This is a genomic window from Azomonas macrocytogenes (assembly GCF_014191985.1).
Classification (GTDB): domain Bacteria; phylum Pseudomonadota; class Gammaproteobacteria; order Pseudomonadales; family Pseudomonadaceae; genus Azomonas; species Azomonas macrocytogenes.
In genome coordinates this window covers 1-93,602 of the sequence record NZ_JACHXI010000017.1, presented here as the reverse complement: position 1 = coordinate 93,602, position 93,602 = coordinate 1, and the positions used below count along the sequence as shown (strand labels likewise).

Here is a 93,602-nt window from a genome sequence, read left to right as displayed (position 1 = left end):
TCTTGAGCACCGACTACCTCTTCTGAGGCAGCGGCCGGAGCGCCTGCCGCAGCGCTCCGGGCGTGGCGGAACCGGCGTTTCCTGAGAGGAACGCCGGAGCCTGTAGTAATCATTTCTGCGCTATTTGCTGCATAACGCTTCAAGATAAGCAATATTTGCCTTATTTGATCATATTCTTTACCAGCCCTGCGCAAGCGAATCCTGAAACCAAGTGGATAGGCTGTTTCAAGGAAAGGACTGTGGCGATTATTGGTGGTAAGTCATGCCTTGCTAGTCTAGCGGTGGAAACCGCTTGTAATTGGTCAAGTGGTCGATAACAGACTCTAGACCCGCGTACCGTTTTTCTGCTTATGATTGCATTGCAAAGCCGATTTCTTTTCGAGATATAACTGAAACCGGTTTCAGTGCAGCCATACAAAAATAGCGGTACCCAATAATTACAAAAAGGTCGTCTTCCATGTACCAACGCGTTCATTCGCATTCCCTATCTATCACTGGGCGTCTGTCCCGTTCCCTTATGGTTCCGTTGCTGGCCTTTTCCGGAGGCTTATCGAGCTCTTTTGCCCAGGCCGAATTCCTGGGGGATTCGAAAGCCAGCCTGACGTTGCGTAACTTCTACATCAACCGCGACTTCAAGCATAACGATGCTACGCGCAGCAAAGCCCAGGAATGGACCCAGAGCTTCATCTTCAACTACCAGTCCGGCTACACCGAGGGGGTGGTCGGCTTCGGCCTCGACGTCCTGGGGATGCAGGCCTTCAAGCTCGATGGCGGCCGGGGCACCGGCGGCACCCAGCTGTTGCCGCTGGACAAGGACGGCAAACCGGTCGACCGCTTCGGCCGGATCGCCGTGTCCGGCAAGATGAAATTCTCCAACACCGAACTGCGCACGGGCGAATGGTCCGTGGTGCTGCCGATCCTGCGTTCCGACGACGGTCGCTCGTTGCCCCAGACCTTCCGGGGCAGCATGATCACCTCGCGGGAAATCCAGAACCTGAGCCTCTACGCCGGCCACATCACCGGTAACAGCCCGCGTGATGACAGCAGCATGGAAGACATGGCGCTCGTGGGCACCAACCCGGTGACCAGCAGGGCCAAGTCCGACCGCTTCGACTTCGGCGGCCTCGAATATGCCTTCAACGACAAGCGCACCAGCGTCGGCGTGTGGTATGCGCGTCTGAAGGACATCTACAAGCAGCGCTATTTCCAGCTCGTACACAGCCAGCCGATCGGCGAAGGGCTGTCGCTCAACGCCAACATCGGCTACTTCGATGGCGAGGACGATGGCGATGCCCTGCAAGGCCACCTGGACAACCACACCCTGAGCGGCCTGTTCTGGGCCAAGGCGGGTTTCCACACCGTCTACCTCGGCCTGCAACGGATCAGTGGCGATACCAAGTGGCTGCGAGTCAACGGCACCAGTGGCGGAACATTGGCCAACGACAGCTTCAACGGCAGCTACGACAACGCCCGCGAACGTTCCTGGCAGTTGCGCTACGACTATGACTTCGCGGGCCTGGGACTACCGGGTCTGACCTTGATGACGCGCTATATCAAGGCCCACAACGTGCGGATCGGCACGGTCAGAAATGGCGAGGAGTGGGGCCGGGAAACGGAACTGGCCTATGTGGTGCAGAGCGGTTCGGCGAAGAACCTGACCCTGCGCTGGCGTAACACGACCCGACGTGCGGACTGGGGCAACAACAACCAGTTCAACGAGCAACGCATTATCGTCAGTTACCCCATGTCGCTGTTCTAGTGTCGTGACACGTTTGCTATGACGGCATGGGCGCACTGCCATCGGTGCTCAGGGCTAGGCGCAGGCCACTAACCAGACTTGGCTGTCTTGGCAAGGCGAGCCATGCCGTGATGGGCGGCGAGAACAAGTGAGAACCGTCATATCCGCTGTGGCGTGACACTCAGCAGCTGTCTTTTCGGGAAATATTTGCAGGCAGATGTTCATGCCTGTCTTTCAGGCGTAGTCCGAAACGGACTACGTCCTGCCATTTCGTTTCTTCCCTGGTGATGTGCGATCCCACAGATCACTTCTGTTTAAAAATCGACCAATCACTGCTTATCCTATAATATGGGATTTATTCTCACATATTGAAACCAATTGAACTCTGGTTTAAGGTTTCTTCAACAGGAGATTTTCCATGCTCGATAACAACAATATTCCCACTGGCGCCCAAGCCCTGTTTCGGGGGTTGGCTGTAATCGATGCAGTCGCACAAGGTGCCGGTAGTTTGCAGGCCATCGGCGCGCATATCGGTTGTACACGTAGCACCACTCACCGTCTGGTTGCTGCACTGGTACAAGCCGGTTACCTGCGTACTAGTCAGAATGGGTATCTACTCGGCGCGAAATTAATCGAGCTGGGTTTCAAGGCTCGCGAACAGATGCCTTTGGCCAAGATTGCGCTGCCGCATCTGCAGCACCTGTCGCAACAGATTCAGGACACTATCCATCTCGGTGTGCGTGAAGGCAGCGATGTGCTCTATATCGAAAAGCTACCGGGCGCTCGGGGTTTGGAGATGCGTTCGCGGGTTGGTTTGCGTATGCCACTGGCGCTCACCGGCGTTGGCAAGGCACTCATGCTCGATCTCGCCGAAGCGGACTGGCAAGCACTGTATGCCGAGGGATTGGAACGCCGCACCGGCCTGACTGGGCTGCGCGAGCAGTTCACACCCTGGGTGGATTACTGCGCACAGATGCGCGAATACGTAGCGGCCGGCAGCAGCCTTGATCTTGAGGAAAACGAGTTGGGCGTGCGCTGCGTAGCCGCACCGATCCGTGATGCCGGTGGTGCCATCGTGGCCGCGCTTAGTGTGGCCGGTGCCATTCCCTATATGCCGGAAGCGCGCTTGCGCGACCTGCGTCCCGAGGTGATCGAGTGCGCTCGGGCCATCTCTTACGAACTGGGCTGGAACCAACCATGAGTGATTTCGATACTCCGTATCTGATTGGCCTCGATTGGGGCACTTCTTCACTGCGTGCCTATCTGCTGGGGGAGGGCGGTCGTGTATTACAGACCCGTGCCGAGCCCTGGGGCATCCTGCATGTGCCGGATGGCAATTTCCCGCGTGCCTTTGCCACCTTGGTTGGTGACTGGCGCACGCGTTGGCCCGACCTGCCGGCCATTGCCGCGGGCATGATCGGCAGTGCTCAGGGCTGGCAAGAAGTGCCTTATGTGGAATGCCCGGCGGATGCCGCACGGCTGGTTTCGGGGCTACAGCGAATTGCTAGTGGCGATGGCCGTTTCCTCTATCTGGTGCCGGGAGTGCTGGACGGCAGCCCTTTGCCGAATGTCTTGCGTGGCGAAGAAACCCAATTGTTCGGTGCCTTACAGTTGCTGCCGGAACTGGCTGCCGAAGCCTTGCTGGTCTTGCCAGGTACCCATTCGAAATGGGTAACGGTTACGGACAGCGCTATCCGCCATTTTGCCACCTACATGACCGGCGAGCTGTTTGCCGTACTGCGCGACCACTCCATTCTCGGTCGACCAGCACGGGAACAGGATAGCCGTGCTTCGCCCGCGGCCTTTGTACGCGGGTTGGATGTCGCACGCGAAAAGCCGGTTGCCGGCAGCCTGTTCAGTACGCGCAGCCTGGTATTGACCCGGCGCCTGGCGGTCGAGGAAAGCCTCGACTATCTGTCGGGGCTGCTGATTGGCGAAGAGCTGCGCTGTGCACTGGATACGCTGGGTAACGCTTGCCCGCCGCTGGTGCTGATCGGCGACGGCGTACTTTGCCAGCGTTACCGCGAGGCCTTGCTGCATTTTGGCGTGGATAACGTCCGCATTCTCGAACAGGCCGGTAGCGCCGGGCTCTGGCGAATCGCCAGCGACGCCGGCCTGCTTGCCACCACACCCTCCGTTTCTCCCAGGAGTGCCAACTATGCTTGACAGCTGCATGCGCCAATTACCACTGGTAGCCATTTTGCGCGGGATCACACCTGACGAAATTCTGCCGGTCGGTCAGGTTCTGTACGACGCCGGGTTTCGCCTGATCGAAATTCCCTTGAACTCGCCACAGCCGCTGGAAAGCATCCGCCTGCTGGCCTCCGAACTGGGTGAGCGCTGTCTGGTCGGGGCCGGCACTGTGCTCCAGACGACTCAGGTCGAACAGGTCGCAGCGGTCGGTGGCCGGCTGATCGTGATGCCGCACAGTGATGCGCGAGTCATTCGCGCGGCCAAGAGCGCTGGCCTGTTCTGCGCTCCCGGCGTGGCCACTCCGAGCGAGGGGTTCGCCGCCCTGGAAGCCGGTGCCGATGCGCTCAAACTGTTCCCCGCCGAGCAGATTGCACCAACGGTAGTGAAAGCCTGGCGCGCGGTGTTCGCCCGCGATATTGCCTTGCTGCCGGTCGGTGGTGTCGCCCCGGACAACATGCAGCCTTACCTGGATGCTGGTGCCAGTGGTTTTGGCCTGGGTTCGGCGTTGTACAAACCGGGTATGACGGCCGAGCAAGTTGCGGGACAGGCTGCTGCCTTCGTCGCTGCCTGGCGACGTTTGCAAGGCTGAACGAACGTTATCTCAAGAAAACGACAACCGATATTCCGAAAACCCATGGCAGAGAGCCCTGCCATCCAATAACAAGAGGCAAACGATGAAAATCACCCGACTCACTACCCATATCGTGCCGCCGCGCTGGCTGTTTCTGAAAATCGAGACTGACGAAGGCATCGTCGGTTGGGGCGAACCTATCGTTGAAGGGCGTGCGCATAGTGTGGCCGCGGCCGTCGAAGAGCTGTCCGACTACTTGATCGGCAAAGACCCGCGACTGATCGAGGATCACTGGAACGTGCTCTATCGCGGCGGCTTCTACCGTGGCGGCCCCATCCATATGAGTGCGCTGGCCGGCATCGACCAGGCGCTCTGGGATATCAAAGGCAAGGATCTCGGGGTACCGGTACATGCGCTGCTCGGTGGCCAGTGTCGCGAACGCATCAAGGTCTACTCCTGGATCGGTGGTGATCGCCCGGCCGATGTGGCGCGTGCCGCGCGGGAAGTGGTCGGCCGCGGTTTCACCGCCGTGAAGATGAATGGCACCGAGGAGCTACAGTTCGTCGACTCCTTTGCCAAGATCGATGCGGCGATCGCCAACGTGGCGGCAGTGCGTGAAGCGGTGGGGCAGGATATCGGCATCGGCGTGGACTTCCATGGCCGAGTGCATAAGCCGATGGCCAAGATCTTGGCCAGGGAACTGGAACCTTACCGGCTGATGTTCATCGAGGAGCCAGTGCTCAGTGAGAACTACGAGGCACTGCGTGATATTCGCGAGCATACGTCCACGCCTATCGCGCTGGGCGAACGGCTGTTCTCGCGCTGGGACTTCAAGCGGGTGCTGGCCGACGGATTTGTCGACATCATCCAGCCTGATCCTTCGCACTCCGGCGGCATTACCGAAACGCGCAAGATCGCTGCCATGGCCGAAGCCTACGACGTCGCCCTGGCGCTACATTGCCCGCTGGGACCGATTGCCCTGGCGGCCAACCTGCAACTGGATGCGGTTTGCTACAACGCGTTCATCCAGGAGCAGAGCCTGGGTATCCACTACAACGAAAGCAACGACATCCTCGACTACCTGGTCAAGCCGGAAGTGTTTGCCTATCGCGACGGTTTTGTCGATATCCCCCAGGGCCCGGGGTTGGGTATCGAAGTCAACGAGGAGTATGTGCTGGAGCGCGCCGACTTCGGTCACCGCTGGCGCAACCCGATCTGGCGGCATGCTGACGGCAGTGTTGCCGAGTGGTAGACGCCCCGTAGCAGTCGGCAGGTTGGCCTGCTATCGCTGATAGTCGTTTTCTCCATTGATACAGCTAGTGCTCTCGACGCCTGTCGTTCGGGAGCATGGGTCAGACGCCATGCCAAACAATAATATTGCAGCCGTGGTCAGCAGCCAGGCTTCGTCGCGTTCGCGCTTTTTCATTATGCTGTTGTTGTTCGTCACCGTGGTGATCAACTATCTGGATCGCAGCAACCTCGCCATTGCTGCTCCGCATCTGTCGGAGGACCTGGGCATCGATCCGGTGAAGATGGGGGTGGTTCTCTCTGCCTTCGGCTGGACCTATGCCGCCATGCAGATTCCCGGTGGCTGGCTGATTGACCGGGTACCGCCCCGTCTGTTGTACGCCCTGGCCATCGGCCTGTGGTCGCTGGCGACCGTACTGCTCGGCTTTGTCGGTAACTTCATCGGGTTGTTTGTCCTGCGCCTGGTGGTTGGTGCGCTGGAAGCACCCTCCTATCCGCTCAATAACCGTGTGGTTACCACCTGGTTTCCGGAAAGCGAGCGTGCTTCGGCGATTGGCTTCTACACGTCAGGGCAGTTCGTCGGCCTGGCTTTCCTTACCCCGGTGCTGATCTACCTGCAGCAGACCTTCGGCTGGCAGATGGTGTTTTTCATCACAGGTGGCATCGGCATCCTTTGGGCGTTGGTGTGGTATGCCGTGTACCGTGAACCCGCCGACTTCCACTTGACCAATGATGCCGAGCGGAATCTGATCCGCGAAGGCGGTGGGTTGGTTGATCTGGGTCAGCGCAAGCCCCAAAGCAAGCGTTTCGATTGGAAAGATCTGTGGTTCGTGCTGAACAAGCGCAAACTGTGGGGCTTGTATCTCGGTCAATACGCCTTGACCTCGACCCTGTGGTTTTTCCTGACTTGGTTCCCCACCTACTTGGTGACATACCGGGGCATGGATTTCATCAAGGCCGGCTTTCTCGCCTCGTTGCCCTTTCTCGCGGCTTTCTGCGGGGTAATCTGCTCGGGGCTGCTGTCCGATTGGCTGGTGCGTCGCGGGTTGTCCTTGGGGCTGGCCCGCAAGATCCCGATCATCAGCGGCCTGCTGGTTTCCACCAGCATCATCGGCGCCAATTATGTCGACTCGCCAAGCTGGATCATTTTCTTCCTGGCCCTGGCGTTCTTCGGTAACGGTCTGGCCTCGATCACCTGGTCGCTGGTTTCGGCACTGGCTCCGGAACGGCTGCTTGGCCTGACCGGTGGTGTCTTCAACTTCATCGGTAACCTGTCGGCAGTCAGTGTGCCGATCGTCATCGGCCTGCTGGTACAGGGCAACGACTTTACCCCTGCTATCACCTATATCGCCGGCATGGCTCTGCTGGGCGCGCTTTCATACGGTGTCGTGGTTGGCAAGGTGGAGCGACTCAAGGAAGCGTAAAGCGATTTCTACTTTTCAGATGCTCATAACGACAACAAAAGGATCTTTTCATGACGAGTACTCTGTCGAACGACAGCTTGCATGCCAGCACTATGGGCCGGCTCAATCTGAAGTTGATTCCCTTTCTGATGCTGCTGTACCTGATCGCCTATATCGACAAGGCGAATATCTCGGTGGCGGCCCTGCAGATGAACGCCGATCTCGGACTGACTGCCCAGATGTATGGCGTTGGTGTCGGGCTGTTTTTCGTGACTTACATTCTGCTGGAAGTACCCAGTAACCTGATTCTCTCGCGGGTCGGTGCCCGCCGCTGGATCGCCCGTATCATGATCACCTGGGGGATAGTCGCCGCCGGCATGAGTCTGGTGCAGAACGCCAATCAGTTGTATGTCATGCGGCTATTGCTGGGCGCGGCGGAGGCCGGTTTCACGCCGGGCATCATCTATTATCTGTCGCAGTGGTATCCGCGCAGTGATCGGGCTCGGGCGATGTCGTTCTTCTATATCGGTGCAGCACTGGCCTCGGTGATCGGCATGCCCTTGTCGGGCGCATTCCTGCATCTTGACGGGATCTTGGGTGTGGCTGGCTGGCGCTGGCTGTTCCTGCTCGAAGGCCTGCCGGCTGCCATACTCGGTATCGTGGTGCTGCGCTATCTGCCGGATTCGCCCGAAACTACCCATTGGCTCGACGCTGCACAGAAGAATTGGCTGACTCGTACGCTGGCAGCCGAGCAGGAAAAAACCCCGATCTCCCATCACGATGCCTGGCATGTGGCTTTCCGTAGCCGGCAGGTCTGGCTGCTCAGCCTGTTCTGGTTGCTGCAGGCCTTCGGCACCATTGGCATCACTCTATTCCTGCCGTTGATCGTGCATTCGATCTCCGGGCAGGGCAATTTCATCGTCAGCCTGCTGTCGGCCCTGCCATTCCTGTTCGCTTGCCTGTTCATGTACCTCAATGGCCGGCATTCCGATAAATCCGGCGAACGTGGCCTGCATCTTGGCGGTCCGCTGCTGGGCGCTGGCATTCTGCTCGGACTGGCGGTGTTCACCGGTAATCATGCCCTGGCCTATACCCTGTTGGTATTCACTGTCGCGCTGAACTGGGCGGCGACCCCGGTGTTCTGGGCGACCACGACCGAGTATCTGTCCGGTCCGGCGGCAGCCGTATCGATTGCCTTGATCAACGCTATTGCCAACATCGCCGGCCTGGGGCTGCCGCCCATCATGGGGTGGATCAAGGATTCCACGCAGAGCTACGACTACGCCTTGTTGCTGGTGGCCTGTGCCTTGTTGGCTGGCGGGGTACTAGGATTGTATCTCGGCGGCGGTCAAGCCCGACGCCGGCTGCACGATTATTCTGCGAGGAGTAACTGATGAAATCGAATGTGCTGAAGATTGCCCGCTTGCCCGATATGTTGACTGAGCGCCTATATGCGGATTATCAGGTGGTGGAGGGCTCCGAAAGCGGTACGGAACTGGGGCCGGCGGCAGCGGATATCCTTGTCCTGGTCGCCAACGGCGAATCGCGGGTGAGCCGCGAGCTGATCGGGCGACTGCCCGCGTTGGACGTCATCGTAGTGTTCGGTGTCGGTTACGATGGCGTCGATGTGGCGGCAGCGCACGAACGTGGTATTGCGGTCACGCATACGCCGGATGTGCTGACCGACGATGTGGCCGACTTCGCCATGACACTGATGCTGGGTATCGCCCGGCGTGTCACGTTAGCCGACCGCTTCGTTCGCGAAGGCGCCTGGGCACACGGATCCTTTCCGTTCACCCGCAAGGTGAGCGGAGCGCGTCTGGGAATCGTCGGCCTGGGGCGGATCGGAGCGGCTATCGCTCGCCGCGCCGAAGGGTTCGATATGCAGATCGCCTATTGCGGGCGTCGGCCGCACCCGGTGGATTATCCGTACTTCGCCAGCGTGCGCGAGTTGGCCGCGACTGTGGATTTCCTGGTGGTCAGCGCCAGCGGCGGGGCGGATACCCGGCATCTGATCGATACCGCCGTGCTCGATGCACTCGGCCCCGAGGGCATTTTGATCAACGTGGGGCGCGGCAGCGTGGTCGATGAAGCTGCTTTGGCCAAGGCCTTGGCTGAAAAACGCCTGCTGGGGGCCGCACTGGATGTGTTCGAAAACGAGCCTCACGTACATCCCGGGTTGCTCGAACTGGACAATGTACTGCTGACGCCGCATATGGCCAGCGCCACTTGGGCTACTCGGCGAGCCATGTCTGATCTGGTCATGGCTAACCTGCAGGCCTATTTCGCCGGACAGCCCTTACCATCCCTGGTGCCGGAGAGCCGGGATGGTGGACTCGGTAGCAAGGTTCGGTAATTGGACTCCGAAGCTGTTACTTGCTGAAGGATGCGCTCTGTGGAAAGAGCGCCTGGCCTGCATGAAATTCGCAAAGCCGGTTTGTCTGGTGCTCTTTCCTGACTGCAGGATCTGGCAAACCATCCTCGCGAAACAAAGGGTTTTGCGAGGATGGAGCCCTTGGACCAGGCTTTGTACAAGGTTACAGGTGTGGGTAGTCGGTATAGCCGACTGCTCCCTTGGAGTAGAAGGTTTCCGGGCTTGCTTCATTCAGCGGGGCATTTCGTCTGAAGCGTTCGGGTAGATCCGGGTTGGCGATGAAGGGCACTCCGAAGGCCACGGCATCGGCCTTGCCGGCCTTCAGCCAGGTATCGGCCTGATCCATGTCGAAGCGCTCATTGGCGATATAGACGCCACCGAATACCTCTTTCATGTGTGGGCCGAGACTGTCTTCCCCTGCCTTCTCGCGAGTGCAGATGAAGGCGATACCACGCCGGCCCAACTCACGGGCTACATAGGTGAATGTCTCTGCGCGATTGGAGTCGCCCATGTCGTGCAGATCCGCACGAGGAGCCAGGTGCACGCCGACGCGCCCGGCGCCCCAGACCGAGATGGCTGCATCGGTTGCCTCCAGCAGCAAGCGCGCCCGGTTTTCCTGCGAGCCGCCATATTGGTCGGTACGCTGATTGGTTTTGTCCTGCAGGAATTGGTCGAGCAGATAGCCATTGGCGGCGTGCAGTTCCACGCCGTCGAAGCCGGCCTTCTTAGCGTTTTCGGCCGCCTTGCGGTAGTCCTCGACGAGAGCCTTGACTTCCGCTGTCTCCAGGGCGCGCGGAGTGACGTAGGACTTCAGTGGGCGCACCAGACTGACGTGACCGGCAGCGGCAATCGCGCTGGGCGCTACCGGCAATTCTCCATCCAGGTAGAGTGGATCGGAAATGCGTCCGACGTGCCAGAGCTGCAGGACGATACGGCCACCATGGGCGTGCACGGCTTGGGTAATCTTCTGCCAACCTGCCACCTGTTCGTCAGACCAGATGCCGGGTGTATCCGGATAACCCACGCCCATCGGGGTTATCGAGGTGGCTTCGGTAAGAATCAAGCCTGCGGAAGCGCGCTGGGTGTAGTACTCCACCATCAGGTCACCGGGTACCCGGCCGCTCTCGGCGCGGCAGCGGGTCAGCGGAGCCATGACGATGCGGTTGGTCAGTTCCAGATCACCAATCTTTATCGGTTCGAATAATGCGGACATAGCGAGTCTTCCTTCCTGTGAAGTTGAATGTATCAATCGGTTGCAGGAGTGAGGCGAGGGCGGTCGCCGCCGTGGGTAAGCAGGGTGGCGATCAACGCCAGAACCGCGAGTAGGGCTGCTACCAGAGGCACGCTGGTCAGGCCAAGTCCCAGGTCGATGACTTGTCCGCCGGCCCAGGCGCCCAGGGCGTTGCCGACATTGAAAGCACTGATATTCAGGGTCGAGACTAGGTTGGGAGCATCATGGCCGAAGGCCACTACATTGACCTGTAGGGCCGGTACGGCGGCAAAGGTGGCCAGAGCCCAGAAGAACAAGGTGACTTCTGCTGCCAGCAGACCGTGGCTAGTCCAGCTGAACAGTGCGGAAATCACCGCAATCGAGGCGAATACGCCGATCATGGTGGCATCCAGGCGCCAATCTGCCAGACGTCCACCAAGGATGTTGCCCACAGTCAGGCCAAGTCCGATCAACAGCAGCGTCCAGGTCACGCCTTGCGGCGACACGCCGGTCACTTCGCCCAGTAGCGGTGCGATATAGGTGAACAGGGCAAACATGGACGCGGCGAAGAGGACGGTGGTTGACAGGGCCAGCCACAGTTTGCCGTTGCGCAGAGCGGTCAGTTCGCTGCGCAGATCGGCTTTTTCCTCGTCGGCATTGGCCGGTAGTACACGCCAGAGCCCGATGAAGGCGAAGATGCCGAGCAGGGTTACCGCCCAGAAAGTCGAGCGCCAGCCAGCCACCTGTCCCAGTGCTGTACCCAGCGGTACTCCGAGTACGTTGGCCAGGGTCAGGCCAGTGAACATCATGGCGACTGCCGACGCGCGGCGATTGGCTGGCACCAGGCTGGCTGCGACTATTGAACCAATACCAAAGAAGGCACCATGACAAAGGGCAGTGATAACCCGGGCCAGCATCAACAAGTCATAGTTTGCCGCCAGCGCACAGAACAGGTTGCCGAAGATGAAGATAGCCATCAGCAGGACCAGAGCCATCTTGCGCGGCAGCCGGGCTGTGGCCAGGGCCATGAAGGGAGCGCCGATGGCAACACCCAATGCATAGCCGGTCACCAACCAGCCAGCAGTGGGAATCGATACCTGAAGATCGCCGGCAACTTCAGGTAGGAGTCCCATGATGACGAATTCGGTTGTCCCGATAGCGAAGGCTGACAAGGCGAGGATGAGTAGGGGAAGCGGCATGTAACGGCTCCTTGGCAAGGGGTTGAGGGAGAGTCAGAGTTCTTGCTGCAAGCGCTGCAGGAATGTCTGGATGGTGTCTTCGTTGCGTTTGAAGAAATGCCATTGCCCGACTTTGCGACTGGTCACCAGGCCAGCTCGCTGCAAGGTCGCCAGGTGTGCCGAGACGGTCGATTGCGAAAAACCGGCACGCTGATCGATCTGCCCGGCGCATACGCCGATCGAGAGAGGATGCTCCTGGTCCGGGAAATTCCGTTCAGGCTCCTTGAGCCATTGCAGAATTTCTCTACGTAGCGGGTGAGCCAGGGCTTTGATGATTTCGTCGAGTTCGTCGGGCATGTCCAATCTTCAATAACACCGTATCGCGATGAGACGAAATATAGATCGGTTTTTCCTGATATAAAATCGATCTGGTCGATGCTGATCATCGATAGCGGTGATCGCCAGTAGTCGCATGCATCAAGGTTCCACCATCGACTGCATTCGTTAGCACCATCAGGCTTTGCCGCCGTCCTTGTCTGAACACAGGGTTGTGTCCGTTCGACACTCATTCGTAGTGCTGTAGAATCGCGCCTTATCTATCTATACCGGGGTTATTTTTCATGCGTATCGGTCATGGCTACGATGTGCATCGCTTCGGCGAAGGCGACTTCATCACCCTTGGCGGCGTACGTATCCCGCATAAATTCGGTCTGGTCGCACATTCCGATGGCGATGTGTTATTGCATGCCCTTAGTGATGCCTTGTTGGGCGCTGTAGCCTTGGGGGACATCGGCAAGCATTTCCCCGATACCGATCCAGCGTTCAAAGGAGCCGATAGCCGGGGCTTGCTACGTCATGTTGTTGCGTTGCTTCAGGCGAAAGGCTGGAAGGTCGGTAATATCGATTCCACCATCATTGCCCAGGCACCGAAGATGGCTCCGCATATCGAACAAATGCGGACACTGATTGCACAAGACCTGCAAGTCGAACCGGAACAGGTCAATGTCAAGGCCACCACGACGGAAAAGCTGGGTTTTACCGGGCGCGAGGAAGGCATTGCCGTGCATGCGGTAGCGCTACTGTTGCCACTATGACCGAGGCGGAACTACTCGGTCCATTTGCCTATGGTGAGCCTTGCGGCCAGGCTGTACTGAAGGCGACTACTGAAGATTTCCAAGTCGATGAGGTTCTTGATATTCCCCTGTCGGGTGATGGTGAGCACCTCTGGCTTTGGGTGGAAAAGCGCAACCTGAATACCGAAGAAGCTGCCCGGCGCATCGCCCGTGCGGCCAAGCTTCCTTTGCGCTCGGTGAGTTATGCGGGCTTGAAGGATCGGCAGGCGCTGACGCGCCAATGGTTCAGTCTGCATTTGCCGGGGCAGGCCGATCCGGATTTATCCGCAGCCGAGGATGATGCTCTGATCATCCGGAAAGCAGTTCGCCACCGGCGCAAGCTGCAGCGTGGCGCTCACTCGGCAAATGGCTTCATACTGCGCCTTACCGATCTTGTAGCCGAACGTCCGGCCATGGAGCTACGCCTGGAAACCATCAAGCGACAGGGCGTACCGAACTACTTCGGTCCTCAGCGCTTCGGTTATCAGGGCGGTAATCTGCAGGAAGCGCGGGCGTTTGCTGCGACTGGCGACTTGCCGGGCCAGCGTAACCTGCGTTCACGCGTGTTGTCGGCAGCACGCAGTTATCTTTTCAATAGCGTGCTGGCCGGCCGGGTTGCACGAGGGGATTGGAATCGAGCCTTACCGGGTGATTTGTTATCCTTCACTGATAGCCGCAGTTTCTTTCCAGCACAGGGTGGCGATTGCGACGATCCACGTCTGGCTCTGCTTGACCTTCATCCTACCGCTCCCTTGTGGGGAGAGGGCGCTTTGGCCACCACTGGTGAACCTCTGCAACTGGAGCAACAGATCTGCGAGCAACAGAAAAATCTGGCCGTTTGGCTGGAAAAATCAGGCTTGGCGCAGGAGCGCCGCATCCTGCGCCTCCCCATTCGCGATTTGACATGGCATTATCCCGCTCCTGACATTCTGCAACTGGAATTCGTCCTGCCGACCGGATGCTTCGCTACTGCTGTAGTTCGCGAGCTGGTCACCCTGGCGGGACAGACGGATATCTGATGCGTATTCTGATTGCTAACGATGACGGGGTTTATGCTCCCGGGCTCGTCGCGCTGCACGAGGCACTGGCAGATTATGCCGAGTGCCGGGTTGTCGCTCCGATCCAGGATATGAGCGGTGCCAGTAGCGCCCTGACTCTGGATCGGCCTCTGTATCCGATTACTATGCCAAACGGTTTCATCGGCTTGAACGGTTCGCCTACCGACTGCGTTCATCTCGGTCTCAATGGATTGCTCGACCCGCTGCCGGAGATGGTCGTTGCCGGTATCAATCTGGGAGCCAATCTCGGCGATGATGTGCTTTACTCCGGGACTGTCGCAGCCGCTATCGAAGGCCGCTTCACCGGTCACTCGTCTTTTGCGTTTTCGCTGGTTTCCCGGTTGCCGGATAACTTGCCAACAGCCGCGTATGTCGCGCGCAGGCTGATCGAAAGCCAAGCTACTTTGAAACTGCCTGAACGTACGGTCTTGAACATAAATATCCCCAACCTGCCATTGGATCGAATTCGTGGTATCCAGCTTACCCGCCTGGGGCATCGCCAGCGTGCCAAGCCTCCGGTCAGGCAGGCCAACCCACGTGGCAAGGAAGGCTACTGGATTTCCGCAGCCGGTGATGTCGAGGATGGTGGGCCGGGCACCGATTTCCATGCCGTAATCCAGGGTTACGTTTCCATTACGCCACTGCAACTGGATCGAACTTTCCACGAAGCGTTTCACGGACTTGAGAATTGGGTGGAGGGACTGCTGTGAGCAAGCGCACGTGGGATGATTCCTGGCATGGTACCGGGATGACCTCTCAACGCACTCGCGATCGTTTGATCCAGAGACTGTATGACGAAGGATTATCCGATCCGAATGTACTTGAAGTGATCCGGCGCACTCCGCGGCATCTGTTTGTCGATGAAGCTCTGGCTCATCGGGCTTATGAAGACACTGCTCTGCCCATCGGCCACAACCAGACGATTTCTCAACCCTATATGGTCGGCCGGATGACCGAATTGCTGCTTGCTGGCGGTCCGCTCGACAAGGTTATGGAAATCGGGACCGGTTCCGGATACCAGACTGCTGTACTCGCTCAGTTGGTTGAGCGAGTTTTCTCTGTCGAGCGCATCCAGGCATTGCAGGAAAAGGCCAAGGATCGTCTGGTTGAGCTCAATATTCGCAACGTAGTCTTTCGCTGGGGCGATGGTTGGGAGGGGTGGCCTGCACTGGCACCTTATAACGGTATCATCGTGACGGCTGCAGCAACGAATGTGCCTCAAGCTTTGCTTGACCAGTTGGCACCCGGTGGGCGATTGGTTATTCCGGTCGGTGCTGGTGAAGTTCAGCAACTTCTGCTAATCGTTCGCGAGGACTCGGGTTTCACACGTCACATTCTGGATGCCGTACGCTTTGTTCCACTATTGAATGGTCCTGTTGTCTGATCATTCATTGCCGGATGGATACAGGGGAAATATCCTCTCTCGCCAGTGAGATTTCTCGTATTTAATGCAAGCCGTTCAGGTTCTAGGACTTGAACGAATCGCTACCAAACGTCAGCCTGTGCTTCCCTGGAGGAAAAGCAAAAGCTCTGGCGCCATCTTCGACTTCGATTCCAGAGATTTACCGGATGCAGTTCGAGTATTAGGGAGTGGGCATTGAGCCTCGTAGCCATTAAACAGTGGTTTTCCATTACCTCGGCAAGGAAAGTTTTAAGCGCTTGTGGCTTGAGCCTGCTTATTGCCGGATGTTCGACTTCGCCGGATGGAGGGGTCGAGGTAGTTGATCGTAATAACAACCAACACAAGGTCACCAACGGTTATTACGCCGTCAAGCCAGGCGATACGCTTTGGTCGATTGCTTTTCGTTTCGGCTGGGATTGGCGAGATTTAGCACAGCGGAACGGAATTGTGTCGCCCTATATGATTTATCCAGGACAGCGAATTCGTTTCGATGAAAGAATTTTACAAAATGTTACAGGTTCGCGCCCGGTTACTTCGACTCAGCCCCGAATTCAGCCTTCTCTGCCTCAAGCTGGGCAACCGCAAACCGGAACGGTACCGAATCAGGTGCCGATTACCGTGCAAAAGCCAGTCTCCCAGTCGATTGCGCAGCCTGTAGTCAAGGCTCCCAATCCCCAGCAACCGGCAGTAGTCAGTCCTTCTGTTCCGGCAACCACACCGATTTCGCCAGTTACCCATTCGGCCTCGGGCTGGGCTTGGCCTGCTTCAGGAACGGTTATCAGCCGATTTTCTTCGAACGGTAGTTTGAATAAAGGCATTGATATAGCGGGGCAGTTGGGAGAGTCTGTCCTGGCTGCCTCCAGCGGCACTGTCGTATACGCAGGCAGTGGCCTGAGAGGTTATGGCGAACTAGTAATCATCAAACATAACGACACTTTTGTGAGTGCCTACGGTCATAACCGAAGGCTACTGGTTCGTGAAGGTCAACAGGTCAAGACGGGGCAGACGATTGCCGAAATGGGATCAACCGGAGCCGACCGGGTGAAGCTGCACTTTGAGATTCGTCGCCAGGGCAAGCCCATAGATCCGCTGCAATACCTGCCAAGTCGTTGATTTGAAGCCAAAGCGCGCTGGTATTTCAAAAAGAATAAGCTCGGCTATACAGCTAGGGGGCTGTTTCGAGCTTATGTCGAACTCAGCAGGGGATAAGAAGAATGGCACTCGAGAAAGAAGCGCCGGAGTTTGACTTGGATGATGTACTTCTATTCATCGAACCCGAAGAGGAAACGCTAGAGGGCCAGCAGCCCGAAAACATGCAGAAGGCTACAGGTAGATCGAGAAGCTCTTCTTTTCCCGGATTACCCAGGCAGTCTGATTCTAGCCGTGCACTGGATGCTACCCAGCTTTATCTCAATGAGATTGGCTTTTCCCCACTCCTGACTCCAGACGAAGAGGTGTATTTTGCTCGCCTGGCCCAGAATGGAGATCCAGCAGGGCGAAAACGCATGATCGAAAGCAACCTGCGTCTGGTTGTTAAAATAGCGCGCCGTTATCTCAATCGCGGATTGACTCTGCTGGATCTTATCGAAGAAGGAAATCTCGGTTTGATTCGTGCGGTGGAAAAATTCGATCCCGAGCGTGGTTTTCGTTTTTCCACTTATGCTACCTGGTGGATTCGCCAGACTATCGAACGGGCTATCATGAACCAGACCCGCACGATTCGTTTGCCGATTCATGTGGTCAAGGAGCTGAATGTCTATCTCCGTGCTGCGCGCGAATTGACACAGAAACTGGACCACGAACCGCGACCTGAAGAAATCGCCATGCTAATGGAAAAACCTGTTGATGAAGTCAAGCGCATGCTTGGCCTGAACGAGCGGGTGACTTCTGTCGATGTTTCTTTTGGGCCTGATTCGGATAAGACCTTGCTCGATACGTTGACCGACGACAGGCCTTCCGATCCGTGCGATCTGTTGCAGGATGACGATCTTTGCTCAAATATCGATCAGTGGCTGTCGGAGCTCTCCCAGAAGCAGCGTGATGTGGTTATCCGGCGCTTTGGCTTGCGTGGTCACGAGAGTTGCACGTTGGAAGAGGTAGGGCAGGAGATCGGTCTTACACGTGAGCGCGTTCGCCAGATTCAAGTCGAGGCACTCAGGCGTCTGCGTGGCATCATGGAAAGAAACGGGCTTTCCAGTGAAGCATTATTTCAATGATGCCAAGCATGCCTGGCTCCTATAGGTCAGGTATGCTCGAAAGATGATAGAGTCGGTGATGCTGATAAGACACTTTCCGGGTTGGGCTTGTCAGCCAATCTGATCTTTTCCAAAGGAGATTCGCGATGCACAAGATACTGGTTGCATTCGATGGGTCGGAAGGCGCAAAGCGAGCGTTACAGTATGTGATCGATTTTTCGGAAGAGAGCAAAAGGCCTTTGGATGTGCATATCTTGAATGTGCAACAAGAGCCTATTCTTTTCGGTGAGGATTACCTTACACCCAACATGGTCGATGAATTGACCAAAAGCCTTCTATCCAAAAGCACTGAACTGCTCAAGAGTGCTGGCAGCAAACTGGATACAGCTGGGATTGGCTACCAATTACACTCTGCTGTTGGCAATGTGGCGGAAAAAGTCAATGAAATGGTCAAGAAATTGGGTTGCGATACGGTAGTCATGGGGACTCGAGGTTTAGGTAGTTTTTCAGGGCTGCTGCTAGGGTCCGTCGCAACTCGAGTTATCCATGAAGTTCCTGTGCCTGTGGTTCTGGTAAAGTGAAGATCTAGTGATTCGGGTAAGCCTTTATAAGAGCCCGGTTACCGAGTCGAGGTACTGCAGGTAGATCTGGACTTTCATTTTCCGATAGCCTGCTGCCTCGGCGTTCCCTTCCAATAGATTTTTGTTCAGGCAAAAGAATCATGCCATTTCACATTCCGGTATCCATCACTACCCGGTCGGAATTGTAGAGTTTTTTATGGCAGCTGATTCGGACTTATTTGTCGTTTGGCAGGGCTCTTTCGTATAACTCTAAAGGCAAGTCATCCGGATCGGCAAAAAAGACAAACTTCATGCCGGTATATTCATCGGTACGAATATCTTCCAACTGAATTCCTTTCATTTCTAGCTCCGTTTTACAGGAGTGAATGTCGTCGACTTCGAATGCAAGATGCCGTAAACCTTGTGCTTCGGGATAAGATGGCCTTGCTGGCGCATTCGGGAAGGAAAAGAGTTCTATTTGCGATCCATCGGGAAGGGCTAGATCCAGCTTGTACGAGCAACGCTCGGCCCGGTAGTGCTCTGCTATGATGCTCAGACCCAAAAGTTCGACGTAAAATCGTTTTGATTTCGTATAATCGGAGCAGATGATTGCAGCATGATGGATTCGACGTAACATGTTGTATCGGCTCTGGGATGCGCGGCTTTATTAGGGATATTTGTCCACTGGTTCAAATAAGAACGGCGCTCTGAAGCGCCGTTCTTATTTGTGCTGATTGGAGGGGCATTAGCCTTTCCAGCGCTTGAAGACCAGCGTTGCGTTAGTTCCACCAAATCCGAAACTGTTACTCATGACTGTATTTAGCTCAGCATTTTCACGAGTCTGGGTAATGATTGGCAGGTCAGCTACTTCCGGATCCAACTCGTCGATATTAGCTGATGCAGCGATAAAGCCACCTTCCATCATCAATAGAGAATAGATTGTTTCATGGACACCTGCCGCTCCCAACGAGTGCCCGGAAAGGCTTTTGGTCGAGCTGATGGCGGGGGCTTTGTCTGCGAATACTGTACGGATGGCACCTGCTTCGGCAATATCCCCTACAGGCGTTGAGGTGCCATGGGTATTGAGATAGTCGATGGGGCCTTCGACCGTACTGAGTGCCTGCTGCATGCAGCGAATGGCACCTTCGCCACTTGGCGCAACCATGTCATAGCCATCTGAAGTTGCTGCGTAGCCGACGATTTCAGCATAGATTTTGGCTCCACGCTTGAGGGCGTGCTCCAGCTCTTCGACCACTACCATGCCGCCGCCGCCAGCGATAACGAAGCCATCGCGTTTGGCATCATAGGCGCGGGAGGCTTTTTCCGGCGTTTCGTTGTATTGAGTGGATAGGGCACCCATGGCATCGAACAGACAGCTTTGGCTCCAGTGTTCCTCTTCACCACCTCCGGCGAAGACGATGTCCTGTTTGCCCAGCTGAATCTGTTCCAGCGCCTGGCCTATACAGTGCGCACTGGTTGCGCAGGCCGAGGAAATGGAATAGTTCACGCCCTTGATCTTGAAGGGGGTGGCCAGGCAAGCCGACACGGTGCTACCCATCGTCCGGGTGACACGATATGGCCCGATGCGCTTGACGCCCTTGTCTCGCAGGGTATCGATGGCTTCCATCTGGTTCAGGGTAGAAGCTCCGCCCGAGCCAGCAATAAGGCCGACGCGTGGGTTGGAAATCTGCTCCGGGGTCAGGCCTGAATCCTTTATCGCCTGTTCCATGGCCAGATACGCATAGGCAGCCGCATCGCCCATGAAGCGCATAACCTTACGGTCGATCAGTTTTTCCAGATCCAGATCCACCGATCCTGAAACCTGGCTGCGCAGCCCCATGTCCGCATATGCCTGGTTGAAGCGGATTCCAGGGCGGCCTGCCCGCAGATTGGCGGAGACGGTGTCTTTGTCATTACCCAGGCAAGAAACGATGCCAAGGCCAGTGATCACGACGCGACGCATGCGGATGTCCTTCAAAAACTATCGGTAGTGGTAAACAGGCCGACGCGCAAGCTTTCAGCACTGTATATTTCGCGACCATCGACACTGAGCGTGCCATCGGCAATGCCGAGGATCAGTGAACGATTTATGGTACGCCGGATATTGATGTTATAGGTGATCTTCTTGGCTGTTGGCAGGACCTGGCCGAAAAATTTTACTTCACCAGCGCCAAGTGCGCGTCCACGACCAGGGTTGCCCAGCCAGCCGAGATGGAAACCCACCAATTGCCACATGGCATCGAGACCCAGGCAGCCAGGCATGACCGGATCCCCTTCGAAATGGCAGGCGAAGAACCATAGGTCGGGATTGATATCGAGTTCTGCAATCAATTCTCCCTTGCCGTATTTCCCGCCGGTTTGGCTGATATGGACGATGCGATCGACCATGAGCATATTGGGGGCCGGCAGTTGCGCATTACCGGGGCCGAACAATTCTCCACGGCTGCATTGCAGCAGCTCTTCCCGGGTAAAGGCGTTTTGTGTGGTCATGCGATTTCCTCAATAGTCCCAACATGGGGCTTGGTGTTTCATCTGGCTCTATGGACCCGGGAGAGAGTCCTGCCGGCTGGAGTATCTCAGGGTAAATACCAGGCGTTCTGCCAGACTTGCGAAGCTCACTGGCAGATACCAGCAATGCAAGTTGCCTATTTTAACACTGCTGAGGCTTTCAGGGTTTATTGCCTTGCATGGGTGGTTTCGGAGTAGTGATTCGCTAAGATTAATCAGTAAAATCAGATGGTTATTCGTATTGGCGTTAGTTTGCAAGAATTTCTTTCAAATCGGGTGATTGCTGGCATGGTGGGGCTGCTTTGCCATCTCTTTCAAAGAGAAATCAAATGTTGAGGCTTGTTTGAAATTCTTCATATATCAATTTACTACGATTAAATGACTTGCTTGCTCAAGGTGATTTCTGAACGCTGTGACTATGTGCTTTCGTGCTGTTTTAGAGTGTGGCTGGTCGATAATTCTATGCCACGTATCACGTATAATGCCATTAATGCCAGTTGCCTGGCTTGAAACGGGAGCCTCATGAAAAATCAATCACCTGTAGCAGTTCTTGGTGGCGGTAGTTTCGGTACCGCGATCGCCAATCTTCTCGCTGAAAACGGCCATCGTGTCCGCCAATGGATGCGTAACGAGACTCAGGCTGAGACTATGCGTAGCCAGCGCCAGAATCCGAATTACCTCACGGATGTACCTATTCTTCCGGGGGTGGAGCCGGTAAACGATCTGGTTCAGACGCTGGATGAGTGCGAGCTTATTTTCGTCGCACTGCCATCCAGCGCATTGCGCCAGGCGCTACAACCTCATGCATCGCGCCTTGCTGGTAAGCTGCTGATTAGCATGACTAAAGGCATCGAGGCACAAAGCTTCATGCTGATGAGTCAAATCCTTGAGGATATTGCTCCCGATGCTCGTATCGGCGTGCTGTCAGGACCCAACCTGGCGCGAGAAATTGCTGACCATGCCTTGACTGCGACGGTCATCGCTAGCGACGACGAAACACTTTGCCAACACGTGCAAGACGTTCTGCATGGTCGTACTTTCCGTGTCTATGCCAGTCCTGATCGATTTGGTGTCGAACTCGGGGGGGCATTGAAAAATGTCTATGCAATCATGGCTGGTCTGGCGGCCGCACTGAACATGGGGGAAAACACCAAGAGCATGCTGATCACGCGAGCTCTGGCTGAAATGACCCGCTTCGCTGTCAAACTGGGAGCCAATCCCATGACTTTTTTAGGGCTGGCCGGCGTAGGCGATCTGATCGTTACATGCTCTTCCCCGAAAAGCCGTAATTATCAAGTAGGCTGGGCACTGGGTGAAGGGCTCGGTCTGGACGAAGCAGTCGATCGTTTGGGTGAGGTCGCCGAAGGCGTCAATACTCTGAAAGTGCTCAAAGCCAAGGCTGAAGAGCTGCAGGTCTATATGCCGTTGGTATCCGGCCTGTATGCCATTCTTTTTGAAAAATATACATTGGATCAGGTGATCGAGATGCTGATGCTCAGTGAGCCCAAGACCGATGTGGACTTCATTTCTTCAACTGGCTTCTGAATCAACCGGCTTTTCAACCTTGGAGTAGTCGATGAATAATTCCAATCAGGCGATAGATCGTGAATCTCTGGTGTTGCGTGTCGTCTGGATGCTGGTCTTCTTTTTCGTGTGGCAGCTTGCCGAACTCGTACTACTTGGAATCGTTGTTGTCCAATTGATCCTGAAGCTTTCCAAGGGGCACCCCAGTAGTGATCTCATGGCTTTTGGCGATAGTGTCAGCCAATATATTGCCCAGATCGGTCGTTTCGGAACATTCAATACTGAGCAAAAGCCCTGGCCTTTGGCTGATTGGCCGAAGCCACGGCCTGCAGAGGTGGAAATGGTCGATCTCGCCAAGAAATTCCATTAGCCAGTCAAGTAAGAGGATCACCTATGAAACTCTGGCTGTTGCGTCATGGGGAGGCTGAGCCAAAGGTCCGTACCGACGACGAACGAGCCTTGACCGAGCGAGGCCGGCGGGAGGTTAGCTCCAGCGCCGTGCATCTGCGTGGGCGTTCACTGGCTTGTATTCTGGTCAGTCCCTATGTCAGGGCCCAGCAGTCGGCTGAACTGGTCCGGGAATACCTGGGGTATACCGGACCTTGCGAAACGGTTCCCTGGATTATTCCGGATTCTACGCCGAACGAAGCCTTACCCCATCTTGATCGTTACGATGGTCGCGAGTTACTACTGGTCACCCATCAAACCTTTGTCGGAGAGTTCGCCAGCTTGTTGGTGCATGGCCATCGTAGCGAGCCACTATCGATGCCGACCGGTAGTCTTGCCGAATTGGAGGGAGAGGTGATTGCTGCAGGGGCGATGCACCTGGTTGCTTTGTATCGCCCTTATTCGAATTGATGAGGTCTGCCTGGGTTCGTTGACGGCAAGCCTTCGGGGTCGGGTCGTCAGTCTCAAGCGCTTGACCTGATCTTGCGATGCTGGTCCATCGAGGTAAGGCAGTGAAAACGCAATATATGCTGGGGCTGATTCTTGTTGCAGGTTCGTCCTGGGCTGCAGATATGCCAGATAGCCGGGATTTGCCTCAACTGCCGCGCTATCCTCAGTCACAAATCGTCGATTACAAGCAGACGGACGTAGTGGGGCGCGTCTACCCCAAGAGTTCACTACAGCGTATTGGTGGCCGCTTGCGTATGGAGGCGCAAGTGAGCGCTTCGGGTGAACTGACGGCAATCACTTATCTGCTATCCGACACTCATTCAGCTACCGATGCGTTCGCGCAGGCAAAGCATGCTCTGTTACAGCAGGAGGCAGAGCTGCTTTTCTGGTGCGAAGGGCGAGATTGCGGCTCGAGTAGCCTTTGGGCAAATTCGATTTTCGAGCGTTCGCTGCTATATGGGCCTGAAAGCCAGCAGGCTTATTTGTTGGCAAGATTTCCCGGAAGCCCCGATAGTCTGGTCGTGTTGTACGGCATTACTCGAGGAAACGGGCGTTCTTATCTACAAGTGGAGCAACTAGTGCCTGCCGATGCTTTGGGTGAGTTGTTACCTACGCCAGCGACTTTGCTACGGCTGCTGAAAGATACTGGCAAGTTGAATTTATCGCGTTGGCCCGATTCGCCACTGGACCCTTGGACCCAACTGCTCGTGCGCACATTGCAGCAAGATAGCACCCTGCAGGTAAGCATTGGTGGGCGTGACGCGGTTGCCTGGCGTGAAGCCTTGGTGGCGAAGGGAGTACGGGTTACTCGTTTGGAGTTGGAGAATTCCGGTTCCCCTGGTGTGTATGTGACACTCTTGCGCTGATTTTTGCCGTCAAGTTGCAATATAGTCGTTCCGTTTTTATTGGCATATTAGGATTTCAAATGCTCGGAAACGACCGTTTACTGGTGCAAATTCTTCTGTTGAGCCTATTGGGCGCTTGCCTTTGGGTTCTTGCACCCTTTGTTTCGGTTCTCTTCTGGGCAGCTGTATTGGCTTTTGCCAGCTGGCCGTTGATGAGAATGTTGACTCTGCGACTGAAGGGTAACGAGGCGCTTGCCGCAGGCATTCTTACCGGTGGTTGGATGTTGCTGGTAGCTGTACCGCTGATTCTGCTCGGCTTTGATCTGGCGGACCACATTCGCTCGCTCAATGCGCTGATTCGTGATCTGCAGGTAGACGGTCTGCCGCCACCGCCGGATTGGTTGGCTAATCTGCCCATGATCGGTTCCTGGCTGGTGGAGGCCTGGCAAACCGTAAACGAAGAAGGTACAGCCTTTTTTGTCAGGATTCGTCCTTATCTCGGACAGGTCGGCAATTGGTTGCTTGTACACAGTGCGCGTATTGGTACCGGTATTCTGGAACTGGCGCTGAGCCTGGTTTTGGTGTTCTTTTTCTATCGTGATGGCCTGCAGTTGGCTGCCTTCGTACGTGGGGTCCTGCAACGCTTGATTGGCGAGCAAGCAGCTGATCATTATTTAAAATTGATCGCCGGGACAATCCAGCGAGTGGTCAACGGGGTTATCGGAACTGCCGCGGCTCAAGGTTCTCTGGCTTTGATCGGATTGTTGATTGCAGGTGTTCCGGGAGCCCTGATGCTTGGCCTTCTGACTTTTGCACTGAGCCTGATTCCTGTTGGGCCACCCATGGTATGGATACCGGCTACAGGCTGGCTGGCCTGGAAAGGAGAGTATGGTTACGCGGTTTTTCTCGGTATTTGGGGAATGTTCGTCATCAGTGGCGTAGATAACGTACTCAAGCCCTATCTGATCAGCCGTGGTGGAAACCTGCCGGTGGTGGTGGTCCTGCTTGGCGTGTTCGGCGGTATCCTGGCATTCGGCTTCATGGGGCTTTTCCTAGGTCCTACGCTTCTGGCGGTAACCTATAGCCTGTTGGGCGACTGGGTAATCAAGGGAACTCCCAAGGTGGTGCCATCAACCACTTCGCTTTCGTTTCCGGCGCAGAAAGAGTCAGCATCAGAATGATTTCAGCTATGGATATCCGTGTTCTTCTTCATAGCGATCAAGCGTGTCCCGGGCAATAATCCTACCAAGTTCGATCAATTCAAGAGCCTTGTAGAATTCGAAGAAGCGACAGGCTCTTCTTGGAATATTGATCAGCACGTCCGGCGGATAACCAGCAATCTTGTATTGCGTCAGCGAATCCTGCATGACTTCGAGGCTCTGGTTGATCAATTCAAGCATGGACGCTGGCCCGGTTACATCGATCACCTGGGATCCTTCTGCGGATTTGGGAGTACCTCTGGCTTCCCGAGCTGTGGCGGTTTGGGTTCTGGTCGAAACATCGAAAGCTTCGGTCAGTTCTTCTTCATCCTTGCTTTCCTTGCGCCAGAATGTCAGATGCGAACTTAAAGAGCCCATCAACTGGTCGAATCGCCCTTTGGCCAGCATTCCAGGTCGCTCGATTACAGGTAGTGAGTAATGGGGATTATCGCTGGCACAGAGATTGACAGCGACGATCATGTCGCAATGACTGGAGACAACCGGCACGATTGGCAACGGGTTGAGCAATCCGCCATCCACTAGAACGCGTTTACCGAGGATGACCGGCGTAAACAGGCTGGGAATAGCAGCCGAGGCACGCATGGCTTGATGCAGACAGCCTTCCTGAAACCACATTTCCTGGTGATTGGTCAGATCTGTGGCTACGGCAGTGAAAGGTATTGGCAAATTTTGTATGTCGACTTCGCCGACAATCTCGCGAATACGGTTGAATACTTTTTCACCGCGGATAGCTCCGAGACTGAAGCTGACATCCAGTAGCCGCATTACATCGAGATAATCAAGCTTCGTGACCCATTCACGATAGACAGCAAGTTTGCCGGCAGCATGAATGCCGCCAATTACAGCGCCTATCGAGCAACCGGCGATACAGCCAATCTGGTAGCCGCGACTTTCGATTTCTTCAATCACACCAATATGCGCATAGCCTCGTGCACCGCCAGACCCGAGTACTAGTGCAACCTTTTTGCCCATCTCGAATTCTCCTGGTATCGGGGTGAGCCGGCATCCTGCCATGGCAAGCAATTTGCCAATGACGACCGGGCAACTGCATAACCGGATACAGCAGCCACTATTTATACCTATTTTGCCTTATCCGCTCCGCTGGCGATGAAGTGCTCGAAGCCGACAAGGTTCATCATCGAAGCTTCCAATTCTATTTCCAGGGTTTGGTTATCCAGGCCAGTATTCAATGCCGCAATGCCATATGGTTGATCTAGTGGGCAGTGGTGTAATCACCAGTAGATCGAGTATTCGAAAATGGTATCCGGTATAGCAGACTACCTCTTAATGGCTTCGATGTGAAAACATCAGGCGGAAACTAGGCAGGTCTGCGAGGTGATTACTCGCTTTTAACGCATGGCAATATGAATAGTGTTCAATTAAACGAGCAAAACAATCGTCCTGGGTTGGGATTGAGTTGAAATATTCAATATTCGCAGGGCCACCTGTTTGCAAGATGAAAGGGCATGCCCAGGATTGATGAGGCTCTCATGGTTTGAGCTGGCTTGCGAGCGGCTGAGGTTAGTCGTGACGAATACTTTGCCGATACTGCATTTGTATCGATGTAATACTTGAGAATTATTTGGAACTACAGGAGTTATTTCAGCTGAAAGGGCGAATCCGTTCCCGATCATGTGAATCGGGAGACGGATCGTCTGTTGCTCTTATTGAACCCAGCTTTCCACTGCTTGTGGTCCATATTCGCTTTTCCATTGTTTGAGCACTTTATGATTGCCTCCCTTGGTTTCGACGATTTCGCCGGTTTCCGGGTGCTTATAGCGCTTCAATGAACGTTCCTTGCGAGAAGAAACAGGTTTGGCTTGCTTGGATGACTGTTGTGGCTGATGGAGGTTCGGATCCAGAATTGCAATAACACCCTGGAGATTCTGATCGTATTCGGCCATCAGGTCATGCAGTTTGTTCTCGAATTCTATTTCACGCTGCAACGATGCATTGGATTTCATATCTTCGAGTTCTTGCAATTGTGCTCTCAGCTTTTCTTCGAGGGCACGAAACTCAGCAAGGCGGGACATATTTCACTCCGAATGATTTTAGTTGTTTCATTTTTACAAAAAGTGATTATCAAGTCTAGCTGGATAAAACATTATTCTTTGTAAACACTAATATCGGATTTTTCAGAATATTAATTCACGCAGTTTTCATGTCTTTAAGCCAAGGATTTTTGCATGGAATTGCCGGTTGCTTTTATGACCAACTAGTAAGGTAACTGTTTGCTTGAGCCGCATTATCAAAGTTAAGAATGTCAGTCGCTGGATAAATGCATTTCGTTTTAACCGGAGGTATATGGCAAAAATCCGACACGCCATGACGGTATTTTGCTCTATCGTCGCCCTATCTTATTCGTATCGGACAGCAACGCAGGATGCGTGGATCGTCAGGGACGATGGATTGATCACGGATATCGAGTCGGCAGGATGCTGTGTCCGATGAACAAAAGCCCGCTTCGGCGGGTTTTTGTTTTTCCGCGCAATGGCTGCTGGGGAGCGCACCAGTCATGCATCTGCTCAAAAGCACTCAGGCTGCTCCTTGATTTGCCGTAAACTTCGTTTTTTATATGTACCGACTTCCCGAGCTTCATGACCGATCAAATAACTTCTCCCGACCAGCTTCTGCAGCGTCTTGACCATATCCTGATTGCCGATCGCCATCGCCTGCGCCGCCAACTGCATGAATTGCGCAAGCAGCCGGACGAAGCACGACTGGCCAGGTCGTTGGAACGTTTTCAAACTTCCTGTGCATTGGTCGAGGCACGCCGGCAGAGTGTTCCGGCGATTCGCTACGACGAGCAATTGCCCATCGCTGCCAAGCGCGACGAGATCAAGGCCGCGCTGGAAAAGCATCAAGTGGTGGTAATCGCGGGTGAAACCGGCTCAGGCAAGACCACCCAGTTGCCGAAGATCTGCCTGGAGATTGGCCGAGGCGTGTACGGGATGATCGGCCATACCCAGCCGCGCCGCTTGGCAGCGCGCAGCGTTGCGACACGGGTAGCCGAGGAGCTGGGTACGCCGCTGGGCGAACTGGTAGGGTATCAGGTGCGTTTCGAGGATCAGTCCAACGAGCGCAGTCTGATCAAGTTGATGACCGATGGCATCCTGTTGGCCGAGACGCAGCATGACCGTTTTCTCGAACGCTATGACACCCTCATTGTCGACGAAGCCCACGAGCGCAGCCTGAATATCGATTTCCTGCTCGGTTTTCTGAAAATCCTGTTGCCGCGCCGACCCGATCTCAAGTTGATCATCACTTCCGCAACCATCGACCTGGAGCGTTTTTCGAAGCATTTCAATAATGCGCCTATTGTCGAAGTTTCCGGCCGTACCTATCCGGTGGAAACCTGGTATCGACCGCTGACGGCGGAGATGGATGAAGAGGGTGAGCCGCTGATGGACGATCTTACCGTCGATCAGGGCATCCTCGCTGCACTGGAAGACATCGAAGCCCACGAGCGTAGTGTCGGCAAGCGTCCTGGCGATGTGCTGGTGTTTCTGCCTGGCGAGCGCGAGATTCGTGATGCTGCCGAGATGCTGCGCAAAGCCAGTCTGCGTTTTACCGAAGTGCTGCCACTCTATGCGCGTCTGACGCCGGCCGAGCAGCAGAAAATCTTCCAGCCGCGTCCGGCACGCAAGGTCGTGCTGGCCACCAATGTCGCGGAAACTTCGCTCACAGTGCCGGGCATCCGCTATGTGATCGACAGCGGCACCGCACGCATCAGTCGCTACAGCTATCGCGCCAAGGTTCAGCGATTGCCCATCGAGGCTGTGTCCCAGGCCAGTGCCAACCAACGCAAGGGCCGTTGCGGGCGGGTCGAGCCGGGTATCTGCATTCGTTTATATAGTGAAGAGGATTTTCTCGGACGACCGGAATTCACCGACCCGGAAATCCTGCGTACCAATCTTGCGGCGGTGATTCTGCAGATGCTGCATCTGCGCCTGGGCAATATCGAAGATTTCCCGTTTATCGAACCGCCCGAAGGGAAAGCGATCAGCGATGGTTTCAATCTGTTGCAGGAGCTTTCCGCCGTTAATCGCGAAAGCCAGCTCACGCCACTGGGTCGCCAATTGGCTCGGTTGCCCATTGATCCACGGTTGGGACGCATTCTGCTCGAAGGTGCCCAGCAAGGTAGTCTCGACGAAGTGCTGATCGTCGCCAGTGCGCTGTCGGTACAGGACCCACGCGAGCGACCGCTGGAGCGCCAGCAGGCGGCCGATCAGGCGCATGCGCAATGGAAGGATGTGGACTCCGATTTCGCTGCGCTGATCAATCTCTGGCGTGGTTTTGAGGAGCAGCGCCAGGCGCTCGGTTCCAATGCGCTGCGCAACTGGTGCAAGAAAAATTTCCTCAACTATCTGCGCCTGCGTGAATGGCGTGATGCTCATCGCCAGCTTGCTCTGGTCTGCCGTGAGCTCAAACTGTCTACTACTAATAAGAGTAGAGTAGAGGATTCGCAAAGCGATCTTTCATCGAAGCTTGCCGAGAACACTGAATCTCGTTCGCAAAAAAAGCCGCTCGGTGTGAAATCCGGCCAATCTCCTGAAACTGAAGAAACACTCCAGCGTGCCCGCACGTACGCGGCGGTACACAAGGCCATTCTTTCCGGATTGCTCAGCCAGATTGGCCAGAAGACCGAAGAAGGCGACTACAACGGTGCGCGCCAGCGGCGCTTCTGGATTCATCCGGCCAGTGTCATCGGTCGCAAAAAGCCAAACTGGGTGATGGCCGCCGAGTTGGTGGAAACCACCAAGCTGTTTGCCCGTATGGTGGCGAAAATCGATCCGGACTGGATCGAACCTCTGGCTGGCCATCTCGTGAAGAAAAATTACCTTGAACCGCACTGGGAAAAAAAACGTGGCCAGGTCGTTGCCTTCGAACAGGTCACGCTGTACGGACTGATTGTCATCGGCCGTCGTTCAATGCATTACGGCCCGCACGACCCGGTTATAGCCCGTGAGTTATTCATCCGCGAAGGGTTGGTGCGTGGTGATATCAACAGTCGTGCCAAATGCCTGGGGATCAATCGCGAGTTGCTGGAACGTCTGGACGAACTGGAAGCCAAGGCGCGCCGCCGTGACATCCTGGCCGACGAGGAAACCCTGTTCGCCTACTACGATGCCCGGGTGCCGGCAGATATTTACCAGACCGCCAGTTTCGATAACTGGTATCGCCGTGAAAGCGCGAAGGACCCGCAGCTACTGATCATGCGCGAGGAAGACGTGCTGGCTCGCGAGGCCAGCGAGGTTACCGCTGCGCACTATCCGGATACTCTGCGCCTGGGCGAGCTGCAGTTGCCATTGGATTACCACTTCGAACCCAACCATCCGCGTGATGGCGTGACCGTTCGCGTCCCAGCGCCGTTGTTGCCGCAACTGCCGGCCGAACGACTGGACTGGCTGGTGCCCGGTTTGCTCGAAGCCAGGGCTGTGGCGCTGGTGCGCAACTTGCCCAAGGCGATCCGCAAAAACTTTGTGCCAGTGCCGGATTTTGTCAACGCAGCGTTGGCCAAGATTGTTTTCGGTGAAGGTGCGTTGCCCGATGCACTTGGCCGCGAACTACAGCGTATGACCGGTGTTCGTGTTCCGGAAGAGGCTTGGAGCGAAGCCGCCGCGCAGCTGGAAAATCACCTGAAGATGAATCTCAACGTCATCGACGCCAACGGTAAGCACCTGGGTGAAGGCCGCGATCTGGCCGCACTCACTGCTCAATTCGCCAAGGAAAGCCAGGCTGCGCTGGCCATCGCGCAACAAAAGGCCGAAAGCCGGCCGGTGGCAGCCACGGCGTTCGCTCCGGTGGCAGAAAAGGCTCAGCAGAAAATCGCCGGTCTGGCCATGACGATTTATCCTGCGTTGGTGGAGGAAGGCGGCACCGTCAAGGAAGGCCGCTTTTCCACCCAGGCCGAAGCTGAATTTCAGCACCGCCGTGCCCTGCAACGTCTGCTGCTACAGCAACTGGTCGAGCCGACCAAAGCCATGCGCGGCAAACTCTCCGGTCTGACCGAACTTGGCCTGCTCTATCGCGAGCTGGGCAAGGTGGATGCGCTGGTTGAAGATATTCAACTCGCCAGCCTCGATAGCGCTGTTCTCGACGGCGAAGCGCCGTTACCTCGTGACGGTGCCGCACTGGCTACCCTGGCCGAGAAAAAATGCAGCGATTGGAAGCCGCAGGCCGACCAACTGGCCAAACTGGTGCTGGAGATTCTCAAGCGTTGGCACGATTTGCAAAAACGCTTCAAGGGGCGCATCGATCTGGCCCAGGCCATGGCGCTCAATGATATCAAGCAGCAACTCGCTCAGCTGATTTACCCTGGTTTTGTCCGTGACACCCCGCTCGAATGGCTCAGGGAATACCCGCGTTATCTCAAGGCCATCGAGCAACGCCTGGACAAAGTCGGCGCGCAAATCCAGCGCGATCGCGTCTGGACCGGCGAATTGGCCGGTTACCAGGAGCAATACCAGGCGCGTGCCACCAAGCATGCACAGGAAGGCAAGCGCGACGGCAATCTGTTGCTGTATCGCTGGATGCTGGAGGAATATCGGGTATCGCTGTTTGCGCAGCAATTAGGGACGAAGATGGCAGTATCGGATAAACGGCTCGCCAAACAATGGAGCGCTGTTGAAGCCTAATCGGGACGTGTCGGGTTTTGCTTGCATCTTCCAGCACAAGGGGACTGAAGCTTGCCAAGGTACGGACGAGATGAAAAACATCCGTACCTGCTTCCGGTTTTCGCTCACAGTACCGATACGGCCCGGCCGGGATAGTCGGTGATGATGCTGTCCACCCCCATGTCGGCGAGACGACGCATCAGAGCGGTATCGTTGACGGTCCAGATCGAGACATGCAGCCCTTGCTGCTGTGCTTTGGCCAAGCGTCCGGGAGTACAGAGCGTCCAGTTCAGCGCCAGCAATTGACAGCCGTATTGCGTAGCGACTTTCACCGGGTCGAGCCAGGCATATTCGGCTACCAGGCCGCGAGAGATATCGGGTGTCAGGTGATTGAGTGCGCGCAGTACTGCGCGTGAGCTGGAGGTCACGGTGATCCGTTCGAGCAGGTTGTACTGCCGGGCCAGCTTGTCGATGGCTTGCACGGTGCGTGCGGCCCGTTCGCGCGATGCGCTTTTCACTTCCAGTTGCCAATGTTCGAAATCACATTGCTCGAACAGCTCCGCCAGACGTGGAATGGGGCAGGGCTGTTTCCATTCCGGTCCCGCTTGACGTGCGTCGTAGCCGGCAAGGTCTGCGGCGTTTTGCTGGGCGACTTTGCCTCGACGTCCGGTTGTGCGCTTGAGGGTCGGATCGTGGATGACCATCAACTCCCCATCGAGGGAGAGATGCAGGTCCAGTTCGCAACGGTGTACGCCGTGATCAAGGCACTTCTGGAAGCTGGCCAGGGTATTTTCCGGTGCTTCGCCTTTGGCACCACGATGTCCGTAAATCAGAGTCAATCCAGCTCTCCTTGCTCTGCTGAGCGTCGTTATCGTGCGATATGGAAATGCCCGGAGAGGTCCGAGGCTTCCAGGAAAATCCGGGTTTTGCAGTGCTTGCCATTGACTGCAGCCAACGGCAGGCATATGGGTCATTGCTCTTGCGGCTTCTGTTGGGTGAGGCGGCGTTCAAGGGCCTGTCTTTTCACTATATGACGGGCCAGCAGTTGGCGCTGGGCATCGGTCAGCAAGTCGAATTCGGCACCGATATCATACTGGCCGTCGGCACGCGGTCGGCAATAGGCTACCTGTGCGTGCAGTAGCAGGGCCAAGGCGTCCGGCAGCAGCAACAGCTTGAGAGCGACCGGCTGGTTTTCCGGCAGCGGCCGAGAGTTACTGAAGCTGATACCGCCTTCGGAAAGCACGGCATCGCGAGGCTGGCTGATCTCCTTGATCAGTTCCTGGGCCAAGGCACGGCCCAGAAGTTCGAAACGCTTGTTCTGGATCGTCAGATAACTGGCCAGCGTACGATTGTCATTGCCGATCTGGCGCAGCAGTGGCTGGCTCTCGAGTTCCAGCCGGTACAGTTCGCTCAACAGGGTGAATAGGGGCGGCAGCTCGGCCTGCATTGCTTCGACAGGGAGGATTTCCAGTGCGATCCTGTCTTCGATGCGATAGTATTCGCGGCGTTCTTGCGTATCTTGTGTCGTCATGATGGTGACATGGCTGGCGTAATGACTTGAGTGTATCAGCCTGGGCCGGCACCGGCTTTCGGCATCTCCTTACTTCTCGGCAAATTCTTCTCCCTTATGTTCAGACCGCTGTCCGTCTATATCGGAACGCGCTACACCCGGGCCAGACGCCGTACTCTCTTCGTTTCCTTCATCTCGCTGACCTCGATGATCGGCCTGGCACTCGGTGTGCTGGTGATGATCCTGGTGCTATCCGTCATGAATGGCTTCGATTACGAAATGCGTACCCGTGTGCTTGGCATGGTTCCGCACGCCACACTGGAAAGTCCTGTCCCCATCGATGACTGGCAGGCGTTGGCCGCGCGCGTTGGCAAGCATCCTGAGGTAGCTGCCAGTGCACCTTTCATCCAGATGCAGGGGTTGCTGACGCATGCTGGCAATGTGCAGAAAACGCTGATCAATGCGATCGACCCAAGCCTGGAGCCACAGGTTTCGCTTATCCAGAACTTCTTTCGTGAAGGTGCGTTGGTGGATCTTGCGCCAGGTGAGTTTGCCATCGCCATTGGTGACAAGGCTGCTACCAAACTGGGTGTCAAGGTAGGCGACAAGATCACTTTTGTCGCGCCGGAAGTCAGTATCACGCCGGCCGGCATGTTTCCGCGGATGAAGCGCTTTACGGTGCGTGCAATCTTCCATGTCGGGGCTGGCGAGATCGATGGCTTCGTCGCACTGACCAATATCCAGGATCTAGCGCGCCTGCAGCGCTGGCGGCCCGATCAAGTCCAGGGCTTGCGCCTGCGTTTTGACGACCTGTTCAAGGCCCCGGTGATTGCTCGCGAGTTGGTGGACGAGCTGGGTGATGAGTTTTATTCCCGTGACTGGATGCGCACCCATGGCAATCTTTATCAGGCGATTCGCATGGAGAAGAGCATGATCGGCCTGCTATTGCTGCTGATCGTTGCTGTGGCGGCTTTCAATATCATTTCCACCCTGGTGATGGTGGTAAACGATAAGCGCGGCGACATTGCCATTCTGCGTACGCTGGGCGCGACGCCTGGGCAGATCATGGCGATCTTCATGGTGCAGGGCACGGTGATCGGTGTGGTCGGCACGCTGGCCGGTGCGGTTCTCGGCATTCTGGCGGCGCTCAATGTAAGCCGGGTAATCGCCGGGGTAGAGCAGTTGATCGGGCATAAATTCCTCGATTCAGACGTCTATTTCATCGATTACTTGCCGTCCCGGTTGATGACCGAAGACATTGTGATGATCTGCGGGGCAGCGTTGCTGCTGAGTTTTTTCGCGACCCTTTATCCGGCCTGGCGTGCGGCACGCACCAAACCGGCCGAGGCGCTACGTTATGAGTGAACAGGCTATGAATGAATTGGCCGAGTCGTCGGCAGTGCTGCGTTGCAGTAACCTGAGCAAGAGCTACGAAGAAGGGCCGCAGTCGGTATTGGTACTTTCCGGGCTTGAACTGGAACTGCATCCAGGCGAACGAGTTGCCATCGTCGGTAGCTCTGGCTCCGGCAAGAGCACTTTGTTGAATCTGCTAGGTGGCCTGGATACGCCAAGCAAGGGGAGTGTCTGGCTGGCCGGTGTGGAACTGTCGTCGTTGGGCGAAAAGGCGCGCGGACTTCTGCGCAATCGCGCCTTGGGTTTCGTTTATCAATTTCATCATCTGCTGCCGGAATTCACGGCGCTGGAAAACGTTTGCATGCCGCTTTTGATCGGCAAGGTGGCCATTCCCGAAGCCTGCCAGCGTGCTACCGAACTGCTTGAGCGCGTCGGCCTCGGGCAGCGGTTGGCGCATAAGCCGGCAGAGTTGTCCGGTGGTGAGCGCCAGCGCGTGGCCATTGCCCGGGCGCTGGCCAATCGTCCCGCACTGGTTCTACTGGATGAGCCCACTGGCAACTTGGATCACCATACCGCGCAGGGAATTCAGGAATTGATGCTAGAACTCAGTGGTTCGCTACGTACGGCTTTTCTGGTGGTGACCCACGATCCGCAATTGGCTGCGCAGATGGATCGGATACTGCGGCTGGAAGATGGCCGCCTGGTGGCTGCCTGATGTTCAGACCGCTCAGTCTCTTTATCGGCAGCCGTTACACGCGGGCAAAACGGCGAAGCCAGTACATTTCCTTCATCTCCTTGACCTCCATGATCGGCCTGGGCCTCGGGGTGCTGGCCCTGATTCTGGTGTTGTCAGTGATGAACGGTTTCCAGCGCGAAATGAGTTCGCGCATTCTTGGCCTGGTACCGCATGCGGTGATTTCCGCCAGCGAGCCTCTGCATGACTGGCAGAGCGTTGCCGAGCGGGCCATGGCCAATCCTGAAATTATCGGTGCTGCGCCTTTGACCCGGCTCGATGGCATGCTGTCCTTCCATGGCGAGATGCAGCCGATCCAGGTCAGTGGTATCGATCCGATCAGCGAGGCCAAGGTGTCTTCGCTGCCTGCGCAGCTCATCGGTGGTCGGCTGGACGACTTGCAGCCAGGCGAATTCGGCGTGATCGTTGGTCAGCTGACGGCGCGGCGTTTCGGGCTCACACTGGGCGACAAGCTGACTCTGATCGTGCCCGAACTCAGCGATTCTCCCGGTGGCGTCACGCCGCGCATGCATCGCCTGACTGTGGCTGGTGTGTTCAAGGTTGGCGCCGATCTGGACGGCAGTCTGGCGATGGTGCATATCGCCGACGCCGCCAGCATGCAGCGCTGGGAGCCCGGGCAGGTGGAAGGAGTACGGCTGAAGCTCACGGATCTCTATCGGTCAGCCACAGTGGCCGGGCAACTGGCCAAGGAGCTTGGTCCGAACTTCCGCGCTGAGGACTGGACGCGCACCGAAGGCAGTCTGTTCAGTGCCATGCAAATGGAAAAGACCATGATCGGCTTGCTGTTGCTGCTCATCATCGCGGTGGCGGCTTTCAATATTATCGCCACGCTGATCATGGTGGTGTCGGACAAGCGTATGGATATCGCCATCCTGCGCACACTGGGTGCGACGCCTCGGCAGATCATGACGATTTTCATGATCCAGGGCTGCATCATCGGCTTTTCCGGGACCCTTGTCGGAGCGGTGTTGGGTGTCGCCGCCGCACTGAATGTCAGCAAACTGGTCAACTGGATCGAGAAGACCCTGGGGCGTCATGTATTTGGTTCCGATGCCTATTTCATCACCTCATTGCCTTCGCAATTGCACTGGCAGGATGTGTTGCTGGTGGTGTCGGCGGGACTGCTGATGAGCTTTCTGGCGACCCTTTACCCGGCCTGGCGAGCTGCGCAGACACATCCTGCCGAAGCCTTGCGCTATGCTTGATTCACCGAATCAATCTCAGGAGCAAGCATGCCACGCCAACTGTACGAACTCTGCGGAGTGGACGAACGCCTGGTTTTTTCCCCTTATTGCTGGCGCGTGAAAATGGCCCTCAAGCACAAGGGGTTAGATTTCGAGACTGTGCCCTGGCATTTCCAGGATAAAGATGCCTTGGCCTTCTCTGGGCAGGAGCCGTCTGAGGCACGTAAAGTCCCGGTGTTTGTGGACGAGGACGGTACGGTCGTGACCGATAGTATGGCGATCATCCGTTATCTGGACCGTATTTATCCCGCACGTCCTTTACTCGGTGATGAGTTCGCTGCTGCTCGACTGGAGTTCATCCGCCATTGGTCCGAAGCGGTACTTTCACCAGCGGTGCTGAAGATCATCCTTGGCGATTTGTTTGCTACTCTGGACCCTGCCGACCAGCCTTACTTCCGCCGGACGCGCGAGGCACATTTGGGCATATCGCTGGAAGCTTTCCAGGATGCCGAAGCCGGTCATGCCGCGCTGGACCGGGCCCTGGTTCCGCTGCGCCGATGTCTGGCGCATTCGCCTTACCTGGATGGTGAAGCGCCAGCGGCGGCTGACTACGTTGCCTTCGGTGTATTCATGTGGGCGCGGGTAGTGGCTCGCCAGCCGCTACTGGCGAAGGATGATCTCGTCGATCAATGGACGGAGCGCCTGCTGGCGTGTTTTGGTGGTTTCGCGGCAAAGAGCCCGAGAGCGATTGATATCCTGCGCTGAATCGAGCCGACAGCGGGTGCTCGGTCGCTCGCCGAATAGAAACTACAAGACAAGCAACCGGATCATCCGAAGCAACTGATTGATTACAACGTTATTGATGAGAAAGCCGCTGCGGATATCGGAGAAGACGTACTCGGCAGGAAGTAGCTCGATCCGGGAAAGCAGAAAAGGGCCAGTGCGGCCCTTTTCATTGCTTCGGCTTATGCTCAGGCCGCTTTTGCCTGGGTTTGCTGCCGGGAGCGGTTCAAGGCGCTGAACAGTGCACGAAAACTGGCAGTGGTGATGTTCTCGTCGATACCGATGCCGTACAGGGAGCGGCCACCTTCGACCCGTAGTTCGATATAGGCTGCTGCCTTGGCCTTGGCGCCGCTGCCGATGGCGTGCTCGCTGTAATCCATGATTTCCGCTGATACCGGCAGGCTGGCAATCAAGGCTTCCAGCGGGCCTTTGCCGGTTCCCTGCCAGCGACGGGTTTCGCCATTTACCTGAACTTCCGCGTCGACCGTGCAAGTGGAGTTTTCTTCCTGCAGGCGATGGCCTTTGAAGGTATAGGGCGAGCTGACCTGTAGGTATTCCTCGATCAGCAAGGCATGAATCTGCGAAGCAGTCATTTCCAGTCCGTGGCGATCGGTTTCCCGTTGCACTACCTGGCTGAATTCGATCTGCAGACGGCGGGGCAGGATGATGCCGTATTCCTGTTCGAGCAGGTAGGTGATGCCACCTTTGCCTGACTGGCTGTTGACGCGGATTACCGCTTCGTAATCGCGACCGATATCGGCCGGGTCGATGGGTAGATAAGGGACTTCCCACATGGCGTCGCTCTTCTGCTGGGCAAAGCCCTTGCGGATGGCGTCCTGGTGCGAGCCGGAAAAAGCGGTATGGACCAGATCACCCACATAAGGGTGACGTGGATGCACCGGCAACTGGTTGCATTCCTCGACTATCTTGCGCACGCCATCGATATCGGAGAAATCCAGTTCTGGATCGACTCCCTGGGTGTAGAGATTCAGCGCCATGGTGACCAGATCCACGTTGCCGGTCCGCTCGCCATTGCCGAACAGGCAGCCTTCCACCCGGTCGGCACCGGCCAGCAGTCCCAGCTCACTGGCCGCCACACCGGTACCACGGTCGTTATGGGTGTGCAGGCTGATCAGCACGCTCTCGCGCCGGTCGACATGGCGGCAGAACCACTCGATCTGGTCGGCATAAATATTGGGCGTTGCCGCTTCGATCGTAGCCGGCAGGTTGAGGATGATCTTGTTGTCTGGGGTTGGTTGCCAGGCTCCGATAACCGCGTTGCATACTTCGACGGCAAAATCGGTTTCGGTGGAGCTGAATACTTCGGGCGAGTACTGGAAAGTCCAGCGAGTTTCCGGTTGTTGCTCGGCCAGGCGCTTAATGATTTGTGCCGCGTTTACTGCAATCTGCATCACTCCAGCCTTGTCCTGGTTGAAGACGATACGGCGGAACGACGGAGCGATAGCGTTGTAGACGTGCATGATCGCCTGCTTGGCGCCGCGCAGGGATTCGAAAGTACGAGTGATCAGGTCTTCACGGGCTTGGGTCAATACCTGGATGGTTACGTCATCGGGAATATGGCCATCTTCGATCAGGGTGCGGACGAAGTCGAAATCGGTCTGTGAGGCGGAAGGAAAACCTACTTCGATCTGTTTCAGACCGACTTGCACCAGAGTCTGGAAGAAGCGCAATTTTTTCTCGGCGTCCATCGGCTCGATCAGAGCCTGGTTACCGTCGCGCAGATCCGAGCTACACCAGATCGGAGCCTTGTCGATAACCCGGCTCGGCCATGTACGGTCGGGAATATCGATCGGTTTGAAGGTGCGGTATTTCTGCGACGGGTCCTTGAGCATGGACATGGAGCAATCCTCTTGTTCGATTTGGCAATTCTGAAAAGGCTGTAACGGCAATACAGCAGATAGTGTCAGTTGCGCAGTCGCGAACTGACCAGATGCTGCAGCCTCAAGTGCTGCTTTGGAAGAAACAGGGCTTGTGAAATGTTCATGGCGACAACCCTATTCCCGCCAGAAGAGGAATGGCAAGTATTGTTTTGAAATTGGTATTAATGGTCGATATATGATTTTTTAATGGAATTGAATTTCAAAAATAAAGGATTTTATTGGTTTTATTTTTCCGAGCCTGATCTCTTTCGTGAAGCTGGCTGGATTACCAGTACCATGAATGCGGAGCGGAAAAAACATCCCCCTCGGGTGAGGGGGATATGGTTGATGCAGTACCTGCTTGGTCTAGTTGACTGCTGCGGTCGAGGGGTTTTCCTGTTCCGGTTGTACGGGGACGAAATTGAGCTGCAGGTATTGGCTGGTCATTTGGCGAATCGAGTTGGTCAGCTCGATGTTGTTGTTGAGCTTCTGGCCATAAGAGGGAACGATTTCCTTCAGCTTGGCTTGCCAGTCGGGAGTCTTGATCCTGTCCTTGAAGGTCTTTTCCAGTACGGTCAGCATGATCGGGGCAGCAGTGGAGGCGCCGGGCGAGGCTCCCAGCAGTGCCGCAATGCTGCCATCGGCAGAGGCTACGACCTCGGTACCGAATTGCAGAACGCCACCGTGCTCGGCATCTTTCTTGATGATCTGCACGCGCTGGCCGGCATCGAGCAGCTTCCAGTCTGCACTTTTGGCTTCAGGCAAGTACTCGCGCAGCACTTCGATGCGTTCTTCCTGGCTCAGCATCAACTGACTGATGAGATAGGTGCTTAGCGACAGGTTGTCGAGTCCGGCATGGGCTATCGGCATGATGTTGTCCGTGCTTATCGAGCCCGGCATGTCCATCAATGAACCATTCTTCAGGAACTTGGTGGAAAAGGTGGCGAAAGGTCCGAAAAGCAAGGCCCGCTTGCCCTCGATGATGCGAGTATCCAGGTGCGGCACGGACATCGGTGGAGAGCCGACGGAAGCCTTGCCGTAGACCTTGGCCAGATGGCGATTCACTACTTCCGGATTGCTGGTGTAGAGGAACTGGCCGCCTACCGGGAAGCCGGCATAGCCTTCAGCTTCCGGAATACCGGTTTTCTGCAGCAGTGGCAGTGCGCCGCCGCCAGCCCCGATGAAGACGAACTTGGCCTTGATGGCGCTTTCTGCACCGTTGTTGGCCAAGTCGGCGACCGTTACGGTCCAGGTCTGATCATCGTTGCGCCGGATATCGCGGACTTCATGCTGCAGGTTCAGCTTGACGTTATCGTGATGGGTCAGCGAGTCCATCAGTTGGCGCGTGATTTCGCCGAAGTTGACGTCGGTGCCGATTGGCATACGGGTCGCTGCAACTTTCTGGTTGGCCGGACGGCCCTCCATGACCAGGGGCACCCATTGCTTGATGGTCGCCTGATCTTCCGAGTACTCCATGCCGCGGAACAGCGTGCTGTGCTGTAGGGCTGCATGGCGTTTCTTCAGGAACGCAATGTTGTCATCGCCCCATACGAAGCTGATGTGCGGAACATCGTTAATGAAGGATTTCGGATCCTTCAATACGTCCTGTTGAATCTGGTGTGCCCAGAACTGGCGGGAAATCTCGAAGGATTCATTAACCGCTACCGCCTTGCTGATATCGATGCTGCCATCGGCTTTTTCGGTGGTGTAATTCAGTTCGCAGAATGCAGAGTGGCCGGTGCCGGCATTATTCCAGGCATTTGAGCTTTCTGCCGCGACCTTGTCGAGGCGTTCGTAGATATCGATTGTCCAGCTGGGCTCCAGTTCATGGATGTAGGTACCCAGAGATGCGCTCATGATTCCGCCGCCGATTAGCAGGACGTCGACAGTCTTGTTCGCCTCTTGCTGCTTCGAGCAGGCAATGACGCTAAAGCATAAAAGTGTCACTAAGAGCTTTTTCATGGGGAAACTCATCGGAGGTGAGCAAAATCGAAGTGTGTAAAAATCGTCCAAAATATTACGGTAAAATTATGTGAAATAAAAACATTTTTGTGAGCTGGCTAATGTTTAGATTAGCCTGCTAACAGAGCTGGTTTCAATAATAAATTTCTATTGCATGGCTAATATGCTCTGTTATAACGTTTTTATATTATTAATAATAATAAAAAATCTATTTTTGGTTATTTTCTCATTTGATAAATATTCTCCATATTTGTTATATTACTACTTTTAAATTTTCGTACTCTATGCTGCCATTAATCAATCGGTATCTGTTTAGTTGATTGCTGCTCAAGTAGCTGCTCAAGTAAATGCAATCGCCTTGTGAGCGCACCGAAACCCCAACAGGCCCAAGGATCGTCCAAATCAATTGATCCAATTCTTTCTGTTGATTAGACGAATTTATGGTTTTGCCGAAACTCTTTAGTTGACGGCGCTGTATTGCCGGAAGACCTCAGCCGAAGAGAAGAATAAAACTATGAAAGCCACTGCCATCAAGCGCTGCTGCCTGTTATCGACTACCACGTTGCTGGCCATGGGCATTGCCACTGCGCATGCCGAGCCACTGACCCGTCTCAATGGGGCGCCGGTGGGGGATAACCAGAACTCCCTGACCGCCGGGCCCAACGGCCCGGTCCTGATTCAGGATCATCATCTGATCGAGAAGCTGGCTGCTTTCGATCGTGAGCGAATTCCCGAGCGCGTCGTGCATGCCCGTGGTACCGGCGCTGAAGGGGTATTCAAAGCGACTGTCGATCTGAGCAATATCACACAAGCGGCGCCGTTTCTGGCGACAGGCAAGGAGACACCGGTTTTCGTGCGCTTTTCCACTGTAATCCACCCCAAGGGATCGCCTGAAACCCTGCGTGATCCGCATGGATTTGCGGTCAAGTTCTATACTGAAGACGGCAACTGGGATCTGGTAGGAAATAACCTGCCGGTGTTCTTCATCCGCGATGCCATCAAGTTCCCGGATATGATCCATTCGCTCAAACCCGACCCTGTGACCAATATCCAGGACCCGAATCGGTTCTTCGATTTTTTCTCCCATGTACCGGAAAGCACCCATATGCTGACTCGTGTGTACAGCACGCTTGGAATTCCGGCTAGTTATCGGCAGATGGATGGCGCCGGCGTAAATGCTTTCAAGTTTACTACCAAGGACTGCAGCAACTGGCAGTACGTGAAATTCACCTGGAAGAGCCGCCAGGGTGTGAAAGGGCTATCTGTTGCCGAGGCCGCCGAAGTGCAGAAGGTGGATTTCAATCATCTGACGCGAGATCTCTATACCGAGATTGGCAAGGGGAATTTTCCGGTCTGGGATCTTTATATCCAGACGCTGAAGCCTGAGGAACTCGACAAGTTCGACTTCAATCCGCTGGATGACACCAAGATCTGGCCTGAGGATCTTGTGCCAGCACGCAAAGTAGGTGAGCTGACGCTGAACAAGGTGCCGGACAATTTCTTCCAGGCCACTGAGCAGGTAGCCGTGGCGCCGAGCAACATGATCCCGGGCATCGAGCCTTCCGAAGATCGCATGCTACAGGGGCGCCTGTTCTCCTACGCCGATACCCAGCGTTACCGTTTGGGCATCAATCACCTGTATCTGCCGGTGAACGCGCCACGCAACCCGATGCATACCAATGCCCAGGATGGCGCCGGTTACTCGCCGCCGCGCAAGGGATCGGTCAATTATCAGCCAAGCCGTACGGACGCGAACCTGACGGATAATGCCGAATACGATTATTGCCGCTATGAGCTGAAGGGAACCACGCAGCAGGACATCATTGCCAAGACGCAGAATTTCAAACAGGCAGGGGATTTCTATCGGAGCCTGGATGAAGACGGCAAGGTGAAGCTTGTCGATGGCCTGAATGCCGATCTTGGACAGGTCAAGAGCGATGAAATTCGCACCATCATGGTCAGCTACTTTTACAAGGCCGACATCGATTATGGAACCCGGGTAGCCAAGGCTGTGAAAGTGAATCTGGTCGATGCGAAGAAACTGGCCGACAGTTACAACAACTGAAACCAATAAGAGGGGGCGGCCATGTGTAAGCATGGCTGCTTTTCACTATGCGCTATCTGTTTGCCTTTCTCATGCTGATAACCTCGATAGCTCTGGCTGATGAAGACGATGAACGCCTGCTGGATGCTGCTCGCGAAGGCAATGTTGCGGTTCTGGAGACGTTGACAGCCAAGGGGGCGAATCTGAATGCAGTCAATGCACGAGGTTATACGCCATTCATCATGGCTGCCTATTACGGCCATACCGAGGTGCTCGCCTGGCTGCTCAAGCATGGTGCCGAGCCCTGTGCCGAGGACCAGCAGGGCAGCAACGTATACATGGGCGTTGCCTACAGGGGATACGAAGGAACAGCGAAATGGCTGCTGGAAAATACCGGCTGTAACATCAACCATACAAACCATGCGGGCCAGACAGCCTTGATGATGGCTTCGTTATTCGGGCGAGAGGCTATCGTGCAGTTATATCTGCAACATGGGGCCGATGCCGATCTGGTCGATCGGCAGGGCAACACGGCTGCGAGCCTGGCGCAAGGGCAAGGACTCACCCATATCGTCAGGCAGTTACGCTTCGTTATGCAGTAATGGTGATCAGTGCTGTGAGGCTGGTTCAAGGCAGCTTTCGATCGTTTCGCCACTGGTGCCGGCTTTCATGTGAGAGAGTGTGCTCTTCGAGCCGGCAGCTGCTCTATTCCATTGGATATCGTCGTTGAGGTAGCGTTTGCTGCTTGCCGATGCTGCCGCCAGTGCGTGGGTCGAGCCTTCGTATTTCAGCGTTGCCTTGTTTTCAGGGAAATATTCCACGGTCAGGGTTTTGCCACTGTCGCAGGTATAACTCACTATTTCGGGAGCGCTTTGTGGTGTGGCTACCGATGTTACCGGTGGCGCGGTAGAGGTTACCGGTGAGGCCGGAGCTCTTTCTTCTTTCTTGTCACATCCTGCAAGAATAGCAGTTGCAGCCAATGCTGCGATCATTAGTGACTTATTCATGGTCGACTCCTCTTTCATAGATAATTCCCTGGCAGTTAGGGCTAACGTTCGACAGGTATCGATGCGAAAAGATGCGTCGGTTCTTCATATGAAGGAAAAATGAAATCGCACAATGGCGAATGGCTGCTTTCCAGCGGCCATCCAGTCTGCCGAAAACCCTGAAGCGAGTCAGTTTCACTTGATCAGGCTACGCAATACATAATGTAAAATTCCGCCAGCCTTGAAGTACTGGACTTCATTGGTCGTATCGATACGGCACAGCACTTCGAAGGTATCGTGACTACCATCGGGGCGCTCTATGGTGACTCCAAGCGTCTGCTGTGGCTCGATATCGGCGGAAAGTCCGTGGATGGAGAGTATTTCGCGGCCAGTGAGTCCCAGCGACTGACGGGTCTGGCCATTAATGAACTGCAAGGCCAGAACTCCCATACCGATCAGGTTGGAGCGGTGAATACGCTCGAAGCTTTCGGCGATTACGGCCTTTACCCCCAGTAGATTGGTGCCCTTGGCTGCCCAGTCGCGGCTGGATCCGGTGCCATATTCCTTGCCGGCAATCACCACCAGTGGCGTGTTTTGGCTCTGGTAGCGCATGGCAGCCGCGTAGATCGACATCTTTTCACCATCCGGCTGGTAGAGCGTATTGCCGCCTTCTTCACCGCCCAGCATTTCGTTTTTGATACGGATATTGGCAAAGGTGCCACGCATCATCACTTCGTGATTACCACGGCGTGAGCCGTAGGAATTGAAATCCTCCGGAGCGACGCCGAGCTGTTGTAGATAAAGCCCCGCTGGTGAGTTGGCCTTTATATTCCCGGCAGGTGAGATATGGTCGGTGGTGATGGAATCACCGAATAGCGCCAGGATGCGAGCGCCTTCGATATCCTCTGGCGAGGCTGCTGGCTTGTCGATGTCTTCGAAGAAAGGCGGATTCTGCACATAGCTGGAGTCGGCATTCCATTCATAAGTGTCGCCTGTGCCGACCGAAATGGCCTGCCAGTTCTTGTCGCCATCGAATACGTTGGCATAGCGTCGGCGAAACATGCTGCCGTCGATCTGGCTGACGGCTGCGTTTATCTCGCTGCTGCTCGGCCAGATCTCCTTGAGATAGACCGGTTGATTCTTGTCATCAAATCCCAGCGGTTCCCTGGACAAATCAATGCGCGTAGTTCCAGCCAGGGCAAAGGCCACAACCAGCGGTGGCGAGGCCAGCCAGTTGGCCTTGACCAGCGGATGCACGCGACCTTCGAAATTGCGATTGCCGGATAGAACCGAGGATACGATCAAATCGTTATCGGTAATTGCCTGGCCGATGGGCTCGGACAGTGGGCCAGAGTTGCCGATGCAGGTGGTGCAACCATAGCCGACCAGGTTGAAGCCAAGCTGATTCAGATAAGGTGTAAGACCGGCCTTTTCCAGGTAGTCGGTCACAACCTTGGAGCCGGGAGCCAATGAGGATTTGACCCAGGGCTGGCGTTGCAAGCCTCGCTCCACGGCTTTTTTGGCCAGCAGGCCTGCAGCCATCAAGACATTGGGGTTGGAAGTGTTGGTGCAAGAGGTGATGGCGGCAATGACCACTGCGCCATGCTTGAGCGGGAAATCTTCGTCCTTGACCTCGAATGCTGTCTCGGCCTGTTGCCGTTTACCGGTGGTTTCCAGCAGCAAATCGAAACTCGCACCGATATCGCTTAGTGCCACACGATCCTGTGGGCGTTTCGGGCCGGCCAGCGATGGTACGACATCGGCCAGCTCCAGCTCCAGCGTGTGGGTAAACACTGGATCGGGAGTGTTGCTATCACGCCACAGACCTTGGGCTTTGCTGTACGCTTCGACTAGCGCGATGCGCGACTCGTCGCGGCCGGTCAGGCGCAGATAGTCGATAGTGACTTGATCCACAGGGAAAAAGCCGCAGGTTGCACCGTATTCCGGTGCCATATTACTGATGGTCGCGCGGTCGGCCAGTGGGAGGTTATCGAGGCCCGGGCCGAAGAATTCAACGAATTTGCCGACTACTCCCTGCTTGCGCAGCATCTGGGTTACGGTAAGTACCAGGTCAGTAGCGGTCATGCCTTCTTGTAGCTTGCCGGTCAGGCGAAAGCCGACCACTTCAGGAATCAGCATGGAAACCGGCTGGCCAAGCATGGCCGCTTCGGCCTCGATGCCACCGACACCCCAGCCGAGGATGCCCAAGCCATTGATCATAGTGGTATGAGAGTCGGTTCCTACCAAGGTATCCGGATAGGCGTAGGTATCGCCATTCTCGTCCCGGGTCCAGACTACCTGTCCCAGGTATTCCAGATTCACCTGGTGACAGATGCCGGTGCCTGGCGGTACTACGCGGAAGTTATCGAAAGCCTGCTGGCCCCAGCGCAGAAAGGCATAGCGTTCGCCATTGCGCTGCATCTCGATTTCCACATTTTCCTGGAAAGCCCGATCACTACCGAAATGGTCGACCATAACCGAATGATCGATCACCAGATCGACCGGGGAAAGGGGATTGATCTTTTGCGGGTCGGCTCCTGCGCGCGACACGGCATCACGCATGGCGGCCAGGTCGACGATTGCCGGTACGCCGGTGAAATCCTGCATCAGCACTCGTGCCGGACGGTACTGGATTTCCTGATTGGAGCTGCGTTTCTTGAGCCAATTGGCAAGGGCGATAAAATCTTTCTTGTGCACCGTAGCGCCATCTTCCCAACGTAGCAGGTTTTCCAGCAGCACCTTCAGCGAAGCGGGCAGGCGAGAGATATCACCTAGATGTCTGGCCGCTTCCGGCAGGCTGAAGTAATGGTAGGTTTTGCCAGCGACTTCCAGGCTACGGCGGCAATCGAGGCTATCCAGAGAGGGCATTCTCGTCTCCTTTTTCTTCTCCGCAGAGCGGAGCAGGGAAGTGAATGCGGAGCCTTGAAGCAAGGCCCTGCTTCATGTAGTCGATAATTACTGGACTGACAAGGAAAGCGAGGGTTCCAACTCTCGGCTATCATGCCCGCCTTTCTTGCGCTCTGGCTCGATGCCGTTTACGAAAAACTCGATGAAGACATTGCTGTTGCATTGCCGTACTGGTTTTGAAAATGAGGTCTGTGCCGAAATCGGTGATTTGGCTGGTCAGATGAATATCGCTGGCTACGCCAAGGCGCGTCCAGGTACTGGGTTTGCAGAATTTATCTGCAATGGTGGCGACGATCTCGAGCACTTGATGAAAAAAGTGCGTTTCTCACGGTTGATATTTCCCCGGCAGTGGGCGCGCGGTGAATGGCTGCACTTGCCGGAGGGGGATCGAATCGGCATTTTGCTGGAGTATCTCGCAACGATTCCGGCGTGCAGCAGTTTGTGGCTGGAAGTATTGGATACGAATGAAGGTAAGGAACTATCGACCTTTTGCCGTAAATTCGAAGCTCCGTTACGTCGGGCATTGACCAAAAGTGGCTATCTTCTGGATGGTGGTGCTGGACCCTGTCTGCTAATGACTTTTCGTAGTGGTCGCGAGGTTTTCGTCGGAATTGCGGAAAAAGGCAACAGCGCGCTTTGGCCGATGGGAATTCCGCGCCTGAAATTTCCTCGCCAGGCACCCAGTCGCTCTACGCTCAAACTGGAAGAGGCCTGGCATCATTTCATTCCGCGCAGTGAGTGGGATGATCGCTTGACGGCTGGAATGACCGCTGTCGATCTGGGCGCTTCACCCGGAGGCTGGACTTGGCAGTTGGTCAATCGCTATATGCGAGTCATCGCCGTCGACAATGGCCCCATGAATGAAAAGCTGATGGACTCGGGTTTGGTAGAACATCAGCATGTCGATGGTTTCGTTTTTCGCCCGCGTAAGCCAGTGGATTGGATGGTCTGCGATATTGTCGAGAAACCTGCGCGCAATGCAGCATTGCTGGAGAATTGGATTGGCGAAGGACTGTGTCGTGAAGCTGTAGTCAATCTCAAGTTACCGATGAAACAGCGCTATACCGAAGTAAAGCGCTTGCTGGAGCGTATCGAGTCAGGACTGGCCGGACGAGGTGTGCAGGCTGGTATTGCCTGCAAGCAGCTCTATCATGATCGCGAAGAGGTGACCTGCCATGTGCGAGTATTCAAAAGCTGACCTGGTTGCTTTCCTGTATCGAGAACTCATTCTGCTCGACCGGAGATTTTAATGGGCGTATCAACTGAAATGACAACAGACGACATCCTGGACGCTTCTGGGTTGCATTGTCCGGAGCCGGTGATGATGCTGCATAACAAAGTGCGTGATCTGGCCGATGGCGGATTACTCAAAGTTATCGCCACAGACCCATCTACGCAGAGGGATATTCCTAAATTCTGTATGTTTCTCGGGCACGAATTGCTTGAGCAGAAAGCGGAAAAGGGAAGTTATTTGTATTGGATCCGGAAGAAAAGCAACCAATGATTGATTTCTGTTGGGAGCGGTAATGCTCGGACCATATGTGAGCGAATGGATCTATTTATCGGGGTCTGTTCATATGGGTAGCGTCTAGTCTTCGTAGAGCATAGACGCTCCGACTCGTTCTAGTGGTATTCGCACAAATAGGCAGTATCTACACTCACCTTCAACTGAAATTTGCTATTAGGCTGGACGGTGAACTGACTACCGGCTTCGAATGTTTTCCAATCCGCATTGCCCGGCAGCTTGGCGACCAGACTACCCGAGACCACGTGCATTATTTCCAGTTGGTTGGTACCGAATTCGTATTCGCCGGGTGCCATGACGCCGATCGTGGCAGGGCCATTGGCCATGTCGAATGCAATGGATTTGACACTGCCATTGAAGTACTCGTTGACCTTGAACATGCTTCTCTCCTGTTCGCGTTCGAAAAGGAGGCGAAGTATGCCCAAGCCATTCATTGCCGTCATCCGGATTGATGAACGATGCTCTTGGCACGATTACTTATGAATCCAAATTATCTGATACATTGTTACGGTGATTAGAATACCTGCCTTTAGCAATGCTTCAGGAGTGATGATGGAATGCCGCCCTGCTTGCGGTGCCTGCTGTGTAGCGCCTTCCATAACCCAGCCTTTTTTCGGTATGCCTCACGGAAAGCCGGCGGGAATCCCTTGTCTACACTTGACTGAACACTTTATGTGCAACTTGTTCGATAAGCCAGAACGTCCAGCCGTATGCCAAAGATTTAAAGCCGATCCAGAGGTTTGCGGATGCAGTCGGGAGGAGGCTATCGAGCTGATTACATGGTGGGAGCAGACGACTTCTTGAGGTTCACCTGTAATTTCAGACGATGTACAAAAAATTGAAAGAAAAAAGCTGCCAGAAGGCAGCTTTTTTGAGTGGAAAGCTATCTATCAGCGTGTGATATCGCGCTTCAATTCGCCAGTGTAAAGCTGGCGCGGGCGGTTGATCTTGTATGGGCCCGACAGCATTTCTTTCCAGTGAGAGATCCAGCCAACGGTGCGAGCCAGAGCAAAGATCACTGTAAACATGCTGGTCGGAATACCAACGGCCTTGAGGATGATACCCGAGTAGAAGTCTACGTTCGGGTACAGGTTACGCTCGGCGAAGTAGGGATCCTTCAGCGCGATTTGCTCGAGCTTCATCGCCAGTTCCAGTTGTGGGTCGTTGATACCCAGCTCGGCCAGTACCTCGTCACAGGTCTTCTTCATGACGCGCGCACGTGGATCGAAGTTCTTGTAGACGCGGTGGCCAAAGCCCATCAGTTTGAACGGATCGTTCTTATCCTTGGCCTTGGCCAGATATTTCTCGATATTCGAGACATCCCCGATTTCGTCCAACATGGTCAGTACGGCTTCGTTTGCACCACCATGAGCCGGTCCCCAGAGTGCGGCGATACCGGCGGCAATACAGGCGAATGGGTTGGCACCAGTCGAACCTACAGAACGCACTGCCGAAGTCGAAGCATTCTGCTCATGGTCGGCATGGAGGACAAAGATCCGGTCCATGGCTTTGGCCAGCACGGGACTGATCGGTTTTTCCTCGCACGGCGTGTTGAACATCATGTGCAGGAAGTTTTCCGCGTAATTAAGATCGTTACGTGGATATACCATCGGTTGGCCTATGGAGTACTTGTAGGCCATCGCGGCAATAGTGGGGAGCTTGGCAACCAGACGGATCGCGGAAATCTCGCGATGCTGTGGATTATTATTATCAAGTGAATCGTGATAGAAGGCGGAAAGAGCGCCGACTACCCCAAGCAAAATCGCCATCGGATGGGCATCGCGGCGAAAACCATTGAAGAAGGTTTTCAGCTGTTCGTGAACCATGGTGTGGTTTTTCACCGTGTTTACGAACTTTTCCTTTTCCTCGGGAGTTGGCAGCTCCCCATAGAGCAAGAGATAGCAGGTTTCCAGGTAGTCGGATTTTTCCGCCAACTGCTCGATTGGGTATCCGCGATGCAGCAAGATGCCCTTGTCACCATCGATATAGGTGATTTTCGACTCGCAAGATGCGGTCGACATGAAGCCTGGGTCGAAAGTGAAGTTACCAGTGGAGAGAAGACCACGGACGTCGATTACGTCTGGCCCCAGAGTGGCACTTATTACGGGCAGCTCGACGGGGGCTGCGCCCTCGATGATCAACTGCGCTTTCTTGTCAGCCATGTATGGCCTCCTGTGTTTGCTTGGAATCATCAGAAGCCCCCACGCAGGGCCCGGGTCACTATAGAACGATAGGAGCCAATGTCAATTTGGCCTAAAGCATAATGGCGTGAGACCTGCCGGGAGCATTTTCATGAATAGCGGCCGATTGAATACGCTTTTTGCTTTCCTACTGCAATGCTTAGTTGGTGGCATTTCACCACATTGTCATTAGGAACCTATCGGTCTATACTCGGCCACCGACCGGCAGGGGCCCAGAGGAGTTCCAGACTTCGAGGGTTTCACCCGTGGGTGGCGGGCGCTATACAGTGCTCTTCCCGACAACTTTGCTCTGCGTGCCAGGGCCTTCGAGTGTGAAAGAAGCCGTGAAAAGCCAACGACCTGTAAACCTAGATCTTAGGACCATCAAACTCCCTATCACCGCTTATACGTCGATTTTGCATCGGGTTTCCGGTGTGATCTTGTTCATAGGTATTGCAGTGCTGCTATTCGCACTCGATACCTCGCTGGCCTCCGAGGAGGGCTTTGCGCGGGTCAAAATGTATCTGAGCAGTCCGCTGGTCAAGCTGATTGTTTGGGGACTGTTGTCTGCGCTGCTGTACCACCTGGTAGCTGGGGTTCGCCATCTCATTATGGATACGGGCCACGGTGAAACGCTGGAAGGTGGCAAGCAAGGTTCGAAAATCGTTCTCATCGTTTCTGCGGTGTTGATCCTTTTGACGGGAGTTTGGGTATGGTAACCAACGTCACGAATTTTTCGCGCTCAGGTCTTTTCGACTGGATGGCGCAACGTGTATCCGCTGTAGTCCTCGCGGCATACTTCATTTTTCTGCTGGGATACCTCGTCGTACATCCGGGATTGAACTATGCGCAGTGGGCCGGATTTTTTTCCGGCAACTTGATGCGTATCTTCAGTCTTCTGGCTCTGGTCGCCGTTAGTGTTCATGCCTGGGTCGGCATGTGGACGATCTCCACTGATTATCTGACCCCGATGGCGCTCGGCAAATATGCCACCGTTGTACGTTTTCTCTTCCAGGCTGCATGCGGCATTGCCATGTTCGCGTTCTTCGTCTGGGGTGTGCAGATTCTTTGGGGTATCTGATTCATGGCTAATATACGTACGCTTTCTTTTGATGCCATCATCGTAGGTGGTGGTGGTGCTGGCATGCGCGCAGCGCTACAGCTGGCTCAATCCGGATACAAGACCGCAGTAGTGACCAAGGTGTTTCCTACTCGCTCTCATACCGTTTCGGCCCAGGGTGGCATTACTTGTGCCATTGCTTCGTCAGATCCGAACGACGATTGGCGCTGGCACATGTACGATACTGTCAAGGGCTCCGATTACATCGGCGACCAGGACGCTATTGAATATATGTGCTCGGTCGGTCCGGAAGCTGTGTTCGAGCTGGAGCACATGGGGCTGCCTTTCTCTCGTACTGAAACCGGTCGTATCTACCAGCGCCCGTTCGGCGGTCAGTCGAAGGACTTCGGTAAAGGTGGCCAGGCTGCTCGCACTTGCGCAGCTGCGGATCGGACTGGCCATGCTCTGTTGCACACCCTGTATCAGAACAACCTGAAGAACGACACAGTATTCCTTAATGAATGGTATGCCGTAGATCTGGTGAAGAATCAGGATGGTGCCATCGTTGGAATCATTGCCATCTGCATCGAAAGCGGCGAGACCGTATATATCCGTTCCAAGGCTACTGTCTTGGCTACTGGTGGTGCCGGTCGTATCTATGCTTCCACTACCAATGCCCTGATTAACAGTGGCGATGGTGTTGGCATGGCGCTACGTGCCGGTGTTCCGGTTCAGGACATCGAAATGTGGCAGTTCCACCCGACTGGCATTGCCGGTGCCGGTGTTCTCGTGACCGAGGGCTGTCGTGGTGAAGGTGGTTATCTGATCAACAAGCACGGCGAGCGTTTCATGGAGCGTTATGCTCCGAATGCCAAAGATCTGGCTGGTCGCGATGTTGTGGCTCGCTCAATGGTCAAGGAAGTACTTGCTGGAAATGGCTGTGGTCCCAATGGCGATCATGTGCTGCTCAAGCTGGATCATCTTGGCGAAGAAGTTTTGCACAGCCGTCTGCCGGGTATTTGCGAACTGTCGAAGACCTTTGCTCATGTCGACCCAGTAGTTGCTCCGGTTCCGGTTATTCCGACTTGCCACTATATGATGGGTGGCGTTGCTACCAATATTCATGGCCAGGCAATTACGCAAGGAGCAGACGGCGAAGACAAAATCATCGAAGGGCTGTTTGCTGTCGGTGAAGTAGCTTGTGTGTCCGTACACGGTGCTAACCGTCTGGGTGGTAACTCACTGCTTGACTTGGTTGTATTTGGTCGCGCTACTGGTCTGCATCTGGAAAAAGCCCTTAAGGAAGGAATCGAGTATCGCAATGCTACCGCAACCGACCTGGATGTTTCGTTGAGCCGTCTGGCTGGCGTAAATGAGCGATCATCCGGTGAGGATGTTGCACCGCTACGCAAAGAACTGCAGAGCTGCATGCAGAATTATTTCGGTGTATTCCGCACCGGTGAATACATGCAGAAAGGTATCGAGCAACTGGTTGACCTGCGTGGGCGCATTGCCAATGTCAAAATTGCCGATAAGAGTCAGTCTTTTAATACTGCTCGTATCGAGGCACTGGAGTTGCAAAACCTCCTCGAGGTTGCAGAAGCCACTGCAATTGCGGCAGAAGCGCGTAAGGAATCTCGCGGTGCGCATGCTCGTGAAGACTTCGAAGAGCGTGACGACAATGAATGGCTATGCCACACCCTGTACTTCCCAGGTGATAAGCGCGTAACCAAACGTGCCGTTAACCGTTCGCCAAAGATTATTGACGGCGATCTTCTTGAATACTTCAAGCCTAAAGTCCGCACTTATTAAGGGTGAACGATATGTTGCAAGTAAGTGTTTATCGCTATAACCCCGATAAAGACCAGAAACCGTACATGCAAACATTCCAAGTCGATACCCAGGGTAAAGACTTGATGGTGCTTGACGTGTTAGCCCTGATTAAAGAGCAAGATGAGGCCTTTTCCTATCGCCGTTCCTGCCGCGAAGGCGTGTGTGGTTCTGATGGCATGAACATCAGTGGCAAAAACGGTTTGGCTTGTATCACTCCGTTGTCTTCAGTCGTAAAAGACAATAACTTGGTTTTGCGCCCACTACCTGGTCTACCGGTCATTCGTGATCTGGTCGTGGATATGAGTATCTTCTACAAGCAGTACGAGAAGGTACGTCCTTACCTGATAAACAACACGCCAGCACCAGCTATCGAGCGTTTTCAGTCTCCTGAAGATCGTGAGAAGTTAGACGGCCTGTATGAGTGTATTTTGTGTGCTTGCTGTTCTACTAGTTGCCCATCCTTCTGGTGGAATCCGGACAAATTCCTTGGTCCGGCTGCACTATTGCAAGCTTATCGCTTCCTGGCTGACAGTCGTGACAACTTCACCGAACAGCGTTTGGCATCTATGGATGATCCTTTCAGTGTATTCCGCTGCCGCGGCATTATGAATTGTGTAAGTGTATGCCCGAAAGGATTGAATCCGACCAAGGCAATAGGTCATGTGCGTAACATGCTGATTCGCAGCGGCACTTGATCATAGTCAGTCGGGATGGATTTGATTTTGCCGACTGGGTTTTCCTGCGGTATTCAGTGTTTCTGATGCCGCAGCTTGGTAGAAGATTCTGGAAAGCAGGGCCTTCTCTCGGAATTTCGTAGGCCGGCAGAGGACGATCCGAGCCAATGTCTAGCCTATCCGTAGGCCTCAACTACTCACCTTGAGTCATTTGGGTTCAGTCAATGTTTAAGGGAATACGGGCTGTGCGCCATTAGTATTCCCTTATCGAGGGCAACAAAGCATGCAAGACAGTGTGATGCAGCGTATGTGGGACAGTGCCTACCTTTCCGGTGGGAATGCCGAGTATGTAGAGGAGCTCTATGAGCTGTATCTGCAGGATCCTAGTGCCGTTCCGGAGGAGTGGCGCAGCAAATTCCAGAAATTGCCAACCAATGGTTCGCAATCCGGTGATGTTCCCCATTCCGGAATTCGCGAGCAATTCATCCAGCTAGCTAAAAGCTCGCGCCGCGGACAAGTTTCCACAGGAGCCGTCAGCCCCGAGCACGAGAAAAAGCAGATCGGTGTCTTGCAACTCATTCAAGACTACCGCTTGCTTGGGCACAGGGCTGCCCAGTTAGATCCGCTCGGCTTGCAACAGAAGCCTGTTCCGGTCGAACTTTCTCTCGCTAGCCACGGTCTTGGCGATGCTGATCTGGACACCATATTTTCTTCTGGTGATCTGAGCATCGGGAAGACTGAAGCGACTTTGCGTGAAATCCAGCAGGCCCTGAAAGAGACCTATTGCCGCACTATTGGCACAGAGTTCTCGCATGTTGTTACTACCGAGGAGCGTTCCTGGTTGCAGAATCGCTTCGAAAGCGTGCGTGGTCGTCCCGCGTTCTCCGTCGAGGTGAGAAAGCACTTACTGGAGCGATTGACGGCAGCCGAGGGGCTGGAAAAGTACCTGGGTACCAAGTATCCGGGTGCCAAGCGTTTCGGCCTGGAAGGGGGGGAAAGTTTAGTTCCGGTGCTGGATGAGATTGTTCAGCGGGTTGGTTCTCAGGGGCTTGTCAAGGAAATCGTTCTGGGTATGGCCCACCGTGGTCGTCTGAACGTGCTGGTCAATATCTTGGGCAAGAATCCGCGGGATCTATTTGATGAGTTCGATGGCAAGCATGTTGCCGGGCTAAGCTTAAGCTGCGGTGACGTGAAGTACCATCAGGGCTTTTCCTCCAACATCATGACCGGAGGGGGCGAAGTTCACCTGGCCATGGCCTTCAACCCATCCCACCTGGAAATCGTTTCTCCTGTGGTCGAAGGTTCCGTGCGGGCCCGCCAGGACCGTCGCGACGATGCCAGTGGCGATACGGTGCTGCCCATTACTATCCATGGTGATTCGGCCATCGCAGGACAGGGTGTGGTCATGGAGACCTATCAGATGTCCCTGCTCCGGGGCTTCAAGACAGGTGGTACCATCCGCATTGCCGTCAATAATCAGGTTGGTTTTACTACCAATCGTGCAGATGACGTGCGTTCCACTGAATACGCTACCGATGTGGCGAAGATGATTCAGGCACCAATTTTCCATGTGAATGGCGATGATCCTGAAGCCGTACTCTTCGTGACCCAGCTGGCAGTTGACTATCGCCAGCAATTCAAGCGCGATGTGGTTATCGATTTGGTCTGCTACCGCCGCCGCGGTCACAACGAAGCGGACGAACCGAGCGGCACCCAGCCACTGATGTACCAGAAGATTGCCAAGCACACCACCACTCGTGAGTTATATGCTGATGCGCTGGTTAAGGCCCAAGTGATCACTGCCGAGGAAGCCCAGGCTTTGGTGGACGAATACCGCAAGGCTCTGGACAACGGCCAGTTTGTGGTGAAAAGCTTGGTCAAGGAACCGAACAAGGCACTGTTCGTCGACTGGACTCCTTATATAGGGCATGCCTGGACCGCTCAGAGTGATACTCGCTTTGATCTGAAAAACCTGCAAGACCTGTCCAGCAAGCTATTGAACCTTCCGGAAGGCTTTGCTGTGCAGCGCCAGGTCGGCAAGCTGCTGGAAGAGCGTGGCAAGATGGCTACCGGCGAAATGCCGATCAACTGGGGTTATGCAGAAACCATGGCCTATGCCACTCTGCTTTCTCAGGGGTATCCGATACGCATCACTGGCCAGGACGTTGGTCGGGGCACCTTCTCCCACCGCCATGCAGCCCTGCACAACCAGAAAGACGGCAGTAACTACATTCCCCTGCAGCACCTGTTCGATGGACAGCCCAGTTTCACACTCTTCGATTCGTTCCTTTCTGAAGAGGCTGTGCTGGCTTTCGAGTACGGTTACTCGACCACGACGCCGAATGCACTTGTGATCTGGGAAGCGCAGTTCGGTGACTTCGCTAACGGTGCTCAGGTCGTAATCGATCAGTTCATTACCAGTGGTGAGCACAAGTGGGGCCGCCTGTGTGGTTTGACCATGCTGCTGCCACACGGTTATGAAGGTCAGGGCCCTGAGCACTCGTCCGCTCGCCTGGAGCGCTACCTGCAACTGTGTGCCGAACACAATATCCAGGTCTGTGTACCGACGACGCCGGCGCAGGTCTACCATATGCTGCGCCGCCAGATCATCCGTCCGCTGCGCAAGCCACTGGTTGCTCTGACGCCAAAATCGTTGCTGCGCCACAAGTTGGCCGTCTCTTCTCTTGAAGAGTTGACTCAAGGTTCGTTCCAGACTGTGATCGGCGAAATCGATCCGATCGAACCAGGCAAGGTCGAGCGCGTTATCCTGTGTAGCGGCAAGGTCTATTACGATCTTCTGGAGAAACGCCGTAGCGAAGGGCGTAACGACATTGCCATCGTTCGGATCGAGCAGCTATATCCTTTCCCCGAAGATGATCTGACTGAGGTACTGGCTCCCTATCAGAACCTCAAGCATGTCGTCTGGTGTCAGGAGGAGCCGATGAATCAGGGTGCCTGGTATTGCAGCCAGCACCACATGCGCCGCGTGGCTGCTGCGCACAAACAGGGCTTGTTCCTGGAATATGCCGGTCGTCCGGCTTCTGCTTCTCCTGCAGTCGGTTATGCCTCTGTGCATGCCGAGCAGCAGGAAAAGCTGCTTCAGGACGCATTTACCATTTAATAAATTCGCTGCGAAAGAGGCCGCGCAAGACGCGGCCTCGATGTAATAACCGAATCAATAGGATAGGACCTGACAATGGCTATCGAGATCAAAGCCCCAACTTTTCCGGAATCCGTCGCGGACGGTACTATCTCTACTTGGCACAAGAAGCCGGGTGAAGCAGTCAAGCGTGACGAGCTGATCGTCGATATCGAGACCGATAAAGTGGTCATGGAAGTACTTGCCGAGTCGGATGGTGTTCTGTCTGAAATTGTCAAGAACGAAGGTGATACCGTACTAAGTGGCGAACTGCTCGGTAAGCTGGAGGCCGGCGCTGTTGCTGCTGAAGCTCCAGTTGCTGCTCCTGCCCAGGCAGCTCCAACTCCAGCTGCTGCTCAGGTTGCTTCCAGCGAGGCAACATTGGCTCCGGCTGCTCGCAAGCTTGCTGAAGAGCATGGTCTGGATCCGAACAGCATTTCCGGTACGGGTAAAGGTGGTCGCGTTACCAAGGAAGATGCTGTCGCTGCTGTCGAGGCGAAAAAATCTTCTTCTCCGGCTGCCGGCTCAGCGTCTTCTGTTGCCGCTGCCGCTCCGGTTTTCGCTGCTGGTGATCGCGTTGAGAAGCGCGTACCGATGACTCGCCTGCGTGCAAAGGTTGCACAGCGTTTGATCGAAGCCCAATCTTCCATGGCTATGTTGACTACGTTCAACGAAATCAATATGAAGCCGGTTATGGAGCTTCGCTCCAAATACAAAGATCTTTTCGAAAAAACTCACAATGGTGTGCGCCTGGGCTTCATGTCCTTCTTTGTCAAGGCTGCGGTCGAGGCACTGAAGCGCCAGCCGGGAGTCAATGCTTCCATCGACGGCAGCGACATCGTTTATCACGGCTATCAGGATATCGGTGTCGCCGTATCCAGTGACCGAGGTCTGGTCGTTCCGGTTCTGCGTAATGCCGAATCCTTGAGCCTGGCCGATATCGAAGGTGGCATCAACGAGTTTGGCAAGAAAGCAAAGGCTGGTAAGCTGACCATCGAGGAAATGACCGGCGGTACCTTCACCATATCCAACGGTGGTGTATTCGGTTCCTTGCTTTCTACACCGATCGTCAATCCTCCACAGACAGCGATTCTCGGTATGCACAAGATCCAGGAGCGGCCGATGGCGGTAAATGGTCAAGTAGTTGTGCTACCGATGATGTACACCGCGCTTTCTTATGACCATCGCTTGATCGATGGTAAAGAAGCAGTAACCTTCCTGGTTACCTTGAAGGACCTGCTGGAAGATCCGGCCCGTCTGCTCCTTGACATCTGATAACAAGCCTTGCGGGTTTCCGGCCTGATCAAGTTACGTATTAGGTCTGAAACCTGCCGCTCCTGCCGTCTTTAAAGAGGATTCCTTATGAGCGAGAAGTTCGACGTCATCGTCATTGGTGCTGGCCCAGGCGGTTATGTCGCTGCCATTCGTGCTGCCCAACTGGGTCTTAAAACTGCCATCATTGAAAAATATCAGGGCAAGGAAGGCAAAACTGCTCTGGGCGGTACCTGTCTGAACGTGGGTTGTATCCCATCCAAAGCGCTGCTGGACAGCTCCTACAAGTTCCATGAAGCTCATGAGAGCTTCAATATTCATGGTATTGCCACGGGCGAAGTTACCATCAACGTCCCGACCATGATCAGTCGCAAGGATCAAATCGTCAAAAACTTGACTGGTGGTGTTGCTGGCTTGATCAAGGCCAATGGCGTCACTCTGTTTGAAGGTCATGGCAAGCTATTGGCCGGCAAGCAGGTCGAGGTCACTGGGCTGGATGGTTCCACTCAGGTATTGGCGGCTGAAAACGTGATCCTGGCCTCCGGTTCCACGCCAGTCGAAATCCCGCCGGCTCCCGTGGACCAGAACATCATCGTGGACTCCACCGGTGCGCTGGACTTCCAGACTGTTCCTGGCAAGCTGGGCGTGATCGGCGCTGGTGTCATCGGTCTGGAGCTGGGGTCGGTCTGGGCACGTCTGGGTGCTGAAGTCACCGTGCTTGAGGCGGTGGATAAGTTCCTGCCAGCCGTCGACGAACAGGTTGCCAAGGAGGCCCTGAAGGTTCTGAGCAAGCAAGGTCTGAACATCCTGCTGGGCGCCCGTGTCACGGGTACCGAAATCAAGGGCAATCAGGTTGTGGTCAGCTTCAGCGATGCTACTGGCGAAAAGCAGATCACCTTTGACAAGCTGATTGTGGCCGTTGGCCGTCGTCCAGTCACAGCCAATCTGCTGGCTGAAGACAGTGGTGTCGTGGTGGGTGAGCGAGGCTTCATTGAGGTCGACGATTTCTGCGCCACCAAGGTGCCGGGTGTCTATGCCATTGGTGATGTGGTGCGTGGTGCCATGTTGGCCCACAAGGCATCCGAGGAAGGTGTTGTGGTCGCTGAGCGTATTGCCGGCCATAAGGCACAGATGAATTATGACCTGATTCCAGCTGTGATCTACACCCACCCGGAAATTGCTGGCGTGGGTAAAACCGAGCAGCAGTTGAAGGCTGAAGGCGTTGAAGTCAACGTTGGTGTGTTCCCCTTCGCAGCCAGCGGTCGTGCCATGGCAGCCAACGACACTACTGGTTTGGTCAAGATCATCGCAGATGCCAAGACCGATCGTATCCTGGGTGTGCATGTCATTGGCCTGAGCGCTGCCGAACTGGTGCAGCAGGGTGCCATTGCCATGGAGTTTGGCAGCAGTGCCGAAGATTTGGGCATGATGGTCTTCTCGCACCCGAGCCTTTCCGAGGCTGTCCATGAAGCGGCCCTGGCTGTAAATGGTCATGCTATTCATATTGCCAACCGCAAGAAGCGTTAAGCTGTAAAGAACCACCAGGGTGGTTCCCTGTCGTATTCGTTGGAAATACTGCGCAATATCGTCATGGGGCTGTCGCAAGACAGCCTCTACAGGCGTGGAAGATTGATAATCGACTTCTGCAGCCTGCAGGTGGTGCTATACATGTACGTGTATGGCATCCGGTTGCAAACTACAACAATGACGGTAAGAGCATGAATCTTCACGAATATCAAGGTAAGCAGCTATTCAGCGAATATGGTCTTCCCGTATCCAGGGGTTATGCTGTGGATACGCCCAAAGAGGCTGCAGAGGCCTGCGACAAGATCGGCGGTAACCTCTGGGTTGTGAAAGCCCAGGTACACGCTGGAGGCCGAGGGAAAGCCGGTGGTGTAAAAGTGGTCAAGACCAAGGACGAGGCAAAAGCCTTCGCCCAGCAATGGCTCGATAACCGCCTGGTCACCTATCAAACCACCGCAAATGGCCAGCCTGTCAGCAAGGTATTGATCGAGGCTTTTACCGATATCGAGCGAGAGCTCTATCTTGGCGCTGTAGTTGATCGATCCTTGCGCCGAATTGTCTTCATGGCATCTACCGAAGGTGGCGTGGATATCGAAAAAATTGCACGTGAGCAGCCAGATAAAATCCTCAAGAGCACTATCGATCCTCTGCTGGGAGCACAGCCTTTCCAGGGGCGTGAGCTTGCTTTCGGGCTTGGGTTGCAGGATCGTCAGATCAAGCAATTCACGGATATCTTCATGGGGCTGGCAAGGCTCTTTTGTGACTATGATTTGACTCTTTTGGAAGTCAATCCGCTTGTCATCAAGAAAGATGGTGACCTGCATTGCATGGATGCGAAGCTCAACATCGATGGCAATGCTCTTTACCGACAGCCAAAACTCAGGGATATGCAGGATCCTTCACAGGATGATCCTCGTGAGGCCCATGCAATGAAATGGGAGCTTAACTATGTGGCCTTGGACGGTAATATTGGCTGCATGGTGAATGGTGCCGGCCTGGCAATGGGGACGATGGATATCGTCAATCTGCATGGCGGTAAGCCGGCAAATTTCCTCGATGTCGGTGGTGGTGCGACGAAGGAGCGTGTTACCGAAGCCTTCAAGATCATTCTTTCCGATACCAATGTAAAAGCAGTGTTGGTCAATATTTTTGGTGGCATCGTTCGCTGCGACATGATTGCCGAAGGCATTGTTGGCGCGATTCAGGAAGTCGGGGTCAAGGTTCCCGTGGTGGTTCGCCTTGAGGGTAACAATGCTTCTCTCGGTGCCCAGGTCCTGGCCGACAGTGGCTTGAAGAATATCATTCCGGCGCTCAGCCTGGACGATGCAGCCATCCAGGTAGTCAAAGCGGCGGGAGAATGGTCATGAGCATTCTGATCGATCGCCATACCAAGGTGATATGCCAGGGATTCACGGGGAACCAGGGCACCTTCCACAGTGAGCAGGCCATCGCTTATGGCACTCGGATGGTAGGAGGTGTGACACCGGGAAAAGGCGGAACCCGACATTTGGGGTTGCCTGTGTTCGATACTGTTCGGGATGCCGTAGCGGCTACAGAGGCGGATGCCTCGGTCATCTATGTGCCGGCGCCTTTCTGCAAGGACTCGATTCTCGAGGCGGCTTTTGCTGGCATCGGGCTGATCGTCTGCATCACCGAAGGCATACCGACGCAGGATATGCTGGAGGTAAAGCTCAAATGTGACGAGCTGGGCGTGCGCTTGATCGGCCCCAACTGTCCAGGGGTCATCACTCCTGGTGAATGCAAGATCGGGATTCAGCCTGGCTATATTCATATGCGCGGTAAAGTAGGAATCGTTTCACGTTCCGGAACCTTGACTTATGAAGCTGTGAAGCAGACTACCGATGCAGGCTTCGGTCAGTCTACCTGTGTCGGTATCGGTGGCGATCCGATTCCCGGTTCCACATTCGTGGATATTCTGAAGCTATTCCAGGCGGATTCCCAGACCGAGGCCATTGTCATGATTGGTGAAATCGGCGGTTCGGCGGAAGAGGAGGCGGCCGCCTATATCAAGGCCAGCGTGACCAAGCCTGTGGTGGCTTATATTGCCGGTGTGACGGCACCACCAGGCAAACGCATGGGACATGCTGGTGCGATCATTGCCGGTGGGAAGGGAACTGCCGAAGAGAAGTTTGCGGCCCTGCAGGATGCAGGTGTGAAAACCGTGCGCTCCCTGATCGATATCGGTAGCACCTTGGCTAGCGTGACCGGGTGGGAGAGCCGGACTGGCTGACAATGGAATGCTGCGTCGTAACCAGGTGATCGATCAGCACCTCCAAGTGCTTGTGAGAGGGCTTCCTGGAGGCTTGCTGTTACTTTGGCGACGGTCGAAAGAAGTATCCAGAAAGCCCTATCAGGGATCGAGCACTTCTGAAGTCAGTCCAAGCGCGTACTGCGCAGATACAACGACGTACCATACAAACAATTTTTCCTGTTCCTGCAAGAATACGAGTTCCGATTTAGCCAGGTAGGGGGCGCCTGAACAGAAACTTGCTGCAGTACAGAATTGGTTTGACTTAAGATAATATCAATCGATAGCCTGTCATTCATTTTCAGGTAAATGAATATATTTGATAATGGACTTTTTGTACTGTTACAGTCTTTAATGCTTTTCAAGTCGACAAATTCTCAAGTTCGTTCGTCATCTATTGTCTTACGGCAATGAATCAACGCATCTCGAATCATGAAGTTAACCAATGTTGGTGAAACGCCTAACTCGCGTGCAATATCTTTTTGCTGTACACCATGCAATCTGTACATTTCGAATGCGTAGCGGGTTCGGTCCGGTAGTTGGCTTAGTGCGGCGTCAATGGTTTCAATGATTTCCCAATTAAGATTTGTCGACTCCGGTGTATCTCCATCAACGGCAACGTTGAACCCTTCTTCTTCGTTGCCAATATATTTCTGCTCCATCGCTTGCTTGCGATAATGATCGATGGCGAGGTTACGAACGATTTTGAAGACGTAACCTACCTGTGCCGCTAGAGGTAATGTGATCTCTTGCAGCTTCGATAAGCGTAGAAAAGCATCCTGTACGACATCTTCGGCGCGGCTGTGACAACCGATAATTCTGGCCGCAACATTTACCAGGGTAGTTCGGTTGTCCACTAAGGTTTGGAGCAGAGGAGACGTTGGTTTAGCAGTATTGTCAACAATTCCCAATTGCTGCATGATCCTATCCTTTGTCTGGAGTTGCGACTAATTATCATTTAATGCAACGCCGGAAACGGTATCTCCGATAATATTGGATGTCAAATAAGAATAATAAATTTTATTTCTTTATTTCGATATAAACGCATTGATCTGTTTTGCATGGCTAAACGCCAAGAATCTATAACGATGTGGAGGAATTGAAATTTAGTGTTTTTGGCTTTTTGTTTATTGAGAAGTGAGCACCACTAATTTTTTGTGTTTTGCATCCGTCATCGCCCTATGACTCGAGGCTTGATTGCCTCGTTTGGTTACGGGCCAGAGACAGGTGCACAAATGATGGAACCCTTCGAACGTCCAGCTTCATTGGCAGCTGCGTTAATGCGTGGTGCGGCGCAATGCCCTGAGCGGTTGGCATTACGCTTTCTAACCGGCGAGGATGACGAAGGACAGCTACTGACCTACCTGCAGTTGCATACGTACGCACAAACGATCGCTGTCGCCCTTGGTGAACAGACGAGACAGGGCGAACGAGCCATTCTGCTTTTTCCCAGCGGACCGGATTATGTCGCGGCATTTTTTGGTTGCTTGTATGCCGGAGTCATCGCGGTTCCTGCCTATCCGCCGGAGACTACGCAAGAGCAGCATTTGGAACGGCTGATTTCGATTATTGCCGATGCTCAGCCTGACCTGATCCTTACCATAGGCAAGTTTGCCCATCCTCTGCGTGAGCTGGATGCGAAGCTCGGTGGTCGGTTGCCCAAATTGCTGGTCGTAGACGAGTTGGAGCCAGCGCTGAATCCAAGTTGGCGTGCCCCCGATGTTTCGCCCGATGCCGTTGCCTTTCTGCAGTACACGTCAGGCTCGACCGCAACCCCAAAAGGTGTGCAGGTCACCCATGCCAATCTCGAAGCTAACGAATGGTTGATCCGTCAAGGTTATGGGATAAGTGGGCAGGATGTGATCATCAGTTGGCTGCCGCTGTATCACGACATGGGTTTGATTGGCGGGTTGCTGCAGGGGATCTACAGCGGCTTTCCTGTCGTATTGATGTCACCGCAATATTTCCTTGAGCGCCCGTTGCGTTGGCTGGAGGCTATCAGCCGTTATCGCGGGACTATCAGTGGCGGGCCGGATTTTGCCTACCGATTGTGTCACGAGCGCATAGCCGAAGAAAAATTAGCCAGCTTGGATCTCCGTCATTGGCGCATCGCCTTCTCGGGTTCAGAACCGATTCGCCAGGATAGTCTGACGGCATTTGCCAAGAAGTTTTCCGTTTGCGGCTTCCGCGATACAGCCTATCTCGCCAGCTATGGATTGGCCGAAGGGACGCTGTTTGTCAGTGGCGGCAAGCCAGGACAGGGCATATCCGCTTTGTCGGTTGATTCGCAGGCGCTGGCAATGAATCAAGCCAGGCAGGGGAGCGGGGCCACTGTCATGAGTTGCGGCTGGGAGCAGCCGGAGCATCCGATCATGATCGTCGACCCTAAAAGTGGCGAGGCGCTGGTCGAGGGGCATATAGGCGAGATCTGGTCCAGCGGGCCGAGCATCGCTGCCGGCTATTGGCGTAACCCCAAGGCCACTGCGGAGACATTCATCGTGCGCGATGGCCGTACTTGGCTACGCACCGGGGATTTGGGCTTTCGTCATCAGGGCGAGCTGTTCGTCACGGGCCGTCTTAAAGATATGCTGATTATCCGCGGACAGAATCTGTACCCGCAGGATGTCGAGCGTACGCTGGAGAACGGTGTCGAGCTTATTCGCAAGGGACGGGTGGCAGCGTTCGCGGTAAATCATGACGGACGGGAAGGATTGGGTGTTGCCGCGGAGCTGAGTCGTCGCGCCGCCAAGCAGGTAGCGTTCGATGACGTGATCGCCCAGATTCGTCAAACGGTGGCAACGGTACACCAGGAAGCGCCTTGTCTGGTGGCGTTACTCTATCCGGGAGCATTACCGAAGACATCCAGCGGCAAGCTGCAACGCTCTGCCTGTCGAGCTCAATTGGAGGTAGGCAAGTTGGATACCATGGCCGTGTTTCGTGAAGATACGCTGATCACGAACGAGCCAGTCGCTACGCCGGTTTCCATTGCCGAGCACGTGACTCGCCTTTGGTGCGAAAGCCTCAAAATCCAAAGCTTGCCTGCGGATGCCCATTTTTTTGGCCAAGGCGGAAACTCCATTCTGGCGATCCAGTTGATTGCCCAACTACGGGAGCAGTTCGCGGTCGATTTGGAACTGCGGGATCTTTACGAAGCGCCAGTGCTTGCCCAATTCATTGATCTGGTCGTTTTGCGTTCGCTCGATAAACAAGGCGGAGGCGAGCGAATTCCTCCAGTGTCGCCAGGCCGACCCTTGCCTCAATCATCGGCGCAGCAGCGACTCTGGTTTCTCTGGCAACTGCATCCACAAAGCACTGCTTACAACATACCCAGTGGTTTGCGCTTGCGTGGCGAGCTGGATCAGGAAGCTTTACAACGTAGCTTCGAATATCTGGTCGAGCGTCATGAATCGCTGCGTACCCGGTTTTTTGAGCAGGATGGGCAGCCGTTCCAACTGATTGATCAGGCTGATCAATGGAGCGTAGCGCTGGATGATCTTTCCGATTTGGCAACGGAACAGCGCGAAGCGCGTACCTGCGACATTCGGCATGAGGAAGCGGAATTTCATTTTGATCTAGAGCGGGGCCCTTTACTGCGCGTTCGGTTGGTTCGCCTGGAAGATCAGGAGCATCTGCTGCTGGTGACGGTACACCATATCGTTGTTGATGGCTGGTCATTGAACATTCTGCTCAATGAGTTTGCTCACGCCTATACCGCCTATAGTCAGGGGCAGAAACCAGCCTTGGCGCGGTTGCCGGTTCGTTATGCCGACTACGCCGCCTGGCAGCGCACGCTGTCGAATACCCATGAGCATGGCCGACAACTGGCATATTGGCGGGATGCCTTGGCAGAGCGCGTCGATGAGCTGGCATTGCCCTTGGATCGAGCGCGAACTGGCGATCTTTCGACAGCCGAGCGTTTGCTCCTGCGCTTGGACAAGCCTTTGGCCGAACGTCTGCAGCACATGGCGCAGTCACAGAATTCGACCCTGTTTGCTGTTCTGCTGGCGGCATTTCAGACCTTGTTGTATCGCTATAGTGGCCAATCCGATATCCGCCTGGGTGTCCCTAACGCCAATCGCTCGCGTCCTGAAGTCCAGGGCCTGGTGGGGTTTTTCATCAATATTCAGGTGTTGACGGGGCGAATCGATTCACAGCAGTCCTTCCACGAGGTTTTGCAGGCTGCGCACCAGAGCATGCTAAGCGCCCAGGCGAATGCGGATATCTCATTCGATGAAGTCGTCGACGCTGTAACCTCAAGCGGTGCCGATGCACAGCTGTTCGAGGTTATGTTCAACCACCAGCAACGCGATTTGACCGCGTTGCGCCGGTTGCCAGGCCTGCTGGCCGAAGAGTTGCCATGGAACAGTCGAGAAGCCAAGTTTGCGCTGCAGTTGCATAGCGAAGAGGAGGGGCCAGGGCGGATTCGTCTTTCCTTCGATTATGCCGAGGCGTTGTTCGAGCGAAGCACCATTGAGCGCCTTGCACGTCATTTTGTTCGATTACTGGATGCCGTATGCACCTGTCCGCAGGCACGTATCGGTGATCTGGTCCTGCTCGATGAAGCAGAGCAACGTCAGCTTGAGGCATGGGGACAGAATACCGTCGCATCCGCCATCACGCTTCTGCCGGAGCGATTGACCCGGCAGGCCCAGGCCACGCCCGATGCAGTGGCACTGACCCAGGGCAAGCAGCACTACGCATATGCCGAACTCGAGCGCCGTGCTAACCGACTGGCTCATCACCTGCGCGATCTGGGGGTAGGGCCTGAAGTACGGGTGGGACTGCTGGCCGAGCGCTCCATGGAACTGATGGTCGCGTTGCTGGCAGTCATCAAGGCCGGCGGGGTCTATGTACCGCTGGATGTCGACTACCCCCGGGAACGTCTGGAGTACATGATCAAGGACAGTGGCATCGAGCTGGTGCTGGGACAGAAGCCGCTGTATGAACAGCTCGCATTGCCTGTCGCTCTTGCGACCCTTGATGTGCAGGCGCTGACGCTAGACGACAAACCGGATAGCGCACCGGATGTCGCTGTGCATTCCGATCATCTGGCTTACCTGATTTATACCTCTGGTTCGACCGGCCAGCCCAAAGGGGTAGGGGTATCCCATGGCGCGCTCGCTGAACGTTTGCAATGGATGCAGGACGAGTATGCCTTGGATGTGCACCAAGTATTGTTGCAGAAGGCCCCCCTGAGCTTCGATGTATCAGTGTGGGAATGCTTCCTGCCCTTGATCAGCGGTAGTCGGCTGATCTTGGCGGCGCCAGGCGAACATCGCGATCCGCGACGACTGGTGCAACTGATCCGCCAGCATAGCGTGACCATGATCCACTTCGTTCCGCCTTTACTGCAGCTCTTTATCGATGAAGCGGAGGTTGCCCAGTGCCACAGTCTCAAGCGGCTCTTTGCCGGTGGCGAGGTGTTGTCTGCAGAGCTATGCCGACGAGTGCAGGCGCGTTTGCCGGGCGTTGCTCTACATAATCGCTATGGGCCGACCGAGGCGACGATCAACGCCACTCATTGGCCTTGTCTGCTCGAGGAAGGCACACGCGTACCGATCGGTCGTCCGTTGAGGAATGTGCGGTGCGAAGTGCTGGATCAGCAGATGCAGCGAGTACCGGTAGGCGCCACCGCCGAGTTGCTGCTTGGCGGTACCGGTCTGGCCCGTGGTTACCTGGGCCGTCCGGGGCTGACTGCCGAGCGCTTCGTGCCAACCGGAGAAGGTCGGCGCTTGTATCGTAGCGGCGATCTGGCCCGCTGGCGTGCCGACGGTGTGCTTGAATATATCGGGCGGCTCGATGAACAGGTCAAGCTGCGTGGCTTTCGTATCGAATTGGAGGAGATTCGTGCGGTTTTGCTGGCCCAGCACGATGTGCGCCAGGCAGTTGTACTCTTGCATGAACGTAGTGGCGATCCGCAACTGGTCGCTTATGTCATTGCCGATGGCGAAGAATCCGCTGTCGAGCTGACGTTCCGGTTGCAAGGAGCGTTGCGCGAATGTTTACCGGATTACATGGTGCCGGCGCATTATGTGCGCCTGGCAGAGTTGCCCTTGACTCCGAGTGGCAAGCTCGATCGGCAGGCGCTGCCAGAGCCGGTCTGGCAACAACGTGAATTCGTTGCACCGCGCAACGACCTGGAAAAGCGCCTGGCCGCTATCTGGTGTGAAGTCTTGGGGCTGGAGCAGGTCGGTCTGCATGACGACTTCTTCGAGCTAGGCGGCCACTCGCTGCTTGCCACCCGTATCGTTTCGCGAGCGCGCCAGGCATTTGATATCGAATTACCTTTACGCAGTTTGTTCGAAGCTGGCCGTCTGGGGGATTTTGCTGAGTGGATCGCCCGCGCTCAGGCTGAAGGTCAGCCTGACAGCCAGGGCCGAATCGAAGTGGTAGACCGGCATCAGCGTATCGCTCTTTCTCATTCGCAGCAGCGCATGTGGTTTCTCTGGCAATTGGAACCGGACAGCCCGGCCTACAATGTCGGTGGCATGGTCAAGCTGAGTGGATCGTTGCATGCCGAACATTTCATTGGGGCGTTTCAGGATCTGATCGAACGTCATGAGACCTTGCGCACCACCTTTCCCAGCGAACAGGGCAAACCCTGGCAACAGGTAGCCGAGCGCCTGGAATTGCCATTGCAGCGCCTGGATTTCTCGGCCATGTCCGCGGCTGAGCTGCCCGCACGCTTGCAGCAACTGGCCGACGAGCAGGCTCACCAGCCATTTGATCTGGAGTCCGGGCCGCTGATGCGCGTCTGCCTGGTCAAGACCGCCGAGCAACAACACTACCTGGTGGTTACGCTGCACCACATCGTCACCGAAGGCTGGGCGATGGATATTTTCGCCCGCGAGCTGGGCATCTTGTATGAAGCACGATTGGCGGGGCGTGAATCCCCATTGTCGCCATTGAGCGTCCAATACTTGGATTACAGTGTCTGGCAACGCCAGTGGTTGGAGGCGGGCGAGGGCGAGCGTCAACTGACGTATTGGAAGACCCAGTTGGGCGCGGAGCATCCTCTCCTGGAACTGCCCAGTGACCGGCCGCGCCCACCGGTACAAAGCCATCGGGGCGAGCTGTTCCGCTTCGATCTGGATGATGAACTGGCTCGCCGCGTACGCGATTACAACGCCTCTCACGGTCTGACCTTGTTCATGACCATGACAGCGGCGCTGGCAGTGCTGCTTTACCGGTACAGCGGTCAGCCGGATATTCGCATCGGCGCTCCAATCGCCAACCGTGTGCGACCGGAAAGCGAGGGATTGATTGGCGCTTTCCTCAATACCCAAGTACTGCGTTGTCAGCTCGATGGATATATGACGGTCGACGCGTTGCTTGCCCAGGTGCGCAGCACGGTGATCGATGGTCAGTCGCATCAGGATCTTCCGTTTGAGCAACTGGTTGAAGCCTTGCAGCCAACCCGCAGTGCTGCCTACAACCCGCTGTTCCAGGTGATGTGTAATGTGCAGCGCTGGGAATTCCAGCAGACCCGCGAGCTGGCCGGGATGACAGTGGAGTATTTGGTCAACGATGCTCGTGCGACCAAATTCGACCTTTACCTGGAGGTGACCGATCTCGATCATCGCCTGGGTTGCTGCTTCACCTATAGCGCCGATCTGTTTGATGAACCGCGCATTGCGCAGATGGCTGCACACTGGCGTAACCTGCTGCAGGCAATGCTCGGTGATTCGACGCAGCGTCTGGCCGAGTTGCCGCTGTTTGCGGATGAAACTCCGCCTGGCTTGGCCGTCGATCCGTGCAGTTATCCGCTGGATATTTGTGTACATGAGCTGTTTGCACGTCAGGCTGCCGCGACTCCGCTGGCACCGGCCTTGACCTTTGCCGGCGAGACCTTGAGCTACGCCGAGCTGGACGCTCAGGCCAACCGCCTGGCTCAGTTGCTGCGCGCCCGCGGCGTCGGCCCGGAAGTGCGAGTCGGGCTGGCCCTGGAGCGATCCTTACCACTGGTTATCGGCTTGCTGGCAATCCTCAAAGCCGGTGGTGCTTATGTCCCCTTGGATCCTGAATATCCTCTGGAGCGTTTACGCTATCTGATTGAAGACAGTGACATCGCGCTACTGCTGGGCGAGACGTCGTTATTCGACAAGCTCGGCGAGTTGCCCGGCAATGTCCGGCGTTGTTGTCTGGCTGAGGAAAGCGCGGCACTGAGTGCCTGCTCAAACGAGCCGCCAGTATCCAGCGTTGTACCTACTAATCTTGCTTATCTGATCTACACCTCTGGCTCTACTGGGCAACCCAAGGGCGTGGCGGTATCTCACGGTGAGATTGCTATGCACTGCCTCGCAGTCATCGAGCGTTTTGGTTTACAGGCTACTGACTGTGAGCTGCATTTTTATTCCATTAACTTCGATGCGGCGACCGAACGCTTGTTGACCCCCTTGCTCTGTGGCGCTCGGGTCGTATTACGGGCCCAGGGCCAGTGGGATGCCGAGTCGGTTTGCCGGCTGATTCGCGAAGAGCGTGTGAATGTTCTTGGTTTCACGCCAAGTTATGGCAGCCAACTCGCACACTGGTTGCAGTCTCAGGGTGAACGTCTGCCGGTACGCCTGTGCATTACCGGCGGCGAGGCACTGACCGGCGAACATCTACAGCGGCTGCGCGCGGCATTCACCCCCGAGCAGCTATTCAATGCTTATGGTCCGACCGAAACCGTGGTAATGCCGCTGGCGTGTCTGGCACCCAAAGCCTTACCCAACGCGGCCGCGAGCGTCCCTATTGGGGCCTTGGTCGGGCAGCGGGTTGGCTACCTTTTCACCAGTGACCTGGCTGCAGTGCCTCAAGGCGCCATTGGCGAGTTATATATTGGCGGCGCCGGTCTGGCACGGGGCTACCACGGTCGCCCGGCACTCACCGCAGAGCGCTTCGTGCCTGATCCATTCGCCGTGGGCGGTCGCTTGTACCGTACGGGCGATGCCGTACGCCAGCGAACCGATGGTTTGGTCGAGTATGTTGGGCGTCTCGATCAACAGGTCAAGGTGCGTGGCTTCCGCATTGAACTGGGTGAGATCGAGGCGCGCCTACAACAGCACCCGGCGGTGGCTGAAGCAGCCGTGCTGGCGCTGGACACTCCAAGCGGCAAGCAACTGGTCGGTTACGTTGTCCCACGCCAGGAGAATCATGACCGACTGCGTCATGCGCTAAAGCCATATCTTGCCGAGCAACTCCCTGATTACATGGTGCCTGCGCAGTGGGTAATGCTTGAGCGTCTACCGCTGATGCAAAATGGCAAACTTGATCGCAAGGCCTTGCCAATACCAGACAGCAGCATTGAGCCGAGCTCATTTGTGGCACCGGAAAACCAGATGCAGCAAGACCTGGCCAACATCTGGCAGGAGGTTCTGAACCGGCCACGGGTTGGCCTGGATGACAATTTCTTTGAGCTGGGCGGCGATTCGATCCTGTCGATTCAAGTCGTCAGCCGCGCCCGCCAAGCGGGCCTGCACTTTACTCCGCGGGATCTGTTCCAGCATCAAAGTATAAGAACGCTGGCAGCGGTGGCATCCCGTCAGGATGCGTCGATGGTAGAGCAGGGTCCTGTAAATGGGCGCAGTGAGCTAACACCTATCCAGCACTGGTTTTTCAGCCTGCAGATGGCTCACCGGGAGCACTGGAACCAGACGTTGCTGCTGGAGCCGAGCGAGCCGCTGGATAGTGAACGTCTGGTCAACGCGTTGCGTGGTTTGGTCGAACATCACGATGCATTGCGGCTGCGCTTTCATGAAAACAATGGGCAATGGCAGGCCGAGCATAGCGAGCCGGTTGTAGATGACCTGCTCTGGCACGCGGAAGCAGCCAATTTCATTGATGTGTTCGAACGTGCTCAGCGCAGTCTGGATCTGCGGCGTGGACATTTGCTACGTGCAGTGCTAACGACGGATGAACGAGGCCAGCAGCGACTATTGCTGATATTTCATCATCTCGTAGTCGACGGTGTCTCTTGGCGAGTCTTGCTTGAAGATCTGCAACGGCTTTATCGGGGCGAACCCTTGCCGGCAAAAACCAGCGCCTTCCGCGACTGGGCTGCGCGTCTAGCGGCTTACGCAAACAGCGAATCGCTGCGCGAAGAGTTGGCCTGGTGGCAACAGCAGCTAGGTGATGCGCAGGCCGAATTGCCCTGTGACCGGAACGTCGACGACGATCTGCAAGGTGATGCGCATAGCGTTACCGTCTGTCTCGAGGCGACCTGGACCACACAACTGCTACAACAGGCACCGGCAGCCTATCGCACGCGAATCGATGAACTCCTGCTCACCGCCTTGGCGCGCACGTTGTGCCAGTGGAGCGGTAAGCCCTCGGTATTGATTCAGTTGGAAGGCCATGGTCGTGAAATGCTCTTCGACGACGTCGACCTGACCCGTACCCTGGGCTGGTTCACCAGCACCTACCCGCTGTGCCTGGTGCCGGAAGAGGAGCTTGGCGAGGCCATCAAGGCCATCAAGGAGCAGTTGCGCGCGGTACCACACAAAGGGCTTGGGCATGGTGTGTTGCGCTACCTGGCCGATACACCGAGCCGGATGGCGATGGCCGCGTTGCCTGAGGCGCGCATCACCTTTAATTATCTGGGGCAGTTCGACCAGAGCTTCAGTGAACAAGCATTGCTGCGTCCTCTGGACGAGTCCACGGGGATGGCCCACGACGAGCAGGCGCCGCTGCCGAACTGGCTGAGTGTTGACAGCCAGGTCTACGAGGGAGAACTGCGCGTACGCTGGACCTATGGCCGAAAACGCTACGACGAGACGACTATCAACGGTCTGGCCAGGGCATTTCTCGCGCAGCTGCGTGCATTGGTCACCCATTGCCTGATGGATGGTGCCGGCGGCCCAACGCCATCCGACTTCCCGCTGGCACGACTGACCCAGGCGCAACTGGGCAATCTACCCGTGCCGCTGCGGCAGATTGAGGACATCTATCCTCTCTCCCCCATGCAAGAAGGCCTGCTGCTGCACACCCTGCTGGAGCCGGGTACAGGCATCTATTACATGCAGGACCGCTACCGGATCAATACCGAGCTGGATGTCGAACGTTTCGCCCTGGCCTGGCAGCAAGTGGTGGCGCGGCATGAAGCGCTACGCGCATCGTTCAACTGGAATGAAGGCGAAGCGATGCTGCAGATCATTCATAAACCGGGTGAAGTGCATCTCGATGTCCTCGACTGGAGCGATCTGCCTGAGGCTGATTGCGAGTCGCAGCTGCAAGCGCTGCACAAGCGTGAACGCGAAGCCGGATTCGAATTGCTGCGCGAACCGCCGTTCCACCTTCGGCTTATTCGCCTCGGGGCGGCGCGCTACTGGTTCATGATGAGTAACCACCACATCCTTATCGATGCCTGGTGCCGCGGTTTGCTGATGAGCGATTTCTTTGAAGTTTATGCCGCGCTTGGAGAGGGACGTCACGTACGGCTCCCTACACCGCCACGTTACCGCGACTACATTGCCTGGCTGCAACGCCAGGATCTTGAAGCATCGCGCCGTTGGTGGCAGCAGGCATTGGCAGGCTTCGAACGACCGACCTATCTGCCCAGTGATCGTCCTTTCATGCGCGAACACGCCGGTGGCATGCTCGTTGGCGACCGTTATACCCGGCTTGAACGTTCTGACGGTATTCACCTGCGTGAATTGGCGCAACGGCATCAGCTGACTGTTAACACGTTTGCCCAAGCAGCTTGGGCGTTGGTCCTGCATCGCTATAGCGGTGAACATGACTTGCTGTTCGGTGTCACTGTAGCTGGGCGTCCGGTGGCCATGCCGCAGATGCAGAAAACCGTTGGCCTGTTCATTAACAGCATTCCACTGCGTGTGCAGTTGCCGGAGCCAGGGCAGGCTTGTCGTGTGCAGGATTGGTTGCAAGGCCTGTTCGAGCGCAACCTGGAACTGCGTGAGTATGAGCATCTGCCGCTGGTTACCATCCAGGAATGCAGCGAGTTGCCTAAGGGGCAACCCTTGTTCGACAGTCTGTTTGTGTTCGAGAACGCGCCGATAGAAAGCACGGTGCTTGAGCATGCACAAAGCCTTAATGCCAGCTCCGACTCAGGGCGTACCCACACCAATTTCCCGTTGACGGTGGTTTGCTATCCTGGCGATGACTTGGGGCTGCATCTGTCCTTCGACCAGCGCTACTTCGATGCTCAAACCATCGAGTGCTTGCTTGGTGAATTCAGGCGTCTGCTATTGGCGTTGGCTGATGGCTTCTATGGCGACATGGCAGAACTGCCGCTGCTCAATGAGCAGGAAGTGGTATTTCTCACCACGCAATGCAACCAGAGCGCCGCGGCGCATCCACTGGGGCAAGGCTATGTGCGGTTGTTCGAGCGCCAAGTCAATGCCCACCCTGAGCGTATCGTGGCGGCTTGTCAGGGTGAGCATTGGAGTTATGCCGATCTGAATCGCCGAGCCAATCGTCTCGGTCATGCGCTTCAAGCAGCCGGTGTCGGTATCGATCAGCCCGTGGCCTTGCTTGCCGAGCGTAGTCTCGACCTGTTTGGCATGATGATAGGCACTTTCAAGGCTGGCGCTGGCTATTTGCCGCTGGATCCTGATCATCCAGGCCAACGTTTGACACGCATTCTCGAACTGGCCCGGGTACCTGTGCTGGTGTGTACTCAAGCGTGCCAGATTCAGGCGCGGCGTCTACTGGCCGAGCTGGCCGAGCCTGAACGCCTGCAATTGTTGGTATGGGAGGAAGTACAAGACGGTAGTTGGCCGGTGATCAACCCCGATTGCTACAGCGGGCCGCACAATTTGGCCTATGTGATCTATACCTCCGGCTCTACCGGCTTGCCAAAGGGGGTCATGGTCGAGCAGGCCGGTATGCTCAACAATCAACTGAGCAAAGTGCCGTACTTGCAACTGGATGAACATGATGTCATTGCCCAGACTGCCTCTCAGAGCTTCGATATCTCGGTCTGGCAATTCCTGGCTGCCCCACTGTTTGGCGGTCGGGTAGAAATCCTGCCAAATATTGTGGCTCGTGATCCGCTGGCGCTCTTACAGCATATAGGCGCAACCGAAGTGACAGTCTTGGAAAGCGTTCCCTCGCTGATCCAAGGGCTGCTTGCGGAAGAACCGAAGGATATCGGCCGTTTGCGTTGGCTACTCCCCACGGGAGAGGCGATGCCGCCAGAGTTGGCGCGCCAGTGGTTGCAACGGTATCCGGGGATCGGCTTGGTCAATGCCTACGGCCCGGCGGAATGCTCGGATGACGTTGCCTTCTTTCGCGTCGATCAAGCCTCGACCGATGGCAGCTATCTCCCGATCGGCCTGCCGACCGACAACAATCGCCTGTATGTCCTGAATGATACCTTGCAACTGGTGCCAACCGGTGCCTTGGGGGAGCTGTGTATCGCAGGTACCGGCGTGGGACGCGGTTATGTCGGCGATCCCGGACGTACGGCACTGACGTTTGTGCCCAATCCGTTTGCGTCAGACGGCCAGCGCTTGTATCGCAGCGGAGACCTGGCGCGACGGCATGAGAGCGGTGTTCTGGAATGTGTAGGACGGGTCGATCATCAGGTGAAGATTCGCGGTTTTCGCATCGAGCTTGGCGAAATCGAAACGCGACTGTACGACCTGGTCGAAATTCGCGAGGCAGCCGTTACGGTACAGGATGGGCCCAATGGACGCTTCCTGGTGGGCTATTTGGTGCCGGTTGATGGCAAGCGCTACGAATTACCAACCACACAGGTGGTAGAGCAGGGCGAGTTGTTCGAGCGGATCAAGCAGCATTTGCGTAGCCAATTACCCGAATACATGGTGCCGTTGCACTGGTGCGTACTCGAGCGCCTGCCGTTGAACGCCAACGGCAAGCTCGACCGCAAGGCGCTGCCAGCTTTGGAGCTCGGCCGCTCCACAGGCTCCGGTTATCAAGCACCCAATACCGAGCTTGAACACATCCTGGCTGCTATCTGGGCGGATGTGCTTAAAGTCGAGCGGGTCGGTATCCACAACAACTTCTTCGAACTGGGCGGCCACTCATTGCTTGCCACGCAGATTGCGTCCCGGGTGCAAAAGACCTTGCAGCGTAATGTGCCGCTACGGGCGATGTTCGAGTGCAGCACCGTGGCAGAACTGGCTGGTTACATCGAGTCCCTTGACGACAACGCGGTGTTGACCGAGCAGAAAGCCAGACGTATCGATGACCTGATGTCGAAATTGGAAGCGTTATGACGCGCAATTGAGCTTTTAAACAGGCAATTCTTCATGGATATGCAGAGGGCAGTGAAATGAGTTCAGCATCGGCGGAAATTGATCTTGTCACGTCCTGTGACGAGGAAGCGCTATTCCACTTCGAAGATAATCCGCTACTGGTGAGGCAGCAGCAGCAGGAATCCAATGCTCGCAGTTACCCACGACGCATTCCTTTGGCGCTCAAGCGCGCCCGCGGGATTCATGTTGAAGATATGGAAGGGCGGAGGTTTATCGATTGCCTTGCCGGCGCCGGCACGCTGGCTTTGGGGCACAACCACCCGGTCGTTGTGGAGGCCATCCGCCAGGTGCTGGCGGACGAATTGCCTCTGCATACCCTTGATCTCACCACTCCGGTCAAGGATCGCTTTGTTCAGGACTTATTTGCCGTTCTGCCGGCAGCGTTCAGTAAAAATGCCAAAATCCAGTTCTGTGGCCCCACGGGTACCGATGCAGTGGAGGCCGCCCTCAAACTGGTGCGGACGGCTACTGGGCGCAGCACTGTACTGGCCTTTCAGGGCGGCTATCACGGGATGAGCCAGGGGGCGCTCAGCCTGATGGGTAATCTCAAAGCCAAGCTGCCATTAGGAGCATTGCTCAGCCAAGGTGTGCAGTTCTTGCCTTATCCCTATGAATATCGCTGTCCGTTCGGGGTGGGCGGTCAGGAAGGTATCAAAATCAATCTGAATTATATTAAAAATCTCTTGAACGACCCTGAAGGTGGGGTGTTGCCCCCGGCTGCAGTGATCGTCGAAGCGGTACAAGGCGAGGGCGGTATGATTCCCGCTGCCAAAGAATGGCTGCAGGGTTTGCGTGAGCTTACTGCTGCAGCTGGAATACCACTGATCCTGGATGAGATCCAATCCGGCTTCGGTCGAACCGGAAAAATGTTTGCCTTCGAGCATGCGGAAATCGTACCGGACGTGATTGTATTGTCGAAAGCGATCGGTGGCAGCCTGCCACTGTCTGTAGTTGTCTATCAGGATAAATTCGATAAGTGGGAGCCGGGTGCCCATGCTGGCACCTTCCGCGGTAATCAAATGGCGATGGCCGCCGGTTCGGCCGTTATACGTTACATCGAGTCGGAAAATCTGATCTCGCATGCCGCTGACATGGGCGCACTGTTACGTGAGCGCTTGAGCGCCTTTCAAAAGTACTTCCCGGAGTTAGGCGAAATCCGTGGACTTGGATTAATGATTGGTGTGGAAATTGTCGATCCTGCCGGCCCCGTGGATGCTCTTGGACATCCGCCATTCAATTCCTTGCTGGCGTCGCGTATCCAACGTGAATGCCTCAAGCGCGGCCTGATCCTTGAGCTCGGTGGCCGTCAGGGCTGCGTGGTACGTTTTCTACCACCATTGATCATCACCGCAGAGCAAGTCGAACAGGTATCGCAAATTTTTGGAAAGGCGCTTTCAGCTGCCGTTGCGGCGCGTTAATTTTCCACAACGCCCATACGTTTTTCGGTTATCGCCATCGGCTTGGCGACTCTAACTTTCGTAACTATTAGTGGAGCGATAATCATGACCTCAGTATTTGATCGTGAAGATATTATTTTTCAAGTAGTCGTCAATCACGAAGAGCAATATTCCATCTGGCCTGATTATAAAGAAATACCCAAAGGCTGGCGTACCGTGGGCAAGAGTGGTTTCAAAAAAGAGTGCCTGGCTTATATAGAAGAAGTCTGGACCGATATGCGTCCTCTGAGTCTGCGCAAACATATGGAAGAGCAGGCGCGTAAAAAAGAAGCAGAAACACAAGCCATCCACTGAGGACGTGGAATGTCCAGTTTGCAAGTGTTCTGCCTACCTTATTCGGGCGCTAGCGCCATGGTTTATAGCCGCTGGCGGCGCAAGCTGCCTGAATGGTTGAACATTCGTCCGCTGGAATTACCCGGGCGCGGTTCGCGCCTGGGCGAGCCCTTGCAGACAGATATGCATGCCTTGGCCAGCCAGCTGGCCGCAGAACTGATTCGTGACATTGATGGGCCGTATGCGTTGTTTGGTCATAGCCTTGGAGCTTTGCTTGCTTTCGAAATCATTCACGCGCTGCGTGATTCAGGTGTTTCCTCTCCGGTATCGTTATTTGCCTCAGGCACTGCAGCGCCAACTCGCCGTGATGATTACAACCAGGGCTTTGCCAAGCCCAAAAGCGATGAACAACTGATCGAGGAACTTCGCGATCTACAAGGCACGCCACAAGAAGTATTGGATAATGCGGAGTTGATGAGCCTGACGTTACCGATCTTGCGCGCCGACTTTCTTATGTGTGGGCGCTACCAGTACCGACAGCGGCCAGGTTTGACCTGTCCGATTCATGTGCTCGGCGGTAAGGATGACAAGGCTACTCAGGAACAGCTGATCGCCTGGCAACTGGAGAGCGAAGGTAGGTTCTCGCTGGATATGATTCCAGGCAGTCACTTCTTTATTCATGAACATGAGTCGGAGGTGTTGCGGCTTCTCCAGGTTAAACTGAAGATGGATTTGGATGGGTATCTACGAAAAAAAGACTGCTATCACCATTGTTCCTGACTTTCCATGCAGTGATCTACTTAAAAAACTATCATTATACCAAGAGAGCAATGGGTAGTATGGAATCCATACTGCAAGTATTTATTCAATGGTGATGGTTTTAATTCGTGTCTGGTTTCAATGAATTGTTATACGTAATTATCTCTTTCTATTCCGGATAATGCTCCGAGAAAAATGTACCTAGCTTATAAAAGCCTCGACCATCTCTAGCCACTAGTCCGCTGGCTACGAGGCCTCTAAGCACTTGACCAACACTGATTCTTGATATTGGGGTTCCTGTTTGCTCAAGTATTCCATGCAATGTCTTGATTGGTACTCTGGCCCGCTCGGTTGTGGCTTTTCGCAAGGCATCGATTACCTTCAGGCGGATGAGAGTGGCTTTGATTCCAGCATTTTGTAGGATCTGTTTCGCAGGTAGGTATGAAATCATCGAACTAATTCCTTATTATTTGGAGTTTCCTGAAAATAAAAATATATCTAACTATTTACAATGGAAGATATTGTTTATTGATTGATCCTGCGGTGAGTTTTTCATGAGGTTCCAGTTTTGAATGTATGGCTGCTTTATGGCAGTAAGTAAAAAATGCTAAAGGGATTGATATATTAATAACGAATATATTCAAGAAAAAATTAAATTGAATTCAAGTGCGTTGGTGTTATTTTATGATTTGATATTATATTTATGGTGTCGATCATATGAAGACGTCGATGGTATCCCAGCTCAAGAAGTTTCAGGAGGAAAACCAGCGGTTGAAGAAGAGGACCTGGCTCAGACCATTTATTGTACCTCTCGATCAAAATAAGCTTGCAGGATAGCAAAATGACCTTCAGTCAGCCCCCGACAAACACAATGTGCTAAATGCTCCCTAAAGCAACCAGCATGAAAGTCGTTTGGTACATGATGCTATTGGAGCAATAAGTGACTCTGATATAATCAACCATTTTTACTGGAGGTTTTTTATGATTCGCCCAATGCTGACTGCGGCGGCTCTTATGTTGTCAAGTTTCGCTGCTTGGTCTGCGGATAAGTGTGCAGTCGAGATTACCAGCACGGATCAAATGACTTTTGATAGCAAACTCATATCGATCCCAAAAAGCTGTTCATCTTTTACAGTCACTTTGCTTCATTCAGGTGAAATGCCTAAAGAAGTGATGGGGCATAACTGGGTGCTTACTCGTGCTGCGGATATGCAAGCGGTTGCACAGGACGGCTGGTCTGCAGGTATAGCGAATGGCTATTTGAAAAAAAACGACACTCGAGTAATTGCTCATACCAAACTGATTGGAGGCGGCGAACGGGATAGCATCACCATTGATACATCTAAGCTGGAAACTGGTGAGAAGTATCACTTTTTCTGTTCCGTCCCAGCGCATTTATCTGTAATGAAAGGCGAACTCACGTTTGGTGTGTAAGCCTCTCAAAAGGCTGGCGAAACAAGCCAGCCTCGATGCCCTTTCATTTCAATTGTAATTTTTCGACTTCTTTGTCCGCTTGTATTTGATTCTTCGTGAACGGTAGCGGTTGCCAGTCCTGTTTTGAAAAAAGCTCCGTCTGGTCTTTGAAATGAGGCGAGTCTGGGTCGCTTGACTGCGAAAAGGTAAGTAGGCCTTTTGCAACGGGCCCTTGGTTGTCAAAGCTAACCAATTGAATGTAGCTGCTTCCGCTTATGACTTCCATGTTGTGTTCCATTCCTGATTCGCTCTGGATCGCGTTATAAATACCTAAACGTCCATCGCCTCCTGGAATGGAGATTTTCTGTTCTCCTCGATGGATAAACTGTACCTGACCCCATTTGGCCTGGTTGGTTAATCCCATCGTTGCCACTTTCCTGGCAGCATTAGCCAGTATCTGCTCGATCTTTTGCCCTACCTCAGCTTGTTGCCAGGCGATACCTCGTGGTGTATTCAGCGGCTTGGCAGGATCGAAGGGGAATCTCCAAAGTCCGTCCCCCTCAAGGAACTCATTGGCAAATGCCTGGAAAAACAGTAGTCCTAGGCTGCTTTCCAACCCAGCTCGTCGATCCCAGGCGGCCATTGCCGAGCACGCGGAGGATATTCGAAGATTACCTGTCTGCGAGCCGCAAAAATCCAGCAAATCGTCCAGGATCAAGTCAGCAAGATAAACACGCTCATTGGTTACCAGGCGCTGTAGAAATTCTTCACTCAGCGGTTGCCCATTTCTGGCCAGAATTTCTGAAAGTGCAAATCGTGCTCGCATTCCCAGCGGTTTACTTTCTTGGCTTATTAAAGGAGAGAAGCCGGCCAGTGGTTGATGAGGATTGGTCAGCCATGCACTATCGTTGGAGTTTTGCAGAAAGTCGTGCCGTACCAGTACGGGTAAATTCCGGGCTGCAACAATACCTCGTTGAGCGGCGCCGGAATCAGCTTGCCAGGCGCATGCTGTCTTGCTGCCATCCAGACCCGGTAGTCCAGTTGCAATAACCGAAGGTAAAACGCATGTTTGCAAACGTTCAGGTGGGATGTGTGGCACGACAGACGCATTCATATAGATAGCGTTGCCTTTATCATCTACCGCCAGCGTATTCACCCAAGGAATGCCTTGGACGTGGGAAATAGCCGTACGTAATGAATTAATATCAGTGGCTTGATTGATTTCATCCCACTGCTGCAAGACACGAGTATTCGAGAGATTGGCGTCTTGTAAGGCGAAGGTTTGTTGATCGTCCCAATCGAGTAAACCGGGGATCGTTAGGAGCGGGCCGAATAATGATTCGTAGAATGTATGAGAAACGGTTGAAAGCATCCCGTTTGGCTCTTTTACCTGTATAGACACCTCTGTTTTTTGGAACGGATGGCTTTCTCCATCAATGAGATACTGATTGCGATTTTGCGGATCAAGAGCCAGGCGATGGAGTGTGAAGTGGCTCGATTTATCAACGGTATGAGTCCAGGCCATATGTTGATTAAAACCAATGTTCACAACTGGTAATCCCGGCAATGCAGCGCCCATAACGTCCAGTCGTCCGGGAATGCTTAGATGCAGCTCATAAAACCGCATTCCGCCCGACCAGGGAAAATGGGGATTGGCCAACAGCCTTCCTTTTTTGTTTTCGGTAAGCGTGCCGCCCACTGCAATAGCGTTACTGCCTCGATCAAGCGCGAACCGGTTAATGCTCGATAGCATTGCGTCGGTACGCAAAAGTGCAGTGGTGTTTGTAGCACTTTCTGATGGAGGAGAGGCTGCTAGCAAAGGGTTCACAAAACGCCCAATTCCGCCTTCCACCAGCAATCGGCGTGTAAGGCTAACAAGGTCACTCTCTTTCAGAGACCGGAGCCAGTCAGCCTGTCTACAGGCTGTAGGCAGCACTTCGCTTGGTGTTTCGGCCAGGTACCGATTGAAACCGGCTACATATCCTGATAACCGTTGCTGCATGGCCAATGTCTGTGAAGCCCAAAATGTTTGTATACGCTCAGGGCTGTTCAGCCAACGGAAAAAAAGATCGGATTCGATGTTGTTCTGCTTGGCAGATGATTCGCCCTTTCGCCCAAAATATCGGCTTCGTTCACCATTGACCGTCACCACTTCGTCGGCCAACAGGCACAAGTTATCACGTGCATAGACGTAACCGATGCCATAGCCAAGTCCAAAGTCATTTTGGGCTTCTATGTGAGGAATACCCAGCGACGACCAACTGATTTCCGCTTTAAAAGGCGAATCAGCAGAAAGCTGGCTCGCCCATAGAGGTACGGCCAGGCAACACAATGCCAACCCTCTAAAGAACTGGGATATCCGCATGGTTGCTCCTTCTGGATATGAAGAGAGCCGCCGAGGCGACTCATCAATGCGCTACCAAAAGACGTAGTTGATATCTGCCAATTTAGAAATAGGCTTGCAGAATGTGAATTAGATCGCTTGGTACGATCTATGTAGTACATTCAAGGCCGGCGTTAGAGCAGAGCAGGAGGATCAGAACACTGCTGGCGATATTTTTGGAAGAAAGAAAATTGACGAGGCGAACGAAAATCGATGAAGCGGCTGAAGCAACAGAAAACGACGCCGATGCAGGGTTGATGAGCAGATGAGTATTATCATTTTATAGATTATAAAGGTTAGCTGGCGTTTTTTTTCAAAAGGATATATAGTTTAATAAGATATTTATAATTTAATATATAATAAAATGGCTTAATTTATTTATATCTAATTTAGTGAGTAAATTAATATATTTAAATTTTTGATTTTAATAGGTGTTGTGTCTGTGATGTTGAGCTATGTGTGAAATTGAATTTATATATTAAAATTATTGATTGTATTTTTATGATGCTGATGTGTGATCTTCTATGGGAGATATATTCTGAAACATAAATTTAAATTTTTTCCATGCTCGATTTTATGTTAAGTGTCAATACATGAAATATCTAAAATTAGTGATCAGTACGCATCATGACGAGCCGAAATAAAGCACCGCTAACAAACGACAGCATCATCGACGAGGCTGCTCACTGGTGCATGCGTTTACATTCAGGAGAATGTACTGATCAGGAGCGAAAAGAATTCGATCATTGGTTGAAGAGCTCGCCTGTGCATGCGCGAGAATACAAAGCGATGCAGGAAATTTGGTTTTTTAGCGAGCGGCTACCACGGAAAGCCCAGCGCCCTAACGCACTTCCATCTTATCAGCGGCCCCTAACGAGGACTCTTTGCTCGCGGCTACGCCCATCGTTGGCCATGGCCAGCACCATACTGGTTACGTTATTTGTTGGCGGGTGGTTCGGCTGGCAAAAAGATCTGGTGCCAAATTGGTATCAGCATTTTAGTACAAGTAATGTCGTTCAGCGTGTTGAGCTGGTGGACGGATCTCAAGTCGAGCTGAATCTGAATACAGCCTTTACATACCTGAATTTTCGTCAACATCGAAGCGTAACGCTTACGGACGGCGAAGCTTTTTTTAAAGTAAACAAAGATATGTCTCGGCCTTTCATTGTGAAGGCCGGCAAAGGAAGCATTACGGTTACAGGCACTCAATTCAATGTCTGGAAATATGCTGATCAGGTTATCGTTACCCTCACAGAGGGATCTGTAAAGGTCATGAATGATGCAGACGGGGCTAAACAGGCCGCCATGCTTTCTCCCGGAATGCAAGCCCGCTACGCTTCATCGATGCCCCATATTAGCGTTCAATTTGTCGATACGGAGTCCGCTTTGGCTTGGCGAGATGGCAAGCTGATCCTCAACAATCTGACGCTAGTCGAAGCCTTGCCTTTGATCAATCAATACCTCGACAAGCCGGTTCTTTTAGGGGATAGCGCTCCAGTAAATAGCCGCATAGGTGGGATCTACAATACGCGTAACATCAGTGATTTGGTCCACGCACTACCCAGGGTTTTACCGATCTCTTTGAGCCAAAATACTGAGGGTAACGTCATCATTAATGGCAAATAGGCTGATAGCAAAGCAAGATAGTCAGCGCACCTCATAGCAGTAAACTTGTAAATTTAGACAAGACCTTCTCGTTTCTAGTGGATGGCAACCTCGACAACGAACGTTGTTGTTTGCTGCCGTCTGCCAAGGGTATTTAACGAGAAGGTAGCATGATGAGCCAAGCCAATAGTCTTGCGCAGGAAACCTTTAGGATTCTCAAGCCATTTTGGTGGCAAGTCGCATTATCGGTAATCCTAGGGATTGCCAGCGGCCTCAGTGTGACGGCTCTATTGGCCTGTATCAATGACGCACTGAATATCAATGAGCCCCCCACCATACGCATGGCTCTATTCTTTGCCGGGCTTTGCATCCTGACGGTCCTGAGCGCAACACTGTCGCATCTCTTGACCAATTATATTGGTCAATGGGTAGTTTCGGGGCTACGTCGCGACCTGTCTGCCAAAGTGTTGGTTGCCCCCATTGAGCAATTGGAGCGCTATCGATCCCATCGATTAATCCCTGTTTTACTGACTGATGTCGAGACGATCAGTACCTTTGCGCTATCCGTGGCGCCTATGATTATCTCATTTACTGTGACATTAGGGTGTCTGATTTATTTAACTATGCTTTCCTGGCAGATTCTAATAATAACTCTAGCCACTCTGGTTCTAGGCACCGGAGCTCAGTACATAGCTCGCTACTTTGGAATGAAACACATCCTCTCCGCCCGAAACGGTGAAGATGAATTGCAAAGCTATTATCAAGCCATATCTGCCGGGGCGAAAGAACTACGAATACAACGCAAGCGTCGTCAGCATATGTTGGAAGAGCAGATTCACGGTACAGTCGATCTTATCTGCCAATCCAATATTCGCGCAGCCAATATTTTTATTAGTGCTGAAACTTTCGGTTCAATACTATTCTTTGCGGTTATCGGTGTTTCCATAGCCTTTCAAGCTATCTGGTCAAGCACTGATAAAACGATCTTGGGTGGCTTCGTTTTGGTCATGCTGTACATGAAGGGGCCACTGGAGCAGTTGGTCAACACCATACCTATTATCAGTCGTGCAAAAATTGCTTTTCAGCGCATCGCTGAGCTTTCCTGGCGTTTCTCATCACCAGAGCCCCACCTGTTGACAAGCGATCAGCCGCTTGCCATTGAGCAACCGCAACGTATTGAGTTGTGCAACGTGTGCTACGACTATCCCATCGTTCCAGGCAGCGAGCCTTTCCGTCTAGGGCCGGTAAACTTGACCATTGAGCGTGGGGAAATCTTATTCATCGTTGGCGAGAACGGTTGTGGTAAGACTACTTTGATCAAGCTATTGCTTGGTCTCTATACGCCCCATCGCGGAGAGATTCGATTGAATGGTCAGCCGGTTGCTCCAGAGCACCGAGATGACTATCGGCAGCTATTTACGACGATCTTTGCTGATTACTATTTATTCGATAAGCCCATGCATGGGCAGATGATTGCGTCGATAGACGTCGAAAAATATCTTCAACGCCTTGACCTTGCTCACAAGGTGAGTATCCATGACGGCGCTTTTACGACCACAGATCTTTCTACTGGGCAGCGTAAGCGCCTGGCATTAATCAATGCCTGGCTGGAAGAGCGTCCAATCTTAATCTTTGATGAATGGGCCGCTGATCAGGATCCGGCTTTTCGCCGTGTCTTCTACACCGAGCTGCTTCCAGAGCTCAAGGCTCAGGGAAAAATGATTATTGTCATTTCCCACGATGACCGTTATTTCAACGTGGCCGACCACTTGATACACATGCAAGATGGTCAAGCCATCACTGAACGATCGAAGCAGACAGCACAGCCAGCCTAATATTCTGAAGGCTGCGCATTTCACGTGGAAATCAATAGTTACCTCGGTTTTTTACCTATATGTCCCGATTCGGAGAAGGTTTCTGCCTGAGAGAAGAGGCGTTGGAAAGATATAAGATGCGAACAAGATGGCGCTTCTTCAACTAATAAAAATTATTAAATATTAACTTTAATAATTAAATTTGGCTTTGTTTATCTCGTCCTTCTGATTATGCCTACAGCCATGATAGGCCTGGCTTGTCCACACGCCGGTTATTTTATTTAGAACCCGAAACTATAGAAGATATGCACATGAATCAGGCAATTAAATTAAGTGAAATCCATGATTTGATCGGTATCGGCTTCGGCCCTTCGAACATTGCTCTAGCAATCGCGCTTGAAGAAATGAGCAGTAAATATGGTAGTCTGAAGACGCTATATCTGGATAAACAGAAAAATTACAGTTGGCACGGTAATACTTTGTCGACTCAGAGCGAGTTACAGATTTCTTTCCTCAAGGATTTGGTTTCGCTGCGCAATCCCACCAGCCGTTACTCTTTTGTCAATTACCTGCACGAGCATGGTCGCCTGATTGACTTTATCAACCTTGGTACTTTTTACCCGTGTCGTATGGAGTTCAATGACTACTTACGCTGGGTTGCCAGTCATTTTTCCAGCCAGTGCCGCTATGGCGAACAGGTCATTGGTATTGAACCGCAGAAAAATGGCCAACAGGTCGAAACGCTGCGTGTGATTTCACACGACAGCGAAGGTCAGGAAATAGTACGCAGCACTCGTTCCCTTGTGGTCAGTGTCGGCGGTACTCCAATTATTCCCGAATTATTTGAGGGGTTGCGTGGCGATTCTCGTGTTAGCCATCACTCTCATTACCTGCAATGGATTTCCATGCAACCTTGTATTGCTGGCAAAGCCATGCGAATCGCTATCATTGGTGGTGGTCAGAGCGCGGCAGAAGCCTTTATCGATCTCAATGATAGTTTTCCAAACGTTCAGGTCGATATGATATTGCGCGGTTCGGCACTTAAACCCGCAGATGATAGTCCTTTCGTCAATGAAATTTTTTCACCGGCTTTTACTGACGTAATGTTTCACCAGTCGGAGGCTGACCGTCAGCGCCTACTCGAGGAATATCACAACACTAATTATTCAGTAGTAGATATCGATCTGATTGAACGTATTTACGGTATATTCTATCGACAGAAAGTTTCTGGCAACCAACGCCACGCTTTTCGGTGTCTGCGGCAGATCGAAAAGGTAGATGCTAATCCAAATGACATCGCTCTAACCCTATGTAACACTACTAATGGCGATATCGAAACTCATTATTACGATGCAGTTATCCTCGCCACTGGCTATGAACGCCAAGAGCATCACCAGTTGCTCGCTCAGCTTCAAGAGTATCTAGGTGATTTCCGTATAAGCCGTAATTATCGTCTGTTGGCTGACGAGCGTCTCAAACCAGCAATCTTTATGCAGGGTGTTTGTCAATCCAGCCACGGTCTGAGCGATACGCTTTTATCTGTTCTGCCTGTACGTGCAGAGGAAATCGCCAGTTCTATTCATGAAGTAATTGGCAAAACCAGTGTGGTTGAAGTTGAACATCTCGAATCAGTTAATTAACTGGGAGTTATTCACGCATTAAGCGTAATAAAAATGAAAAAAGCCAGCGCTTCTTCGATTTGCCTGGCTTTTTCATCGTGCATACCGGTATCCTCGATATTACTTCGGATTGCCGAATAAATATTCGACAATGCAGCGCTCCCAACAGGATTCTATCAATCAATGGCAGAATTTCACTTCAGCTAATAAATGACTTGCTGATTATTTTGTTTATATGGATTATCAAATACCATGGCTGTTGATAGTGATTTAATAATTCCAATTTAACTTATTAATGACTATGGTTCTTATTATAGGTGAGGGATGAGATCGGGCTATGTTTTAATAAGCCTGTACTCTTGCTTATTTGAGCGCAGAACTGTTGATCAGTTCTAGGGCGATGTCCGTCATTCTATTGTTTATATTGATGAATTTGTCAGCCCCCTTTATCAGTCGCCCCGTAGCCACCATGTTGCTGAGCGTGGCTATTTTGCTTCTGGGCTTTGTTAGCTTTGGGCTATTACCCCTTTCTCCCTTACCGAAGCTCGATTTCCCGACCGTTTACGTCGAGGCTTCGTTGCCCGGCGCCAGTCCGGAGGTTATGGCTTCCAGTGTTGCAACGCCGCTTGAGCGAGCTCTGGGAACGATTGCCGGGATCAGCCAGATGAGTAGCACCAGCACTCTGGGTTCGACTGGTATATTCCTTCAGTTCGAAATGGATAAAGACATCAACAGCGCCGCTCGTGAAGTGCAGGCTGCTATCAATGCGTCGAGAAATCTATTACCCAGCGGCATGCGCAGTATGCCTACCTATAGTCTGTACAATCCTGCACAAGCGCCCATCATGGTACTGGCAGTAACGTCGGATACGCTGGAGCGAAGCAGGCTTTACGATGTAGCTTCCAGCATTCTAGTTCCCAAGTTGGCTCAGATAGCCGGGGTCGGAAAAATCAATGTAGGAGGAAGTTCGTTGCCAGCTGTGCGGATTGAACTGCAGCCCAAACAGCTGGAGCAGTATAGCGTATCGCTGGAGCAGGTTCGTGAAGTCGTTGCCGCTGCCAATGTAAGCCAGCCAAAAGGGATGGTAGAAACGGCATGGCAACATTGGCAGGTTGGTGCCAACGACCAATTACATCAGGCGTCGGATTATCGTCCGCTGATCATCCGCCAGCAAAACGGTGCCACCCTGCGCTTGGGGGATGTAGCTCATATCAGTGATGCCACAGAGAATCGCTATAACACAGGGTTGTTCAATGATGGGCAGGCAGTGCTATTAATGGTCTATCGGCAAGCTGATGCCAACATCATCGAGACGATCAGTGGCATCAAGGCTAGCTTGCCGGCTCTGCAGGCGATTTTGCCAGCCAGTATGGAGGTGGCGATAGCCACCGACCGCTCACCCACGATCCGTGCCACCTTGCATGAGGCGGAGCTTACCCTGCTGGTTTCAGTGGCTCTGGTCATGCTTCTCGTGCTGTTATTTCTTGGAAAGTTGCATAGCACCTTGATTCCTGCACTGGCAGTACCGATTTCGCTGATCGGTACCTTTGCCGTGATGTATCTGCTGGGTTTTTCGCTCAATATCCTGTCACTGATGGCATTGATTCTGGCCGCTGGGCTGGTCGTGGACGATGTCATCGTTGTGCTGGAGAACATTACTCGGCATATCGATGATGGTGTATCGCCTTTACAGGCTGCTTACCTCGGTAGCCAGGAAATAGGTTTCACTCTGCTGTCAATGAATGTCTCGCTGGTTTCAGTGTTTGCCTCCATCTTGTTCATGGGGGGTATCGTCGAGCAGCTGTTTTTCGAATTTTCTCTAACCCTGATTGCGGCTATCGTCCTGTCGCTACTGATTTCTCTGACACTTACTCCGATGTTGTGCGCTCGCTGGTTAACGCCATATAAGCCGGCCCTAAAAAATCGTTTGCAGCGTCTGAGCTATGCCGTTGATAGGCGGTTATTACACCACTATGAACGTAGCCTGAAGTGGGCCTTGCAGCATAGACGCCTGATTTTGTTTGGCTTGCTGACTATTATCGGTTTGAACGTCGTGCTGTTTCTCCAGGTTCCCAAAACCTTTTTTCCGTCTCAAGATACGGGCCAGCTCTATGGCTACGTCAGCGGCGATGAAGGTATGTCATTTCAGAGCATGCAACCCAAAATGATGCAGTATCTTCAAGCGATCAAGGCTGATCCAGCCGTGCAGAGTGTCGCGGCTTTTCTTGGTGGCGAAAGTGGCAGTAGCAATGCGTTCATGGTGGTTCGTTTGAAACCACTTGGCGAGCGGGATGTGTCAGCTAGCAAAGTTATCGAACGGATTCGCTACAACCAACCGATAGTGTTCGGCGCACGTTTATTTTTGCGGGTCTCACAAGACCTTGATTTCGGTGTCGGACGGCAAAGCGGTTCACAATATGTCTTCAATTTGCTTTCGGATGATATGGCAGCACTACGCCTTTGGGCACCGAAGGTAATCCAGGCTCTGAAGAATCTACCTCAACTTACTGGTATCGATGCCAATGATGGTGAAGGTATCCAGCAACTCACATTGACGGTCGACCGTGATATAGCGAAACGCCTGGGGATCGATATGAATGCAGTAAGCACACTGTTAAACAATTCATATAGCCAGCGCCAGATTTCGACTATTTATGGCAACCTCAACCAGTACAAGGTCGTGATGGGAATCGATCCAGCCTTTGCACAGTATGCCACGGCATTGGACAGTCTTTATCTGACCACTACCGATGGTCGAAAAATTCCCGTGACAGCCTTTGCACACTACGAACTCAGCCTCGAGCAAGAGCGAGTCAACCATGATGGACTCTTTGCCGTCGAACCTATCAATTTTGACTTGGCACCGAATATCAATCTGGAAGAAGCCACTCGCGCTATCGAGCGTGCAGTAATCGCTATTGGCTTACCTGACAGCGTGCAAGGGCGCATGGGAGGGAGTGCCAGCGTTTTCCAACAAACGCAAGAGGGGCAACCGCTGATGATTCTAGGCGCCTTGATTGCTGTGTATATCGTGCTTGGCATTCTTTACGAGAGTTACATTCACCCGCTGACCGTGTTGTCCACCTTGCCTTCGGCTGGTGTTGGCGCGCTTTTGGCTATCGTCATAACCGGGCAGGAATTTAGCCTGATTTCGTTGCTCGGTTTATTTTTGCTGATCGGGATTGTAATGAAAAACGCCATTATGATGATCGACTTGGCATTACAGCTGGAGCGCCGTTACAGTCTGTCTACGGGCGAAGCCATCTACCGTGCCTGCCTGCTACGGTTTCGGCCGATTCTTATGACAACCCTGGCGGCGATTCTGGGCGCACTTCCCTTGTTGATCGGTCAGGGCGAAGGTGCAGAAATTCGCCAGCCGCTAGGTTTGGCGATAATCGGTGGTCTGCTCCTGAGCCAGCTATTGACGCTGTACAGTACTCCGGTGGTGTACCTGTACCTTGATCGGCTATGGCTACGAGTCACACAAAATGAATATCAAGGAGACCTTGAGGTAATCAAGTAAACACAAGCCAATGACTGGTTTACCTCTGCCAAATGATTGAGTTTTCCAAGTGAGCTGCCAGGGGTATCGATAGCTTTCTTTCACTTCAAGACCTTTAAATCCGTTTAATTTTCTTTCGTCCTAGTGTGCATATCTCGAGCTAATAGCCCGTTGCTGAACAGTTTAAGGACGGAAGGTATGAATACTAAGAATGCACTAGGACTGGCCCACCGATTCATCGAGCTACCGTTAGAAAAGCGCAAATTATTTCTCGAAGGACTGAGTCGGGAAAAGCTGGATTTCAGGGTGTTTCCAATTCCGGCCGGCGTAATAGTGCCTGAACGAGAAATGCTGTCCTATGCCCAGCAACGGATGTGGTTTCTTTGGCAGCTCGACCCGGAAAGTGCAGCCTACAATTTGCCAGGGGCCGTGCGGTTATATGGTCGGCTGAATGTAGCGGCACTGGAGCAGGCTTTTGCCGCATTAGTAACACGACATGAAACGCTGCGTAGTACTTTTCATTTACGTGATGAGCAGCCGATCCGGGTCATTCACGAGCAGATCATATTGGAGCTGGTGCAGCAGGATTTGCGCGAGCTGTCCGAGGTGGAGCGCACCGTACAGGCCAGGCTGCTGTCCGAGGCAGAGGCTATGCGTCCTTTCGATCTGGAACATGGACCGCTGTTGCGTTTGAAGTTGCTGCGGCTGGCTGAGCAGGAGCATGTCTTGCTGGTGACGCTGCATCACATTGTCTCCGACGGCTGGTCCATGGGCGTACTGATCGACGAATTCAGCCGGTTGTATCAGGCTTATAGCGAAGGTCGGACAGCAGCGTTGGCCGAGCTGCCAATCCAGTACAGCGATTATGCCCTCTGGCAACGTCAATGGCTGGAAGCCGGCGAGATGCAGCGCCAACTCGATTACTGGACCGCCCACGTGGGAGACGAGCATCCAGTACTGGCTTTACCGACTGATCATGCCCGTCCGCCACAGCCGAGTTATCGAGGTATGCGGCTGGAGTTCTCCATTGATCCCGTACTTGCCGAACAGCTCCGCAGCTTGGCGCAACAGCAAGGCATCACCTTGTTTATGCTGCTGCTGGCGTCCTTCATGCTGCTGTTACAACGTTACACTGGACAAAACGATATCCGGGTCGGTGTACCTATTGCCAACCGTAATCGCGCTGAGACCGAAGGGCTGATTGGGTTTTTCGTTAATACCCAAGTACTGCGCTGTGAGTTCGATGGCCAGATGCGATTCGACGAGTTGTTGCAACAGGTCAGGCAGGCCGCACTCGGTGCTCAAGCCCATCAGGAACTGCCATTCGAGCAGTTGGTGGAAGCGCTACAAGTAGAGCGCAACCTGAGCTACAACCCCCTGTTCCAGGCACTATACAACCATCAATCAATGGTGGCTGATGTCGAGGCACTGACGACCGGTGAGTTGAAGCTCAGTCGCCAAGAGTGGGAAGGACGTACGACACAGTTCGATCTCAGCCTGGATACGCTGGAAAAATCCGGGCGACTGGAAGCAGCGTTGACCTATGCGGTCGATCTGTTCGAACGGTCCACGGCTGAACGCATGATTGGGCATTGGCAGAATCTGCTGCGCGGTATCGTTACTAACCCCAGGCAGCGCCTTGCCGAACTGCCTTTGCTGGGAGATGCCGAACGTGAGCAGATCCTGCACGAATGGAACCAGACCCAGGCGAGCTATCCCAGCGAGCAGTGCATCCAGCAACTGATCGAAGCCCAGGCAGCGCGAACGCCGAACGCCACTGCCGTGGTCTTCGGCGAGCAGCACCTGAGCTATGACCAGCTGAACCGCCAGGCCAACCGCCTGGCCCACAAGCTTCGCGAACAGGGC

General features: G+C 54.2%; 68 protein-coding genes. 49 read left to right on the top strand and 19 right to left on the bottom strand.

Annotated features, from left to right (window positions below; all coding sequences use genetic code 11):
- Nucleotides 1-517 precede the first annotated feature (517 nt).
- The 8 genes from FHR87_RS14720 to FHR87_RS14685 all read left to right on the top strand — a co-directional run bounded on the left by FHR87_RS14720 (nucleotide 518) and on the right by FHR87_RS14685 (nucleotide 9,509).
- Nucleotides 518-1,759, top strand: coding sequence for an OprD family porin (locus FHR87_RS14720; RefSeq protein WP_183167473.1), 1,242 nt, complete (start codon nucleotides 518-520; stop codon nucleotides 1,757-1,759).
- Nucleotides 1,760-2,156: 397 nt separating this feature from the next.
- Nucleotides 2,157-2,939, top strand: coding sequence for an IclR family transcriptional regulator (locus tag FHR87_RS14715; RefSeq protein WP_183167467.1), 783 nt, complete (start codon nucleotides 2,157-2,159; stop codon nucleotides 2,937-2,939).
- A complete protein-coding gene (locus FHR87_RS14710) occupies nucleotides 2,936-3,904 on the top strand; it encodes a 2-dehydro-3-deoxygalactonokinase (RefSeq protein ID WP_183167466.1) in 969 nt (322 codons plus the stop codon). The genes FHR87_RS14715 and FHR87_RS14710 overlap by 4 nt, the downstream gene beginning before the upstream one ends.
- Nucleotides 3,897-4,520 carry a 2-dehydro-3-deoxy-6-phosphogalactonate aldolase gene (locus tag FHR87_RS14705; protein ID WP_183167465.1) on the top strand — a complete coding sequence of 208 codons (624 nt, stop codon included), beginning with the start codon at nucleotides 3,897-3,899 and terminating at the stop codon, nucleotides 4,518-4,520. Before FHR87_RS14710 ends, FHR87_RS14705 begins: the two co-directional genes overlap by 8 nt.
- Nucleotides 4,521-4,605: 85 nt before the next feature.
- Nucleotides 4,606-5,754: a galactonate dehydratase gene (gene dgoD, locus FHR87_RS14700; RefSeq protein ID WP_183167464.1), complete on the top strand. Its 1,149-nt coding sequence runs from the start codon at nucleotides 4,606-4,608 to the stop codon at nucleotides 5,752-5,754.
- 109 nt (nucleotides 5,755-5,863) lie between these two features.
- Nucleotides 5,864-7,174: an MFS transporter gene (locus tag FHR87_RS14695; RefSeq protein ID WP_183167463.1), complete on the top strand. Its 1,311-nt coding sequence runs from the start codon at nucleotides 5,864-5,866 to the stop codon at nucleotides 7,172-7,174.
- 50 nt (nucleotides 7,175-7,224) lie between these two features.
- The gene (locus tag FHR87_RS14690; RefSeq protein ID WP_183167462.1) at nucleotides 7,225-8,547 is read left to right on the top strand and encodes an MFS transporter; all 1,323 of its coding nucleotides are present in this window, start codon (nucleotides 7,225-7,227) and stop codon (nucleotides 8,545-8,547) included.
- On the top strand, nucleotides 8,547-9,509 hold the full coding sequence (locus tag FHR87_RS14685) for a 2-hydroxyacid dehydrogenase (RefSeq protein WP_183167461.1): 963 nt from the start codon (nucleotides 8,547-8,549) through the stop codon (nucleotides 9,507-9,509). The genes FHR87_RS14690 and FHR87_RS14685 overlap by 1 nt, the downstream gene beginning before the upstream one ends.
- Before the next feature lie 181 nt (nucleotides 9,510-9,690).
- Here FHR87_RS14685 and FHR87_RS14680 read toward each other — a convergent pair whose 3' ends face one another.
- From FHR87_RS14680 to FHR87_RS14670, 3 genes are read right to left on the bottom strand one after another with little or no spacing between them, the layout of a single operon-like run.
- Entirely contained in the window at nucleotides 9,691-10,740 is a 1,050-nt protein-coding gene (locus FHR87_RS14680; protein WP_183167460.1) for an alkene reductase, read from the bottom strand.
- Nucleotides 10,741-10,772: 32 nt separating this feature from the next.
- Nucleotides 10,773-11,936, bottom strand: a complete 1,164-nt coding sequence (locus tag FHR87_RS14675; RefSeq protein WP_183167459.1) for an MFS transporter — start codon at nucleotides 11,934-11,936, stop codon at nucleotides 10,773-10,775.
- A 33-nt stretch (nucleotides 11,937-11,969) separates the two neighbouring features.
- Nucleotides 11,970-12,272, bottom strand: coding sequence for an ArsR/SmtB family transcription factor (locus FHR87_RS14670; RefSeq protein ID WP_183167458.1), 303 nt, complete (start codon nucleotides 12,270-12,272; stop codon nucleotides 11,970-11,972).
- Between the two features lie 263 nt (nucleotides 12,273-12,535).
- On the opposite strand from FHR87_RS14670, the gene ispF reads away from it, so the two are divergent.
- From ispF to FHR87_RS14635, 7 genes are all read left to right on the top strand, one after another.
- Nucleotides 12,536-13,009, top strand: a complete 474-nt coding sequence (ispF, locus tag FHR87_RS14665) for a 2-C-methyl-D-erythritol 2,4-cyclodiphosphate synthase (RefSeq protein ID WP_183167457.1) — start codon at nucleotides 12,536-12,538, stop codon at nucleotides 13,007-13,009.
- Nucleotides 13,006-14,046: a tRNA pseudouridine(13) synthase TruD gene (gene truD / locus FHR87_RS14660; RefSeq protein WP_183167456.1), complete on the top strand. Its 1,041-nt coding sequence runs from the start codon at nucleotides 13,006-13,008 to the stop codon at nucleotides 14,044-14,046. The genes ispF and truD overlap by 4 nt, the downstream gene beginning before the upstream one ends.
- Nucleotides 14,046-14,795, top strand: coding sequence for a 5'/3'-nucleotidase SurE (surE, locus tag FHR87_RS14655; protein ID WP_183167455.1), 750 nt, complete (start codon nucleotides 14,046-14,048; stop codon nucleotides 14,793-14,795). The genes truD and surE overlap by 1 nt, the downstream gene beginning before the upstream one ends.
- 38 nt (nucleotides 14,796-14,833) lie before the next feature.
- Nucleotides 14,834-15,469, top strand: coding sequence for a protein-L-isoaspartate(D-aspartate) O-methyltransferase (locus FHR87_RS14650; protein ID WP_183167472.1), 636 nt, complete (start codon nucleotides 14,834-14,836; stop codon nucleotides 15,467-15,469).
- 213 nt (nucleotides 15,470-15,682) lie between these two features.
- Complete coding sequence (locus FHR87_RS14645; protein ID WP_183167454.1) at nucleotides 15,683-16,600, top strand: peptidoglycan DD-metalloendopeptidase family protein; 918 nt, start codon at nucleotides 15,683-15,685, stop codon at nucleotides 16,598-16,600.
- A gap of 101 nt (nucleotides 16,601-16,701) precedes the next feature.
- The gene (gene rpoS, locus FHR87_RS14640) at nucleotides 16,702-17,703 is read left to right on the top strand and encodes an RNA polymerase sigma factor RpoS (RefSeq protein ID WP_183167453.1); all 1,002 of its coding nucleotides are present in this window, start codon (nucleotides 16,702-16,704) and stop codon (nucleotides 17,701-17,703) included.
- A gap of 125 nt (nucleotides 17,704-17,828) precedes the next feature.
- Nucleotides 17,829-18,263 carry a universal stress protein gene (locus tag FHR87_RS14635; RefSeq protein WP_183167452.1) on the top strand — a complete coding sequence of 145 codons (435 nt, stop codon included), beginning with the start codon at nucleotides 17,829-17,831 and terminating at the stop codon, nucleotides 18,261-18,263.
- 214 nt (nucleotides 18,264-18,477) lie between these two features.
- On the opposite strand, the gene gloA2 is transcribed toward FHR87_RS14635, so the two are convergent.
- From gloA2 to fabA, 3 genes are all read right to left on the bottom strand, one after another.
- Nucleotides 18,478-18,879: an SMU1112c/YaeR family gloxylase I-like metalloprotein gene (gene gloA2 / locus FHR87_RS14630; protein ID WP_183167451.1), complete on the bottom strand. Its 402-nt coding sequence runs from the start codon at nucleotides 18,877-18,879 to the stop codon at nucleotides 18,478-18,480.
- Between the two features lie 108 nt (nucleotides 18,880-18,987).
- Complete coding sequence (fabB, locus tag FHR87_RS14625; RefSeq protein ID WP_183167450.1) at nucleotides 18,988-20,205, bottom strand: beta-ketoacyl-ACP synthase I; 1,218 nt, start codon at nucleotides 20,203-20,205, stop codon at nucleotides 18,988-18,990.
- An 11-nt stretch (nucleotides 20,206-20,216) separates the two neighbouring features.
- Nucleotides 20,217-20,732 carry a 3-hydroxyacyl-[acyl-carrier-protein] dehydratase FabA gene (gene fabA, locus FHR87_RS14620; protein ID WP_183167449.1) on the bottom strand — a complete coding sequence of 172 codons (516 nt, stop codon included), beginning with the start codon at nucleotides 20,730-20,732 and terminating at the stop codon, nucleotides 20,217-20,219.
- A gap of 540 nt (nucleotides 20,733-21,272) precedes the next feature.
- Between fabA and FHR87_RS14615 the strand changes: the two genes are divergently transcribed.
- The 5 genes from FHR87_RS14615 to FHR87_RS14595 all read left to right on the top strand — a co-directional run bounded on the left by FHR87_RS14615 (nucleotide 21,273) and on the right by FHR87_RS14595 (nucleotide 25,197).
- Entirely contained in the window at nucleotides 21,273-22,295 is a 1,023-nt protein-coding gene (locus FHR87_RS14615; RefSeq protein WP_183167448.1) for an NAD(P)H-dependent glycerol-3-phosphate dehydrogenase, read from the top strand.
- Between the two features lie 31 nt (nucleotides 22,296-22,326).
- Entirely contained in the window at nucleotides 22,327-22,644 is a 318-nt protein-coding gene (locus tag FHR87_RS14610) for a DUF4389 domain-containing protein (protein WP_183167447.1), read from the top strand.
- 23 nt (nucleotides 22,645-22,667) lie between these two features.
- Complete coding sequence (locus tag FHR87_RS14605; RefSeq protein ID WP_183167446.1) at nucleotides 22,668-23,132, top strand: SixA phosphatase family protein; 465 nt, start codon at nucleotides 22,668-22,670, stop codon at nucleotides 23,130-23,132.
- 101 nt (nucleotides 23,133-23,233) lie between these two features.
- A complete protein-coding gene (locus FHR87_RS14600) occupies nucleotides 23,234-24,037 on the top strand; it encodes a DUF4892 domain-containing protein (protein ID WP_338021256.1) in 804 nt (267 codons plus the stop codon).
- A 59-nt stretch (nucleotides 24,038-24,096) separates the two neighbouring features.
- The gene (locus FHR87_RS14595) at nucleotides 24,097-25,197 is read left to right on the top strand and encodes an AI-2E family transporter (RefSeq protein WP_183167445.1); all 1,101 of its coding nucleotides are present in this window, start codon (nucleotides 24,097-24,099) and stop codon (nucleotides 25,195-25,197) included.
- 6 nt (nucleotides 25,198-25,203) lie between these two features.
- Here the strand turns inward: FHR87_RS14595 and FHR87_RS14590 are convergent, their stop codons facing one another.
- The 3 genes from FHR87_RS14590 to FHR87_RS14580 all read right to left on the bottom strand — a co-directional run bounded on the left by FHR87_RS14590 (nucleotide 25,204) and on the right by FHR87_RS14580 (nucleotide 27,269).
- Complete coding sequence (locus FHR87_RS14590) at nucleotides 25,204-26,208, bottom strand: patatin-like phospholipase family protein (RefSeq protein WP_183167444.1); 1,005 nt, start codon at nucleotides 26,206-26,208, stop codon at nucleotides 25,204-25,206.
- Nucleotides 26,209-26,315: 107 nt separating this feature from the next.
- A complete protein-coding gene (locus FHR87_RS14585) occupies nucleotides 26,316-26,426 on the bottom strand; it encodes a ZrgA family zinc uptake protein (protein WP_221189859.1) in 111 nt (36 codons plus the stop codon).
- A gap of 474 nt (nucleotides 26,427-26,900) precedes the next feature.
- Entirely contained in the window at nucleotides 26,901-27,269 is a 369-nt protein-coding gene (locus tag FHR87_RS14580) for a histone-like nucleoid-structuring protein, MvaT/MvaU family (protein ID WP_183167443.1), read from the bottom strand.
- Nucleotides 27,270-27,833: 564 nt separating this feature from the next.
- On the opposite strand from FHR87_RS14580, the gene hrpA reads away from it, so the two are divergent.
- Nucleotides 27,834-31,874 carry an ATP-dependent RNA helicase HrpA gene (gene hrpA, locus FHR87_RS14575; RefSeq protein WP_183167442.1) on the top strand — a complete coding sequence of 1,347 codons (4,041 nt, stop codon included), beginning with the start codon at nucleotides 27,834-27,836 and terminating at the stop codon, nucleotides 31,872-31,874.
- Nucleotides 31,875-31,978: 104 nt separating this feature from the next.
- Here the strand turns inward: hrpA and FHR87_RS14570 are convergent, their stop codons facing one another.
- Together FHR87_RS14570 and FHR87_RS14565 are read right to left on the bottom strand one after the other, a co-directional pair.
- The gene (locus FHR87_RS14570; RefSeq protein WP_183167441.1) at nucleotides 31,979-32,692 is read right to left on the bottom strand and encodes a glycerophosphodiester phosphodiesterase; all 714 of its coding nucleotides are present in this window, start codon (nucleotides 32,690-32,692) and stop codon (nucleotides 31,979-31,981) included.
- Nucleotides 32,693-32,823: 131 nt separating this feature from the next.
- Nucleotides 32,824-33,384, bottom strand: a complete 561-nt coding sequence (locus tag FHR87_RS14565) for a PilZ domain-containing protein (protein ID WP_183167440.1) — start codon at nucleotides 33,382-33,384, stop codon at nucleotides 32,824-32,826.
- A gap of 96 nt (nucleotides 33,385-33,480) precedes the next feature.
- Here FHR87_RS14565 and FHR87_RS14560 point away from each other — a divergent pair, with 96 nt between their 5' ends.
- Genes FHR87_RS14560 through FHR87_RS14545 form a run of 4 tightly spaced genes read left to right on the top strand, consistent with a single transcriptional unit; the run spans nucleotide 33,481 to nucleotide 37,419 of the window.
- Nucleotides 33,481-34,728, top strand: a complete 1,248-nt coding sequence (locus FHR87_RS14560) for a lipoprotein-releasing ABC transporter permease subunit (RefSeq protein ID WP_183167439.1) — start codon at nucleotides 33,481-33,483, stop codon at nucleotides 34,726-34,728.
- Entirely contained in the window at nucleotides 34,721-35,431 is a 711-nt protein-coding gene (gene lolD, locus FHR87_RS14555) for a lipoprotein-releasing ABC transporter ATP-binding protein LolD (RefSeq protein ID WP_183167438.1), read from the top strand. The genes FHR87_RS14560 and lolD overlap by 8 nt, the downstream gene beginning before the upstream one ends.
- Nucleotides 35,431-36,675, top strand: coding sequence for a lipoprotein-releasing ABC transporter permease subunit (locus FHR87_RS14550; protein ID WP_183167437.1), 1,245 nt, complete (start codon nucleotides 35,431-35,433; stop codon nucleotides 36,673-36,675). Before lolD ends, FHR87_RS14550 begins: the two co-directional genes overlap by 1 nt.
- A gap of 27 nt (nucleotides 36,676-36,702) precedes the next feature.
- A complete protein-coding gene (locus FHR87_RS14545) occupies nucleotides 36,703-37,419 on the top strand; it encodes a glutathione S-transferase N-terminal domain-containing protein (RefSeq protein ID WP_183167436.1) in 717 nt (238 codons plus the stop codon).
- Nucleotides 37,420-37,625: 206 nt separating this feature from the next.
- Here FHR87_RS14545 and leuA read toward each other — a convergent pair whose 3' ends face one another.
- Entirely contained in the window at nucleotides 37,626-39,296 is a 1,671-nt protein-coding gene (gene leuA / locus FHR87_RS14540; RefSeq protein ID WP_183167435.1) for a 2-isopropylmalate synthase, read from the bottom strand.
- A 387-nt stretch (nucleotides 39,297-39,683) separates the two neighbouring features.
- The gene (locus tag FHR87_RS14535) at nucleotides 39,684-41,279 is read right to left on the bottom strand and encodes a malate:quinone oxidoreductase (RefSeq protein WP_183167434.1); all 1,596 of its coding nucleotides are present in this window, start codon (nucleotides 41,277-41,279) and stop codon (nucleotides 39,684-39,686) included.
- 514 nt (nucleotides 41,280-41,793) lie between these two features.
- Here FHR87_RS14535 and FHR87_RS14530 point away from each other — a divergent pair.
- The gene (locus FHR87_RS14530; protein ID WP_221189858.1) at nucleotides 41,794-43,344 is read left to right on the top strand and encodes a catalase; all 1,551 of its coding nucleotides are present in this window, start codon (nucleotides 41,794-41,796) and stop codon (nucleotides 43,342-43,344) included.
- 47 nt (nucleotides 43,345-43,391) lie between these two features.
- The gene (locus FHR87_RS14525; RefSeq protein ID WP_183167433.1) at nucleotides 43,392-43,925 is read left to right on the top strand and encodes an ankyrin repeat domain-containing protein; all 534 of its coding nucleotides are present in this window, start codon (nucleotides 43,392-43,394) and stop codon (nucleotides 43,923-43,925) included.
- Between the two features lie 6 nt (nucleotides 43,926-43,931).
- Here the strand turns inward: FHR87_RS14525 and FHR87_RS14520 are convergent, their stop codons facing one another.
- Entirely contained in the window at nucleotides 43,932-44,348 is a 417-nt protein-coding gene (locus FHR87_RS14520) for an MliC family protein (RefSeq protein WP_183167432.1), read from the bottom strand.
- Between the two features lie 156 nt (nucleotides 44,349-44,504).
- Nucleotides 44,505-47,177 carry an aconitate hydratase AcnA gene (acnA, locus tag FHR87_RS14515; protein WP_183167431.1) on the bottom strand — a complete coding sequence of 891 codons (2,673 nt, stop codon included), beginning with the start codon at nucleotides 47,175-47,177 and terminating at the stop codon, nucleotides 44,505-44,507.
- A gap of 181 nt (nucleotides 47,178-47,358) precedes the next feature.
- Here acnA and rlmM point away from each other — a divergent pair, with 181 nt between their 5' ends.
- Nucleotides 47,359-48,414 carry a 23S rRNA (cytidine(2498)-2'-O)-methyltransferase RlmM gene (gene rlmM / locus FHR87_RS14510; protein ID WP_183167430.1) on the top strand — a complete coding sequence of 352 codons (1,056 nt, stop codon included), beginning with the start codon at nucleotides 47,359-47,361 and terminating at the stop codon, nucleotides 48,412-48,414.
- Nucleotides 48,415-48,465: 51 nt separating this feature from the next.
- Nucleotides 48,466-48,720 carry a sulfurtransferase TusA gene (gene tusA, locus FHR87_RS14505; RefSeq protein WP_183167429.1) on the top strand — a complete coding sequence of 85 codons (255 nt, stop codon included), beginning with the start codon at nucleotides 48,466-48,468 and terminating at the stop codon, nucleotides 48,718-48,720.
- A 119-nt stretch (nucleotides 48,721-48,839) separates the two neighbouring features.
- Here tusA and ppnP read toward each other — a convergent pair whose 3' ends face one another.
- Nucleotides 48,840-49,121 carry a pyrimidine/purine nucleoside phosphorylase gene (gene ppnP / locus FHR87_RS14500; RefSeq protein WP_183167428.1) on the bottom strand — a complete coding sequence of 94 codons (282 nt, stop codon included), beginning with the start codon at nucleotides 49,119-49,121 and terminating at the stop codon, nucleotides 48,840-48,842.
- A 172-nt stretch (nucleotides 49,122-49,293) separates the two neighbouring features.
- Here ppnP and FHR87_RS19300 point away from each other — a divergent pair, with 172 nt between their 5' ends.
- Nucleotides 49,294-49,545, top strand: a complete 252-nt coding sequence (locus FHR87_RS19300) for a YkgJ family cysteine cluster protein (protein WP_246336049.1) — start codon at nucleotides 49,294-49,296, stop codon at nucleotides 49,543-49,545.
- A gap of 86 nt (nucleotides 49,546-49,631) precedes the next feature.
- Here FHR87_RS19300 and gltA read toward each other — a convergent pair whose 3' ends face one another.
- Nucleotides 49,632-50,903 carry a citrate synthase gene (gene gltA, locus FHR87_RS14495; protein WP_183167427.1) on the bottom strand — a complete coding sequence of 424 codons (1,272 nt, stop codon included), beginning with the start codon at nucleotides 50,901-50,903 and terminating at the stop codon, nucleotides 49,632-49,634.
- A 350-nt stretch (nucleotides 50,904-51,253) separates the two neighbouring features.
- Here gltA and sdhC point away from each other — a divergent pair, with 350 nt between their 5' ends.
- From sdhC to sucD, 9 genes are all read left to right on the top strand, one after another.
- On the top strand, nucleotides 51,254-51,640 hold the full coding sequence (gene sdhC / locus FHR87_RS14490) for a succinate dehydrogenase, cytochrome b556 subunit (protein WP_183167426.1): 387 nt from the start codon (nucleotides 51,254-51,256) through the stop codon (nucleotides 51,638-51,640).
- Nucleotides 51,634-52,002, top strand: coding sequence for a succinate dehydrogenase, hydrophobic membrane anchor protein (gene sdhD, locus FHR87_RS14485; RefSeq protein ID WP_183167425.1), 369 nt, complete (start codon nucleotides 51,634-51,636; stop codon nucleotides 52,000-52,002). Before sdhC ends, sdhD begins: the two co-directional genes overlap by 7 nt.
- A gap of 3 nt (nucleotides 52,003-52,005) precedes the next feature.
- Nucleotides 52,006-53,793, top strand: coding sequence for a succinate dehydrogenase flavoprotein subunit (gene sdhA / locus FHR87_RS14480; RefSeq protein ID WP_183167424.1), 1,788 nt, complete (start codon nucleotides 52,006-52,008; stop codon nucleotides 53,791-53,793).
- Between the two features lie 11 nt (nucleotides 53,794-53,804).
- Nucleotides 53,805-54,509 carry a succinate dehydrogenase iron-sulfur subunit gene (locus tag FHR87_RS14475; protein WP_183167423.1) on the top strand — a complete coding sequence of 235 codons (705 nt, stop codon included), beginning with the start codon at nucleotides 53,805-53,807 and terminating at the stop codon, nucleotides 54,507-54,509.
- Nucleotides 54,510-54,771: 262 nt separating this feature from the next.
- Entirely contained in the window at nucleotides 54,772-57,609 is a 2,838-nt protein-coding gene (locus tag FHR87_RS14470; protein WP_183167422.1) for a 2-oxoglutarate dehydrogenase E1 component, read from the top strand.
- A gap of 75 nt (nucleotides 57,610-57,684) precedes the next feature.
- Complete coding sequence (gene odhB / locus FHR87_RS14465; protein ID WP_183167421.1) at nucleotides 57,685-58,902, top strand: 2-oxoglutarate dehydrogenase complex dihydrolipoyllysine-residue succinyltransferase; 1,218 nt, start codon at nucleotides 57,685-57,687, stop codon at nucleotides 58,900-58,902.
- A gap of 87 nt (nucleotides 58,903-58,989) precedes the next feature.
- Complete coding sequence (gene lpdA / locus FHR87_RS14460; RefSeq protein WP_183167420.1) at nucleotides 58,990-60,426, top strand: dihydrolipoyl dehydrogenase; 1,437 nt, start codon at nucleotides 58,990-58,992, stop codon at nucleotides 60,424-60,426.
- Nucleotides 60,427-60,617: 191 nt separating this feature from the next.
- Nucleotides 60,618-61,790, top strand: a complete 1,173-nt coding sequence (gene sucC / locus FHR87_RS14455; RefSeq protein WP_183167419.1) for an ADP-forming succinate--CoA ligase subunit beta — start codon at nucleotides 60,618-60,620, stop codon at nucleotides 61,788-61,790.
- On the top strand, nucleotides 61,787-62,674 hold the full coding sequence (gene sucD, locus FHR87_RS14450; RefSeq protein WP_183167418.1) for a succinate--CoA ligase subunit alpha: 888 nt from the start codon (nucleotides 61,787-61,789) through the stop codon (nucleotides 62,672-62,674). The genes sucC and sucD overlap by 4 nt, the downstream gene beginning before the upstream one ends.
- Nucleotides 62,675-63,069: 395 nt before the next feature.
- Here the strand turns inward: sucD and FHR87_RS14445 are convergent, their stop codons facing one another.
- Entirely contained in the window at nucleotides 63,070-63,612 is a 543-nt protein-coding gene (locus tag FHR87_RS14445) for an RNA polymerase factor sigma-70 (RefSeq protein WP_183167417.1), read from the bottom strand.
- Nucleotides 63,613-63,927: 315 nt separating this feature from the next.
- Between FHR87_RS14445 and FHR87_RS14440 the strand changes: the two genes are divergently transcribed.
- The 5 genes from FHR87_RS14440 (at nucleotide 63,928) to azu (ending at nucleotide 80,834) form a co-directional block, all read left to right on the top strand.
- Nucleotides 63,928-76,872, top strand: coding sequence for a non-ribosomal peptide synthase/polyketide synthase (locus FHR87_RS14440; RefSeq protein WP_183167416.1), 12,945 nt, complete (start codon nucleotides 63,928-63,930; stop codon nucleotides 76,870-76,872).
- A 56-nt stretch (nucleotides 76,873-76,928) separates the two neighbouring features.
- Nucleotides 76,929-78,329, top strand: a complete 1,401-nt coding sequence (locus tag FHR87_RS14435; RefSeq protein WP_183167415.1) for an aspartate aminotransferase family protein — start codon at nucleotides 76,929-76,931, stop codon at nucleotides 78,327-78,329.
- Between the two features lie 84 nt (nucleotides 78,330-78,413).
- Complete coding sequence (locus tag FHR87_RS14430) at nucleotides 78,414-78,662, top strand: MbtH family protein (protein ID WP_183167414.1); 249 nt, start codon at nucleotides 78,414-78,416, stop codon at nucleotides 78,660-78,662.
- A 9-nt stretch (nucleotides 78,663-78,671) separates the two neighbouring features.
- Nucleotides 78,672-79,421, top strand: a complete 750-nt coding sequence (locus FHR87_RS14425) for a thioesterase II family protein (RefSeq protein WP_183167413.1) — start codon at nucleotides 78,672-78,674, stop codon at nucleotides 79,419-79,421.
- Between the two features lie 993 nt (nucleotides 79,422-80,414).
- Nucleotides 80,415-80,834, top strand: coding sequence for an azurin (azu, locus tag FHR87_RS14420; protein ID WP_420826744.1), 420 nt, complete (start codon nucleotides 80,415-80,417; stop codon nucleotides 80,832-80,834).
- A 43-nt stretch (nucleotides 80,835-80,877) separates the two neighbouring features.
- Here azu and pvdQ read toward each other — a convergent pair whose 3' ends face one another.
- Complete coding sequence (gene pvdQ, locus FHR87_RS14415; RefSeq protein ID WP_183167411.1) at nucleotides 80,878-83,178, bottom strand: bifunctional acylase PvdQ; 2,301 nt, start codon at nucleotides 83,176-83,178, stop codon at nucleotides 80,878-80,880.
- 645 nt (nucleotides 83,179-83,823) lie between these two features.
- On the opposite strand from pvdQ, the gene FHR87_RS14410 reads away from it, so the two are divergent.
- The 5 genes from FHR87_RS14410 to FHR87_RS14390 form a co-directional block, all read left to right on the top strand.
- Entirely contained in the window at nucleotides 83,824-84,822 is a 999-nt protein-coding gene (locus FHR87_RS14410) for a FecR family protein (RefSeq protein ID WP_183167410.1), read from the top strand.
- A gap of 149 nt (nucleotides 84,823-84,971) precedes the next feature.
- A complete protein-coding gene (locus tag FHR87_RS14405) occupies nucleotides 84,972-86,636 on the top strand; it encodes a cyclic peptide export ABC transporter (RefSeq protein WP_183167409.1) in 1,665 nt (554 codons plus the stop codon).
- Between the two features lie 290 nt (nucleotides 86,637-86,926).
- Nucleotides 86,927-88,255: a lysine N(6)-hydroxylase/L-ornithine N(5)-oxygenase family protein gene (locus tag FHR87_RS14400; RefSeq protein ID WP_183167408.1), complete on the top strand. Its 1,329-nt coding sequence runs from the start codon at nucleotides 86,927-86,929 to the stop codon at nucleotides 88,253-88,255.
- Between the two features lie 406 nt (nucleotides 88,256-88,661).
- Nucleotides 88,662-91,757, top strand: a complete 3,096-nt coding sequence (locus tag FHR87_RS14395) for an efflux RND transporter permease subunit (RefSeq protein WP_183167468.1) — start codon at nucleotides 88,662-88,664, stop codon at nucleotides 91,755-91,757.
- 177 nt (nucleotides 91,758-91,934) lie between these two features.
- The coding region (locus tag FHR87_RS14390; RefSeq protein ID WP_246336048.1) for a condensation domain-containing protein at nucleotides 91,935-93,602 on the top strand (1,668 nt) is incomplete at its 3' end.

Coding starts and splice junctions, on each gene's coding strand:
- FHR87_RS14720 (WP_183167473.1), top strand. CDS start 518: ATGGTTCCGTTGCTGGCCTTTTCCGGAGGCTTATCGAGCTCTTTTGCC.
- FHR87_RS14715 (WP_183167467.1), top strand. CDS start 2,157: ATGCTCGATAACAACAATATTCCCACTGGCGCCCAAGCCCTGTTTCGG.
- FHR87_RS14710 (WP_183167466.1), top strand. CDS start 2,936: ATGAGTGATTTCGATACTCCGTATCTGATTGGCCTCGATTGGGGCACT.
- FHR87_RS14705 (WP_183167465.1), top strand. CDS start 3,897: ATGCTTGACAGCTGCATGCGCCAATTACCACTGGTAGCCATTTTGCGC.
- dgoD (WP_183167464.1), top strand. CDS start 4,606: ATGAAAATCACCCGACTCACTACCCATATCGTGCCGCCGCGCTGGCTG.
- FHR87_RS14695 (WP_183167463.1), top strand. CDS start 5,864: ATGCCAAACAATAATATTGCAGCCGTGGTCAGCAGCCAGGCTTCGTCG.
- FHR87_RS14690 (WP_183167462.1), top strand. CDS start 7,225: ATGACGAGTACTCTGTCGAACGACAGCTTGCATGCCAGCACTATGGGC.
- FHR87_RS14685 (WP_183167461.1), top strand. CDS start 8,547: ATGAAATCGAATGTGCTGAAGATTGCCCGCTTGCCCGATATGTTGACT.
- FHR87_RS14680 (WP_183167460.1), bottom strand. CDS start 10,740: ATGTCCGCATTATTCGAACCGATAAAGATTGGTGATCTGGAACTGACC.
- FHR87_RS14675 (WP_183167459.1), bottom strand. CDS start 11,936: ATGCCGCTTCCCCTACTCATCCTCGCCTTGTCAGCCTTCGCTATCGGG.
- FHR87_RS14670 (WP_183167458.1), bottom strand. CDS start 12,272: ATGCCCGACGAACTCGACGAAATCATCAAAGCCCTGGCTCACCCGCTA.
- ispF (WP_183167457.1), top strand. CDS start 12,536: ATGCGTATCGGTCATGGCTACGATGTGCATCGCTTCGGCGAAGGCGAC.
- truD (WP_183167456.1), top strand. CDS start 13,006: ATGACCGAGGCGGAACTACTCGGTCCATTTGCCTATGGTGAGCCTTGC.
- surE (WP_183167455.1), top strand. CDS start 14,046: ATGCGTATTCTGATTGCTAACGATGACGGGGTTTATGCTCCCGGGCTC.
- FHR87_RS14650 (WP_183167472.1), top strand. CDS start 14,834: ATGACCTCTCAACGCACTCGCGATCGTTTGATCCAGAGACTGTATGAC.
- rpoS (WP_183167453.1), top strand. CDS start 16,702: ATGGCACTCGAGAAAGAAGCGCCGGAGTTTGACTTGGATGATGTACTT.
- FHR87_RS14635 (WP_183167452.1), top strand. CDS start 17,829: ATGCACAAGATACTGGTTGCATTCGATGGGTCGGAAGGCGCAAAGCGA.
- gloA2 (WP_183167451.1), bottom strand. CDS start 18,879: ATGTTACGTCGAATCCATCATGCTGCAATCATCTGCTCCGATTATACG.
- fabB (WP_183167450.1), bottom strand. CDS start 20,205: ATGCGTCGCGTCGTGATCACTGGCCTTGGCATCGTTTCTTGCCTGGGT.
- fabA (WP_183167449.1), bottom strand. CDS start 20,732: ATGACCACACAAAACGCCTTTACCCGGGAAGAGCTGCTGCAATGCAGC.
- FHR87_RS14615 (WP_183167448.1), top strand. CDS start 21,273: ATGAAAAATCAATCACCTGTAGCAGTTCTTGGTGGCGGTAGTTTCGGT.
- FHR87_RS14610 (WP_183167447.1), top strand. CDS start 22,327: ATGAATAATTCCAATCAGGCGATAGATCGTGAATCTCTGGTGTTGCGT.
- FHR87_RS14605 (WP_183167446.1), top strand. CDS start 22,668: ATGAAACTCTGGCTGTTGCGTCATGGGGAGGCTGAGCCAAAGGTCCGT.
- FHR87_RS14595 (WP_183167445.1), top strand. CDS start 24,097: ATGCTCGGAAACGACCGTTTACTGGTGCAAATTCTTCTGTTGAGCCTA.
- FHR87_RS14590 (WP_183167444.1), bottom strand. CDS start 26,208: ATGGGCAAAAAGGTTGCACTAGTACTCGGGTCTGGCGGTGCACGAGGC.
- FHR87_RS14580 (WP_183167443.1), bottom strand. CDS start 27,269: ATGTCCCGCCTTGCTGAGTTTCGTGCCCTCGAAGAAAAGCTGAGAGCA.
- hrpA (WP_183167442.1), top strand. CDS start 27,834: ATGACCGATCAAATAACTTCTCCCGACCAGCTTCTGCAGCGTCTTGAC.
- FHR87_RS14565 (WP_183167440.1), bottom strand. CDS start 33,384: ATGACGACACAAGATACGCAAGAACGCCGCGAATACTATCGCATCGAA.
- FHR87_RS14560 (WP_183167439.1), top strand. CDS start 33,481: ATGTTCAGACCGCTGTCCGTCTATATCGGAACGCGCTACACCCGGGCC.
- lolD (WP_183167438.1), top strand. CDS start 34,721: ATGAGTGAACAGGCTATGAATGAATTGGCCGAGTCGTCGGCAGTGCTG.
- FHR87_RS14550 (WP_183167437.1), top strand. CDS start 35,431: ATGTTCAGACCGCTCAGTCTCTTTATCGGCAGCCGTTACACGCGGGCA.
- FHR87_RS14545 (WP_183167436.1), top strand. CDS start 36,703: ATGCCACGCCAACTGTACGAACTCTGCGGAGTGGACGAACGCCTGGTT.
- leuA (WP_183167435.1), bottom strand. CDS start 39,296: ATGTCCATGCTCAAGGACCCGTCGCAGAAATACCGCACCTTCAAACCG.
- FHR87_RS14535 (WP_183167434.1), bottom strand. CDS start 41,279: ATGAAAAAGCTCTTAGTGACACTTTTATGCTTTAGCGTCATTGCCTGC.
- FHR87_RS14530 (WP_221189858.1), top strand. CDS start 41,794: ATGAAAGCCACTGCCATCAAGCGCTGCTGCCTGTTATCGACTACCACG.
- FHR87_RS14525 (WP_183167433.1), top strand. CDS start 43,392: ATGCGCTATCTGTTTGCCTTTCTCATGCTGATAACCTCGATAGCTCTG.
- FHR87_RS14520 (WP_183167432.1), bottom strand. CDS start 44,348: ATGAAAGAGGAGTCGACCATGAATAAGTCACTAATGATCGCAGCATTG.
- acnA (WP_183167431.1), bottom strand. CDS start 47,177: ATGCCCTCTCTGGATAGCCTCGATTGCCGCCGTAGCCTGGAAGTCGCT.
- rlmM (WP_183167430.1), top strand. CDS start 47,359: ATGAAGACATTGCTGTTGCATTGCCGTACTGGTTTTGAAAATGAGGTC.
- tusA (WP_183167429.1), top strand. CDS start 48,466: ATGGGCGTATCAACTGAAATGACAACAGACGACATCCTGGACGCTTCT.
- ppnP (WP_183167428.1), bottom strand. CDS start 49,121: ATGTTCAAGGTCAACGAGTACTTCAATGGCAGTGTCAAATCCATTGCA.
- FHR87_RS19300 (WP_246336049.1), top strand. CDS start 49,294: ATGGAATGCCGCCCTGCTTGCGGTGCCTGCTGTGTAGCGCCTTCCATA.
- gltA (WP_183167427.1), bottom strand. CDS start 50,903: ATGGCTGACAAGAAAGCGCAGTTGATCATCGAGGGCGCAGCCCCCGTC.
- sdhD (WP_183167425.1), top strand. CDS start 51,634: ATGGTAACCAACGTCACGAATTTTTCGCGCTCAGGTCTTTTCGACTGG.
- sdhA (WP_183167424.1), top strand. CDS start 52,006: ATGGCTAATATACGTACGCTTTCTTTTGATGCCATCATCGTAGGTGGT.
- FHR87_RS14475 (WP_183167423.1), top strand. CDS start 53,805: ATGTTGCAAGTAAGTGTTTATCGCTATAACCCCGATAAAGACCAGAAA.
- FHR87_RS14470 (WP_183167422.1), top strand. CDS start 54,772: ATGCAAGACAGTGTGATGCAGCGTATGTGGGACAGTGCCTACCTTTCC.
- odhB (WP_183167421.1), top strand. CDS start 57,685: ATGGCTATCGAGATCAAAGCCCCAACTTTTCCGGAATCCGTCGCGGAC.
- lpdA (WP_183167420.1), top strand. CDS start 58,990: ATGAGCGAGAAGTTCGACGTCATCGTCATTGGTGCTGGCCCAGGCGGT.
- sucC (WP_183167419.1), top strand. CDS start 60,618: ATGAATCTTCACGAATATCAAGGTAAGCAGCTATTCAGCGAATATGGT.
- sucD (WP_183167418.1), top strand. CDS start 61,787: ATGAGCATTCTGATCGATCGCCATACCAAGGTGATATGCCAGGGATTC.
- FHR87_RS14445 (WP_183167417.1), bottom strand. CDS start 63,612: ATGCAGCAATTGGGAATTGTTGACAATACTGCTAAACCAACGTCTCCT.
- FHR87_RS14440 (WP_183167416.1), top strand. CDS start 63,928: ATGATGGAACCCTTCGAACGTCCAGCTTCATTGGCAGCTGCGTTAATG.
- FHR87_RS14435 (WP_183167415.1), top strand. CDS start 76,929: ATGAGTTCAGCATCGGCGGAAATTGATCTTGTCACGTCCTGTGACGAG.
- FHR87_RS14430 (WP_183167414.1), top strand. CDS start 78,414: ATGACCTCAGTATTTGATCGTGAAGATATTATTTTTCAAGTAGTCGTC.
- FHR87_RS14425 (WP_183167413.1), top strand. CDS start 78,672: ATGTCCAGTTTGCAAGTGTTCTGCCTACCTTATTCGGGCGCTAGCGCC.
- azu (WP_420826744.1), top strand. CDS start 80,415: ATGTTGTCAAGTTTCGCTGCTTGGTCTGCGGATAAGTGTGCAGTCGAG.
- pvdQ (WP_183167411.1), bottom strand. CDS start 83,178: ATGCGGATATCCCAGTTCTTTAGAGGGTTGGCATTGTGTTGCCTGGCC.
- FHR87_RS14410 (WP_183167410.1), top strand. CDS start 83,824: ATGACGAGCCGAAATAAAGCACCGCTAACAAACGACAGCATCATCGAC.
- FHR87_RS14405 (WP_183167409.1), top strand. CDS start 84,972: ATGATGAGCCAAGCCAATAGTCTTGCGCAGGAAACCTTTAGGATTCTC.
- FHR87_RS14400 (WP_183167408.1), top strand. CDS start 86,927: ATGAATCAGGCAATTAAATTAAGTGAAATCCATGATTTGATCGGTATC.
- FHR87_RS14395 (WP_183167468.1), top strand. CDS start 88,662: ATGAATTTGTCAGCCCCCTTTATCAGTCGCCCCGTAGCCACCATGTTG.